112 protein-coding genes and 1 pseudogene (2 of these 113 only partly in view) are annotated in these 111,932 nt (G+C 60.7%); 65 read left to right on the plus strand and 48 right to left on the minus strand.

Annotation, left to right across the window (positions count from 1 at the left end; genetic code table 11):
• Window positions 1–871 carry the 5' portion of a ketopantoate/pantoate/pantothenate transporter PanS gene (gene panS, locus AXG89_RS21565; protein WP_062172349.1) on the minus strand. It extends 89 nt beyond the left edge of the window, so only the first 871 of its 960 coding nucleotides appear in the window; its start codon is at window positions 869–871; its stop codon lies off the left edge, out of view.
• A 167-nt stretch (window positions 872–1,038) separates the two neighbouring features.
• Window positions 1,039–1,461 carry a DUF1810 domain-containing protein gene (locus AXG89_RS21570; RefSeq protein ID WP_062172350.1) on the minus strand — a complete coding sequence of 141 codons (423 nt, stop codon included), beginning with the start codon at window positions 1,459–1,461 and terminating at the stop codon, window positions 1,039–1,041.
• A gap of 116 nt (window positions 1,462–1,577) precedes the next feature.
• On the opposite strand from AXG89_RS21570, the gene AXG89_RS21575 reads away from it, so the two are divergent.
• The 3 genes from AXG89_RS21575 to AXG89_RS21585 are packed head-to-tail and all read left to right on the plus strand — an operon-like array spanning window position 1,578 to window position 3,769.
• Entirely contained in the window at window positions 1,578–2,504 is a 927-nt protein-coding gene (locus AXG89_RS21575; protein ID WP_062172637.1) for an ABC transporter ATP-binding protein, read from the plus strand.
• Window positions 2,501–3,262 carry an ABC transporter permease gene (locus AXG89_RS21580; protein ID WP_062002611.1) on the plus strand — a complete coding sequence of 254 codons (762 nt, stop codon included), beginning with the start codon at window positions 2,501–2,503 and terminating at the stop codon, window positions 3,260–3,262. Before AXG89_RS21575 ends, AXG89_RS21580 begins: the two co-directional genes overlap by 4 nt.
• A gap of 12 nt (window positions 3,263–3,274) precedes the next feature.
• Window positions 3,275–3,769, plus strand: a complete 495-nt coding sequence (locus AXG89_RS21585; protein WP_062172351.1) for a cupin domain-containing protein — start codon at window positions 3,275–3,277, stop codon at window positions 3,767–3,769.
• 65 nt (window positions 3,770–3,834) lie between these two features.
• Here AXG89_RS21585 and AXG89_RS21590 read toward each other — a convergent pair whose 3' ends face one another.
• Together AXG89_RS21590 and AXG89_RS21595 are read right to left on the minus strand one after the other, a co-directional pair.
• The gene (locus AXG89_RS21590) at window positions 3,835–4,038 is read right to left on the minus strand and encodes a hypothetical protein (RefSeq protein WP_062002613.1); all 204 of its coding nucleotides are present in this window, start codon (window positions 4,036–4,038) and stop codon (window positions 3,835–3,837) included.
• A 503-nt stretch (window positions 4,039–4,541) separates the two neighbouring features.
• Complete coding sequence (locus tag AXG89_RS21595) at window positions 4,542–5,018, minus strand: DUF3331 domain-containing protein (RefSeq protein ID WP_062172352.1); 477 nt, start codon at window positions 5,016–5,018, stop codon at window positions 4,542–4,544.
• A gap of 346 nt (window positions 5,019–5,364) precedes the next feature.
• Between AXG89_RS21595 and AXG89_RS21600 the strand changes: the two genes are divergently transcribed.
• A complete protein-coding gene (locus tag AXG89_RS21600) occupies window positions 5,365–5,880 on the plus strand; it encodes an RcnB family protein (RefSeq protein WP_062172353.1) in 516 nt (171 codons plus the stop codon).
• 78 nt (window positions 5,881–5,958) lie between these two features.
• Here AXG89_RS21600 and AXG89_RS21605 read toward each other — a convergent pair whose 3' ends face one another.
• Window positions 5,959–6,537 (minus strand): TetR/AcrR family transcriptional regulator, encoded by a 579-nt coding sequence (locus AXG89_RS21605; protein WP_062172354.1) that lies wholly within the window; start codon window positions 6,535–6,537, stop codon window positions 5,959–5,961.
• Between the two features lie 104 nt (window positions 6,538–6,641).
• On the opposite strand from AXG89_RS21605, the gene AXG89_RS21610 reads away from it, so the two are divergent.
• Window positions 6,642–7,109: a nuclear transport factor 2 family protein gene (locus AXG89_RS21610; RefSeq protein WP_062172355.1), complete on the plus strand. Its 468-nt coding sequence runs from the start codon at window positions 6,642–6,644 to the stop codon at window positions 7,107–7,109.
• Here the strand turns inward: AXG89_RS21610 and AXG89_RS21615 are convergent.
• From AXG89_RS21615 to AXG89_RS21625, 3 genes are all read right to left on the minus strand, one after another.
• Window positions 7,027–8,565 (minus strand): UdgX family uracil-DNA binding protein, encoded by a 1,539-nt coding sequence (locus AXG89_RS21615; protein ID WP_069638404.1) that lies wholly within the window; start codon window positions 8,563–8,565, stop codon window positions 7,027–7,029. The genes AXG89_RS21610 and AXG89_RS21615 overlap by 83 nt on opposite strands.
• A gap of 18 nt (window positions 8,566–8,583) precedes the next feature.
• Window positions 8,584–9,795, minus strand: a complete 1,212-nt coding sequence (locus AXG89_RS21620; RefSeq protein ID WP_062172356.1) for a putative DNA modification/repair radical SAM protein — start codon at window positions 9,793–9,795, stop codon at window positions 8,584–8,586.
• An 86-nt stretch (window positions 9,796–9,881) separates the two neighbouring features.
• Window positions 9,882–10,901 carry a transporter gene (locus AXG89_RS21625; protein ID WP_062172638.1) on the minus strand — a complete coding sequence of 340 codons (1,020 nt, stop codon included), beginning with the start codon at window positions 10,899–10,901 and terminating at the stop codon, window positions 9,882–9,884.
• Between the two features lie 221 nt (window positions 10,902–11,122).
• Here AXG89_RS21625 and AXG89_RS21630 point away from each other — a divergent pair, with 221 nt between their 5' ends.
• The 3 genes from AXG89_RS21630 to AXG89_RS21640 all read left to right on the plus strand — a co-directional run bounded on the left by AXG89_RS21630 (window position 11,123) and on the right by AXG89_RS21640 (window position 12,614).
• Window positions 11,123–11,455, plus strand: a complete 333-nt coding sequence (locus AXG89_RS21630) for a hypothetical protein (protein WP_062002620.1) — start codon at window positions 11,123–11,125, stop codon at window positions 11,453–11,455.
• Window positions 11,456–11,635: 180 nt separating this feature from the next.
• Window positions 11,636–12,073: a response regulator gene (locus AXG89_RS21635; RefSeq protein WP_062003633.1), complete on the plus strand. Its 438-nt coding sequence runs from the start codon at window positions 11,636–11,638 to the stop codon at window positions 12,071–12,073.
• Between the two features lie 271 nt (window positions 12,074–12,344).
• Window positions 12,345–12,614, plus strand: a complete 270-nt coding sequence (locus tag AXG89_RS21640; protein WP_062172357.1) for a hypothetical protein — start codon at window positions 12,345–12,347, stop codon at window positions 12,612–12,614.
• Window positions 12,615–12,763: 149 nt separating this feature from the next.
• On the opposite strand, the gene AXG89_RS21645 is transcribed toward AXG89_RS21640, so the two are convergent.
• Entirely contained in the window at window positions 12,764–13,726 is a 963-nt protein-coding gene (locus AXG89_RS21645) for a chemotaxis protein (RefSeq protein WP_062002622.1), read from the minus strand.
• 310 nt (window positions 13,727–14,036) lie between these two features.
• On the opposite strand from AXG89_RS21645, the gene AXG89_RS21650 reads away from it, so the two are divergent.
• From AXG89_RS21650 to AXG89_RS21665, 4 genes are all read left to right on the plus strand, one after another.
• Window positions 14,037–14,477: a CBS domain-containing protein gene (locus AXG89_RS21650; protein ID WP_062002623.1), complete on the plus strand. Its 441-nt coding sequence runs from the start codon at window positions 14,037–14,039 to the stop codon at window positions 14,475–14,477.
• Window positions 14,478–14,660: 183 nt separating this feature from the next.
• Entirely contained in the window at window positions 14,661–15,671 is a 1,011-nt protein-coding gene (locus AXG89_RS21655) for a diacylglycerol/lipid kinase family protein (RefSeq protein WP_082771522.1), read from the plus strand.
• On the plus strand, window positions 15,668–16,516 hold the full coding sequence (locus AXG89_RS21660) for a metallophosphoesterase family protein (protein WP_062172358.1): 849 nt from the start codon (window positions 15,668–15,670) through the stop codon (window positions 16,514–16,516). The genes AXG89_RS21655 and AXG89_RS21660 overlap by 4 nt, the downstream gene beginning before the upstream one ends.
• Window positions 16,513–17,340, plus strand: coding sequence for a phosphatase PAP2 family protein (locus AXG89_RS21665; protein ID WP_062172359.1), 828 nt, complete (start codon window positions 16,513–16,515; stop codon window positions 17,338–17,340). The genes AXG89_RS21660 and AXG89_RS21665 overlap by 4 nt, the downstream gene beginning before the upstream one ends.
• Here the strand turns inward: AXG89_RS21665 and AXG89_RS21670 are convergent.
• Complete coding sequence (locus tag AXG89_RS21670; protein ID WP_062172640.1) at window positions 17,331–17,729, minus strand: PPC domain-containing DNA-binding protein; 399 nt, start codon at window positions 17,727–17,729, stop codon at window positions 17,331–17,333. The two genes, AXG89_RS21665 and AXG89_RS21670, sit on opposite strands and share 10 nt — an antisense overlap.
• Before the next feature lie 84 nt (window positions 17,730–17,813).
• Between AXG89_RS21670 and AXG89_RS21675 the strand changes: the two genes are divergently transcribed.
• Window positions 17,814–18,203, plus strand: coding sequence for an MAPEG family protein (locus AXG89_RS21675; RefSeq protein ID WP_062172360.1), 390 nt, complete (start codon window positions 17,814–17,816; stop codon window positions 18,201–18,203).
• A gap of 25 nt (window positions 18,204–18,228) precedes the next feature.
• Window positions 18,229–18,903, plus strand: a complete 675-nt coding sequence (locus AXG89_RS21680) for an alpha/beta hydrolase (protein ID WP_062172361.1) — start codon at window positions 18,229–18,231, stop codon at window positions 18,901–18,903.
• Here AXG89_RS21680 and AXG89_RS21685 read toward each other — a convergent pair.
• The 4 genes from AXG89_RS21685 to AXG89_RS21700 form a co-directional block, all read right to left on the minus strand.
• Window positions 18,900–19,862 (minus strand): nucleoside hydrolase, encoded by a 963-nt coding sequence (locus AXG89_RS21685; RefSeq protein ID WP_062172362.1) that lies wholly within the window; start codon window positions 19,860–19,862, stop codon window positions 18,900–18,902. The genes AXG89_RS21680 and AXG89_RS21685 overlap by 4 nt on opposite strands.
• The gene (locus AXG89_RS21690) at window positions 19,859–20,248 is read right to left on the minus strand and encodes a cytidine deaminase (protein ID WP_062002631.1); all 390 of its coding nucleotides are present in this window, start codon (window positions 20,246–20,248) and stop codon (window positions 19,859–19,861) included. Before AXG89_RS21690 ends, AXG89_RS21685 begins: the two co-directional genes overlap by 4 nt.
• 10 nt (window positions 20,249–20,258) lie before the next feature.
• Window positions 20,259–21,536 (minus strand): NupC/NupG family nucleoside CNT transporter, encoded by a 1,278-nt coding sequence (locus AXG89_RS21695; RefSeq protein WP_062002632.1) that lies wholly within the window; start codon window positions 21,534–21,536, stop codon window positions 20,259–20,261.
• Window positions 21,537–21,603: 67 nt separating this feature from the next.
• Window positions 21,604–22,287 carry an HAD family hydrolase gene (locus AXG89_RS21700; protein WP_062172363.1) on the minus strand — a complete coding sequence of 228 codons (684 nt, stop codon included), beginning with the start codon at window positions 22,285–22,287 and terminating at the stop codon, window positions 21,604–21,606.
• A 207-nt stretch (window positions 22,288–22,494) separates the two neighbouring features.
• On the opposite strand from AXG89_RS21700, the gene AXG89_RS21705 reads away from it, so the two are divergent.
• The gene (locus tag AXG89_RS21705) at window positions 22,495–24,168 is read left to right on the plus strand and encodes a Na/Pi cotransporter family protein (RefSeq protein ID WP_062172364.1); all 1,674 of its coding nucleotides are present in this window, start codon (window positions 22,495–22,497) and stop codon (window positions 24,166–24,168) included.
• Here AXG89_RS21705 and AXG89_RS21710 read toward each other — a convergent pair.
• On the minus strand, window positions 24,165–24,935 hold the full coding sequence (locus AXG89_RS21710) for a DeoR/GlpR family DNA-binding transcription regulator (RefSeq protein ID WP_062002634.1): 771 nt from the start codon (window positions 24,933–24,935) through the stop codon (window positions 24,165–24,167). The genes AXG89_RS21705 and AXG89_RS21710 overlap by 4 nt on opposite strands.
• Before the next feature lie 431 nt (window positions 24,936–25,366).
• Here AXG89_RS21710 and AXG89_RS21715 point away from each other — a divergent pair, with 431 nt between their 5' ends.
• The 7 genes from AXG89_RS21715 to AXG89_RS21745 all read left to right on the plus strand — a co-directional run bounded on the left by AXG89_RS21715 (window position 25,367) and on the right by AXG89_RS21745 (window position 30,918).
• Window positions 25,367–26,506 (plus strand): ABC transporter substrate-binding protein, encoded by a 1,140-nt coding sequence (locus AXG89_RS21715; protein WP_082771554.1) that lies wholly within the window; start codon window positions 25,367–25,369, stop codon window positions 26,504–26,506.
• Between the two features lie 177 nt (window positions 26,507–26,683).
• Window positions 26,684–27,547 (plus strand): ABC transporter permease, encoded by an 864-nt coding sequence (locus AXG89_RS21720; protein ID WP_119024685.1) that lies wholly within the window; start codon window positions 26,684–26,686, stop codon window positions 27,545–27,547.
• The gene (locus tag AXG89_RS21725) at window positions 27,544–28,377 is read left to right on the plus strand and encodes an ABC transporter permease (RefSeq protein WP_062172365.1); all 834 of its coding nucleotides are present in this window, start codon (window positions 27,544–27,546) and stop codon (window positions 28,375–28,377) included. The genes AXG89_RS21720 and AXG89_RS21725 overlap by 4 nt, the downstream gene beginning before the upstream one ends.
• A gap of 14 nt (window positions 28,378–28,391) precedes the next feature.
• The gene (locus tag AXG89_RS21730) at window positions 28,392–29,459 is read left to right on the plus strand and encodes an ABC transporter ATP-binding protein (RefSeq protein WP_062172366.1); all 1,068 of its coding nucleotides are present in this window, start codon (window positions 28,392–28,394) and stop codon (window positions 29,457–29,459) included.
• Window positions 29,460–29,602: 143 nt separating this feature from the next.
• Complete coding sequence (locus AXG89_RS21735) at window positions 29,603–29,875, plus strand: BrnT family toxin (RefSeq protein ID WP_062172367.1); 273 nt, start codon at window positions 29,603–29,605, stop codon at window positions 29,873–29,875.
• Window positions 29,862–30,167, plus strand: a complete 306-nt coding sequence (locus AXG89_RS21740) for a BrnA antitoxin family protein (RefSeq protein ID WP_062172368.1) — start codon at window positions 29,862–29,864, stop codon at window positions 30,165–30,167. Before AXG89_RS21735 ends, AXG89_RS21740 begins: the two co-directional genes overlap by 14 nt.
• A gap of 178 nt (window positions 30,168–30,345) precedes the next feature.
• Window positions 30,346–30,918 carry a hypothetical protein gene (locus tag AXG89_RS21745; RefSeq protein WP_062172369.1) on the plus strand — a complete coding sequence of 191 codons (573 nt, stop codon included), beginning with the start codon at window positions 30,346–30,348 and terminating at the stop codon, window positions 30,916–30,918.
• 13 nt (window positions 30,919–30,931) lie between these two features.
• On the opposite strand, the gene AXG89_RS21750 is transcribed toward AXG89_RS21745, so the two are convergent.
• Entirely contained in the window at window positions 30,932–31,300 is a 369-nt protein-coding gene (locus AXG89_RS21750) for a hypothetical protein (protein WP_062172370.1), read from the minus strand.
• Window positions 31,301–31,689: 389 nt separating this feature from the next.
• On the opposite strand from AXG89_RS21750, the gene mprF reads away from it, so the two are divergent.
• Together mprF and AXG89_RS21760 are read left to right on the plus strand one after the other, a co-directional pair.
• The gene (gene mprF, locus AXG89_RS21755; protein ID WP_062172371.1) at window positions 31,690–34,284 is read left to right on the plus strand and encodes a bifunctional lysylphosphatidylglycerol flippase/synthetase MprF; all 2,595 of its coding nucleotides are present in this window, start codon (window positions 31,690–31,692) and stop codon (window positions 34,282–34,284) included.
• Complete coding sequence (locus AXG89_RS21760; RefSeq protein WP_062172372.1) at window positions 34,281–35,534, plus strand: virulence factor family protein; 1,254 nt, start codon at window positions 34,281–34,283, stop codon at window positions 35,532–35,534. Before mprF ends, AXG89_RS21760 begins: the two co-directional genes overlap by 4 nt.
• Before the next feature lie 7 nt (window positions 35,535–35,541).
• Here the strand turns inward: AXG89_RS21760 and AXG89_RS21765 are convergent, their stop codons facing one another.
• A complete protein-coding gene (locus AXG89_RS21765) occupies window positions 35,542–36,057 on the minus strand; it encodes a DUF1993 domain-containing protein (protein ID WP_062172373.1) in 516 nt (171 codons plus the stop codon).
• Window positions 36,058–36,282: 225 nt separating this feature from the next.
• Here AXG89_RS21765 and AXG89_RS21770 point away from each other — a divergent pair, with 225 nt between their 5' ends.
• On the plus strand, window positions 36,283–37,746 hold the full coding sequence (locus AXG89_RS21770) for a M20 family metallopeptidase (RefSeq protein ID WP_062002643.1): 1,464 nt from the start codon (window positions 36,283–36,285) through the stop codon (window positions 37,744–37,746).
• Window positions 37,747–37,863: 117 nt separating this feature from the next.
• Window positions 37,864–38,958 carry a malate/lactate/ureidoglycolate dehydrogenase gene (locus AXG89_RS21775; RefSeq protein WP_062172374.1) on the plus strand — a complete coding sequence of 365 codons (1,095 nt, stop codon included), beginning with the start codon at window positions 37,864–37,866 and terminating at the stop codon, window positions 38,956–38,958.
• Between the two features lie 68 nt (window positions 38,959–39,026).
• Here AXG89_RS21775 and AXG89_RS21780 read toward each other — a convergent pair whose 3' ends face one another.
• Window positions 39,027–39,923, minus strand: coding sequence for an NAD-dependent epimerase/dehydratase family protein (locus AXG89_RS21780; protein WP_062172375.1), 897 nt, complete (start codon window positions 39,921–39,923; stop codon window positions 39,027–39,029).
• A 114-nt stretch (window positions 39,924–40,037) separates the two neighbouring features.
• Between AXG89_RS21780 and AXG89_RS21785 the strand changes: the two genes are divergently transcribed.
• The 3 genes from AXG89_RS21785 (at window position 40,038) to AXG89_RS21795 (ending at window position 42,895) form a co-directional block, all read left to right on the plus strand.
• Complete coding sequence (locus AXG89_RS21785) at window positions 40,038–40,922, plus strand: LysR family transcriptional regulator (protein ID WP_062172376.1); 885 nt, start codon at window positions 40,038–40,040, stop codon at window positions 40,920–40,922.
• Between the two features lie 51 nt (window positions 40,923–40,973).
• Window positions 40,974–41,357, plus strand: coding sequence for a RidA family protein (locus AXG89_RS21790; protein WP_062172377.1), 384 nt, complete (start codon window positions 40,974–40,976; stop codon window positions 41,355–41,357).
• Between the two features lie 83 nt (window positions 41,358–41,440).
• Window positions 41,441–42,895, plus strand: coding sequence for an HdeD family acid-resistance protein (locus tag AXG89_RS21795; protein ID WP_062172643.1), 1,455 nt, complete (start codon window positions 41,441–41,443; stop codon window positions 42,893–42,895).
• Window positions 42,896–42,920: 25 nt separating this feature from the next.
• Here the strand turns inward: AXG89_RS21795 and AXG89_RS21800 are convergent, their stop codons facing one another.
• Together AXG89_RS21800 and AXG89_RS21805 are read right to left on the minus strand one after the other, a co-directional pair.
• A complete protein-coding gene (locus AXG89_RS21800; protein WP_062172378.1) occupies window positions 42,921–44,609 on the minus strand; it encodes an acid phosphatase in 1,689 nt (562 codons plus the stop codon).
• Between the two features lie 293 nt (window positions 44,610–44,902).
• Entirely contained in the window at window positions 44,903–45,724 is an 822-nt protein-coding gene (locus AXG89_RS21805) for a sulfite exporter TauE/SafE family protein (protein WP_062172379.1), read from the minus strand.
• A 183-nt stretch (window positions 45,725–45,907) separates the two neighbouring features.
• On the opposite strand from AXG89_RS21805, the gene AXG89_RS21810 reads away from it, so the two are divergent.
• Window positions 45,908–48,244, plus strand: a complete 2,337-nt coding sequence (locus AXG89_RS21810) for an amylo-alpha-1,6-glucosidase (protein ID WP_082771523.1) — start codon at window positions 45,908–45,910, stop codon at window positions 48,242–48,244.
• A gap of 18 nt (window positions 48,245–48,262) precedes the next feature.
• On the opposite strand, the gene AXG89_RS21815 is transcribed toward AXG89_RS21810, so the two are convergent.
• Complete coding sequence (locus tag AXG89_RS21815; protein ID WP_062172380.1) at window positions 48,263–49,447, minus strand: 4-hydroxybenzoate 3-monooxygenase; 1,185 nt, start codon at window positions 49,445–49,447, stop codon at window positions 48,263–48,265.
• A gap of 177 nt (window positions 49,448–49,624) precedes the next feature.
• Between AXG89_RS21815 and AXG89_RS21820 the strand changes: the two genes are divergently transcribed.
• Both AXG89_RS21820 and AXG89_RS21825 read left to right on the plus strand, forming a co-directional pair.
• Window positions 49,625–50,491, plus strand: a complete 867-nt coding sequence (locus AXG89_RS21820; RefSeq protein WP_062172381.1) for a glucose 1-dehydrogenase — start codon at window positions 49,625–49,627, stop codon at window positions 50,489–50,491.
• A gap of 69 nt (window positions 50,492–50,560) precedes the next feature.
• A complete protein-coding gene (locus AXG89_RS21825; RefSeq protein WP_062172382.1) occupies window positions 50,561–51,088 on the plus strand; it encodes a GNAT family N-acetyltransferase in 528 nt (175 codons plus the stop codon).
• Here AXG89_RS21825 and AXG89_RS21830 read toward each other — a convergent pair.
• Window positions 51,085–52,128: an aldo/keto reductase gene (locus AXG89_RS21830; RefSeq protein WP_062172383.1), complete on the minus strand. Its 1,044-nt coding sequence runs from the start codon at window positions 52,126–52,128 to the stop codon at window positions 51,085–51,087. The genes AXG89_RS21825 and AXG89_RS21830 overlap by 4 nt on opposite strands.
• A gap of 432 nt (window positions 52,129–52,560) precedes the next feature.
• Here AXG89_RS21830 and AXG89_RS21840 point away from each other — a divergent pair, with 432 nt between their 5' ends.
• Window positions 52,561–53,577, plus strand: coding sequence for an AraC family transcriptional regulator (locus AXG89_RS21840; protein ID WP_062172384.1), 1,017 nt, complete (start codon window positions 52,561–52,563; stop codon window positions 53,575–53,577).
• Window positions 53,578–53,641: 64 nt separating this feature from the next.
• On the opposite strand, the gene AXG89_RS21845 is transcribed toward AXG89_RS21840, so the two are convergent.
• Window positions 53,642–53,878: a hypothetical protein gene (locus tag AXG89_RS21845; RefSeq protein ID WP_062172385.1), complete on the minus strand. Its 237-nt coding sequence runs from the start codon at window positions 53,876–53,878 to the stop codon at window positions 53,642–53,644.
• A gap of 309 nt (window positions 53,879–54,187) precedes the next feature.
• Window positions 54,188–54,619, minus strand: coding sequence for a BspC domain-containing protein (locus tag AXG89_RS21855; protein ID WP_062002656.1), 432 nt, complete (start codon window positions 54,617–54,619; stop codon window positions 54,188–54,190).
• Between AXG89_RS21855 and AXG89_RS42255 the strand changes: the two genes are divergently transcribed.
• Complete coding sequence (locus AXG89_RS42255) at window positions 54,618–54,764, plus strand: hypothetical protein (protein ID WP_162916100.1); 147 nt, start codon at window positions 54,618–54,620, stop codon at window positions 54,762–54,764. The genes AXG89_RS21855 and AXG89_RS42255 overlap by 2 nt on opposite strands.
• A gap of 1 nt (window position 54,765) precedes the next feature.
• On the opposite strand, the gene AXG89_RS21860 is transcribed toward AXG89_RS42255, so the two are convergent.
• Window positions 54,766–56,283: a flavin-containing monooxygenase gene (locus AXG89_RS21860; RefSeq protein ID WP_062172386.1), complete on the minus strand. Its 1,518-nt coding sequence runs from the start codon at window positions 56,281–56,283 to the stop codon at window positions 54,766–54,768.
• Window positions 56,284–56,455: 172 nt separating this feature from the next.
• Here AXG89_RS21860 and AXG89_RS21865 point away from each other — a divergent pair, with 172 nt between their 5' ends.
• The gene (locus AXG89_RS21865) at window positions 56,456–57,874 is read left to right on the plus strand and encodes an MFS transporter (protein WP_062172387.1); all 1,419 of its coding nucleotides are present in this window, start codon (window positions 56,456–56,458) and stop codon (window positions 57,872–57,874) included.
• Between the two features lie 135 nt (window positions 57,875–58,009).
• Window positions 58,010–58,903, plus strand: coding sequence for a ferritin-like domain-containing protein (locus tag AXG89_RS21870; RefSeq protein ID WP_062172388.1), 894 nt, complete (start codon window positions 58,010–58,012; stop codon window positions 58,901–58,903).
• A gap of 60 nt (window positions 58,904–58,963) precedes the next feature.
• Here AXG89_RS21870 and AXG89_RS21875 read toward each other — a convergent pair whose 3' ends face one another.
• Window positions 58,964–59,686, minus strand: coding sequence for a TetR/AcrR family transcriptional regulator (locus tag AXG89_RS21875; protein WP_062172389.1), 723 nt, complete (start codon window positions 59,684–59,686; stop codon window positions 58,964–58,966).
• A gap of 162 nt (window positions 59,687–59,848) precedes the next feature.
• Here AXG89_RS21875 and AXG89_RS21880 point away from each other — a divergent pair, with 162 nt between their 5' ends.
• From AXG89_RS21880 to AXG89_RS21890, 3 genes are read left to right on the plus strand one after another with little or no spacing between them, the layout of a single operon-like run.
• Window positions 59,849–61,030, plus strand: a complete 1,182-nt coding sequence (locus AXG89_RS21880; RefSeq protein ID WP_062172390.1) for an isovaleryl-CoA dehydrogenase — start codon at window positions 59,849–59,851, stop codon at window positions 61,028–61,030.
• A gap of 14 nt (window positions 61,031–61,044) precedes the next feature.
• The gene (locus AXG89_RS21885) at window positions 61,045–62,652 is read left to right on the plus strand and encodes a carboxyl transferase domain-containing protein (RefSeq protein ID WP_062172391.1); all 1,608 of its coding nucleotides are present in this window, start codon (window positions 61,045–61,047) and stop codon (window positions 62,650–62,652) included.
• Between the two features lie 22 nt (window positions 62,653–62,674).
• Window positions 62,675–64,696: an acetyl/propionyl/methylcrotonyl-CoA carboxylase subunit alpha gene (locus AXG89_RS21890; RefSeq protein ID WP_062172392.1), complete on the plus strand. Its 2,022-nt coding sequence runs from the start codon at window positions 62,675–62,677 to the stop codon at window positions 64,694–64,696.
• Between the two features lie 30 nt (window positions 64,697–64,726).
• Here the strand turns inward: AXG89_RS21890 and AXG89_RS21895 are convergent, their stop codons facing one another.
• Complete coding sequence (locus tag AXG89_RS21895; protein ID WP_069638405.1) at window positions 64,727–65,242, minus strand: OmpA family protein; 516 nt, start codon at window positions 65,240–65,242, stop codon at window positions 64,727–64,729.
• Between the two features lie 65 nt (window positions 65,243–65,307).
• Here AXG89_RS21895 and AXG89_RS42260 point away from each other — a divergent pair, with 65 nt between their 5' ends.
• Together AXG89_RS42260 and AXG89_RS21900 are read left to right on the plus strand one after the other, a co-directional pair.
• Window positions 65,308–65,520: a hypothetical protein gene (locus AXG89_RS42260; RefSeq protein ID WP_162916101.1), complete on the plus strand. Its 213-nt coding sequence runs from the start codon at window positions 65,308–65,310 to the stop codon at window positions 65,518–65,520.
• A complete protein-coding gene (locus tag AXG89_RS21900; RefSeq protein WP_062003641.1) occupies window positions 65,517–66,590 on the plus strand; it encodes an AI-2E family transporter in 1,074 nt (357 codons plus the stop codon). The genes AXG89_RS42260 and AXG89_RS21900 overlap by 4 nt, the downstream gene beginning before the upstream one ends.
• Window positions 66,591–66,666: 76 nt before the next feature.
• On the opposite strand, the gene AXG89_RS21905 is transcribed toward AXG89_RS21900, so the two are convergent.
• From AXG89_RS21905 to prpB, 3 genes are read right to left on the minus strand one after another with little or no spacing between them, the layout of a single operon-like run.
• Window positions 66,667–68,115, minus strand: coding sequence for a bifunctional 2-methylcitrate dehydratase/aconitate hydratase (locus AXG89_RS21905; RefSeq protein ID WP_062002665.1), 1,449 nt, complete (start codon window positions 68,113–68,115; stop codon window positions 66,667–66,669).
• A gap of 21 nt (window positions 68,116–68,136) precedes the next feature.
• A complete protein-coding gene (gene prpC, locus AXG89_RS21910) occupies window positions 68,137–69,309 on the minus strand; it encodes a bifunctional 2-methylcitrate synthase/citrate synthase (protein WP_062172393.1) in 1,173 nt (390 codons plus the stop codon).
• A gap of 41 nt (window positions 69,310–69,350) precedes the next feature.
• The gene (gene prpB, locus AXG89_RS21915) at window positions 69,351–70,244 is read right to left on the minus strand and encodes a methylisocitrate lyase (protein ID WP_062172394.1); all 894 of its coding nucleotides are present in this window, start codon (window positions 70,242–70,244) and stop codon (window positions 69,351–69,353) included.
• Window positions 70,245–70,411: 167 nt separating this feature from the next.
• Between prpB and prpR the strand changes: the two genes are divergently transcribed.
• Entirely contained in the window at window positions 70,412–72,304 is a 1,893-nt protein-coding gene (prpR, locus tag AXG89_RS21920; RefSeq protein ID WP_062172395.1) for a propionate catabolism operon regulatory protein PrpR, read from the plus strand.
• Window positions 72,305–72,316: 12 nt separating this feature from the next.
• Here the strand turns inward: prpR and AXG89_RS21925 are convergent, their stop codons facing one another.
• The 3 genes from AXG89_RS21925 to pcaH form a co-directional block, all read right to left on the minus strand.
• Window positions 72,317–72,622: a DUF2288 domain-containing protein gene (locus AXG89_RS21925; RefSeq protein ID WP_062172645.1), complete on the minus strand. Its 306-nt coding sequence runs from the start codon at window positions 72,620–72,622 to the stop codon at window positions 72,317–72,319.
• Window positions 72,623–72,704: 82 nt separating this feature from the next.
• A complete protein-coding gene (gene pcaG / locus AXG89_RS21930; RefSeq protein WP_062172396.1) occupies window positions 72,705–73,295 on the minus strand; it encodes a protocatechuate 3,4-dioxygenase subunit alpha in 591 nt (196 codons plus the stop codon).
• A 2-nt stretch (window positions 73,296–73,297) separates the two neighbouring features.
• Complete coding sequence (pcaH, locus tag AXG89_RS21935; protein ID WP_062172397.1) at window positions 73,298–74,008, minus strand: protocatechuate 3,4-dioxygenase subunit beta; 711 nt, start codon at window positions 74,006–74,008, stop codon at window positions 73,298–73,300.
• A 96-nt stretch (window positions 74,009–74,104) separates the two neighbouring features.
• Here pcaH and pcaQ point away from each other — a divergent pair, with 96 nt between their 5' ends.
• Window positions 74,105–75,094 carry a pca operon transcription factor PcaQ gene (gene pcaQ, locus AXG89_RS21940; RefSeq protein WP_062172398.1) on the plus strand — a complete coding sequence of 330 codons (990 nt, stop codon included), beginning with the start codon at window positions 74,105–74,107 and terminating at the stop codon, window positions 75,092–75,094.
• A 254-nt stretch (window positions 75,095–75,348) separates the two neighbouring features.
• Window positions 75,349–75,717: a response regulator gene (locus AXG89_RS21945; RefSeq protein ID WP_069638419.1), complete on the plus strand. Its 369-nt coding sequence runs from the start codon at window positions 75,349–75,351 to the stop codon at window positions 75,715–75,717.
• A 13-nt stretch (window positions 75,718–75,730) separates the two neighbouring features.
• On the opposite strand, the gene AXG89_RS21950 is transcribed toward AXG89_RS21945, so the two are convergent.
• Entirely contained in the window at window positions 75,731–76,444 is a 714-nt protein-coding gene (locus tag AXG89_RS21950; RefSeq protein ID WP_062002674.1) for a lysophospholipid acyltransferase family protein, read from the minus strand.
• A gap of 235 nt (window positions 76,445–76,679) precedes the next feature.
• Between AXG89_RS21950 and pip the strand changes: the two genes are divergently transcribed.
• From pip to AXG89_RS21970, 4 genes are all read left to right on the plus strand, one after another.
• Window positions 76,680–77,741, plus strand: a complete 1,062-nt coding sequence (gene pip / locus AXG89_RS21955; RefSeq protein WP_062172400.1) for a prolyl aminopeptidase — start codon at window positions 76,680–76,682, stop codon at window positions 77,739–77,741.
• A gap of 142 nt (window positions 77,742–77,883) precedes the next feature.
• The gene (locus AXG89_RS21960; protein WP_062002676.1) at window positions 77,884–78,306 is read left to right on the plus strand and encodes a hypothetical protein; all 423 of its coding nucleotides are present in this window, start codon (window positions 77,884–77,886) and stop codon (window positions 78,304–78,306) included.
• Window positions 78,307–78,806: 500 nt separating this feature from the next.
• Window positions 78,807–79,595, plus strand: coding sequence for a hypothetical protein (locus tag AXG89_RS21965; protein WP_062002677.1), 789 nt, complete (start codon window positions 78,807–78,809; stop codon window positions 79,593–79,595).
• Window positions 79,596–79,734: 139 nt separating this feature from the next.
• Complete coding sequence (locus AXG89_RS21970; protein WP_062172401.1) at window positions 79,735–82,701, plus strand: EAL domain-containing protein; 2,967 nt, start codon at window positions 79,735–79,737, stop codon at window positions 82,699–82,701.
• Window positions 82,702–82,706: 5 nt separating this feature from the next.
• Here AXG89_RS21970 and AXG89_RS21975 read toward each other — a convergent pair whose 3' ends face one another.
• Window positions 82,707–82,916 (minus strand): hypothetical protein, encoded by a 210-nt coding sequence (locus tag AXG89_RS21975; RefSeq protein WP_062002679.1) that lies wholly within the window; start codon window positions 82,914–82,916, stop codon window positions 82,707–82,709.
• A 329-nt stretch (window positions 82,917–83,245) separates the two neighbouring features.
• On the opposite strand from AXG89_RS21975, the gene AXG89_RS21980 reads away from it, so the two are divergent.
• The 4 genes from AXG89_RS21980 (at window position 83,246) to AXG89_RS21995 (ending at window position 87,306) form a co-directional block, all read left to right on the plus strand.
• A complete protein-coding gene (locus tag AXG89_RS21980) occupies window positions 83,246–84,241 on the plus strand; it encodes a sugar ABC transporter substrate-binding protein (RefSeq protein WP_062002680.1) in 996 nt (331 codons plus the stop codon).
• A gap of 81 nt (window positions 84,242–84,322) precedes the next feature.
• Window positions 84,323–85,309 (plus strand): ABC transporter permease, encoded by a 987-nt coding sequence (locus AXG89_RS21985; protein WP_062172402.1) that lies wholly within the window; start codon window positions 84,323–84,325, stop codon window positions 85,307–85,309.
• Window positions 85,310–85,321: 12 nt separating this feature from the next.
• Window positions 85,322–86,104: an ATP-binding cassette domain-containing protein gene (locus tag AXG89_RS21990; protein WP_172812020.1), complete on the plus strand. Its 783-nt coding sequence runs from the start codon at window positions 85,322–85,324 to the stop codon at window positions 86,102–86,104.
• A 5-nt stretch (window positions 86,105–86,109) separates the two neighbouring features.
• Window positions 86,110–87,306, plus strand: coding sequence for an ROK family transcriptional regulator (locus AXG89_RS21995; protein ID WP_062172403.1), 1,197 nt, complete (start codon window positions 86,110–86,112; stop codon window positions 87,304–87,306).
• 59 nt (window positions 87,307–87,365) lie between these two features.
• On the opposite strand, the gene AXG89_RS22000 is transcribed toward AXG89_RS21995, so the two are convergent.
• Complete coding sequence (locus tag AXG89_RS22000; protein ID WP_062002684.1) at window positions 87,366–87,620, minus strand: GlsB/YeaQ/YmgE family stress response membrane protein; 255 nt, start codon at window positions 87,618–87,620, stop codon at window positions 87,366–87,368.
• A gap of 213 nt (window positions 87,621–87,833) precedes the next feature.
• On the opposite strand from AXG89_RS22000, the gene AXG89_RS22005 reads away from it, so the two are divergent.
• Entirely contained in the window at window positions 87,834–88,337 is a 504-nt protein-coding gene (locus tag AXG89_RS22005) for a hypothetical protein (RefSeq protein ID WP_062002685.1), read from the plus strand.
• A 9-nt stretch (window positions 88,338–88,346) separates the two neighbouring features.
• On the opposite strand, the gene AXG89_RS22010 is transcribed toward AXG89_RS22005, so the two are convergent.
• A complete protein-coding gene (locus tag AXG89_RS22010; RefSeq protein WP_086383067.1) occupies window positions 88,347–89,222 on the minus strand; it encodes a lipid A biosynthesis lauroyl acyltransferase in 876 nt (291 codons plus the stop codon).
• 354 nt (window positions 89,223–89,576) lie between these two features.
• Here AXG89_RS22010 and AXG89_RS22015 point away from each other — a divergent pair, with 354 nt between their 5' ends.
• On the plus strand, window positions 89,577–89,879 hold the full coding sequence (locus tag AXG89_RS22015; protein WP_062172646.1) for a YciI-like protein: 303 nt from the start codon (window positions 89,577–89,579) through the stop codon (window positions 89,877–89,879).
• Between the two features lie 14 nt (window positions 89,880–89,893).
• Here the strand turns inward: AXG89_RS22015 and AXG89_RS22020 are convergent, their stop codons facing one another.
• A complete protein-coding gene (locus AXG89_RS22020) occupies window positions 89,894–90,946 on the minus strand; it encodes a LysR family transcriptional regulator (RefSeq protein WP_082771525.1) in 1,053 nt (350 codons plus the stop codon).
• Window positions 90,947–91,112: 166 nt separating this feature from the next.
• Window positions 91,113–92,459 carry a mechanosensitive ion channel family protein gene (locus tag AXG89_RS22025; RefSeq protein WP_062002686.1) on the minus strand — a complete coding sequence of 449 codons (1,347 nt, stop codon included), beginning with the start codon at window positions 92,457–92,459 and terminating at the stop codon, window positions 91,113–91,115.
• A 121-nt stretch (window positions 92,460–92,580) separates the two neighbouring features.
• Between AXG89_RS22025 and AXG89_RS22030 the strand changes: the two genes are divergently transcribed.
• The 5 genes from AXG89_RS22030 to AXG89_RS22050 all read left to right on the plus strand — a co-directional run bounded on the left by AXG89_RS22030 (window position 92,581) and on the right by AXG89_RS22050 (window position 95,136).
• On the plus strand, window positions 92,581–92,802 hold the full coding sequence (locus AXG89_RS22030) for a hypothetical protein (RefSeq protein ID WP_062172404.1): 222 nt from the start codon (window positions 92,581–92,583) through the stop codon (window positions 92,800–92,802).
• A gap of 12 nt (window positions 92,803–92,814) precedes the next feature.
• Window positions 92,815–93,192, plus strand: a complete 378-nt coding sequence (gene crcB / locus AXG89_RS22035; protein ID WP_062002688.1) for a fluoride efflux transporter CrcB — start codon at window positions 92,815–92,817, stop codon at window positions 93,190–93,192.
• A 6-nt stretch (window positions 93,193–93,198) separates the two neighbouring features.
• On the plus strand, window positions 93,199–93,669 hold the full coding sequence (locus tag AXG89_RS22040) for a GNAT family N-acetyltransferase (RefSeq protein ID WP_062172405.1): 471 nt from the start codon (window positions 93,199–93,201) through the stop codon (window positions 93,667–93,669).
• 132 nt (window positions 93,670–93,801) lie between these two features.
• Window positions 93,802–94,497, plus strand: coding sequence for a histidine utilization repressor (gene hutC, locus AXG89_RS22045; RefSeq protein ID WP_062172406.1), 696 nt, complete (start codon window positions 93,802–93,804; stop codon window positions 94,495–94,497).
• 312 nt (window positions 94,498–94,809) lie between these two features.
• Entirely contained in the window at window positions 94,810–95,136 is a 327-nt protein-coding gene (locus tag AXG89_RS22050) for a DUF4148 domain-containing protein (protein WP_062172407.1), read from the plus strand.
• A 120-nt stretch (window positions 95,137–95,256) separates the two neighbouring features.
• Here the strand turns inward: AXG89_RS22050 and AXG89_RS22055 are convergent, their stop codons facing one another.
• The gene (locus AXG89_RS22055; RefSeq protein ID WP_062002692.1) at window positions 95,257–95,940 is read right to left on the minus strand and encodes a TetR/AcrR family transcriptional regulator; all 684 of its coding nucleotides are present in this window, start codon (window positions 95,938–95,940) and stop codon (window positions 95,257–95,259) included.
• Window positions 95,941–96,294: 354 nt separating this feature from the next.
• On the opposite strand from AXG89_RS22055, the gene AXG89_RS22060 reads away from it, so the two are divergent.
• The 5 genes from AXG89_RS22060 (at window position 96,295) to hydA (ending at window position 103,421) form a co-directional block, all read left to right on the plus strand.
• Window positions 96,295–97,554, plus strand: coding sequence for a Zn-dependent hydrolase (locus tag AXG89_RS22060; protein ID WP_062172408.1), 1,260 nt, complete (start codon window positions 96,295–96,297; stop codon window positions 97,552–97,554).
• Window positions 97,555–97,605: 51 nt separating this feature from the next.
• Entirely contained in the window at window positions 97,606–98,943 is a 1,338-nt protein-coding gene (locus AXG89_RS22065) for an NAD(P)-dependent oxidoreductase (protein WP_062172409.1), read from the plus strand.
• 35 nt (window positions 98,944–98,978) lie between these two features.
• Window positions 98,979–100,271, plus strand: coding sequence for an NAD-dependent dihydropyrimidine dehydrogenase subunit PreA (gene preA / locus AXG89_RS22070; RefSeq protein ID WP_062172410.1), 1,293 nt, complete (start codon window positions 98,979–98,981; stop codon window positions 100,269–100,271).
• Between the two features lie 122 nt (window positions 100,272–100,393).
• Window positions 100,394–101,902, plus strand: coding sequence for an NCS1 family nucleobase:cation symporter-1 (locus AXG89_RS22075; RefSeq protein WP_062003644.1), 1,509 nt, complete (start codon window positions 100,394–100,396; stop codon window positions 101,900–101,902).
• 40 nt (window positions 101,903–101,942) lie between these two features.
• A complete protein-coding gene (gene hydA / locus AXG89_RS22080) occupies window positions 101,943–103,421 on the plus strand; it encodes a dihydropyrimidinase (protein WP_062172411.1) in 1,479 nt (492 codons plus the stop codon).
• A 61-nt stretch (window positions 103,422–103,482) separates the two neighbouring features.
• On the opposite strand, the gene AXG89_RS22085 is transcribed toward hydA, so the two are convergent.
• The 8 genes and pseudogenes from AXG89_RS22085 to AXG89_RS22115 form a co-directional block, all read right to left on the minus strand.
• A complete protein-coding gene (locus AXG89_RS22085) occupies window positions 103,483–104,757 on the minus strand; it encodes an MSMEG_0569 family flavin-dependent oxidoreductase (RefSeq protein WP_062172412.1) in 1,275 nt (424 codons plus the stop codon).
• Window positions 104,758–104,786: 29 nt separating this feature from the next.
• Complete coding sequence (locus AXG89_RS42785; protein ID WP_172812042.1) at window positions 104,787–105,071, minus strand: MSMEG_0570 family nitrogen starvation response protein; 285 nt, start codon at window positions 105,069–105,071, stop codon at window positions 104,787–104,789.
• Between the two features lie 24 nt (window positions 105,072–105,095).
• Window positions 105,096–106,220 (minus strand): annotated as a pseudogene (locus AXG89_RS22090) (MSMEG_0565 family glycosyltransferase); the annotation flags it as partial.
• Entirely contained in the window at window positions 106,220–107,188 is a 969-nt protein-coding gene (locus AXG89_RS22095) for a sll0787 family AIR synthase-like protein (protein ID WP_062172413.1), read from the minus strand. The gene AXG89_RS22095 and the pseudogene AXG89_RS22090, both read right to left, overlap by 1 nt.
• Window positions 107,185–107,745 (minus strand): MSMEG_0567/Sll0786 family nitrogen starvation N-acetyltransferase, encoded by a 561-nt coding sequence (locus AXG89_RS22100; protein WP_062172414.1) that lies wholly within the window; start codon window positions 107,743–107,745, stop codon window positions 107,185–107,187. Before AXG89_RS22100 ends, AXG89_RS22095 begins: the two co-directional genes overlap by 4 nt.
• 3 nt (window positions 107,746–107,748) lie before the next feature.
• Window positions 107,749–108,825: an MSMEG_0568 family radical SAM protein gene (locus tag AXG89_RS22105; protein WP_062172647.1), complete on the minus strand. Its 1,077-nt coding sequence runs from the start codon at window positions 108,823–108,825 to the stop codon at window positions 107,749–107,751.
• A complete protein-coding gene (locus AXG89_RS22110; protein WP_062172415.1) occupies window positions 108,818–109,837 on the minus strand; it encodes a Nit6803 family nitrilase in 1,020 nt (339 codons plus the stop codon). Before AXG89_RS22110 ends, AXG89_RS22105 begins: the two co-directional genes overlap by 8 nt.
• A gap of 31 nt (window positions 109,838–109,868) precedes the next feature.
• Entirely contained in the window at window positions 109,869–110,351 is a 483-nt protein-coding gene (locus tag AXG89_RS22115) for an MSMEG_0572/Sll0783 family nitrogen starvation response protein (protein WP_056365868.1), read from the minus strand.
• A gap of 424 nt (window positions 110,352–110,775) precedes the next feature.
• Here AXG89_RS22115 and AXG89_RS22120 point away from each other — a divergent pair, with 424 nt between their 5' ends.
• Window positions 110,776–111,932, plus strand: partial view of an aminotransferase-like domain-containing protein gene (locus AXG89_RS22120; protein WP_062172416.1) — the 5' portion only. 235 nt of this gene lie beyond the right edge of the window; the window shows 1,157 of its 1,392 coding nt (coding positions 1–1,157); the start codon lies at window positions 110,776–110,778; its stop codon lies beyond the right edge, outside the window.

Here is a 111,932-nt window from a genome sequence, read left to right on the forward strand (position 1 = left end):
AACCGGACAAGTTGTGCCACACCGAAAACAATGCGCCCGGGAGCGCTGCTATCGGCGTGAAATACAACTTGCCGAGCGTCGCTGCGAGTCCCGAGTTCTGCATCCCGACTTCGATTGCCAGCGTGCGGCACACGGCTTCATCGAAGCCGAGCAGGCGGCCGCCCCAATAGCCGCCAAGCAGGCCGATGCCGTTATGCAGAATCACCCCGAACATCACCAGCAGGCCCACAGACGCAATGCTCTTCTGTGTTCCCGCGACCACGGCGGAAATGATGAGCAGGATGGCGATCATCGAAATGATCGGCAACGCCGGTTCGACCGCGCGCACGAGCTTGTTGAAAAAGTGGTTGATGAACAGCCCGGCGACGATCGGCAGCGCGACGATCTGGACGATGCTCATCAGCATGCCGTGGACATCGACTGCAATCGATGCATCCACGTACAGCCGCGTGAGCAAGGGCGTGGCGAACACGCCGACGAGCGTCGATAACGCACTGATGGTGACGGACAGTGCAACATCGCCGCGCGCCAGATAGATCATCACGTTGGACGCGGTGCCGCTCGCGACGCTTCCGACCAGCACCATGCCGGCCGTCAGGTCGGGCGGCATGCGCAACGCCTTGGCGATTCCCCACGCGGCGAGCGGCATCACCAGATAGTGCAGCCCGATTCCCGCAATCACCGGCGCCGGCCGCGTGAACACGCGCCGGAAGTCGGCGAAGGAGAGCGTGACGCCCATCGCGAACATGATGATGGTGAGCAGCGTGGTGACGTGGGGCGCGATGCCCGTGAACGAGGCTGGCGAGAAATAGGCGACGACCGAGATGAGTGCGGCCCAGACGGGAAACAGGCGGGTGACGCGTGAAAGCATGCTGATACGATCCTGGCTGATTTAAAGGGGGCGGGAAAACAGGCTGACCATGCCATCGATAAAAGCGGCCAAGGGCGCACCGCACAACGAATCCTTATGAGATCCGCCGGCCGCGGACAAAACGCCGAACCGGATTGTAGCGGTTTGCCTTACAGCTCCCGCCCAGGTTACTTCAGCCGCGCCACGGTGCCCGCATCCGGTTCGCCGCCAAAATACGTATTGAGTGCGAGTTCGAACGGCGTCTTGTCCGTGGCGGCGTGGGCGAACAGGGTCATCGACGAATGGAATTTGAGGTCGTCCGGGTAGCCGAAAATCTGTTCCACCGAGCGTCCCTCGAGCGCGTTGACGATTTGCGTCAACACCCGCAGACGCTCTCCAAGCACAGGATGATCGAGGTATGCGCGTGCCTCGTCCACTGAAGATATGGCGTAGCGTCGCGCCATGTCACTATGTCCCAGCCCCTGGATTTGCGGAAACACGAACCACATCCAGTGCGTGCGTTTCTTGCCGGTTTCGAGTTCCGAAGTCACCGTTTCGAACAACGGATTCTGGGCATCGACAAAACGTTGCAGATTAAACGAGTCGCTCATTACCGCCTCCAGATCGTTGCCGGAAAATGCTGCAAGTGATGTTCCCGCCATGCCTGCAGAAAAGGCAATCCTGCCCGTTTGCGAACGATATGCCGCTTTCTGCTATCTTGGCGGCCATGCAAAACATCATCGAAATTTCGAATCTGTCGAAGAGCTATGCGTCCGGCTTCACGGCGCTGAAAAATGTCTCGCTCGATATCCGTCGCGGGGAGATCTTCGCGCTCCTCGGGCCGAACGGCGCAGGCAAGACCACGCTGATCAGCATTGTGTGCGGGATCGTGAATCCTACAGAAGGCACGGTACGCGTGAACGGTCACGGCATTATCTCCGACTACCGCGCCGCCCGCGCAATGATTGGGCTCGTGCCACAGGAACTGACCACGGACGCGTTCGAATCCGTCTGGGCCACCGTTTCATTCAGCCGCGGCTTGTTCGGCAAACCGCCAAACCCGGCGCATATCGAGAAAGTGCTGCGCTCGTTGTCGCTCTGGGAGAAGAAGGACAACAAGCTTGTCACGCTCTCGGGCGGCATGAAACGCCGCGTGCTGATTGCAAAGGCTTTGTCGCACGAACCGGAAATCCTGTTCCTCGACGAGCCGACTGCCGGCGTGGATGTGGAACTGCGCCGCGACATGTGGAACCTCGTACGCGGCCTGAAGGCGAGCGGCGTGACGATCATCCTGACGACGCATTACATCGATGAAGCCGAGGAAATGGCGGATCGTATCGGTGTGATCAATCGCGGCGAGATCATTCTGATCGAGGAGAAAGCCGAACTGATGCGCAAGCTTGGCCAGAAAAAACTCGCGCTGCAACTGGAAGATGCAATCACGCAGGTTCCCGCAGGTCTGAGCGGATACCGGCTGGCGCTCTCCGCGGATGGTTGCGAACTGACGTACACCTACGACGCGCAGGACGAACCGGGCCGCATCATTACATTGCTGAAGGATCTCGCCGATAACGGCGTCCAGTTCAAAGACCTGCAGACGACGCAGAGCTCGCTGGAAGACATTTTCGTGAGCCTGGTCGGAGAAAAGAAATGAATATTCATGCAGTCCGGGCCATCTACAAGTTCGAAATGGCGCGCACGTGGCGCACGATCATGGGCAGCATCATCTCGCCGGTAATCTCCACGTCGCTGTATTTCGTGGTGTTCGGCGCGGCGATCGGCTCGCGCATTCCCGAAGTGAACGGCGTGAGTTATGGCGCGTTCATCGTGCCGGGTCTCGTGATGCTTTCGCTTTTGACGCAAAGCGTCTCCAATGCGTCGTTCGGCATCTACTTTCCAAAATTCACCGGTACGATCTACGAACTATTGTCCGCGCCGATCTCGTATCTGGAGATCGTGCTGAGTTATGTGGGTGCGGCCGCGACCAAGTCGATCATCCTCGGCCTGATCATTCTCGCGACCGCGCGCCTCTTCGTGCCGTTGCATGTGGATCATCCGTTCATGATGATCGTGTTCCTGTTGCTGACGGCGATTACGTTCAGCTTGCTGGGATTCATCATCGGCATCTGGGCGGACGGGTTCGAGAAGTTGCAGGTGATCCCGCTGCTGATCATCACGCCGCTCACGTTCCTCGGCGGAAGTTTCTATTCCATCGATATCCTGCCGCCGTTCTGGAAAGCCGTCGCGCTGTTCAATCCGGTGGTGTACCTGATCAGCGGTTTTCGCTGGAGCTTTTACGGGATCGCCGATGTCAGCGTGGAAATCAGCCTCGTCATGACGCTGGTGTTCCTTGCGGTGTTCATCGGCGTGGTCGCGTGGATCTTCAAGACCGGCTACAAGCTGAAATCGTAAAGGGTGCGGAATATGCGCGATGTGCTGATTGAAAAATTCGGGCTTCAGCCGCATCCCGAAGGAGGCTTTTTCCGCGAGACTTTTCGTGGTGCCGACAAGGTCTTTCGGCAGACCTCGCCGCAAGATGGACGCTCGGCGTCCACCGCGATCTACTACATGCTGTGCGACGGCGCGCATTCGGCGTGGCACCGGATCAAGTCTGACGAGGTCTGGCATTTCTACGCGGGCGAACCGATCAACATCCACGTAATCGATACCGCCGGCCACTTGCATACGCATCGACTCGGCAACGCATTGACGCATGCTGACGCCGTATTCCAGGCTGTTGTCCCGACAGGGCAATGGTTTGCCGCGGAGTTATGCGATCCGGCGACCTTCGCGCTGGTCGGCTGCACGGTCGCTCCGGGTTTTGAATTCAGCGAATTCGAACTCGCCGACATCGCGGTATTGACGAAAGCGCATCCGCAGCACGCGGATGTGATCGCCCGGTTAGGACCACGGGCCTGAAAAAGCTAGGCGAAAAAAAGCGGCGCTCTTCTGATAGAGACGCCGCTTTCTCGTGGCCGTTATTCCTATAGATTCGCTCTCACCGCATCGCGAACGGCATCCATCATGCCGCCGTGATTGAGCGGGATATCGAGTGAATCGGCGTAGACGTCCTGATCCGTCTGTGCGCGTGCCTCTTTCGGTTCGCGTAGCACTTGCGACTCATACGCTGTGTCTGCTGACCGGATGGTGTCACGAGCTACGGCGCGCTGCGCTTGAAAACTCTTCACGATGAACTCCTTGCAGTGATGGAGCGGCGGGAGACTGCGATCCTACGCAATTGCGATGACAAATTTACGACGCGCGGTCCTGCCGATGCGCGTCATTAACCTGTCGGGCCGTTCGCCTGAACCGCGTTGCGCATCCAGCAATGAAAGTGCGGCTCTACAGTGTAATAGCTGTCACAGCGATGGAATCGTACTTCTGGCGTATGAAACGAAGAGAGGTATATCAGCAGCGAGCGCGGAATTTGGCTTGGAAATTGCCGGATCGAAGAGACGGTTGCAAGAGGTAGACACAATATCTGCGCGGGTTTCGGAACACGCATCCACGGCAGCGCGATGCCACGCGGGCGAAAGCCTCGACGCAGATTTGCCTCGCCATTAGAACTTAAAGCGCCGCCTCAACATCAAAGCGGCGCAACGTCGTGTTTCATATTACGGAAAGCGCGTCCGCATTGTGCGGTAGCGTTTCCGTAGCATTTCTCGTGGCTAGGTGGCTTGCTCAGGCGTGCTCAGGCGTGCTGATCCTGCAGATCGGCGTCGCAGTTCTCATTCTGTGGCATGGAAGCCGCAAGAATCATCGCCGATGCGTTTTGCGGTTTCGGATCCCGTTGCGACGGCCGGTAAACCGCGTCGCCCCGATGAATGACTTCGCCGGTCAGGGCGCACGCACCGTCGGTCGTCGCGGTGGTGACGCGCCAACCCTGATAACCGTAATGGCAAGTTGCCGCATCCGACCAATAAACAATCGCAGTGGCGCTGCTCGGCCGTTCGATGACACGCACCACGGCTTCGGGAAACGGCCGTTCGGATTGCTCCGGTGGCGCCGCAACGTGCGGGTGATCGCGCTCCCACGCTCGCGTGAGCCGCTCTAAAAAAGGATGGACGGCCCGTTGCCGCGGGGCAGTTTCTGCCGCGCTTGCGTGGGTCGCTGTCAACGAGCGGACCGTCTGTTGCCACGGGTCCGCGCTTCTGGCTAACGCTGTCATGGTTCGTTCCTGGCATGGTTCACGCTCGAACTTACGCAATCGGCGTGTTCCGATAAATACCATTCAGGTGAATACACTGTCTTGTTAGCGCGAATAATCGCAACCGACGCTTATGCAATAAGGCTTTGCCCGATGTTGCGCCGCCGCGGCCAACATGATTGAAGACGATTGAAACTTTTAATTATTGCGATAGGCGATCAATTCGCCGGGTATTTCGCATGCAGACATCGTTGCACCGATCGAAACGTATGGAATATGTAAGGTGTCAAACTTTGCGAGAAAGCCTTGGAATGCGTCTTGCGGACGCCATACTGGCTACCTACTTACAACACTGAACGAGGTACTCGTGAAGAAAAGTCTTATCGCTACGGTAGTTTTGTTTTCGACTCTGGGCGTGGCATCAGCGGCATTTGCGCAAGGCGCTCCGGGCGGTCCCGGCGGTCCCGGTCACGACGACCACGGCGGTCAGCAGCAGCGCCCGGGCGGTCAACCGCCGCAGGGTATGCAAGGTCACGGCAACGGCTATCAAAATCAGAATCAGGCGCAAAACCACGGTCCGCAGGGCAACCCCGGCGGCCAGCACTACGACAATAACCGTCCGTCTCCCCGCGCCGACAACGGCCCGGGACACGGTGGCCCCGGCGGCCCTGGCATGCGTGGCGACAGCCCGCGCGAATGGCGCCGTGGAGACCGGTTGCCCAATGATTACCGCGACCGTCAGTATGTGGTCGACGACTACCGCGGCTATGGCCTGCGACAGCCGCCACGCGGATACCACTGGGTTGGCGTTGGCGGCGACTATGTCCTCGCTGCGATCGCAACGGGCGTGATCGCTCAGATCGTGCTCAGCGGCGGACACTAAAACCAGCCGGTTGGCGTAACGCAACGCAAAGAGGCCGTTCAATGAATGGCCTCTTTTGTTGTGCCGGTGAACGGGCGCTCAACTTGGATCTGCAATTGCCTTCACCACACGAGCCAGCGACTTCAGCGTGGCGTCAGGCGAATCCTCGAATTGTGCACCGATGATGGCGCCATCCACGGCCATTGCCAACGCGCGAGCATCCGCCTTGGCGGTCCTGGAACCGGGAGGCAGCAATGTCCTGATGACATCCGCCATATCCTGTTTGTGACGCCGCGAGATATCGACCGCTTCAGGCAGCGTACCGCCCACTTCCACCACCGCGTTGATGAACGCGCACCCGCGATACACCTCGCTCCCGAACCATTCCGCGAGCGTGGGCACGAGCGCGTTGGCATCGCCGCCGTGGCGTTTGACGGCGTCCTCGAACCACGCCATCCAGTTACGATGCCGGTAATCCAGGAACGCCACGATCAGATCGTTTTTCGCCGGATAGTATCGATAAAACGTCTTCTTCGCGACGCCCGATTCTGCGATCACGCGATCGATTCCCGTAGCACGTATGCCATCGCGGTAGAAGAGATTGTGCGCGGTAACGAGAATCCGTTCGGCGGGCGGCAGGTCCGCCGCGAAGTCCTTGGTGGAAGCAAGTAGGTTCATGATCGACCATTGTAGACAGGTCTGTCTACCTGCGCTAGAGTACGCCGGTAGACAGACCTGTCTCCACTAGCCAAGCCGCTCGATAACCTCGCCAAGGACCCGACATGGAAAGCAAACCGCCGTTCCCCCCGTTCAATGCTGAAACCGCCAAGCAGAAGGTCCGTCTCGCTGAGGACGGATGGAATTCGCGCGATCCCAAGCGGGTTGCGCTGGCATATAGCGAAGACACCCGCTGGCGTAATCGTGCGGAGTTCGTGTCGGGCCGTGCTGAAGCCGAGGCATTTCTTGAGCGCAAATGGGCGCGTGAACTCGACTATCGGCTGATCAAGGAGTTGTGGGCATTCACCGGTTCGCGGATCGCGGTGCGTTTTGCCTACGAATGGCACGATGATTCGAAGAACTGGTTTCGCAGCTTCGGTAACGAAAACTGGGAATTCAACGAAGCGGGTCTGATGACGCATCGGCATGCGAGCATCAACGACTTGCCCATCAAGGAATCAGAGCGCAAATATCACTGGCCTCTGGGTCGTCGTCCCGACGATCATCCCGGCCTGAGCGACCTGGGCTTCTGAGGCCGGTAGCATCTGGCGCGGCGGCTGAAGCCAGCATTTGCGCGCGCTCCAGCGCCGACACGATCACATCGACGGCGCGATCGCGCGCAATTTCATCTTGCTGGCGAAGTGCAAACGACGGGTGATAGGTGGTGACCAGCCATCCGCCGTTGAACGGCAAGGTCTTATCCAGATGACTGCCGAGCGTGGCCTGTTTCCCAACAAGACTGTGCAGCGCGGTTGCGCCCAGCGCGACGATCACGCGTGGCTTCACCGTCGCGAGTTCCTGCTCGAGCCACACAGAACAGGCATCGACTTCACGCTGTGCCGGCGTCTTGTGCAGCCGGCGCTTGCCGCGCGGTTCCCACTTGAAGTGCTTGACCGCGTTGGTCATGTACACGTCGGCGCGATCGAGGCCGGAGCGTTGCATTGCCGAATCGAGCAGTTGTCCTGCGGGACCGACGAACGGACGCCCCTTCAGATCTTCCTGATCGCCTGGCTGCTCGCCGACCAGCATGATCGCGGCCTGTACCGGACCTTCGCCCTGCACGGCTTGCGTCGCTTCGCGCCAAAGCTCGCAGCGGCGGCAGGCATCGAGGGATGTGGTTGCATGGCGGGCAGGCTGGGCCTTTTCCGCTTCCATGATGATTGCCTTGCCGCTCGTCAGGCTGAGCGCGCCGACACCGCTCGCCTGCGCCACTTTTCCGGCGCCGCTGCGAGCCTCGCTGATCATTTGCGGAATCAACGGGCCCTCCGGCAAGCCCTTCCAGAACCGCACGGGCATGTGCTGATGCAAGGCGGTTTCGTTGAGGCGCGCCGGATTGAAGGTGCTTTTGTAGTAAGTCAGCCAGAGTTTTTCGGCATCGTCTTCGTTTTCAGGAAGGTGGTCGGCCGCGATCGCGGGGCGTCGCTCGATGCGCAGTTCCGTCCCGCTCCACATGGCGGCGCCGTGCGGCGTGGTGATCATCCACGATGAACGGCCCATGCGCTGGGCAAAGTGATCGGCGCTCCAGGCGAGGACATCGTGATCGGGTTCGTACCACGCGACATATTCCGGCGCGCCGAGGGCCGGGTCGCGTTTGCGGAAACGCACGTACGCGATCATGTCGTGTTGCGCGCGCCGTACCGATTTGGCCATCTTGTGCAGACGCACGCCGTCTTCGTCGGCGGCCGATTCCACCGCGCGGTCGCCTTGCGACCATCGCCAGATCAGCTTGTAGAGGAATGCCCAGCGTTCGGAATCGCGGAATGACGCCGCTTCTTTCAGCAGCGTTGCAAAAGTCTTGGAGATCGAGAGAACGGGCGCATCGGAGGGCAGGCCGGGCGGCATTTCTGCGTCGAAAAGAGAGGGGTCGCTTGCCGTGTGGTCGCTGATTTCCCGCCATTCGATCAATTCCGGCGGCAGTTTCTCCGCGAGCGCCGACAACGCAGCCGCGCGCCAAGCAGCATATTCACCATCGATGACAACCGTCCGCATCCGCATGAGCGCCCCGGCTCACAAAAGGGAGAGCTGAACCGGCGCGGCGGTGAGCGCGCGGCGCAGATGCTCGGACGATACATCGCGAATTGGCGGCTTGTAGTCCTCCGTCGTGACGAAGGGCCGTACTTTGTCCATGCTGCACCTGAGGCGCACGAGGTCGTCGTAGCGAATCTTGCGGGACCGTCGCAAATCGACAATGCGTTTTGCGTTTCTCATGCCGATGCCCGGCACCCGCGCAATCATCCTCAACGCCGCCTTGTTCAGATCCACGGGAAAGCGCTCGCGATGCCCGAGCGCCCACGCGAGCTTCGGGTCGATATCGAGCGAGAGATTGCCCGGGCCATCGAGCAATTCGGACGCACTGAACCCATAGCCGCGCATCAGGAAATCCGCCTGATACAGCCGATGCTCGCGCAACAGCGGCGGGGCCTGCAAAGGCACGGCGGACGGACTGTCGGGAATCGGGCTGAAGGCCGAATAGTAGACGCGCTTCAACTTGTATGACCCATACAATGTTTCGGCGGTGGCGAGGATGGTCTGGTCGTCGGTGGTATCGGCGCCCACGATCATTTGCGTGCTTTGTCCGGCCGGCGCGAAGCGCGGCGCCTTCGGTTCGGCCTCCGATTCCTCTTGCGCCACGCGGATCGAACTCATCGCGATCTTGATGGTGCGTCCGCTTTTTTCAGGCGCGAGCCGTTGCAAGCTGACATCTGTCGGCAATTCGATGTTCACGCTCAGCCGGTCCGCGAACAGTCCGGCTTGCTCGATCAACCCGGGATCGGCGTCGGGAATGGTTTTCAGATGGATGTAACCGCGGAATTGATGGTCCTCGCGCAAGGACTGTGCGACACGAACCAGTTGTTCCATGGTGTAGTTCGACGAGCGGATGATTCCGGAGCTGAGAAACAGCCCGTCGATGTAATTGCGCCGATAGAAGTCGACCGTCAGGTCAACCACTTCCTGCGGGGTGAACCGTGCACGCGGCACATTGCTGGAACGGCGGTTCACACAATATTGACAGTCGTACTGACAAAAGTTGGTCAGCAAAATCTTGAGCAACGACACACAACGCCCGTCAGGCGTGAAACTGTGGCAAATGCCTGCGCCCGTGCTGGCGCCGAGCCCTTCAAGTCCACGCGATGACCGCTTCGGTGCGCCGCTGCTTGCACAAGAGGCGTCGTACTTGGCGGCATCGGCGAGGATTTCCAGCTTTTCGGACAACTCCATTGCTGATCGCCGGTACTGTATATGCGTACAGTATCGGCGTCCGCCATGGTTGAATGCAAGTTCAAAATTGGGTGACAGATCGCAGCCTAGCGCCCGCGTCTTCGATAAAACGCCCACCAACCCGCGAGCACGGTGAACGTCGCGACGATCGCGACCATCAGCCAGAAGCCATGCTTGTTCTCGGCGAGCGGAATGCCGCCGACGTTCATGCCCATGATCCCGGCGACGATGTTGATCGGCAATGCCAGCACCGTGACCAGCGTCAGCGTGAACAGCGTCCGGTTGCTTTGTTCGTCCAGACGCGCGGCGATTTCTTCCTGCAAGAGCTTGATGCGTTCTACAAGCCCGGCCACATCGCCGAGAACGAGGGAGAACTCTTCGGTGGCGTCGCGCAGATCCTGCAGGTCGAGCGTCTGCAGCCAGCGCGGCGGACGGGCAAGCAGCCGGAAGATCGATCCCGGCTCGGGCGCAAGCAGACGCTGCAGGCGCACCAGCACTCGCCGCGATGCGCCCAGTTCCGAGCGCGTGGCGGGGGCGCGCATGGAGAGAAACCGGTCTTCGACTTTATCGATGTCGATACTCGTGCGCCTTACGATCTGGACCAGCAAGTCGGCCTGATCGCGCAGCAAATGGATCAGCAGCTCGACGGTCGAGCGAAAGACTTCGCCGCCGCGCACGGCCTCGCGCAGGGTATCGATGGAACGCAAGGGTTTCAGCCGCGCGGTGACCAGCAGCTTTTCGCGCGTGTAGACCCACAGTGTGGCGATCTCGGATGGCGTTACATCGAAATTGAACATCACGTCGTTGATCACCGCGAGCAGTGAGCCTTCCTGGTGTTCGATGCGCGTGGAATGCGAGCCGTCGCGCAACGTTTCAAAGAAGGCGTCGGGCAAATCGAGCTGCGTGCGCATCCAGCGTTCGCTTGCGCCGTTCGCCAGGTCGAAATGCAGCCAGACAAAATCGCCCGCTTCCTGGCCGGTGTTGCATTGCGCAAGCCAGTTCAGCGCGCCGTCTGAATCAATGTGAACGCCCGGCGCGTCTTCGGCAAAACGAAAGCCGCACACGAGGCCGGAAAAGTCAGAGGCGTAGGGCAGGGCGGTGGTCATCGGCGGCGGGAAAGAAGACGGATCAACCACCGATTGTGCGTGCCAATTGCGGCAGTTCGGACGTCCTGTGCAACGAATTCGCGTTACTGTGGGGAGATTGCTGCGTGACACGTAACGGACTTATGGCTGTCACGCCTTGCGGGTAGACTCGCGCGGTGCAAGAAGGCCGTCGAGCGCAGCCTGACCCTTCTTGCTTCATTGCGCATCACGGGGAAATACACATGGAAGATCGCGTCGAGCAGGACGAACCCACGCAGACCACGGCCGACGGATTGACGCGGCTGGCGGCAAGCATCGTCGAATTGCTGGGCGAGCAGGCCATCGACAGTCGTCTCGGGACGAAATTGCTCAAACGGCTAGAGAAGGAAGCGAAGCTGGTCGCGGAGCATGGCCCGCAAGCGTTGAACAAGACACAAAAACGCACGTTGCGCGATGCGCTGGACAAACTGGACGAGGCACTGCGCCAGTCCGACGCAAACCTGCTGGTTCTCGCGAATGCAAAATTGCGCTCGACAGACGAATCTTCCGGCAAAAAAGTCAAAGCAAAGTCCTGAACGCCCGACATGCTGGCGCCCATGATCATTCGATGAGCGCCGCTTTCAAGCGGCCAACTCATTGTCAGACAAGACGTGTACGGGTTCTGGTCTCACCTCCGCATGAAACGCTTGTGACAATAGAGCAGGTTGGCGCGAAAAATGCTGCAGTTGCTGCACCTGCAAAATATAGAGCGGTCAATGCTTTCAGTTTCCTACTCCCCGAAATGCGCGCTGTGGACGAGCCGCAACGTCGACGCAGACCATGAGCAGTGGCGAATCCTGGTTGTCGATGACAACGCCGCGAGCGCCGAAGGTCTCGCTGCCGCGCTCAACGCAGACGGCTGCGACACTCGCTTTGCGCTGAGCGGTGTAGACGCGCTACAGGCAATCGATGGTTGGGTTCCACATGTCGTCGTGCTCGACATCAGCATGCCGGAGCACGACGGGTTCGCCACTGCCCGCGTTTTACGCCGAATCTCTCCCACCCGTAATGCGGGAATCATCGCTTTTACGGCGCTTGGGGAAGACTACGTGCGCTCGAAGGGCGTTCACGCAGGCTTCGATGGCTACTGCCAGAAAGGCAACGCGCCTGGCGTCCTGGTCAAGTTGATTGGTCAGATCGTGCAAGTTCACTGAAATCGGTCGCCGAAAGTCGGATTTCAACTGCATTTGTCCCCAAAACCTGTCGCCGCAAGCCTTTTACAGGCTTGCTTCTGGCGTTTCCCCGGCGCACCCCATCCGCCTGATTATTCTTCGATCCTGAATAGTGTATTGAAGTTTATTGGGATAAAAAACCGATAGTAGGGGTATACACTGCATTTCATCGACGAAGCAGCAACGACGCATTAGCAAGACCGCTGCAACGCCTTGTGAACAGTCGTACGTCTACCCAATATCGGAGCTCATCATGAAAAAGAACCTTCTCGCATCCTTGCTTATCGCCGCTACCGCTTCTATCGCTGTTCCGGCTTTTGCCAGCGGCTACGGCCCGGCGCCTTCGTATCGTCCTTCGGTCGGTGCTCCGGCTTCGCAACAAGGCCAGAACACGCAAACGCTGGCTGCTGAAAGCCGTAATGCCGATGCAAATGCTTACGGTGGCTCGAAGTCGCTGACGCAGTCGGGTTCGACGAGCCGTGACGGCACCAGCAAGTCGCAAGCAGTTTTCTTCGGTCAATAAGTCTACGTGCTGTTGCGCGCACAACCGGCAAACATCAAGCCGTCCTGATCGCGTAAAGCTTCGCTGAATGACCGTGTAATGCGCCAATGCCCGCTGGACTTACGTCCAGCGGGCATTGGCGCTTTTGCGTCGAGGCCGGACTAAATGCTTCAGGTGCCGGTCTTCAATGCGTTGCGCATCACGGTCGCGAGTTCGGCCGGCGCAAACTTCGATACATACGCGTTTGCGCCCACTTTGCGCACGTGTTCCTCGTTCGCCGATCCCGACAGCGACGAATGGATTACCACCGGAATGGCCTGCATGCCGGCGTTCGCCTTGATGCGGCGTGTGAGCGTGAAGCCGTCCATCTCCGGCATTTCCAGATCAGTCAGCACCAGCGCGATTTCATCCGATGCAAGCCGTCCTTCCGACTCGGCCTTGCGCTGCAGGTCTTCCAGCACATTCCACGCTTCCTGGCCGCTCTTGGTCATGATGAACGACACGCCCATCGCGTTCAGGCTCTGCTCGATCAGGCTGCGGGCGACGCCGGAATCATCGGCGGCGAGAACCTTCGTGCCGGGCTTCAGGACCAGGCGGCCCGTGCTGGACTCGTTGATCTCGTCTGCAGTTGTCGACGGCAGGACGTCGCGCAGGATCTGCTCCACGTCGAGCACTTGCGCGAGCCGCGAACCGTCCACGTTGCCGTCGAGCCGCGCGAAGCTCGTCACGGTCCGCCCGCTCGAATGCGATTCCGCCGATAGAACCTGGTTCCACTCCAGCCGCACGATATCGTCGACTTCTTCGACGGCAAAACCTTGCGTGGTACGCGCGAATTCCGTCACGAGCAGGATCTTCGGACCGTTTTTCGGCCGGCAACCCGTCACCTGCGCCAGATCGATGACCGGAATGATCTGACCGCGGATATCGGCAACGCCGAGGATTTCGGGATTCGCGCCGGCGACCACGGTGATCTCGGGCATCGCGAGAATCTCACGCACCTTGAACACATTGATGCCGTAAAGCTCGCGCTGCTCCGAGCCGGGCGCTTCGCCCAGGCGGAACAAGAGCAGCTCGAACATGTTGTTGCCTGCGAGCCGAACCCGCTGTTCGATGTCGTGTTGTGAGCTGCTCAAAATGTTCTCCTGTTCGATTTATGCCGGGCTTTGACCAGCCGGTTCCTGATTAGCGGCGCGGTGCAGGGAAACTGAAGCTCAATTTTGCGGGTTTATGAACGCAGCGTTACCGTGTCGTGCGCATATCGAGTTGCCGTATCGGGATTGACCCTTGGACGGACTAAAACCCGTGTTTTCGAGCGTCCGGGCAACCGGCAGGTGGCCTATACTTTTTGAATGGGCTGGGTAATTTTCATGTAAGGCAAGACGTGGCCCCATGTGGTACGCCCTGCCGTCCGGCAGGCGTCGCGCGGTTCAACGGAGGCGTTCGATGGCAACAGTCGCACAAGTTCTTAATTCGAAACCCGATCACACCATCTTCACGATTGCCGACACGGCTTCGGTCTACGACGCCATCGTCATGATGGCGGAAAAGCATATCGGCGCGCTGATCGTGACGCACGGCGAGGCCATTGTCGGGATCATGACCGAGCGCGATTACGCGCGCAAAGTGGTGCTGATGGACCGGGTTTCGCGGCAGACCCCGGTGCACGAAATCATGACTTCGCAAGTGCGTTTCGTGCGCCCGGAGCAGACCACGGACGACTGCATGGCGCTGATGACCGAAAAACGCATGCGCCATTTGCCGGTCATCGACGGCGAAAAACTCGTGGGGATGATTTCCATAGGCGACCTGGTGAAAAACATCATGTCCGAGCAGGAGCTCACCATCCACCAACTCGAAGGTTATATACGCGGCGAACATATGTAGCCGGCGTTTGTAGTCGCTTTGCAGGCGCGCGGGGCGGCAAGCCGCGCGTCTTTTTATTGGCGGAAGAAAATGTAAGCTAATTGTTATAATTGTCGGGCGCCGCAACGGCTGCCCGGCAATGGCTGGCGACGCACCCGTTCAATCATCGAGCGTGCTCGATCCGACCTGACAGGAGCGCCATTCATGACGCCCGCCGAACTATCCCCAACGCCATCCGAAGCCGCTCCGCAGGCACACGCACCTCGAACGATCGCCGCTGATGCGCCGTTTTTCATCGTGATGAACGCGGGTTCGGGGCGCAAACAAAGCGATGAAACCCGCGCCGCGCTCGAACGGATGCTTGGCGAGGCGGGACGGAAGTTCGAGATCAGACTTGTCGACAACCCGGCAGAACTCGCCGATACCGCCGCCCAGGCGGTGCGCGACGCAAAGGCGCAAAACGGCGTGGTGGTCGGCGCGGGCGGCGACGGCACGCTGTGCGCCGTTGCGGGCGCCGTGCTGGGCAGCGGCTGTCCCTTCGCCGTCTTGCCGCGCGGCACCTTCAACTACTTCAGCCGCGACCACGGCGTTCCGTCCGATCCCGCCGAATCCATTCCGTTGCTGCTCAGTGCACGGGCGCATCCGGTGCAGGTCGGTTTCGTCAACGACCGCATGTTCCTGGTCAATGCGAGTCTTGGTCTCTATCCGAAATTGCTGGAGGATCGTGAGTTGTACAAGCAGCAGTTCGGGCGAAGCCGTCTGATCGCGCTCTGGTCGGCAGCCGTCACCCTGTTGCGCCGGCATCGGCATTTGCGTCTGCACATAGAGCACGATGGCACAATGCAGGAAATCCGGACTTCGACACTATTTGTCGGCAACAATCGCCTGCAGCTCGAACAAATCGGCATGGCCGAAGCGCCGCTGCTGGAACGCGGGTTGCTCGCCGCTATTGCACCGCGCGCCGTCGGGCGGCTTGCGCAAATTGGAATCACGCTGCGCGGCGCGACGGGCAGGATGAGCAACGCCGATAACGTTGTCAGCTTTGCGTTCAAGCACATCACGGTGACGCATCCGTCGAAGCGCCGCCGTCTCGTGAAGATCGCAACCGATGGCGAAGTGACCTGGATGAACATGCCGCTCGATTTCCGCATCGCCCCGGAGCCGCTGTATTTGCTGAAACCCGAGGCCGATGTCGCCAACGCCAATCGCTCATGACCCTGCTGTTGCAAATTTCTGATCCTCACTTCGGCACTGAACAACCGCCGGTCGTGGACGCATTGCTGCGTCTCGCCGACACCCATCGCCCGGATCTCGTGGTCATGTCCGGTGACATCACGCAGCGAGCACGGCGTGCGCAGTTCAGCGCGGCTCGCGCTTTCGTCGATCAGTTCGGCACGACGCCGTTCTTGGTCGTGCCCGGCAATCACGACATTCCGCTCTATAACGTTTTCGCCCGCGCGATGCATCCGTATGCAAATCATCGGCGGGTGTTCGGGCATGATCTCGAACCCGTGTACGAATCGGATGCGCTGCTCGTGATCGGCGTGAACACGACGCGTCCTTACCGTCATAAGGATGGCGAAGTTTCAGTGCAACAAGCCGAGCGTGTGGCGCGGTTGCTCGAGCGCGCGGCGCCCGGGCAACTGCGCATGGTCGTCACGCATCAGCCGGTTCTCGCCGCGCGTGCGAACGACGTGCATAACCTGTTGCACGGCCGCCAGCATGCGGTTCAGCGTTGGGCGAAGGCAGGTGCCGATCTGATCTTGGGCGGACATATTCATTTGCCGTACGTGCTGCCTTTGCATGCCGCCTACAAGGATCTGCCGCGGCGCATGTGGGCGGTGCAGGCAGGGACATCGCTGTCTTCGCGCGTTCGCGGAGCGGTGCCGAATTCGGTGAATCTGATTGAATACCACGATGCATCGGGTGCAGGCGAACGGCGCGCCGTCATCGAGCGATGGGACTTCAATAGCGAGCGTGTATCGTTTGAACCGGTCACGCGGCACGAACTCGATTTCAGCACCGAAACGCTCGACGATTCTCTCGCCACGCTTTCATGAGTCAGCCAGATCCGAGATACGCCGAGTTGATTCATGCGGCGCATGTTGCGGGCGAGCATGCGCTCGCGGTGTACGGCGTGACGCTCCTGGTCGCAATCATTGCGGTGCTCGGCGCATGGCAGCTCGTGCAGCGCTACGGTTTGCCGCGTGAACAGGGCGGGTTGTCGACGCGCGTTTTGCTCGTGCTCCATCTTGTGGTGAGCTTTGCGATCATCGTCGGGGCGGCTGCGCTCTTTGCCGCCATTGCCGACGAAATTGGCGACGGTGAGACACTCGGTTACGCGGATCAGGCTTTTGCCGATGGCATCGCCCAAGGCGTTCCAATCAGCGTGATCCGGATCTTTGCACGCGTTACGCATCTTGGCGATCCGTGGCTGCTCGCGCTCTGGTGCGTGCTGGGCGCGGCTTTGCTGGCGCTGCGCGGCAAGGTTGCGATCGCGATCGGGTTTGTGATCGCGATCGCCGGCAACGGTGTCCTGAACACCACGCTCAAACGCATCTTCGAACGCGTGCGGCCGGTGCACGACCGGGAGATCGCCACTGCCGATGGCTGGAGTTTTCCAAGCGGGCATGCATCGGGATCGCTGGTGACCTACGGCATGGTCGCTTATGTGCTGGTGAGCGTCATGCCCGCACGTTGGCGTTTGCCGACGGCCATCGTGGCAACGCTGATTGCCGTCACGACCGCGAGCAGCCGCGTGTTCCTGCGCGTGCATTTCGCGAGCGATGTATTGGCCGGTTTCGCCTCGGGTACGGCGTGGCTGGTGGCGTGTATCGTCAGCATCGAACTCATGCGCCGGTATTGGCGCACCCGTCAGGGTTGAGGATATATCGAGAGTTCCGGGAAACCCGTGCCGGAATCGAACTCGCGTGAAAAGCGGAAACCGTCGAGGCTGACGAGCAGGATTTCTGCCGTGGTCCTGACAATGCATCCCGCCGATACATGGCCGCCGTACACACGGCCTGCGGAATCCGAAACGGACATGTGGAGGTGCGCGCCATCGGGACCAAGTGAACCGGCCAACGTCAGGATTTCGAGGTCGCAGTCGAGGAGCGCGGGTTGATCGATACCGGCATAACGCAGGTTCGCCACGCTCAGGCTGCCAACACCCTGAATCACGAACGCCGCGCCCAGCGCCTTCCTTCGTGCGAGGGATTCGAGTGTGTTGCGCAGGTCGTCGCCCGGGACGAGACGCACAGGAAGGGTTTGCATGAGTAGATTTTCGCGTGTCTGCAGATGCGTCAATGATGGCATGATGAATCCGGTTTTGCCCGCACTTCAACCTAAAGAGCCACCATGACGACAGAACTCCATATCCTCGCCTGGGCGCTGGTGCTTGCGCTGATCCAGGTGTTGCTGCCATCGGTATTGCGCAGCCGCGAGACCGGTCTTGGCTATAACGCCAGCGCTCGCGACAAGCCGGCAGCGCCGCCCGGCAAGTTGACCGGCAGACTCATGCGCGCGCAAGCCAATCTGTTCGAGACGCTGCCTGTTTTCGCCATCGCCATCCTGATTACGCATATGGTTGGCCGCGAAGGCCCGTTGACGCTCACGGGCGCGTGGCTCTACATCATTGCGCGGGTCGTGTACGTGCCCGTATACGCAGCGGGAATTCCATTCCTGCGCTCGCTCATCTGGGTCGTTTCGCTGTTCGGCATCATCCTTATTCTTGTTCCCATCATTTGAAGTCATCCACACCGGAGTCCAGTTCATGACCGACTTGTTGTCCACCATCGACGTGGAAACCGCGCCGAATCCCGAGTTCGCCGTGATCCTCATGCACGGCCTGGGCGCCGACGCCAACGACTTCATCCCGCTCGTGCCGGAGTTGCGCCTGGGCGATCTGCCTGCCGTGCGCTTCGTGTTTCCCAACGCGCTCGAAATGCCGGTGACGGGCAACAACGGCTACGTGATGCGCGCGTGGTATGACATTCTTTCGTTCGATGGCGTGAACCGCCGCGTCGATGAAGCCGGTCTCAAGGCCTCCTGCGACCGCATTCGCGATCTGATCGCGCGGGAAAACGAACGGGGCATCCCGACATCGAAGATCTTCCTTGCAGGCTTCTCGCAAGGCGGCGCGATGACTTATACAGCGGGCCTGACACATCCTGAGAAGCTTGCCGGCCTGATCGTTTTGTCGGGTTATGTACCGTCGCCGGGTCTGATCGATGCCGCCTTTAGCGAAGCAAACCGCGAGACGCCGATCTTTGCTGCGCACGGCACGCAGGACCCGGTTCTTCCGCTGGAACTGGCCGTGCAGGGACGCGACTTCGCGCTGTCCCACGGCTGCAAGATCGAGTGGCATCAATATCCGATGCCGCACTCGGTCTGTGCCGAAGAAGTGGAAGCATTGCGCGCGTGGTTCGGCGCGCAACTGAGCCATTAAAGCGCTTTGAAGAAAGTTTTTTTGTACAGGTCGAGCATGCCGGCGGCATCCACGCCGATGCACACGGATTGCGCCGGACGATCATCCCAGTCCGGCGCAGGCGCCTTCATGGTCGTCGGTTTCTGGATTGTTTCGCCGGTTGCGATGCCGCTTGTCACTACCCGTACGGGACCATTGCGCACGGTGTAGAGGTGGGGCGCGAGCACGTACGCCACCGCAGACGAATCGTGGACGTATATCCCTTCGAGTCCTGCGCTGTCCTTGTGGAATTGCGCATAGTGACGCGAGACGTCCCACACGAAACGGCCGGCATCGCCCTGGTCGACAAATCCGGCGAGCCAATCGTTGGGCATGATGGTCTCCTGCGTCACGTCCAGGCCGACCACGGTCACGGGCCAGGGCGCGCCGAGCACGATATCGGCGGCATCGGGATCGCACATGATGTTGGCTTCGGCCGCCGGCGACACATTGCCGAGCACGCCCGCCGTTCCAAATGCGCCGCCCATGATCACGACCTGCTTCACGAGCGTTGCAATCTCCGGATCGGCTTCGAGTGCGAGCGCGAGATTTGTCAGCGGACCGACCGCGATCAGCGTCACTTCACCGGGCTGGGCCCGTATGGTATCGATAATGAATCGATGCGCCGAACGCTCGTCCAGCAATGTATCGCCGGGTTCGCCGAGTTCGATATTGCCCAGCCCGTTGTCGCCGTGGATCCATCCGAGCGGCGCGGGCGGCGCGCGATGCAACGGCGCCGCAGCGCCACGCGCGACCGGCACGCCGGGACAGAATCGCGAGCGCAGGTAAAGCGCGTTGGACGTGGTGGTACTGATGGTCGCGTTCCCATACACGCTCGTGATCCCGAGCAGTTCGATATCCGGATGCAGCGCCTGGAAGACGAGCGCCATGGCGTCATCGACGCCCGGGTCTGTGTCGTAGATGACCTTGTGCTGTGTCATAGGTAGAACGCGTCCGGAAGCTGTTCGCGGGCGGTGGTGTCGCGTGTCGCGCCCTGCAGGTTGCCAAGGCGGATGGCGAGCTCCGGGCCGCCCAGTTCGATGATCACCTGACGGCACGCGCCGCAGGGCGCGATGGGGCCATCGGTGTCGCCGATCACGGCCAGCGCCGCGAATTCATCGCGTTTGCAGCCCGCGGCAATCGCGCTGAAAAACGCCGTGCGTTCCGCGCAGTTGCACAATCCGTACGATGCGTTTTCTACATTGCAGCCATCGAAAATGCGGCCGTCTTTTGTGAGCAGCGCAGCGCCGACCTTGAACTTCGAATAGGGTGCATAGGCCCGTTCGCGTGCGGTTTTCGCCCGGTCGAGCAATTTGTCCATGGTCATGATCTTTTCCTTAATTGAGCGTCAGGAACATGCCTGCAATCGTCGCGCTCATCAGGTTCGAGAGCGTGGCGGCGAGCACGACTCGCAGGCCGTAGCGCGCCACTTCAGCGCGCCGTTCCGGAGCCACCGCGCTGAAGCCGCCGGTCAGGACGGCAATGGACGCGAAGTTCGCGAAGCCGCACAGCGCGAATGACAAGATCGCTATGGTACGCGGATCGAGCACCTGGAGACCCGCCGCGGCGACGCTTGCGGAGTCCTTCAAATAGGGAGACAGCGACGCATACGCCACGAACTCGTTCAGGATGATCTTCTGGCCGAGGAAGTTGCCAGCGAGCGCGGCCTGGTCCCACGGCACGCCGATCAGGTACGCGAGCGGCGCGAAGATGGCGCCGAGCACGGACTGCATCGACAGATGCGGCGCGCCGAACCATCCGCCGATTCCACCCACGATCCCGTTCAACAAAGCAATCAGGCCGACGAACGCAATCAGCATCGCGCCGACCATCACCGCGATCTTGAGGCCGACGGTTGCACCGGAACTCGCTGCTTCGATTACATTCGCGGGACGTTTTTCATCGAAGCTGAGATGTTCCAAGGTGACGCGGCTCGCTTCCGTCGACGGATGCAGAATCTTCGCAAACAGCAATCCGCCGGGAACCGCCATGAACGAAGCCGCGAGCAGATACTCGACTTTCACGCCGAGTCCGGCGTAGCCCGCGAGCACCGAGCCGGCCACCGCCGCCATGCCGCTTGACATCACCGCGAACAATTCCGCGCCCGTCATGTCGCGCACGAACGGCTTCACGACCGCGGGCATTTCGCTTTGCCCGAGGAAGATGGTGGTGACGGCAGAAAACGATTCGAGCTTCGAGACCCCGAGCAGCTTCTGGAAGATCGTGCCGAGAATGATCACGATCCAGCGCATGACGCCGAGATAATAGAGCACTGCGATCAGCGCGGTCACGAAGATGATGGCGGGCAAGACCCGCACGGCGAAGACAAAACCGCCATCGCCGAAGATCTCGAACATCTTCGATTGCACCAGTCCGCCGAACAGGAATTCGATCCCAGCGTTGCCATACCCAAGCACGTGATTCACGCCTGCTGCGGCAGCCGCCAGGATGCTTTTGCCGAAGGGCACGAACAGGATGAACGCACCGATTCCAATTTGCGCGAGCAGTGCGGGTATGACGGTGCGCAAGCGGATGCCACGGCGGTTATTGGAGAAGATGAAAGCGATGAACAGCAGGACGGCAATGCCGAGCAGATTACGGGCGATCAGGGCCATGTCTCTCTACGTCTGTCGTAAGAATGGCCGAGATGCTACGCCATATGGCGTATGAATAAAACCCGGCTTACGCGAAGAGTTCGATGACCGGCCAGTTGCGCTCGGCCGCGATCGCACGCAGCCGGAAATCGGGATTGGTCGCAACAGGATGCGTGACGCGTTCCATGAGCGGGACGTCGTTGACCGAATCGCTGTAGAAGTAGCTTTCCTTGAAGTCGCTCAGCTTCAATCCCTGCGATGCAAGCCATTGCTCGGTCCTGACGATCTTGCCTTCGCGAAACGTCGCGACGCCCACGGAGCGGCCGGTGTAGCGCCCGAGCGGATCGTCGCCTTCAGTGTCCAGATCGATCGCCAGCAGGTGTTCCACGCCCAGCGCCTTTGCGATGGGCGCGGTGACAAATGCGTTTGTCGCCGTCACGATGCAGCACAGGTCGCCCGCGTCGAGATGACGGCGCAGCAGCGCGAGCGCTTCAGGGCGAATGGCCGGTTCTATGACTGACTTCATGAAGGCGTCGTGCCACGCATCCAGGTCCGCACGCGAATGACGGGCGAGCGGCGCGAGAGTCAGTTTCAGATACCCGTCCATGTCGAGCTTTCCGGCTGCGTACTGCTGATAGTACGCATCGATCTCCCTGACGTGGTCGGCACTTCCTTCGAAGCCGAGCGTGGCATAAAAGCGCGCCCACGACTGGTCGCTGTCGAGCGGCAGCAGCGTGTGGTCCAGATCGAACAGCGCGAGAGTTCGGCTCATGCCTTGGTTCATGCTTGCAGCCCTTGGATTGCAGGTAAAAAACGCGACAGAACGCAAGGGCATACGATGGCCCGCGCAGGGTCGATGAGTGCGGTCGATCCTATCGGGAAATACCCAAAACTACAACAATGCAAAATTGTACAACTCGTTTGCGTGGCATCATGTGTCAATGGCGTTACAGTGGGAACGATTAACGGAAGTGGCCACATGTTGACTCTCTTGAATATCCTGTCGGGCGTGGCGGTCCTGGTGTGGGGCACGCATATTGTCCGCACCGGCATCCTGCGGGTACTCGGCGCCGAGCTGCGGCGCGTGCTCGCGCGCAGCACGAACAGCCGCTTTCGCGCATTCGGCGCGGGCCTTTGCGTGACGAGTCTCGTGCAGAGCAGCAACGCAACGGCCGTGCTGGCGTCGTCGTTTGCAGCGCAAGGACTGCTGCCGTTGGCGCCTGGGCTAGCCATCATGCTGGGCGCCGACGTCGGCACAGCGCTGATGTCGCGCGTGCTGACGCTCGATCTTTCATGGCTCTCGCCTATTTTGTTGCTGGGCGGCGTCATCGCGTTTTTGTCGTTCAAGCAAACGCGCGTGGGGCAGATCGGCCGCACGGTCATCGGGCTGGGGCTGATCCTGCTGGCGCTGCATCTGATTGTCGAGGCGGCGCGTCCCGTGATGCAGGGCGAGGGCGTGAAGGTCATGTTCGGCGCGCTCACGGGCGATTCCATGCTCGACACGCTGGTCGGCGCGGCCTTCGCCATGATCTCGTACTCCAGTCTTGCCGCTGTCCTGCTGACTGCGACGCTGGCATCGTCCGGCGTGATTTCGCTGAAGGTCGCCGTGTGTCTAGTGGTCGGTGCGAACCTGGGAAGCGGCTTGCTGGCAGTGATCGGAACGATGGGGCAGAACCAGGCGGGCCGCCGCCTGGCGCTGGGCAACCTGCTTTTCAAGCTGGTCGGCGCGCTGATCGTGCTGCCGTTTGCACCGTGGATCGCGTTGGGACTTGGCGCGGTGATCGCGTACCCGCGCGAGTCGGTGATCACATTTCATCTCGTCTATAACCTCGTGCGTTGCCTTGCGTGCATGCCGCTGGTCGAGCACGTTGCGCGCTTGTGTTATCGGCTGCTGCCGGACCGCCCGGATATGAATCCCGAGTTGCGGCCGCTCTATCTCGATCCCGTCGCGCTTTCCACGCCTACGCTCGCGCTGGCGAATTCGGCGCGCGAGGCGCTGCGTATAGGCGACATCATCCGCACGATGCTCGATAACCTGCTCGACCTGATGCGCACGAATGATCCGGTCAAGGCGCGCACGACGATCCGCATGGACGACGACGTCGATCAGTTGTACGCAGCGGTGAAGACGTATCTGGCGCGGATTTCCCGCGAACAGCTCGACGAAGCCGACAGCCGCCGATGGACCGACATCATCACGCTAACCATCAATCTGGAGCATGCGGGCGACATCATCGAGCGGGTAGTGATGAATATTCAGGAGAAGAAGATCATGCATCGGCTGGCGTTCTCGCCAGAAGGCCTGAGCGAGCTCGAGGACCTGCATGCGCGCGTGATCCTGAACCTGCAGCTTGGACTGAGCGTTTTTCTGAACAGTGATCTGCGCAGCGCCGAGCGCCTGCTTGCGGAGAAAGAACGCTTTCGTGACCTGGAGCGGAGCTATTCATACGCGCATCTTGACCGGTTGGCGGGACAGAGCGCGCGGAGTATCGAAACGAGTGCCTTGCACCTGGACATCATCAGCGATCTGAAGCGGCTCAACTCGCTCTTCTGCTCCACGGCCTATCCGGTGCTCGATGCCGCCGGCGCCTTGCGGGAGACGCGGCTGCGACGCCGCGTACTCGATGCAACGTATGGCAATGACAGCGTCTAGGCAAGGATCACTTGCGGCAGCTTCTTGCGCAATGAAAGCAACGCGGGACCTTCGGCGCCTTTCTTGTTGGTGATCAGGGTATCTACCCGGCTGATCGGGCAAAACGCGATCCGGCTGCATTGGCCAATCTTGCTGTAGTCGGCCAGGATCACCACGCGATCGGCATGCGCGACCATCGCGCGCGCGACTTCGGTCTCGGCGTGATCGAAATTGGTCGCGCCATGCCGATGATCGATCGCAACCGGCGAAAGCAGCGCAATATCGGCGCGGTATCGAATGATCTCGGCGACCGTCGTGCCGCCCACTGTCGCGAACGCACGGTCGCTGAGGGAGCCGCCGAGCAGGATGATCTCGTTGCTCGTCTCGGTCTTTTCGCTGGTCGAACGCATCTTCTGCGCGACGTCGATAGAGTTCGTGATGATGGTCAGGTTGGCGAGTTTTGCGAGTTCTTCCGCAAGGATTGCGGTAGTCGTGCCGGCATCTATGAACAGCGTCTGACCGCTGCTGACCAGCGCCGTAGCCGCGCGCGCAATCGCGTTCTTGGATTTGACGTGTGTGTGGCTGCGCTCGGCAATGGGCGCTTCGTCAGCAGGCCGCGTGACGCCGCCGTGCACGCGCCTCAATTCACCCAGTGCTTCCAGATCCACCAGGTCGCGCCTGACCGTCTCGCGCGACACGCCGAGCTCGGCCATGATGCGCTCGGTCGATACGCGCTCGAGCGTTGCAAGTAGCGCTCGAATTCTCTGATGACGATCTTCCTGCCACATGCGGCGTTCCTTGAGCGTTGAAGTCGGGCACATTGCCGTGTGCCCTGGCATGCGACCACAAAACGTGTGTCATCCGCATGTCGCCAATATTAATGAGCTGTTTCTAGGAGGTTTCCTCCATCTCTCCAACCGAAATATTAACAAGAACCGATGACTTTCAGGTTGCATTTTTTTGGATACTTGCGAATTTGGGTATTTGAACTTAGTCTCTTCGTCACACTTGCAGATCGCTCCAGGCGTTTTCCTGCGGTGCTGAAATCAGTCTCGAATCACTGTCTTTTTAGCCGTCGTCATAGTTCTTAAATATTTGGCCGCCAGAGTCGCGTGCGCGCCAAATGTGTGCGCATTCAAACAAGTTTCGGATTCAGGCAGCAGGTACGCTGCAGCAACATTCCAAAAACGAAGCACGTCAGGCAGAGGATGGAAACACCATGAATCAAGACGGGTTGCGAGTGACTTCGACCTTTCGCAGGACATCGGCCAAGGCCTCCATCACGGCGGCCATCGCCACGCTCACCGCGCTCGCGGGCCATGCCGTGGCGGCGCCGCCGGCGGCGTTGATCGAGGCAGCGAAGAAAGAAGGGCAGTTGACGACGATCGCGTTGCCGCACGACTGGTGCGGTTATGGCGCGGTGATCGCGGGCTTCAAGGCGAAGTACGGCATCCAGGTCAACGAGCTGAATCCCGATGCGGGTTCAGGCGATGAAGTCGAAGCCATCAAGGCGAATAAGGGCAACACGGGGCCGCAAGCGCCCGACGTGATCGACGTGGGTCTGTCGTTTGGACCGACCGCGCAAGCCGCCGGCTTGCTGCAGCCTTACAAGGTGTCGACCTGGGCATCGATTCCTGATTCGGCCAAGGAGAAGGACGGCTACTGGTACGGCGACTATTACGGCGTACTCTCGTTTGAAGTGAATACCGACATGATGGACAAGGTTCCCGCCGACTGGCCGGACCTGCTCAAGTCGGACTACAAGAATGCCGTTGCACTCGCGGGCGATCCTCGTTCGGCGAACCAGGCGATCCAGGCCGTCTACGCAGCGGGATTGTCGCAAGCGAAGGGCGATGCATCGAAGGCCGGCGCCGCAGGCTTGAGCTACTTCGGCAGCATGAACAAGAACGGCAACTTCGTGCCGGTTATCGGCAAGGCGGCGTCGCTGGCGCAGGGTACGACGCCGATCATCGTGCGCTGGGACTACAACGCCCTGGCGGATCGCGATACCTTGAAGGGCAATCCGAAGGTCGCGGTTGTCGTCCCGAAGACAGGCGTGGTCGCGGGCGTGTATGTGCAAGGGATCAGCGCCTACGCACCGCATCCGAACGCAGCGAAGCTGTGGATGGAATACCTTTATTCCGATGAAGGTCAGCTTGGCTGGCTCACCGGTTATTGTCACCCGATCCGCTTCAAGGATCTCGAAGCCAACAAGAAGATTCCGGCTGCGCTGCTTGCCAAGCTGCCGCCGCCATCGGCTTACAAAAACGTCGTGTTTCCGACGCTCGACGAGCAGAATGCTTCGAAAGCGCTCATCACGAAGCAGTGGGACCAGGTGGTCGGCGCCAACGTGAAGTAATGCAATGCACGGGCGCTTCCGGACCTCGGGTTCAACCTGAGTTCCGGCCGTCCTTCCGGTTCGCGCTTCGGATGGTCTTCCCGGCGCGGCCTGTCAGTTCAGAGCGACATCATGAGCACTTCATCGAAGATCGCCGCGCCCATGTCCGTGCATGAGGACCCCTCGCTGGGTCCCGGCATGAAAGCGGCGCGACGTGTGTCGCCGGCGTGGAACTATCTTGGCGTCCTGCCGTTTTTCGCATTCGCAGTCTTGTTCCTGCTGCTGCCCACTGCGTGGCTGATGGTCGGCGCGTTCCAGGACGCGCAGGGGCATTTCACGCTCGCCAACTTCCGCGAGCTGCTGCAACCCAGCGTACTCGACGCCTACTGGATCAGCTTCAAGGTCAGCGCGGCGTCGGCGTTGGGTGGCGGTTTTCTCGGGCTCCTGCTTGCATGGGCTGCGGTGCAGGGAAAGTTGCCCGTATGGATTCGTCCCACGTTGATGACATTCTCCGGCGTGGCGTCGAACTTCGCGGGCGTGCCGCTCGCGTTTGCATTCATCTGCACGTTGGGACGCGTTGGACTGGTTACGGTGCTGCTGAAAAAATACGTGGGCATCAACCTTTATTCCACGGGCTTCAGCATCCTGAGTTTCACCGGCCTGACGCTGACCTATCTGTATTTCCAGATTCCCCTGATGGTTCTGATCATCACCCCCGCACTCGATGGCCTCAAGCGCGAATGGCGCGAGGCGTGCGATTGTCTTGGCGGCAGTGCTTACCATTACTGGATGTACGTGGCGTTGCCCGTGCTCTGGCCGAGCGTGCTGGGCGCCACGCTGCTGTTGTTCGCCAATGCGTTCGGCGCGGTCGCAACCGCTTATGCGTTGACCGGAAGCTCGCTCAATATCGTGCCGATCGTGCTGTATGCGCAGATTCGCGGCGACGTGCTGCACAACGAGAACCTCGGTTACGCACTTGCGCTCGGCATGGTGCTGGTCACCGGCTTGTCCAACGGCGGGTATATCTGGCTGCGCTCGCGCGCTGAAAGGGGTCGTCGATGAGCACCGCCGCCACAGTCACACTCACGCCCGACAACAAGGTACGTGCGCAGACCCGGGCGGGCGCGTGGATCGCGATGGTTATCGGCGCGGCGTATTTCCTGCTGCCGCTGCTGGCGACCATCGAGTTCAGCCTGAAGATGCGGCGCAACGAATACAGCTTCGACGCTTACCGCGTCGTGCTCACCGATCCGCATTTCCAGGCATCGTTCGGATACTCCATCCTGATGGGCGTGTTTGCAATCGTGCTCGGCGTGTTGCTCGTGGTTCCGACCGCATATTGGGTCCAGTTGCGCTTGCCGAAGCTGCGTCCGCTGATCGAGTTCATCACCTTGTTGCCGCTGGTGATCCCGGCCATCGTGATCGTGTTTGGTTACCTGCATGTCTACAACAGCAGTTCTTTCTTGCCGCTGACCGGCAATGAACGTGCAACCGATTTCCTGCTGATTTGCGGATACGTCACGCTGTGTTTGCCCTACATGTACCGCTCCGTCGACGCTGGCCTGCGCGCCGTCGATGTCCGCTCTCTCACCGAAGCCGCCGAATGTCTCGGTGCGACCTGGCCCACCATCCTCTTCAGGATCATCTTCCCGAACGTGCGCTCGGGAATCTTGTCGGGCGCGTTCCTGACGTTCGCGGTGGTCATCGGCGAATTCACGCTCGCGAGCCTGCTGAATCGTCCGGCGTTCGGTCCTTATCTGCAATTGATCGGCGCCAATCGCGCGTATGAACCATCCGCGCTTGCAATCATCGCGTTTGCCATTACGTGGGCCTCGATGGGGCTTATCCAGGTCTTCGGCTCGGCGCGTTCCATCGCCGGACAAAAAACTTAAAAGGTCGGTTTGTCATGGCACTTCTCGAGATCGAAAACCTCAGCAAGACGTTCGGCACGAACACGGTGCTGCATCAGTTCGACATGCAGATCGAGCGCGGTGAGTTCATCACGTTTCTTGGCCCGTCGGGCTGCGGCAAGACCACGGTGCTGCGCATGATCGCAGGCTTCGAAACACCGACACGAGGCACGATCAAGCTCGGCGGCCGCGACGTCACTTACCTGCGCACGCGGCAACGCAAGGTCGGCATGGTGTTCCAGTCGTACGCGCTGTTTCCGAACATGACGGTGGCAGACAACATAGGGTTCGGGCTGAAGGTCTTGCGCCGCCCGCAAGCCGAGATCAAGTCGCGCGTGGAGGAGATGCTCGCGCTCATCAAGTTGCCGAAGCTGGCGGACCGATATCCGTGGCAGTTGTCGGGTGGCCAGCAGCAACGCGTGGCGCTTGCCCGGGCGCTCGCAAACAAGCCGCAAGTGCTGTTGCTCGACGAACCGCTTTCCGCACTCGACGCCAAGATCCGCGTCTCATTGCGTGAGGATATTCGCAGCCTGCAGCGCGAGCTTGGCATTACATCGATATTCGTCACGCACGATCAGGAAGAGGCACTGTCGATATCGGACCGGATCGTCGTCATGAACGAAGGACGGGTCGAGCAGATCGGCACGCCATCGGAGATCTATAACTTTCCGCGCACGCGCTTCGTGGCGTCGTTTGTCGGCACGCTGAATCTGCTGCCGGGGCAGGTAGTCGACCCGGCGAGCGGCCGGATCGTGGTCGGCGGACAGGAATTGCGGACCTCGCATGCATTGAGTTCCAGCGATACCGGCAAGCAGCGCATGCTTGCCGTGCGCCCCGAAGCCATCGTGCTCGAAGCGCCGGCAAACGGGCGCAACACGCTTGCGGCCACCGTGGAAGAGGTGAACTTCCTCGGCGCGGTGGTGCGCATCAGGACGCGCGTGGACCAGTCCGTGATTTCACTCGATGTCTTCAACGACCCGAATCGACGCTTGCCCGAACGAGGGCAGCCCGTGGCGCTGGGCTTTTCGCACGAGAATCTGCTGGTACTGGAAGACGGGGCTTGACAGGCAAAAGCATCGACCGGGTACAGTTGGCCTGCAAGTTATAGAGAACCGTTCCGCACATCGTGGAACGGTTTTTTTTTGCCATCGCGCGGCGCACGCATCGGCAACAACCTTGTCTTTCAGACTTTTTGCATCTACAATAAATGAAACAGTACGTGATGTTTGATTTGGAAAAGGACGCGTCGAATCAGCGCAAGCATGGATTGTCGCTAGCCGACGCCGCGGGCCTCGACTGGAATGCTCTGCGTATTCAAGCGGATACGCGGCGGGACTATCGCGAAGAGCGGCTTGTCGGGTACGGGCCGCTGGAGAGCCGTCTTCACTGCGTGGTATTCACGCCGCGCGACGGCGCCATTCGAGTCATCAGCCTTCGCCGGGCGAACAACAGGGAGATCAAGGACCATGAGCAAAGTTAAATTGATCCGGAATACGCCGGAAGAAGAGGCTGCAATCAATCGCGGTATCGCCGCCGATCCCGACACGTATGAATTGTCGGCTGAGGAATTCAAGGCGCTGCGCCCGTTTCCCGAATACATGGCAGAACGCCGCATGGGGCGGCCGCCAAAAGAGCATCCGAAGGAGCAGGTCAGCGTCCGTTACGACGCGGATGTGATCGCAGCGTTTCGCGCAACGGGCGATGGCTGGCAGACGCGCATGAACAACGCGCTGCGGGTTTATCTGAGCGAGCATCCGTTGAAGATCGCTTGAGCCAGCCCGCCGTCGTGCGGGTCTGACCGTCAGGGCCGTTCCGGGTCATCAACCGGAGCGGCCCTTGTTTTTTCGGCACCGCTCGCCTCAGGACCGCGTCAAAACCCGGCACAATCTCCGCCGCCGTCTCAAAATGTTAAGGTAGGGTCCGGTTTATTTTGAGACGGACAGCTAAAGCGTGATTTTCAACATTCATTTCAAATTTGCGGGCGTACGTGCATCTGGCGCCTTTCTCGCCGCATCGATACTTCTCCTGAACGCCTGTGCGCCCGTTCCTCCCGCCGAAAACGCCGCAACCGCGCTCCCCAGCGCGGCCTCGGCGCCAGTCGTCGCGGCTCAATCCAAACCGCAGTCGCGTAATCGTTCCGCCGAGGCGATCGCAGCCGGGGCGTCGGGCGCGCCGGGCGTCCAACGCATCGATGTCGGCGGCCCCAGCGGTTACAAGACCGAGGTTTCGATCACGCCGCCCAAGCAGGTCTGCGATCTCGACGCGTTTGCCGATGGCGTCGAGTATGGCTACGCGTACACGTGGAACCGCCTGCTCATGGAGCAACTGCGCGACTCGGGCAAACCCGCGACGCCGCCGAAAGCCCAGTTCGATCCTGCTGGCATCCGTCTGCAGGACGAGCAATACAAGATTGTCTGGAACGGCGACCAGCGCGTGAATGCGTGCGCGTCCGACGGGTACCTGATCGGACGGATCGTCGGCACGCACCAGGCTTATGTCGATATGAAGGGCGGCGCGAGCTGAGCGCGAGGGCCGGTCAGTCGCACTTGTGGGCATCGGCCACGTACACCGCTGCGCCCACGATATCGCCGTAAATCGTATAGCCCGCGCCGTTCGCCGAGGGTTCTGCGTCGATCAGCAGCAGGGTCTCGCCTTTGGCGCCATGCACGGTGATGACGTCGCCGTCGGCATTGGGCGTGTATTCGCCCGTCTTAAGCGGCCGCGCGGCCCAATGTGCCTTCACGCATGCGGCAAATGGCAGCACGGCGAGATGCGACGTCCCGGAACCCACCGGCACGGTCTTCACGAGCGAATCGTATTGCGTCACGCAGCCGCCCAGGGCGAGCGCCGTCACAGCGGCGGTAACGGTCAAGGCAAGAGCGGCAGCAAGGCGTGGCGTTTTCATTCGGTAGAACCTTTTTTATCGATGATAGATGCACCGTCGGGGCGTGCACTGGAGCCAAGATGCTACCCGCTCGGCCGATTCCTCGTAAAGAAAGCGCCCGGAAAGCGCCGGAAACCGCTGGGCAAACCGCTTGGCAAACCGCGCTTGCCACGCGATAACGGAACCCGCTGCGGATAAAAAGCATAGAATCGCCGACTTTTCTTAAGTCCAGTCAACCATCGCCGATATACAGGCGTTGCTAACCGTAACGTTCCGTTCAGGTTTATGAAACCTGGGAGCGCGGGGAAGAGCGACAACGGTCCGGCGCGCAGCCGATCAGAACCAAGAACCAACAAGAACGCTACATGGCCGCAAGGCTGGAAAGCGTTGGAGCAAGTCCGGTAATTCGCATGTCTCGCAGAAATGTCGTTCGTTCAGTTCTTCAGCCGGAATCGCTGCTCCGTTTAACACGGTCGTGGCGGTTGCAGCGTTTCACCGCCCCGGTCCTTGCGCTCGTCGTGTGCGCGCTGCTGCTGGTGGTTTTTCAGCACTTGTCGCACGCGGTCAACTATAAGACGGTCGTTCACCAGCTTCTCGCGCTCTCCTTCGAGGCGTGGGCCGGTGCGCTCCTTGCCACCGCGCTGAGCTACGCGGCGCTGGTCGGCCGCGATGCCGTAGGCCTCCGGTACCTCGACGCCAAAGTGCCGCATTCCGTGCTGTGGGTCGGCGCAACGGTCGCGTCGGCGCTTGGCAACGCAACCGGTTTCGGCGCGCTGACAGGCGGCGCCGTGCGTTGCCGCGTGTACGGCGTGTCAGGCATCACGCCGGCGCAGGTCGGCCGCCTGACGGTATTCACCAGCGTCACGCTGGCGCTGGCGCTCGCGCTGATGACGGCGATCGGCATGGTGTGCGCGGCGGATACGCTCGCGGCCATGCTGCACGCTTCGCCGGAACTGCTCCGGTTCAGCGGCGCCGCGATCCTGGCCGTTTTTGCGGTGATGATCGCGCTGTGCGGCAAATCATCGCGAACGCTGCAGTCGCGCTGGAAGTGGCTGGCCGTCACCGTTCCGTCGCGCCGCGACCTGGTTGCCCAACTCATTCTTGCCGCCCTCGATGTCTGCGCCGCCGCGCTCGCGCTCTGGGCCGTGCTGCCGCATGCGCAGGTCGGTTTCGGCGAATTCCTGACGGTGTTCTCGGCTGCCATGCTGCTGGGTCTGATCGGCCATACGCCCGGCGGCGTAGGCGTGTTCGAGGCGGCGATGGTCTTCGCGCTCGGCGGCAGCGTCAATACGCCGGCCATGCTGGCCGCGCTCCTTGCCTATCGCGCGATCTACTTCGGCCTGCCGCTGATCGTGGCGACCGCCGTGCTGGCCGGTTTCGAAGGCCGCGCGCTGAAGGGCAGGTTCACGTTCCTCAATCCATCGAATGTGTCGCAGCTCGCGCCCTTGTTCCTGAGCGTGGTGACGTTCGTGGTGGGCGGCATGCTCGTGATTTCGGGCGCGACGCCCGCGTTCGGCAAGCGCATCGCGGTGCTGCAGGCCGTGTTGCCGTTATGGGTGCTGGAAAGCTCGCAACTGCTCGGAAGCGTGCTGGGCGTGGTGCTGTTGTTTGTCGCGCGCGGGCTGCTGCGCCGGCTCGACGCCGCATGGTGGCTCGCAATCACGCTCGCGGTGGCCAACCTGGCGCTGTCGCTGGCGAAGGGGCTGGCGTTTGTCGAGACCGGCGTGCTCGCGCTGCTGATCGTGCTGCTGCTGTCCACGCGCGACCGCTTCAACCGGCGTTCGTCGCTGCTCTCGGAGCGCTTCACGGCGAGCTGGCTGGTGTCGGTGGGGATCGTGATCGTGCTGGCGGTCTGGATCATGTTGTTCGCCTTCCGCGATATCAACTACAGCCGCGATCTCTGGTGGCAATTCGCCTTCGATGAACGCGCCCCCCGCGCCTTGCGCGCCACGCTGGCGGCGGGCCTGTTTGCAGCGCTCTTCGCCGTTTGGCAATTGTTGCGTCCAGCCGCCGGCCGTTTCGAAAAACCCGCGGCGCAGGATCTCCTCGATGCCGCCCGCATTTTCCGCGCACAGGAACGCAGCGACGCCGGCCTCGCGATGATGGGCGACAAGAGTTTCCTCTTCTCTTCATCGCGCGAAGCCTTCCTGATGTACGCAAAGCACGGCCGCACCTGGGCGGCGCTTCATGATCCGGTCGGCCCGCGCCGCGAATGGGCGGAACTGATCCGCCGTTTCGTTGAAATGGCGCACGCGCATGGCGGCCGCGCCGCGTTTTACCAGGTTCGCGCGGACGCCCTGCCGCTTTATCTCGATGCCGGTCTCACCCTGATGAAGCTCGGCGAGGAAGCGCACGTCGTGCTGGAAGATTTCGACTTGAAGGGCTCGCATCGCGCGCATTTGCGTTATGCGTTAAAGCGTGGCGAGCGCGATGGTTTCGATGTCGAAGTCATCGATTCCGCACAGGTGCCGTACGCCATGCCCATGCTGCGCGAAGTGTCCGATGCCTGGCTGAACGGCCGCGAAGCACGTGAGAAAAGCTTTTCGGTCGCGGCGTTCAACGACGATTACCTCGCGGCGCAATCCGTGTTGCTCGTTCGCCAGCAAGGCAAGCCGGTGGCGTTCGTCACGTTCATGACCACCGACATGAATACGGAAGCCACGGTCGGCGTGATGCGCCACGTGCCCGATGCATCGCCGTATGCAATGGAATATCTCTTCACCAAGCTTGCGCTGCATTTGAAGCAGGCCGGTTACCAGACGCTGAGTCTTGGCATCGCGCCGCTGTCCGGCATGCAGCCGACGCCGCTTGCCTCGCCATGGCACCGGCTCGCCGGTCTCGTCTGGCGTTTTGGCGGACGTTTCTACAATTTCCGGGGCTTGCGCGGTTTCAAGAGCAAGTTCCAGCCGCGCTGGGAGCCGCGTTATCTCGCGGCATCCGGCTCGGTGGGCGTGTTTTTCACGCTTGCAGATCTCTCGTTGCTGGCGGGAGGCTGGCGTTCATGAATTTTTTCAGCAAGATTGCGTTTGTTTCATTGTTTGCTGTTTCAGCGGCCCATGCCGCCACGATTCCCGGCGGCCGTTACGGCGATGTGCAGTTCACGAAACCTGCTGGTCCGATGCGCGGTTTTATCGTGCTCTTCTCCGATAAAACCTGGACCCCCGCCGACACCCAGACCGCCGATGCGCTCGCCAAAAACGGCGCGATGGTCGTAGGCGTCGACACCACGCGTTACGCCGCGAAGCTGCCGTCGGAGAAAGAAAGCTGCCACAACCTCGTCGGCGATGCCGAAGCGCTCAGCCATCAGCTCGAACGCGAAGTGCAGTCGGACCGTTACTTCGCGCCGATCCTGATGGGTTCCGGCCAGGGCGGCGTACTCGCCACGAAGATCCTGTCGCAGGCGCCGGACAACACGGTCGCGGGCGCGCTCGCGCTGAATCCCGACGCGCAGCTCGACTCGCGTTTCAATCTGTGCCCGCCCGATCCGACCATCACGCACGCGAAAGGCCTGCCCGGTTTCTTCGATAAAACCACGCAACCCGCCGCCACATCGAAAGCCGATGCGTTGCTGGCGCTCGCCGTGCCGCACCTGAAGATCGAGCCGATGCACGACGAAGACGTGTCCGATCTGCCGCTGGTCGAGCTGCCCGCGGCCCATCCGACGAACCTGCTTGCCATCGTGATTTCCGGCGACGGCGGCTGGCGCGATCTCGATAAAACCGTCGCGGAATCATTGCAGAAGGATGGGGTATCGGTGATTGGCATCGACAGCTTGCGGTATTTCTGGAGCGCGAAAACGCCCGAGCAGACCGCGCACGATCTGGCACGCGTGATCCAGGCGTACAGCGCCCGCTGGCATTCGGAGCACGTCGCGCTGATTGGCTACTCGTTCGGCGCGGACGTGATGCCGTTCGCCTACAACCGTCTGCCCGACGCGGTGCGCGCGAAGGTATCGATGGTTTCGCTCATGGGCTTTGCACCCGATGCCGATTTCCAGATCCGGGTGACCGGCTGGCTTGGCATGCCCGCAAGCAAGGACGCGTTCAAGGTGCGCCCGGAACTGGCGAAACTGCCGCCGGGAATCGTGCAGTGCATCTACGGCGAGGCCGAGGAAGACACGTTATGCCCGGCGCTGACCAGGACGGGCATCGAAGTGATCAAGACGAGTGGCGATCACCATTTCGGCGGCGACTACGCCGTGCTCGCGCGACGTGTTCTGACGAGCTGGCAGAAACAGATCGCCGCGCGAACCTGAAGTCCGGTCAGGCGGATTGCATCGCGCCCAGGTAATCGAGTTTCCCGACCGGCACGCCGAGCTGGCGCAGGATGTCGTACGCGGTAACCACGTGGAAATAAAAGTTTGGCAGCGCGAATAAAAACAAGTAGTCGCTGCCGCTGAACGTTATTTCACCAGCGCGTTGCTTCAGCGTGACCTCGCGCGTTTCGCTGCCTTCGAGCGTCGATTGATCGACGGTTTTCAGATACGCCAACGTTTTCGTCAAGCGTTCACGCAACTCGGCGAAGGTCGTTTCGGTATCGTCGAAACTCGGCGCTTCGACGCCTGAAAGACGAACTGCCGAAAGCTTCGATGTATCGCTTGCGCGCTGGATCTGTCCGGTGAACGGCAGCATGTCTTCGATCAACCGGGTCGACGTGATGTCGGTGTCTCCCAGTCCTTTCTCTTTCGCGTGGGTTTCGGCTTTGGCGATCAGTGAAACGAGTACGTCGAGACCGCGGATGAATACAGGAATGCTTGCGCGATACATGGATACGGACATGGCGGTGTTCCTTTTTTGCTGAGTCCTGACTGGACGGGGCCTCAGCATACCGGGACGCGACGTGTAGCGCTTTTTCGACTGATCGCGCCTGATTGTGCCCGATTTTGCTGGAAGCGGTCCCATTGATATCAGCGTTCGATTCGCTTTCGTTCCACGGGCAATTCCGCGCCCGAAGCGCCGCCAATCCCGGCTATCATTCGTTTTTAAACGGCCGGGACGCCCGTCATGATCTCAGACGACCTTACACAAGAAACACAGCGCATCGACCGTGACGCTTTGCGTGAATTCATCGACCGCAAGTGGGATGACGAGATCCTGCCCGCGCTGACCGATTACATCGCGGTGCCTGCAAAGAGCCCCATGTTCGATCTCGACTGGATGAAGAACGGTTTCATCGAGCGTGTGATTACGGATGCCGCGCAATGGGCCGAACGTCAGCCGGTGCGTGGCCTGAAAGTCGAAATAATCCGCTTGCCCGATCGCACACCCGTGATCTTTTTCGAGGCGCCGGCCACGCGTTCGAACAGCCGCGACACCATCGTGCTCTACGGCCATCTCGACAAGCAACCCGAGTTCGACGGCTGGCGCCGCGACCTGGGCCCATGGTCGCCCAAGTTCGAAGACGGCAAGCTGTACGGCCGCGGCGGCGCGGACGACGGTTACGCAACGTACTCATCCATCAGCGCCATCGCCGCGCTCGATGCACAAGGCATCGAACGGCCGCGTTGCGTCGGCATCATCGAAACGTGTGAAGAATCGGGTAGCTACGATCTGCTGCCATACGTTGACGCGCTGCGCGATCGGCTCGGAGAAGTCAGCCTCGTCGTCTGCCTTGATTCGGGCGCGGGCAATTATGATCAGTTATGGCTCACCACGTCGCTGCGCGGCCTGGTTGCGGGTGACCTGGAAGTACAAGTGCTTGACGAAGGCATCCACTCCGGCACGAACGGCGGCATTGCGCCGTCGACGTTCCGGATCATGCGCCGGTTGCTTGAACGGCTCGAGGATTCGAGCACGGGCAATCTGCTGCCGAAGGGGTTTCATTGCGATATCCCGTCGCGGCGTTTGACGGAAGCCGAAGCGACGGCAAAAATTCTCGGCGACGATGTCTGGAAGAAGTTGCCCTGGACCTGCGGCCAGAACGGCGGCACGGTATTGCCCGTCACCACCGATCCGCGTCAGGCGCTGCTCGACTCCACCTGGCGGCCGTCGCTGGCGGTGACCGGGGCGGCGGGCTTGCCATCGCTGATTGATGCCGGAAATGTCCTGCGCCCGCGCACCGCGTTCAAGCTCTCGCTGCGTTTGCCGCCGCTGGTCGAGGCAACTACGGCGCTCGCCGAACTCAAGTCCTTGCTCGAAGCCGATCCGCCTTACAACGCGAAGGTCACGTTCAAGGCCGAGCGCGGCGAAGCGACGGGCTGGAGCGCACCGGACCTCGCGCCGTGGCTCGACGAAGCATTGAACGACGCATCGCGCAGGCATTTTGGCGCAGACGTCGCATTCCTCGGACAGGGCGGCACCATTCCGCTGATGAGCACGTTGCAGGCGGGTTTTCCACGTTCGCAGTTCATGGTGTGCGGCGTGCTGGGACCAAGATCGAATGCGCACGGCCCGAATGAATTCCTGCACGTGCCGTTCGCCAAAAAACTCACGGCGACGGTCGCCGAAGTGATTGCCGCAACGCCTTGAAGACTTGTCATCGATAATGAAAAGGCGCGCAGCTTCCAGCGCGCCTTTTCGTTTTTTATGGCCAGGCACACCATCGAATTTGTTGTGCAGCACTTTCGTGTCAGGAGACGCATTCGCATGAACACTGAAAACACGCCCGAAGCACGGATTCCCCGCGATACCTTGCACGCCTATGTGAGCGCGATCTGGACGCATGCCGGCAGCACGCCGCGTGAAGCGCAACTGGTTGCCGATCACCTCGTGATGGCGAACATGTCGGGTCACGATTCCCATGGCGTCGGCATGATCCCGCGCTACATGGCCTCACTCGGCGACGGCCAACTGAAGCTCAACACGCACGCCGAAATCGTCCGTGACGCCGGCGCGGTGCTGACTATCGACGGGAAGAAAGGGTTCGGGCAGGTCGTGGCGTTCGAGGCGATGGAACACGGCATCGAGCGCGCTCAAAAGCTCGGCGTGTGCGCGGTCGGCCTGCGCAATGCGCATCACATCGGGCGCATCGGGCATTGGGCCGAGCAATGCGCGGCGGCCGGGCTTGTATCGTTTCACTTCGTCAATGTGGCGGGCGATCCCTTGGTCGCGCCGTTTGGCGGTATCGATCGACGCTTCGGCACGAACCCGTTTTGCGCCGCGTTCCCGCGTGAAGGGCGCGAACCGCTCGTGCTGGATTTCGCGACCTCGGGCATTGCTTACGGCAAGACGCGCGTGGCGTACAACAAGGGCGTGCAGGTTGCGCCAGGACATCTGATCGACCATGCGGGCGTGCCGACCGTCGAACCGAAAGTCATGCATGAAGCACCGTTCGGGTCGTTGACGGCGATGGGCGCACACAAGGGCTACGGCCTCGCCGCGATGTGCGAGATTTTCGGCGGCGCGTTGTCGGGTGGCTACACGACGCATGAAAGCACGCTCGATACCACCAACGCAATCATCAACTGCATGACGTCGGTGATCGTCAATCCGAAGGCCTTCGATGCACCCGATGCCGAAGCCGAAGCGGACGCGTTCGTGGAATGGGTGAAAGCCTCGCCGCTTGCCGCGAATACGGACAGGATCATGGTTCCGGGCGAACCGGAACGCGCGCGGCGCGCGGAACTGGAAGTGAAGGGCGTGCCCGTCGATCCGACGACGTGGCAGCAGATCCATGACGCGGCGGTGAAGGCGGGAATGCCTGCCGCGGAAATCGATGGATATCTGAAGGCGCTGCGTTAGACGCTTTATCCGCATGTAAAAAAGCGGCCGGTTTCGCAACCGGCCGCGCTGTTTCAGGCAATAAGCGCTTACTTGAGCATCTCGTCGCGAATCCAGTCGGTCACCGACGTGCGCTTCGGCGTCCATCCGAGCAATCCACGCGCGTGCCTGCCACGAACCCGGCTGTTCGATCCCAGCCCGTACGACGCCATCTCGTAGCCCCATTCCTTCTTCGCCTCCTCGAGCGGCCAGTCTTGCGGTTCGCCCAGATTCAGCGCCTTGGCCATCGCCCTGGTCATTTCGTGGAACGCCGCTTCGCCGCTTTCGACGAAATAGAACGTGCCCGCCGGGCTCTTTTCCAGCGCGCGAGCATAGAGATCGGCGACATCGTCGATATGCACATTCGACCAGATATTGCGTCCCGGCCCGACATGCCGGACGATGCCGCTTTTCTGCGCCTGGGAAAGCAGGCGCGGCAACTGGACGCTTTTCGCGGTTTTCATGGCGCCGTGACCGTAGATCAGCGTGTTGCACAGCACCGAGGCGCGCACGCCACGGGTGGCTGCGTCGAGCACGAGGTTGTCGATGGCTACGCGCGCCGCTTTATCGGCGGTCGGTTCCGGCAGCGTGTCCTCGTGGTAGATCGCAGCCGAGCCTTCGCCGCCGGAAGCGTCGCCGACGATGCTCGATCCGCTCGTATGCAGCAACGGCTTGTCCGATCCCGCCAGCCCTTCGATCAACGCTTCCACCGCTCCGCGATGGTCGCTGTTCGCGGCGTTGATGACGCCATCGGCGGCCCTGGCTTCGGCAATCAGCAGATCGCGGTCATCGAGCGTGCCGATCACAGGCTCCACGCCCAGTTGCTTCAGTTCGGCCGCCTGGTCGGCGCGGCGGATCAGCCCGCGAACCTGATGTCCGTTGCGCGCGAGGTGCGCTGCGATCGTTCCGCCGATAAACCCGCTTGCGCCCGTCACAAATACCTTCATGTCCATTCTCCTTTGATGATTCCTGAATCAATGGACCTAGTATCGCTCGGTTCTACTTTCGCAAAAACGATGTTAGTCTCAAATCAATCTTGACTATGCATCAACAATCGCACGATGAAAACCACCACCGAAGAATTGCTCGCTTTCGTGACCGTGATCGACGCCGGTTCGATCACGGCCGCCGCGGAAGCTTTGCAGCAAACGGTTTCGGGTGTCAGCCGCGCGCTCACCCGGCTCGAAACCAAGCTCGATTCCACGCTGATTCGCCGCACCACGCGCCGGCTCCAGCTTACTGACGAAGGCGAACTCTTCCTTGTGCGCGCCCGGGCCATCCTCGCCGCAATGGAAGACGCCGAGGAATCCATCGCCCGGCAGCGCGAACGGCCGGCGGGGCGCTTGCGGGTGGACGCGGCGTCGCCGTTCATGCTCCATTGCATCGTCCCGCACGTGCAGGCGTTCGCTGCGGCTTATCCCGAAATCGTCCTGGAATTGAGCAGCAACGAGCGGTTTGTCGACTTGATGGAGCAACGCGTGGATATTGCGATCCGGATCGGCGCGCTGCAGGATTCCACGCTGCACGCGCGCTCGCTCGGCAGCAGCCGGTTGCGGATACTCGCGAGTCCTGGATATCTTGCCGAGCACGGCGAGCCGCGAACGGTGGCGGAGTTGAAGGGACATCGGCTGATCGGATTTACCGCGCCCGAGAGCCTGAACGACTGGCCTTTGCTCAGTGACGACGTCCGCTTCAGGATCGTGCCGGACATTGCGGCGTCGAGCGGGGAAACCATGCGCCAGCTTGCTCTCGCCGACGGCGGTATCGTATGTCTCGCGTCCTACATGACCCACGCCGATGTCGCGGGCGGGCGCCTTCGGACCGTCATGGACAGCGCGTGGCTCGACGTCAGGCAACCGGTCAGCGCGGTGTTTTACCAGAGCGCGTCGATGGCCGGACGCGCCAAGGCCTTCCTCGATTTTCTTGCGGGACGGTTGGTGCTGTGAGCAGGTGGTCGTATGCTGCCGTCTGACCTTTCTTGATATTTGAGTCTATTCATGCCTATCGAACGAATCAACGCACCGGGCCTTCCGGTTCCCGCCGGCCATTACAGCCATGCCACGCGCGCCGGCAATCTCATCTGCGTTTCCGGCCAGTTGCCGATGCGCCCCGACGGCACGCATACCGGCGACTTGCCGTTCGAAGAGCAGGCGCGGCAAACGCTCGAAAACGTCAGCACGGTGCTGGCCGCGGCCGGCGCGGGTCTGCAGGATGTGATCGAGGTGACTGTCTATCTGGTCGGCGTGGATCACTGGAAGGCGTTCAACGAGATCTACGCGAGCCACTTCGGCGAGTGGAAACCGGCTCGGGCAGTGGTGCCGGTCGGCGCGCTGCATTATGGATATCTGATCGAGATCGCGGCGCGCGCCTGGGTTGAATAGCCGGCAGTGAGTTGGCGCCGCGCGGTATCGCTTTTATCATGGCCGGGTTGTATCAATCACGCGGGTCCATCGAGGGTGACGTCATGATCCAACTCGTGTTGCTGCTGCTGGGCGTCGACTACTTGCGCCGCCGATGGATCACGCTGGCAGTGGCCGGCGGCATCTGGCTCGTGATCGGCGTGCTCGTTTTCATCGATGCCCTCGATGGCGTCCTCTACTTTCCCATTCACTTTTTCGCGTGGCTGTTGCTGATCGAGGGCATCGCAACGCTTGCCGCGGCGGGTACGGGCGTTGGCGGCCAGCGAACACTGCGTTACGTGAAGGGTGCGGCTTTCGTGCTGGCGGCGCTGCTGATCATGGCGGGTCATCATCACGGCAACTTCGTGTTGTCGATGATCTTCGGCACCTTGTTTCTCGCCGATGGCCTGCTGCAATCCGTCTCGGCAGTCGTTGTCCGTTACAGCCGATGGAGGATGGTGCTGGCGCTGGCGATCATCGAAATCCTGCTTGCTGTCTTCTTTTTCCAGCCGTATCCGACGCATTACGTGGGCACGGCACCTTATGCGATCGGGCTTGGACTTGCGTTCGGCGGCTGGAACATGCTGCTGATCGCGTTTCGCGTGCGTCGCATGGAAAGCCTGCCTCCCGAAACCAAAAAGACGCTGGCCTTGTCCGATGACGTCATTACCGATCCTGCCATGGCCGAGAAATCGGCAGCCGCGAAAGCCGTGGCGAGTGCGAGTGCCACCGAAGCCGATGCCCCGTTCGAATGGGATGGCCCGCCCGCCGCCGATGAAAAAGCCCTTACTGTGCACGTCTGGACGCCGGTCGGCTCTGCGCGGGCGCAGGCAAACCGGCGGCTGATCGTGGACCGCTACATTGCCGCCGTCGATGCCAACGGCGTCATTTCCACCGGCCACGCGGCGCTGGAATCGCCGGAAGGCATTTATATCAGCCTGTATCCGGGGGTCGAGATCGATCGCTCGCCCGACGAGTTTGGCCGCATCCTCCGTGCGACGCGCGAGAACAACGTGCCTGGCGTGTTCCAGCCGGACTACCCGACGGAGTCGACGGCTTGGTGCGAATCCACGACACGCGTGCGTATCCGGAACTATCGACCGGAGCGGCTGAACGCGTTCTGGGAGAAGTATCGGGAGGACCCGACTTACAACCTGACTTACCGCAATTGTTCCAGTACCGTCTCCAATGCGCTGGAGGCCGCACTGGAAGGGACGGTAGGAACCTTTCATGGCCGTGATACCGGCTGGCGTTCGTTCCTGCGCCTGCTGGTCACGCCCGAACTCTGGGTCGCGGCGCAGATCCGCAAGCGCGCCGCGACAATGGCGTGGACGCCCGGCCTCACGCTCGATTACGCGCGGGCGTTGAGCATGCTCGCCGATCCGCGCCCGTTCAGCTATCTCAAGATGACACGTCTCGCCGTGCGCAAGATGCTGCGCTCACGGCGTCAGTGGCGACAAGAAACATCCGACGCCGCGGATGCCCGGGCAGGGCGCATGGACGGCACGCGGGCTTCGTAGTGGCTTGTCCGGGGCTTAAGCCGCATCAAGCCAGATCGAGCGCCGCAGTCAGATCACCCAGCGGCGCTTCACCATTTGCCACAAACGCCCGGTCCCTCGCGACCACTCCCTCAAGCGGCACCAGGCCATGCACGCGGGTGATGAAGCGCAAGATCGAGTTCGTGTCGTAGACCGTATGGTCGACCAGACCTTTCCTTGCAAACGGCGCGATCACGAGCGCCGGAATGCGCGATCCGGGGCCCCACCGGTCGCCCTTCGGCGGCGCCACATGATCCCACCAGCCGCCGTTTTCATCGTGCGTGATGATGACGACTGTGTTGTCCCACTGCGGCCCGCGCTGAATCCGCTCCACGATATTCGACAGATGCCGGTCGCCCGATTCCACGTCGGCATAACCCGCATGCATGTTCAGGTTGCCCTGCGGCTTGTAGAACGCCACGGGCGGCAGCCGGCCTGCATCGATATCCGCGATGAACTTGTTCGTTGAAGCATCCTCGCCCACGCCGGCGTCGCGCAAGTGCTGGGTGCGTGCAAGCGTGCCCGGTGCGAAGCTGCTGAAATAGTTGAATGGCTGGTGGTGATACTGGAAGTCGGGAAGCATGCCGGTGTCGCGATGCGTGAGCGCGAACTCCCACGCGCCGCCATACCACGCCCAGTCCACCCCTTTGTCCGACAAGCGGTCGCCGATCGTCGCGTAGGTCTGCGGCGGCAACACCTTGTGATTCGAGGGATCGGCGAGCGTCGGATCGCCGCCTTCCGCGGGCCTGACGTTGCTCGGCTGATAGGGCGGCGCCATGGTGTTGACCGCGTAGCCGTCGGCCGTGAGCGCGCCGTCGTTCACATACGAGGGTGGTCCGTCGAGCGCCGAGGCCGGCGAGTCGGGCGCGAGTTTGAGCCGCGTACCTAGCGGATCGTCACCGTCGAGCACGGACAGCAGCTTTTTCGCCGGCCCGTTGTGCGCATCGGGATATCGCGGCGCCTGACCCGAAATCAGGAAGATGTGATTGAGCCAGGAGCCGCCGAAAGCCGCCATGAAGAAGTTATCGCAGAGCACGTTCTGCTGCGCGATGCTCCAGAGTTTCAGCGACTTCGCCGAGTTGCGGTAATGCCCCATCACCAGGCCACCTGAATCACCCCAGGCAGCGAACTGGTTGTTGCGCCCGGCATTGATCTGCATCTGGTTTTGATAGAAACGATGTACGAGGTCACGCGTGATGACGCCGTTGGGCAACGGCTGGCCTTCGGTATCGACGAGATGAAAGGGTCCGTTGGCAATACCGTCGATCTGCTTTTCCGAGATCATGTAGCGTTTGCCGTCCACTTCCTGCGCCTGCGGCACGAGACCACCCCAGATTTTGGGCAGCACCGGCATAGGCGTGCGTCCGTCGCGGTCGAGCTGCACATAGCGAGACGCGCGCACGGCTTCGAGCGGATATTTCACGCCCGGATAATTGCCCCACAGATTGCTGAAACTGCGATTCTCGGCGTAAATCACCACGATATGCCGGACTTTTGCCTGCAGCGTGCGGTCGAGCGCGAGATCGGCAGCGGTCCTGGGCGTGCCCGTGCGGGAATCGAGGAGATCGCAGGCGCTCAGCGACAATCCGCCCAGGCCGGCGAGGCCCATGCCAGCGACCAGCAGGCGGCGGCGAAATGGATCCTGGGGCAGGTCGGAAGTGGGTTGCTCGTCACGCGGATCGTCAGTCTGGCTCATGCACAGGCTCCTTCTTGGTTCTCGACAGGGCGCACCTTCGCGGTGCCCCGGCTCGGTCGTGCGAAAGAATAGTGTCGAATTTTCAGAGTCAAAGCAACGCAGGCGCGCTGCTCCTCACATTTCGTCTCCTGAATCGTGCACGTATCCGCCGATCTCCGACAGTCGGCCAAATGGCATATGACGTGAAAACGAGATCGCGACAGCGAAAATGATCTCGTTCATAGCTCATATGCCATTCGGCCGACTGGAAAGCGTCACGTCTCGCGACTACTATCGATCGAACTACCCGGTTTTCAGCTGAACACGAGCTTCATGCCGACCAGGACGAGCGTCGCGGCCAGGACGTTACGCAGCAAGACTTCGGGCGCTCGGGCGGACAGCAGGCTGCCAATGACGATGCCCGGCAGGGAGCCAACCAGCAGGGAAACCAGCAGCGACCAGTCAACCGAGCCGAGCAGCCAGTGACCCGTGCCGGCAATCAGCGTGAGCGGCACCGCGTGCGCAATGTCCGAGCCCACGATTCGCGCCGTGGCGAGGCGAGGGTAAAGCAGCAAAAGCACCGTGACGCCGATCGCGCCGGCGCCCACGGAGGTGATCGACACCAGCACGCCGAGGACGGCGCCCGTCAGTACCGTCCAGCCGATGGTGCGCTTTTCGCGGCCCGCTGCGCCCGAGTCACCGCCGCGAGCTTCGCGGGCCATGCCGGTCTTGTAGGCGAAGCGTGCGAGTTGCGGGCGGAACACGAGCGACAGGGCGGTGATCAGGAGCGCGTAACCCAGTACTAGCTGGATGACCCGCGCGGCTGCCGGCGTGTTCAGGCCGTACCGGTGGAGCAGGAACAGCGTGATGGCAGCAGCGGGAATACTTCCTGCCGCAAGCCGTCCCGTGATGCGCCAGTCCACGGAACCTTTCAATCCATGGACCAGCGTGCCGGCGGACTTGGTCGCGGCTGCATAAAGCAAGTCGGTGCCGACCGCCGTGGCAGGATGAATGCCGAACAGCAGCACGAGCAGCGGGGTCATCAGCGATCCGCCGCCAACGCCGGTAAGTCCGACCAGAAAGCCGACGGCGAGGCCAGAAGCCGAATAAAGTAGATCGATATGTGGGAAAGACATGCAGCTTGGAGAACCGGTTGGGTGAGCGTCGGTCGAAAAACGGTCGATGATAGCGGGTCCGCCGCGTGCACGCCTCCGGTCCCGGCAAATTGATTCGCAGGCTCCGGCCGTACAATCCGCCAACGGTGGCCGATATGGCCGGGCAAGCCGAGTGTCCAGGCAACTCTTTTTCAGGAAGGTGTAATGGAAACGAAGGAACAACAGCAGGCAAATCAGTCGCTTGACGACCAGAAGGCCGCTGCCGCTGGCCGTAGCCCCGCGCACGACGACCTTCCCGATCCGGTGCGCAGCACGGTCGGTGTGCGCGAAGTTGCTCCCACCACGCCCCTCGCGGTGACTGACGGCGCATTTATCGCAACAGAACACTCGAATTATGCGAATGAGCGTCAGTTCGTGCTCAAGGCGGGCAATACGTTTGTAGTGAACGACGCCAACGGCGACATTCGTGGCAACGACGATGGCCTCTTCGTCAACGATACCCGCGTGCTGTCGCAGCTTCGCCTGACCTTCGGCGGCCGCGCGCCGTCGCTGCTGTCGGGGAGCGTATCCAGCGACAACGCCGTTTTTACCGCGCACATGACCAATCGGCCGCTGCCCCCCATCGGTGGTGCGACCACGCCGGAAGGGGTGCTTCACATCGAGCGCCGGCGCGTGCTGTCGCGGCACGTGCTGCACGAAGCCATTGTATTGACCAATTACGGCACGGAACCAGCGACGGTGCCGCTGTCCATCGACTTTGCGGCCGACTTTCACGACATGTTCGAGGTCCGCGGTTCCACGCGTCCCAAACGCGGGGAAATGCGCGAGCCGTGCATCGAAGACGGAGAAGTGGTACTTCGCTACACGGGTCTCGATGAAGTCGAGCGGACCGCGCGCATCCAGTTCTCCCCCGCGCCGCATTCGCTGACAGTCAGCCGAGCCGATTACGCGTTGCGAATCCAGCCGGAAACGGCCATGTCGATTTACCTGTCGGTAACGGCGCTCACGCATGCGTTGAGCGATGCGAGCGCGGAAAGCAAGAAGATCGCCGAGGAAGGTGCGGAATGCGCGCCGGAATCGGGCCGCCCGGCGATTCGTGAGGCACTGGTCGATGCTCACAGGCGCATGCGCGACAGACGCCGCTCGGTCGCGCGGGTGCGTTCGAGCAATCCGCTCTTCAGCGAGTGGATCGACCGGTCGCTGGCCGACCTAGGATTGCTTACCACCGACCTCGAAACGGGACCGTATCCGTATGCGGGGATTCCATGGTTCTCGACCGCGTTCGGTCGTGACGCAATCATCACGTCGCTGCAGATGTTGTGGCTGGATCCGTCGCTTGCGCGCGGCGTGCTGCGCTTTCTCGCAGCCAACCAGGCGCGTGAGGACTCGGCTTTTCGCGATGCCGAAGTCGGCAAGATCATGCACGAGACCCGCAACAGCGAAATGGCTGCGACCGGCGAGGTGCCATTTGCAATGTATTACGGCGGCGTGGACAGCACGCCGCTCTTCGTTGCGTTGGCCGGGGCTTATGCGGAGCGAACGGGCGATACGGCGCTTATCGACGAATTGTGGCCTTCGCTGCAACTGGCGGCAAAGTGGATCGCAGGTCATTGCGACAAGAACGAATACGGCTTGCTGAGCTACCAGCGCGCGACGGAACACGGGCTCGCCAACCAGGGTTGGAAGGACAGTCACGACTCGGTGTTTCACGCAGACGGCAGCTTCCCGATCGGCCCGATTTCGCTCATCGAAGTGCAGGGCTATGCATCGACGGCATTTGCAACCATGGCCCGTTTCGCGCGGCAACGCGGCATGCCGGATGACGCGGCGTCCTTCGACAAACGCGCACAGCACATTCGTGAGCGCGTGGAGACCATGTTCTGGATGCCCGAGTCGGAGTTCTACGGCATTGCGCTCGACGGCAAGGGCGAGCTGTGCAAGGTGTTGTCGTCGAACGCGGGGCACTTGCTGGCGTTTGACCTGGTCGAGCGCAGCCGGGGGGAGGCCGTGGCGCGGCAACTGGAATCGACCTTGTTCCACACCGGCTGGGGCGTTCGTACGCTCGCTGCCGGCCAGCCGCGATTCAACCCCATGTCGTATCACAACGGTTCAGTCTGGCCGCACGACACCGCCATGTGCGCTCGCGGACTCGCTCGATACGGCGACCGCAGCGGCGCAGTACGCCTGCTGCAGGCGCTGTTCGAATCCGCCGTCACCTTCGACATGCGCCTGCCCGAGCTGTTCTGCGGTTTCACGCGGCAACGCGGCGAGCGTCCTATCGGCTATCCGGTTGCGTGCCTGCCGCAAGCATGGGCGGCAGGTTCGCCGTTCATGATCCTCGAAGCGTGCCTGGGAATCGCCATCGATGCCGAGCGAGGCGAAGTGCGTATCGACCGGCCGCAACTGCCGGATGGTATTGACTGGCTCGAGATCGGCGAGTTGCGTGTCGGCGAAAAGACCGTATCGATCACCTTCCGGCGTGTGGGCGGGCAGATCGTGCCGTCGGTGGAAGGCGACGTTCGCGTGGTCGCCGTTCTCTGAATCGCCAAAGTACAGCGCTTAAACCGCGACGCTGCCGACGTAGTTTTCGGCCAGCGCCGTGGCGGCGGCGCGCGATGTCGTCACGTGTTCCAGTTCGGCCACTTGCAGGCGCTGCTCGAACGGCGAGGTGTCGTCGAGCTTGTGCAGCATCCGGGTCATCCACCACGAGAAATGCTCCGCGCGCCAGATGCGTTTCAACGCGGTTTCCGTGTAACGATCCAGTTGCTCGCTCGTGCCTTCTTCGTAGAAGGCACGCAACGCGGCGGTCAGCACGCGGACATCGGAAACGGCGAGATTCATGCCTTTTGCGCCCGTCGGCGGGACGATGTGCGCAGCGTCTCCGGCCAGGAAGAGCTTGCCCGATTGCATTGGTGTGGAGACGAAGCTGCGCATGCCGACAATATTCTTCTGGAAGATCCTGCCCTCCGTAATTTGCCAGCCGTCATGCGTATCCACACGGGCGTGAAGCTCTGCCCAGATGCGGTCGTCCGACCAGGCATCGGCTGAATCCTTGGGATCGCACTGGAAATACATGCGCTGCACGCTCGGCGAACGCGTGCTGATCAGCGCAAAGCCACGGTCGTGACGCGCGTAAATCAGTTCGTTCGACGAGGGCGGCGCTTCCACCAGGATTCCGAACCAGCCGAACGGATAGATGCGCTGGTAATCGTGCCGCTGCGCTTGTGGCATCGAGCCACGCGCAACGCCCTGAGACCCGTCGCAACCCACGATGAAGTCACACTCGAGCTCGTGTGCATCGCCTTCGTGTGAGTATTTGATGCGAGGCCGGCTTGTGCCTGCCGCTGATTCAAAATCATGCAATGACACGTCTGAAACCCCGAATTTCAACACGCCGTCCGCTGCCACGCGTGCGCCGACCAGGTCCTTGATCACTTCGTGCTGGGCATAGACGGTGATTGAATGCCCGGTGAGTTCGGTCAGCGCAATGCGGCGGCGCTGCCCTTCGAATGCGAGTTCAAAGCCGTGATGCACCGCGCCTTCGGCTCGCATTCGCGCGCCGAGTCCGGCTTCGTTGAGCAGGTCCATCGTGCCTTGTTCGAGTACGCCGGCGCGAATGGTGGATTCAATGTCACTGCGGTTGCGCGCTTCGAGGACGACCGATTCGATACCGCGCAGATGCAGCAGATGAGAAAGCAGCAGGCCGGCAGGACCCGCTCCGACGATTCCGACTTGTGTACGCATGATTGTCTCCGTTATGCGTTGTTTTGATTGTGGAGAGAGTCTGCGGATGTGCACCATATCGCGCAACGCGATAGCGCAGATAGACAATATTCCGATAGTCGATAAAGGTCATGGGCGTAGCTGGGTCCGGTGCTTGCTGAGATTGAACATCTTTCATCCCTATCTGGAGCAACGCAAATGGCCCTGATCTCGTACCCGAAACCGCCGTTCCCCGAACAACCGCAAAACCGGCAGCCTGGCCACACACAGCCGATGGACCCGCAGCCCGATCACGGTGAAAAGAGCTACAAGGGCGCGGGCAAGCTCGCGGGCAAGATTGCGTTGATTACCGGTGCCGACAGTGGCATTGGCCGGGCGGTGGCGATTGCGTTTGCGCGCGAAGGCGCAGACATTGCAATCTCCTACCTCGACGAAGACGAGGACGCGAAAGAGACCGCGCGATGGGTCGAGGAAGCCGGGCGCAAGTCGCTGCTGCTACCCGGCGACATCACTGATTACGCGCATTGCCGCGCGCTCGTGGCGAAAACGGTCGAGACCTTCGGGCGTGTCGATGTCCTCGTGAACAACGCCGCCTACCAGATGACCTACGATAGCCTGGAGGAGATCAGCGACGAAGAATGGGACAAGACGTTCTCGACGAACATCGGCGCGATGTTCCGGATCACCAAGGCTGCCGTGCCGCATATGCAGCCCGGTAGTTCGATCGTGAACACGACATCGGTGAACGCGGACGCTCCGAATCCCGGCCTGATCGCGTACGCGACGACCAAGGGTGCGATCCAGAACTTCACGGGCGGCCTTGCGCAGTTGCTGGCCGAGAAAGGCATTCGTGCGAACGGCGTGGCGCCAGGGCCGATCTGGACGCCACTGATTCCATCGACGATGGACCCCGAAAAGGTCAAGAACTTCGGCTCGCAAGTGCCGATGAAGCGCCCTGGCCAACCAGCCGAACTGGCGGCGGCGTATGTGCTGCTGGCATCGGATGAAGGGAGCTATATTTCCGGTGCGACGATCGCCGTGACGGGCGGCAAGCCGATTATTTGAGGTGCGTCTTCAAAGCTCGAGGCGTGCATGCGACACTGCGCGTTCGCACATTCCTCGAGCCGGACGCCCATGTCATTCACGATCCGTCGTCTTACCTCCGCCGATGCCGCCGCGTACCGCGAACTCAGGCTGGAAGGCCTCGAGCAACATCCTGATGGCTTCGGCTCCGCGTACGAAGACGAGAAGGACAAACCGCTTTCGTGGTTCGGGCAACGGCTGACGGATGCAGCCGTGTTCGGCGGGTTTTTACAACGTGACGATGCGAACACGGAGAGTCTGGACGGTACCGCCGGCCTGATCGTGCCGCATGGGGCGAAGGTCAGGCACAAGGGCACGCTCTATGGCATGTACGTGCGCCCGGTGGCGCGCGGAACGGGTCTCGCCGCGGCCGTGGTTCAGGCCGTGCTGGACCATGCTCGCAGCGTGGTCGAGGAGATTCACTTGACCGTTTCGCCTGACAACGAGGCGGCGTTGCGGCTTTATCGGAAGGCGGGATTCGTGGAATACGCGCGTGAACCGCGCGCATTGAAAGTCGACGGCAAGTATCACGACTCGGTGCTCATGACCTTGCCGTTCGACCCTTCCCGGAAGGATTAACCGTTGGATTCCTTCAACTGGTTCAACCGGTACTCGCCCGTACGTGCCAGCATCCAGCCCGGATATTCGCTTGCGAGTTGGCTGACTTCATCGAGCGCGGCGAGTTCGTCGTCATTCAACTTGACGTTGGTCGCGGCGATGTTGTCATCGAGTTGCTCGATCCGCTTCGCTCCCACGATCACCGTGGTCACCACTTCCTGGTGCAGCAGCCACGCGAGCGCAATTTGCGCGATCGTCACGCCCTTGGCTTCGGCCATTTTCGCCATGGCGTCGATGCAATCGTGCGCACGCTCCATGTTCACCGGCGGGAACTGGAAGTTGGTGCGGCGCCCTTGCTCGCTGGAACTGCCGTCGCGCTTGTATTTGCCGCTCAGCAGGCCGCCCGCAAGCGGACTCCAGACCATCAGCCCGACGTTTTCGCTCTTCAGCATAGGCACGATTTCGCGCTCGAGGTCGCGCCCGGCGATCGTGTAATAAGCCTGCAGGGATTCGAAGCGTGCAAGCCCGAGCCGCTCCGAAATCCCCAGCGCCTTCGCAATCTGCCAGGCCGCCCAGTTGGATACGCCGACATACCGCACGTGACCATGCTGCACGAGCGTGTCGAGCGCGCGCAGCGCTTCTTCCATGGGCGTGGCGGGATCGAAACCATGCAACTGGTACAAATCGATATGATCCAGTTGCAGGCGCTTTAGGCTCGCCTTCACGCCATCGATGATATGAAAGCGCGACGCGCCGCGCGAATTGACGCCCTTCGTGCCGGTTTCGCCGTGGATCTTGGTCGCGACCACGACGTTCTCGCGTGGCACTTTCAGGTTTTTCAGCGCCTGCCCCGTCATGATTTCGGAGGTGCCGTCGGCGTAGACATCGGCGGTATCGAGGAAGTTGATACCCGCGTCCAGCGCCCGGCCGATGAGTTTGTCCGCGTCCGCCTGCTGCAGCCCGCCGATGTTCGTCCAGATGCCGCCTTCGCCGAAGGTCATCGTGCCGAGGCAGAGTTCTGAGACGAACAAGCCGGTATTGCCAAATTTTTTGTTGCGCATGCTGGGTTCCTTAGAATTCGTCCTTGGATGGTGCGGCCGGCGCGCACTGCCACACCGCCGCACTGGGATTACGAATGCGCAATGCGTGGACCGCGTGCGCGGCTTGCGCACCGAACGCCCGTTCGGCGCGGCGATGGCTGGCCGCGACAATCCAGTATCTGCCTGCGATATGCCGAAAGGCTAGCCTGATCCTGTCGGATCATTGCCCGATTCTGCAAACGCCACGTGCGGCGCTGGGCGAAAACGCCCGCGCGCGAGTAAGCTGAGTGCAATTCACCGGCAGCACTTCAAACGCCTCACGTATCCGCAAACAGGCGAATTGCATGCAAACTGCATGCATCATTGAAGTCCGGCTGACGGTTATCCTTCTTCACCCCCGGCGCCGTTGTTGCCCGTTTTGCCGCGCAGACGCCAACTCACTGAATGCGAATCATGGCCCTGAATGAGACGGCGGATTCCGCCATCGATCCAAGACAACATGCCGACCATCCGGATCAGTCGGCACAACGCGGACCGGTCAACGGTCACGATACCGCGCCGCTCGACCCCGGCCTGGATCACGCGCGCCTCGACCTCGTCGCCTTGCTCGAACGGCTTACCGCCGACCACGAGGGCTCACACGAGACCGCGGTCAAGGGTTTGCACGTGCATCGGATCGTGCATTGCGGCGGTCCGAGCCACGGCATGCAGACGCCGGCGCTCGGCCTGATCGCGCAGGGGTCCAAGCGGATCATGGTCGGCGACGAACTCTATGTTTATGACCCGATGCATTACCTGGTTTCATCGGTGGATTTGCCGGTGATGGGGCAGGTGACGGGCGCAACCGAAGACAAGCCTTATCTTGGACTTCGGCTGGACATGGACGTGGAAGAAATCACCGCGCTGATACGCGACGAAAGCCTGCCGCCGCCCACTCACGCCGACGCCACCCGCGGCCTTTACGTGAACCGCCTCGGCACGCCCATGCTCGATGCCGTGCTGCGGCTCTTGCGCCTGATGGACACGCCTGAGGACATCCCCATCCTCGCGCCCATGATCAAGCGCGAAATCCTCTACAGGCTCCTGATGAACGGCTCGGGAGCGCGCCTGCGCCAGATTGCGTTGCAGGACAGTCAGACGCAGCGCATCGCGAAGGCCATCATGATGCTGCGCCAGAACTTCGACCAGCCGCTGCGTGTGGAATCGATCGCGCGTGACGTGCACATGAGCGTGTCGTCGCTGCATCATCATTTCAAGGCGGTGACGGCCATGAGCCCGCTGCAATACCAGAAGCAGTTGCGGCTGCAGGAAGCGCGCCGGCTGATGCTGATCGACATGACGGATGCAGCCACGGCGGCGCATCGCGTGGGTTATGAAAGCGCGTCGCAATTCAGCCGTGAGTACAGCCGTTTGTTCGGCGCGCCGCCTCTGCGCGATACCCGCAGATGGCGCGATTCGACCGGCGCATGAGCCATACGCGCACCAATAAAAAAGCCAGGGGACTTCCCCTGGCTTTTTTACTCGACCCGCGCAATCAATAGTACCGATGCGGCGGCGCATAGTGATGCGGCGCGTGACGGCGTTCCCATTCACGACGTTCCCAGTACCGGTGGCCATCGTAGTAACGGTCGCCGTGCCAGCCGCGGCTGTCGACATGCACGTAGCCGGGGCGGAAATGCTCATCGGCGGATGCCGCGTTCGATACACCAATACTCGTCACGGCAGCAGCAGCGAGCGATGCAAGCAACAAGCCTTTCTTGAGTTTCAACATGATGGTTTCCTTCGCGTTTTGTCAGTTATGAATGCCGTCGATGCGCGGGTCGTCAGTGCTAGTAGCGGCCGTAGTAGTCGTGATGGTGATATCCGCCACCATCCGGAACTACGATGCAACCGCCCAAGGAACTGCCGAGGACCACTGCAAGTGCGGCAAGAATCGCTAATCGTTTCATCGGTTTCTCCAAGTGAATCCCGTGAAATCAATTTAGCAATTAGATAAATGACAAGCCGTGTGCCTTTGTAAGGAAACGTATGCTTGGAAATATTCAGGAAAGGACGCAAAAGGGCGCAGGCGCCCGCGCTGTTACCGAACGATCTGCGGCTTTACATTTGGCGTGAGCGAAACACCAACCACGCGGCCGTCTTTCACGCCGCAACGGCTATCGAGCCGAGTCCACTGCGAATGGCCGCGCGTTTTTGCAAAGGCGCGCATGATGATCACTTCATCGACCGGAACAGGATTGCCCGCGCTGAAGACGGTGGTGTCGTCGTCGATCCTTGCGTTCAACACGCGCCGGTCCGGCACTATAAAGGTGTCGTATTTCGGCGTAAGCGCGACCCAGTTGTCGAAAGCGGCGACGCAGCGGATCACGGGCTGGGGAACGTGCATGCGCGTGAGATACGCGTAGTCTTCCTTCGATGGGTCCGGCGCTTCCTGCGCGTGAACAAGAGAGAAAAAGGAGGCGGTAGCTAACAATCCGATTACAGCGGCGGGGGACGAGCGGAGCTTTCTCATGCTGGCGATTCTCAGTATCCTCGATACGCGCATCCATGAAGGACGCGGCCTTGTTGGTCCGATCTCCGCGCCCGTGGCGAACGCGAAGGGCAAAAGACATTTCGCCGAAGTATACGCGCGGCTTCGGCGCGTTACAAAAACGTGACCTATACATTGGTACGTGAAATCGCCGGCTGCATGATGTATTCGTCTGGTTTGAACGCGCTCGACGCCTTCCGGAATTTCCAGCTGAAGCCTGGCCATAACGCGGTATTCCTGCCTGAAGCCGGATCGATATACCAGCTTTTGCAGCCGCCTTTTGCCCAGATCGCGCGGTTCAATTGCTGCTGGATACGGACGTTGTACTCGGCTTCGACTTCCGGCTTTACATCGATGCTCGCCACGCCGCGATCGCGCATATAAGTGAGCGCTTCCATGACGTAGGTGACTTGCGATTCGATCATGTAGACCATCGAGTTATGCGCGAGGCCTGAGTTTGGACCGACGAGCATGAAAAAGTTCGGATAGTCCGGCAGCGTCGTGCCGAGGTAAGCGTGGGCGCCGTCGCGCCAGGTATCGGTGATGCGAACGCCGCCGCGACCGATTATCACGCCGCGCGTGAAGGGCTTCGAGACCTGGAAGCCGGTGCCGAAGATGATGCAGTCGGCGGGGTGGCGGACGTTATCGGCGGTGACAACTGCGTTGGGTTCCACGCGCACGATGGGCTGCGTCACCACCGACACATTGCTGCGCGATACCGCCGGGTAATAGTCGTTCGAGATCAGGATCCGCTTGCAGCCGATGGTGTAATCCGGTGTGAGCGCAAGTCTCAGCTCAGGATCGGCGACCTGTTTGTGCAGATGCCTGAGAGCGACCTTCTGGATCACTTTCATGAGGGCCGGATGCACGACGAACCCCAAAACACGCGCTTCGAGCATCCAGTAAAGCGTCGCGCGCAGCAGCCATTGCGCGAACGGAACGTGCTTCAGGATCCATCGTTCGAGCTTGCCCGGTTTGCGGTCGTTCTTCGGCATGATCCACGGCGGCGTGCGCTGAAACACGTCGAGATGCGCCACGCGCCCCGCGATTTCGGGCACAAACTGGATCGCACTCGCGCCCGTGCCGATCACAGCAATCCGTTTGCCTTCCAGCGGCATCTCGTGATCCCAATGCTGCGAATGGAAACACGGTCCTTCGAATGTATCGATGCCCGGGATTGCCGGAACGGATGCCCGCGACAACCCGCCCATCCCCGCAATCAGCACGCGCGCCGACACTTTCCTGCCCGTTGAAAATCGCAGGGTCCAGCGTTGCGTGGGTTCATCGAAGGTGGCGCGTTGCAGCGTTTCGTTGAAACGCAAATGCGCTCCAATACCGAACCGCGCCGCGCAATCCTCAAGGTACGCGCGGATCTCGGCTTGCGGCGCGTATAGCCGCGTCCAGCCCGGATGCGGCGCGAACGAGAACGAATAGACGTGGGCCTGCACGTCGCAGGCGCAGCCAGGGTAATGGTTGTCACGCCATGTGCCGCCAAGCGACGCCGCCTGCTCGGCCACGAAAAAATCGTTCATGCCGGCCTGTTTCAGCCGGATCGCCATGCAAAGACCGGCAAAGCCCGAGCCTATGACCGCTATGTCGATGCGTTCGGGTTCATTCGCGGCGGGCGAGGAGGCGTCTTGATGCACGGTTTCGGCAGTGAGCGTGACGGGCGGGGACAGACTATCTCAAATTTTGGCACCAAACGGGAGGCAGGCCACAGCCCTGGAATCTTCATTATCTGCAACAAACTGGCACGTTGACCGTTAAAATGCGCGCCGGCGCCAAAACAAAGCGGCCACGCCACGGAGACATGAATCGATGACCACCCGCCAGGAAAACGAAGTCCCTCAGACCACAGCTGGCTCTTTATCGGCGGGGTCGATTTCTGCGCGGCTCGACCGTTTGCCTGCAACCCGTTCCATGTGGACGCTCGTCGTGTTGCTGAGCCTCGGTTTCTTCTTCGAACTCTACGACCTGCTGTACTCGGGCTACGTCGCACCCGGGCTGGTGAACAGCGGAATCCTGACATCGACGACAGTCGGGTTGTTTGGCTTCACGGGCGTGGCGAGTTTTATCGCGTCGCTGTTTCTCGGGCTTTTCATTGGCACGATCGCTTGCGGGTTTCTCGCCGATCGCTTCGGGCGGCGCGCGATCTTCACTTACTCCCTGCTCTGGTACACGGCCGCGAACGTGATCATGGCTTTCCAGGACACCGCGGGCGGCCTCAACTTCTGGCGCTTCATGGCGGGCCTGGGGATCGGCGTCGAACTGGTGACCATCGGCACCTACATTTCGGAACTCGTGCCGAAGCACATTCGTGGACGCGCTTTTGCGTGCGAACAGGCGATCGGCTTCATGGCCGTACCGGTGGTCGCGTTCCTGTCCTACGCGCTGGTCCCGAACAAACCCTTCGGCTTCGATGGCTGGCGCTGGGTCGTATTGATCGGCGCACACGGCGCGCTGTTCGTATGGTTCATCCGCCGCGCGTTGCCCGAGAGTCCGCGCTGGCTGGCGCAAAAAGGCCGGCTGACGGAAGCCGACGCCATCATGACCGCCCTGGAAGCCAGGGTCGAAAAGGAATACGGCCGGCCGTTGCCTGTGCCCGCCGCGCCCGAACCCGTCAGCACGCGCGGTGCGTTCAGCGACATGTGGGTCGCGCCCTACGGCAAACGCGCGACCATGATGATCATCTTCAACGTGTTTCAGACAGTCGGTTTCTACGGCTTCGCCAACTGGGTCCCGACGCTTCTGATCCGGCAGGGCATCACCATCACGACCAGCCTCATGTACTCGACGATCATCGCGATCGCCGCGCCGGTCGGGCCGATCATCGGCTTGTTCATCGCCGATAAATTCGAGCGCAAGAGCGTGATCGTTGCGATGGCCGGCATGATCGTGGTGTGCGGACTGGTCTTCAGCCAGGTCTCGGGCGCGGCGCTCCTGGTTGCAATGGGCGTGGGACTCACGCTTGCCAGCAACATCATGTCCTACAGTTTCCATGCGTATCAGAGCGAGCTGTTCCCGACGAGCATCCGGGCGCGCGCCGTTGGATTCGTCTATTCGTGGAGCCGTTTTTCGGCCATTTTCACGTCGTTTTTCATCGCGGGCGTGCTGAAGGCGGCGGGAACGACGGGCGTGTTCGTGTTTATCGCCGGGGCGATGATCGTGGTCATGCTCGCGATCGGCTTCATGGGCCCAAAGACGCGCGATATGGCGCTTGAACAGATCTCGAGATGATGATTTTTAAAGCGATATTGTCGGCATAGGACGCTATACGGTTGGCGTTCAGGCGGCAGACGCCGCCCTGCATGACGGCAAGATGACGCGTGTTATGCCAAAATCTGCATGACGCGATTAACTCTCCGTTATGCCATGTCCGACACGCTCACGCCTGCCGAAGCCGACCACGCAATGCGCCACTGGTCGTATGGTTCCATCGGCAAGATTCAGCTTGGTTCCCCGCAGCACAAACGCATGTTCTGCGAAATGCTGCTCACCACGCACAACCCCTACAAGCCTGCAGTGATCGACTGGCCGTTACTCGCGCCGGCCGCGCTCAAGCGCATCACCTCGTTGCCTATCTGGGACATCGCGGTCCAGACGGAAGGGCGCGCGTCGATTCGTGTAGCGACATTTGCTCACACCATCAAGGACCCGTTGCTGCGCGAAGCCGTCACCATGAATGGCGGCGAGGAAGCGCGCCACAAGATCGTGTTGTCGAGGCTCGTGCAGGCGTACGGCATCGACCTTGCGCCCGAACCGCCGTATCCAGCGCCCGACGATGCACTGCGCGCCTGGATGCTCACGGGGTACAGCGAATGCATCGATAGTTTTTTCGCGTTCGGTTTGTTCGAAGCCGCGAAGCAGACGGGCTATTTTCCCGAAGAACTGGTTGAAACGTTCGAGCCGGTGATTCAGGAAGAGGCGCGCCATATCCTGTTTTTCGCGAACTGGGTTGCGTGGTATCGGCGGAATCTGCCCTGGTACAAACGGCCGTGGTTTCTCATGAAGACCGCGAGCGTCTGGGTATCGCTGATTCGAGACCGGATATCGCTGGCCAAAGGGTTCGACACCGGTGGCGCCGCGCAGGACATGAATTTCCCGGCGAACGTCGGGGATTCGGTGGGCGGGGGGATTTCGGCGAAGGCGCTGATCGAGTTATGTCTGACCGAGAACGAGCGCCGGATGGGCGGCTACGATACGCGTCTGCTTCGTCCAACGACAGTGCCCTGGTTAGCCGGAATCGCTCGCCGGTTCATAAAGTAGTGAATCTAAACGCAACTAACGGTCTTTTCCGCCTGCGCCCATGGACCCGGCCGGTGCCCGCTATTTTGCGAGCCGCGACGCCTCGAACCGGCGCGACGCCTCTTCCACGTCCTGTCTGAACTGCGCAAGCGCAGTCAGGTTTGCAGCAGGTGGCTGCAGCGCGGTCCAGAGCACATCGACGAGTTCGGTTGCCGTCGTGTCGATCTGAGCCTGGCTCAGATGCCGCTTCGCGAGCGTCGCGTCCCACAGGACATGCTCCATTGGCCCGAAAACCAGCGACCGGAGCAAGCGTAGCGGCAGATCCGCGCGCACCTGGCCTATGCTCTGCCCGTGCGACAAAACGTTCATCAGCGGCGCGGTGTATCGGCGTTGCAAGTCCGTGAGCGTGTCGCTCAGGTCGTGATGTTTCGTGCGTCCCTCCGATAAAACCAGCGCACACAATCCCGTACCGTTCACCAGCATCAGTCGCAAATGCGTCTTCACGATGAACGCAAACTGCTGCCGCACGCTGCCATCGCGGGGAAGGCCGGATTCGAAGGCATCGATGATCTCGTCGTACCAATCCGCAATCACCCGCGCGCACAACTCCCGCTTGCCGCTGAAATAACTGAACACGGTCGCCTCCGAAATCCCGGCGCGCTGGGCGATTTCGGCGCTGGTGGCCGCGTCGTAGCCTTTTTCGGCGAAGACATCTCGGCCGGCCTGAAGAATGTCCCTCACGCGTTGCTGCGACTTGACGCCTGCAGGCGTGCGGCGATTTCCGGTGACGGACGATGAGGACATGGCTTTGAGGTTGGGTTCGACAAATGTGAGCGTAGCTCAAATCCCTATTGACGGAAAGTGGGGTTCGGCATGAAACTGCCGAATATCAAGCAAATCGGTGTGTGTGAGTATCACTCACTGCTCCGATACAGCCCCGCCGATACCCCGAAGGAGGAGACCCGCATGAACGACGTACCCGGTCTGAATTTCGCCCTGGGCGAAGACATCGACATGTTGCGCGATTCGCTCGCCAATTTCGCCGCAAAAGAGATTGCGCCGCGCGCCGCTGAAATCGATAAAACCGATCAGTTCCCCATGGACCTCTGGAAGAAATTCGGCGATCTGGGCGTGCTCGGCATGACCGTCTCGGAGGAGTACGGCGGCGCGAACATGGGTTACACCGCGCACATGGTCGCCATGGAGGAGATCTCGCGGGCGTCGGCGTCGGTGGGATTGTCGTATGGCGCGCATTCGAACTTGTGCGTGAACCAGATTCATCGCAACGGCACGGAAGCGCAGAAGCGCAAGTATTTGCCGGGGTTGATATCGGGCGAACACATCGGCGCGTTGGCAATGAGCGAGCCGAACGCCGGATCGGACGTGGTCAGCATGAAACTTCGCGCCGATGAAAAAGGCGATCATTACGTGCTCAACGGCACGAAGATGTGGATTACCAACGGTCCCGATTGCGACACGCTGGTCGTGTACGCGAAGACCGATATCGAGGCGGGTGCGAAGGGGATTACCGCGTTTATCGTCGAGAAGGGTATGAAGGGTTTTTCGGTCGCGCAGAAACTCGACAAGCTCGGCATGCGTGGTTCGCATACCGGCGAACTCGTGTTCGAGAACGTCGAAGTGCCGAAGGAGAATGTGCTCGGCCAGTTGAACGGCGGCGTGAAAGTGCTCATGAGCGGCCTTGATTACGAACGCGCGGTGTTGGCCGGCGGCCCGACGGGCATCATGGTCGCGTGCATGGACGCGGTCGTGCCGTACATCCACGATCGCAAACAGTTTGGCCAGGCGATCGGCGAGTTTCAATTGATTCAAGGCAAGGTCGCTGATCTCTACACGACGCTGCAAGCCTGCCGCGCGTATCTCTATGCAGTGGGCCGTCAGCTCGATACGCTCGGCGCGGGACACGGCCGCCAGGTGCGCAAGGACTGCGCGGGCGTGATCCTCTACACCGCGGAGAAAGCGACGTGGATGGCCGGCGAAGCCATCCAGATTCTCGGCGGCAATGGTTATATCAACGAATACCCGGTTGGCCGTTTGTGGCGCGACGCGAAGCTCTATGAAATCGGCGCGGGCACGAGCGAGATCCGCCGCATGTTGATCGGGCGCGAACTGTTCGCCGAAACGGCTTGAGGGCATAGACACTCATGCTGATCATCGAATCGAAACTGAATCCCCGTAGCGACGAATTTCGCGCGAACACGGCGGCGCTCGAAGCGCTGGTGGCGGATCTGAAAGAGAAGGTCGCGAAGATTGCTTTGGGCGGCGGGCAAGCCGCACGCGACAAACATCTGTCCCGCGGCAAGCTCTTGCCGCGGGATCGCATCGGGCAACTGCTCGATCCGGGCACGCCGTTTCTCGAATTCTCGCAGCTTGCCGCATTCGGCATGTATAACGACGACGCGCCCGGAGCGGGAGTGATCACGGGCATCGGCAGGATTGCAGGACAGGAATGCGTGATCGTCTGTAACGATGCGACCGTGAAGGGCGGGACTTACTATCCGGTGACGGTCAAGAAGCATCTTCGTGCGCAGGAGATCGCGGAAGAGAACCACTTGCCATGTGTGTATCTCGTGGATTCGGGCGGCGCGAACCTGCCGAACCAGGACGATGTCTTCCCCGATCGCGATCACTTCGGCCGCATCTTCTACAACCAGGCGAACATGTCGGCGAAAGGCATTTCGCAGATCGCCGTGGTGATGGGTTCGTGCACGGCAGGCGGCGCATATGTACCGGCAATGAGCGACGAATCGATCATCGTGAAGAACCAGGGCACGATTTTCCTGGGCGGTCCGCCGCTCGTGAAAGCCGCGACCGGCGAAGAAGTCAGCGCTGAAGATCTCGGCGGCGGCGACGTGCACACGCGCCTCTCGGGCGTGGTCGATCATCTTGCGCAAAACGATGCGCATGCATTGGGGATAGCGCGCAGCATTGTTGGCAACCTGAACCGTGTGAAGCCAACGCCCTTGGTGCTCAAGGAATCGCTGCCGCCGCGTCATGATCCGCACAGCATCTACGGCGTGATTCCGGCGGATACCCGCAAGCCGTTCGATATCCGCGAAGTGATCGCACGCATTGTCGATGACTCCGCCTTCGACGAATTCAAGGCGCGCTACGGCACAACGCTCGTTTGCGGATTCGCGCATGTCTGGGGACACCCGGTTGGCATCATCGCGAACAATGGCATCCTGTTTTCAGAATCGGCGTTGAAGGGCGCGCATTTCATCGAGCTGTGCTGCCAGCGGAAGATTCCGTTAGTGTTCCTGCAGAACATCACGGGGTTCATGGTCGGGCGCAAGTACGAGAACGAAGGCATCGCGCGTAACGGCGCGAAGATGGTGACCGCTGTTGCGACGGCGAAAGTGCCCAAGTTCACGGTGATCATCGGCGGATCGTTTGGCGCAGGAAACTACGGCATGTGCGGGCGTGCATATTCGCCCCGTTTCCTCTGGATGTGGCCGAACGCGCGCATCTCGGTGATGGGCGGCGAACAGGCGGCTTCAGTGCTGGCAACCGTGCGTCGCGATGGGATCGAAGGGAAAGGTGGTTCGTGGTCGAAGGAAGAAGAGGAAGCGTTCAAGTCGCCTATCCGCGAGCAATACGAGGTGCAGGGGCATCCGTATTACGCGAGCGCGCGGCTGTGGGACGACGGCGTGATCGACCCCGCGCAGACCCGCGACGTGCTTGGGCTGGGACTGGCGGCGTCAATGAATGCGCCTATCGAGGACACGCGTTTTGGCGTGTTCCGGATGTGATCACTTCTTCCCGGGCTTCGTCATGTTCAACAAAATACTGATTGCGAATCGCGGCGAGATTGCGTGCCGCGTGGCCGCGACTTGCAAACGCCTGGGCGTGGGCAGCGTGGCAGTTTATTCCGATGCCGATGCACAATCGAAGCACGTCGCCGTCTGCGATGAAGCGGTGCATGTGGGCGGCGCGGCGGCGTCTGAAAGTTATCTGCGGATCGACAAGATCATCGATGCTGCGCTGAAAACCGGCGCGCAAGCCGTGCATCCGGGATATGGTTTTCTATCGGAGAACCAAGAATTTGCGCGGGCTTGCGAGAAGGCGGGACTCGTGTTTATCGGGCCGCCGGTCGAAGCGATTTCCGCGATGGGATCGAAGGCGGCGGCCAAGGCGCTGATGCAATCAGCTTCGGTGCCGCTCGTGCCGGGTTATCACGGCGACAGTCAGGATGCGGCGCTGTTGCAGAAGGAAGCCGATGGCATCGGTTATCCGGTGCTGCTTAAAGCAAGCGCGGGTGGCGGCGGAAAAGGCATGCGCGTCGTCGAGCAGAGCGCGGACTTCGCGTCAGCGCTGTTGTCGTGCAAACGTGAAGCCTCAAGCAGCTTTGGCAATGATCGCGTGCTGATCGAAAAATACCTGCAGCGCCCGCGCCATGTGGAAGTGCAGGTGTTCGCCGACCAGCATGGCAATGCCGTGTATCTCTTCGATCGCGATTGCTCGGTGCAGCGCCGTCACCAGAAGGTGCTCGAAGAGGCGCCGGCTCCGGGCCTTTCAGCCGAAGTACGCAAGGCGATGGGCGAAGCCGCAGTCGCCGCCGCACGTGCCGTGAATTACGTCGGCGCGGGTACGGTCGAATTCATCATGACCGGCGACGGCCAGTTCTACTTCATGGAAATGAACACGCGGCTTCAGGTCGAACATCCCGTGACCGAAATGGTGACCGGTCTCGATCTCGTCGAGTGGCAACTGCGCGTGGCGAGCGGCGAACCGTTGCCGCTGTTGCAGGATCAACTCAAGGTGAGCGGCCACGCGATCGAGGCGCGCATTTATGCCGAAAATCCTTCGCGCGGATTTTTGCCATCGACTGGAACGCTGAAGCATTTACGCTTGCCCGAAGCGGTCGGGTTTCAGTTGAACGGCAACGTGCGCATTGATAGCGGCGTGCGCGAGGGCGATACCATCACGCCGTTCTATGACCCGATGATCGCCAAGCTGATCGTGCACGGTCACGATCGTGAAGATGCGTTGCTGCGCATGGCGCTTGCGTTGAAACAATGCGAGGTCGTGGGTCCATCGACGAATATCGAGTTCCTGCATCGGATCGTCGTAAGCGAACCGTTCGCGTCGGGCGACCTGGATACGGGCCTGATCGAGCGTCATCACGACACGTTGTTTGCGCCATCGACCGTATCCAAGACACACACGCTCGCGCTTGCTTGCGCTGCGCTACTTACGCGCGAAGGTGGAGAAGTGCGTGGCGCGTCGCCGTGGGACGCGTTGTCGCACTGGCGCATGAGCGGCGGTTACACGCAAGCGCTGAACTGGCGCCTCGCCGATTCCGACGATGAAATCGTGGCCGTCTTCACGCGCGGTTCAACATCGGGCCGGGCGGACAACAAGCAGCTCGAGCTGCCCGGCGAGACGCTTGCATTCGACTGGTCGCACGGCGATGAGCCGCATTCGTTCGTGGTGCTGATCGGAGACACACGGATCAAGGGGCGCGTCTTCGTAGACGGCGATGTGTTCCATGTGTTCTACGCGGGGGTATCGCTGGCGTTTGAATGGCAGAATCTGCTTGCCCACGCCGCTGATGCCGAACATGGCGAAGGCCGCCTGACCGCGCCGATGCCGGGCAAGGTGATCGCCGTGCTGGTGGAGGCCGGCGCCGTGGTGGAGAAGGGGGCGCCCTTGCTGGTGATGGAAGCCATGAAGATGGAGCACACGATCGTCGCGCCCGCGAGCGGCACCGTTGGCGAGATCCTGTTCGGTGTCGGCGATCAGGTCACCGATGGCGCGCAGCTCCTGATGATGGATGTGCAGGCCGTCAAATAAGCTTCACACAATGGCGCTCGACGGCGCGCGTCATTTCTTTTTGACGCGTCCCAGCAGCGTTTCTTCGGTTTCGGTCCTGACCAGGATCTCAACTCGCCGGTTCAGCGCACGCCCTTCGGGCGTGGCGTTGGACGCGATCGGCTCCGAAAATGCAATGCCGCGGGTCTTGATGCGCGCAGCGGGAACGCCGCGTGCGACAAGCGCATCGGCGACCGCGTTCGCGCGTGCCGTCGACAGGGTCTGGTTGTAGTCGAGCGGCCCCACGTTGTCGGTGTGTCCTTCGACCATGATGGGTCGTGTACTGCGCTTCAGCAGCACCGCTGCGCGGTCGAGTACGACGATGCCTTCGGGGCGCATCGATGCTTCATCGAAGTCGAACAGCGCCGATTCCTGAAGGCGCAGCTCAACGCCGCCGTGTGCGGGATGGACTACGATTCCGACCTTCTGGTTGATCGCTTCTTCCTTCGTCCGGTTCAGGCCCGACGCGCAACCGGCAAGCATTGCTGTTGTTGCACATGCGTTGACAATGGTTCGAATAGCTTTCACTGCAAATCTCTTGAACGGATGCCGGGGCGAGGGAACCGATTATAGGGAAACGGAAATTGGTGAGTGTGAAATTAGATCAAAAGATGCGATGGCAGATTGAAGCGCGGTTGCTGGGAAAAAGCACCTTGATTCTGGCCGCTTCCCGCTCGAATTACAATGCGTGGCTGGCATCACGCTTCATGCGGATTACAAACAGATTTGCGTCGCCGCCACGCGGCATGCGTTTTATAAACATTTTGAGCTTCAACTTTGGAAGCAATTACAAGGACGTTTCATGAATCCACGCGATCAGACTTCTGACGACGAAAAGGATCGCACACGGCGGTTGCAACGTACCGCTTCGGGGTTGCTCTACACGGTCCTCGTGGCAGTCGCTATCTGGATGATCCGCGACTTCATCCCCGCCGTCGTGTGGGCAGCGGTGATCGCCATTGCTTTGTGGCCATTGCTGACATGGCTGGAAAAGCGGCCATTGTTCCGGAACCGAAGCACCTGGCTTGCAATCGGCATGACGGTGGTGCTCGCGCTCGTGTTCGTGGTGCCGTTCATAGTGGTCGCGGCCCAGGCGGGCAGCGAGGCAAACGACCTGATCCGATGGGTTCAGGAATCGTTGCGAAGCGGGATCACCATGCCCGATCTGGTCAATCATCTGCCGATGGGATCGAAGCAGGTCGCCGCGTGGTGGCAGGAGAATCTTGCTACGCCTCTCGGTTCATCGCCGGCGGCCAAGCACTTTCACAGCGCAACCATTGTCGCGATGACGCGGCATTTCGGCGGGCGTGTTGCGCACGGGTTGATCGTGTTCAGCTTCATGCTCGTCACGTTGTTCTTCTTGTTCAAGGCGGGGTCGAAACTGGGTGAGCAACTGCTCGAAGGGTCGAGACGCGCGTTTGGATCGGATGGTGCGGCGCTTGCCCGGCGCATGGCGGATTCGGTTCGCAGCACGGTGACGGGTTTGGTCGTCGTGGGGCTCGGAGAAGGCGCGCTGCTGGGTGTGGCCTATGCCGTCACCGGTGTGCCACATGCGACGCTTCTCGGCATGCTGACCGCCGTTGCAGCCATGTTGCCGTTCTGCGCGCCGATTGTGTTTTTGGGCGCGGCTTTGTGGTTGCTGGCTCAAGGCGCAACGGTGGCTGCGATCTGCGTTGCGGTGTTTGGTTTCGTGGTCGTGTTCGTGGCCGAACATGCGGTGCGGCCGGTGCTGATCGGCGGCGCGGCGAGGTTGCCGTTCTTGCTCGTGCTCTTCGGCATTCTCGGCGGGGCGGAGACGTTTGGTCTGGTGGGATTGTTTATCGGGCCGGCGTTGATGACGATTCTGGTCGTGCTTTGGAATGACTGGGTGCATTGAGCCAGTAACGTCCGAGTCATGAAAAAAGGCGGTACCCACTTTCGTTGGACCGCCTTTTCCTTTGTCTGCGCCAGTATCAGATTACGTACAGATCAACATATTCATTGACCGGCATTGCCTCAAGCGTTGCCTGGTCCAGCGATGCCGCAATGATCGCCTCTTGCTGCTTCGCCGGAAAACGCCGTGCGAGGTTGGTCCTGAACTTCTCGACCAGGAGAGGAATGCCGTCTTCGCGGCGGCGCTTGTGTCCGATCGGGTATTCGACGACCAGCTCGTCGAAGGTGCTGCCGTCATTGAATTCGACGGTCAGCGCGTTGGCGATCGAACGCTTCTCGGGATCGAAATAATCCTTCGTGAATTGCGGGTCTTCCACGCATTCGATCTTCGCGCGCAAGGTATCGATACGCGGATCCTTTGCAATCGAATCTTCGTAATCCGATGCCGTCAGCCGGCCGTAGATCAGCGGTACGGCCACCATGTACTGGATGCAGTGATCGCGGTCGGCGGGGTTATCGAGCGGACCTTTTTTATCGATGATCCGAATCGCCGCTTCATGCGTGCGGATCGTGATCTTCCTGATGTCTTCGACTTTTTTGCCGGCTTCAGCGAGTTTCGTGTTTAACGTCATTGCCGCTTCCACCGCGGTCTGCGAGTGGAATTCGGCCGGGAACGAGATCTTGAAGAGCACGTTCTCCATCACGTAAGAACCGTATGGACGCTGGAACTTGAATTCGTTGCCCTTGAACAGGACATCGTAAAAGCCCCACGTCTTGGCGGTCAGAACCGAGGGGTACCCCATCTCGCCCGTCTTCGCGATCAACGCGAGACGCACGGCGCGGGAGGTCGCATCGCCGGCGGCCCATGATTTGCGCGAACCGGTATTCGGCGCATGACGATAGGTGCGCAGCGAATGGCCATCGACGAAAGCCAATGAGACTGCGTTGATCAGCTCATCGCGCGTCAAGCCGATCAATTGGCCGACCACCGCCGTCGATGCCAGCTTGACCAGCAACACGTGGTCGAGCCCGACCTTGTTGAACGAGTTTTCCAGCGCGATACAACCTTGAATTTCGTGCGCCTTGATCATGCCGATCAGGACGTCTTTCATCGTCAGAGGCTTCTTACCGGTGGCGACAGCGTTGCGCGAGAGCCAGTCGGCTGTGGCGAGAATGCCGCCGAGGTTATCCGACGGATGCCCCCACTCTGCTGCAAGCCATGTGTCGTTGAAGTCGAGCCAGCGGATCATCGCGCCGATATTGAACGCGGCCTGAACCGGGTCGAGCTGGAACGATGTACCCGGCACCTTGGCGCCGTTGGGGACGATCGTGCCAGGCACGATGGGTCCCATCAGCTTGGTGCAAGCGGGATAGGTGAGGGCTTCGAGTCCGCAACCGAGGGTATCGATCAGGCAATTGCGCGCGGTGTCGAGCGCAATTTCGCTGTCGATCTTGTAGTTGAGAACGTAGTCGACTATGTCGACCAGTACGCGATCCGGCTCGGGCCGGACGTTTGAAATGTGGCTCATATGCTTAGGATGTCTCCGTAATTATTTGCGTTTGTTCAAAGGCTCGAACTTGAGATTGTCAGGCCCGGTGTAATTTGCGCTCGGGCGAATGATCTTGTTGTCGATACGTTGTTCGATGATGTGCGCGCTCCAGCCCGACGTGCGCGCGATCACGAACAGCGGCGTGAACATGGCGGTGGGCACGCCCATCGCGTGATACGACACCGCGCTGAACCAGTCCAGGTTCGGGAACATCTTCTTTGCGTCCCACATCGTCGTTTCGAGGCGCTCGGCGATGTCGTACATTTTCGTGTCGCCGGCTTCCTTCGACAGCTTCTTCGAAATGTCCTTGATCACCTTGTTGCGCGGATCGGAGATCGTGTACACAGGATGACCGAAGCCGATCACGACTTCCTTCGCTTCCACGCGGCGACGGATGTCCGCTTCCGCTTCGTCGGGCGTCTGATAGCGGCTCTGGATCTCGAACGCGACTTCATTTGCGCCGCCATGCTTCGGGCCACGCAACGCGCCGATACCGCCGGTTATCGCCGAATACATGTCCGATCCCGTGCCCGCGATCACGCGGCAGGTGAACGTCGATGCGTTGAATTCGTGCTCGGCGTACAGAATGAGCGATGCATGCATCGCATCGACCCATGATTTCGATGGCTCGACGCCATGCAGCAAATGCAGGAAATGCCCGCCGATGGAATCGTCATCGGTCTCGGTCTCGATGCGCCGGCCGTTATGCGAATAGTGATACCAGTACAGCAGAATCGATCCCAGCGATGCCATCAGGCGGTCGGCGATATCCTTTGCGCCCGCGACGTTGTGATCGTCCTTCTCGGGCAACAAGGTGCCGAGCACGGAGACGCCGGTACGCATGACGTCCATGGGATGAGCGGAAGCGGGAATCCATTCCAGCGCGGCCTTCAGGTTCGCGGGCAGACCACGCAGCGCCTTGAGCTTCGTCTTGTACGCCTTGAGTTCGGCGGCGTACGGCAATTTGCCGTGCACGAGCAGATACGCGATCTCCTCGAACTCCGAAGTTCCTGCAATATCCAGAATGTCATAGCCACGATAATGCAGATCGTTGCCCGTCTTGCCGACGGTGCAGAGCGCCGTGTTACCCGCCGTCACGCCTGAAAGCGCGACAGATTTCTTGGGCTTGAACCCGCTGGCGGCGTGTGCTTCTTTCGTCGGGGTATCGCTCATTTGTTCCAGTCTCCTTATCGGATCAACGCAGGAATAACGCGTTATTTGGTCTGATTGAACAGCGCGTCGAGCTTCTGCTCGAAGTCGTGATAGCCAATGCTCTTGTACAATTCCTCGCGCGTCTGCATGGTGTCGAGCACGTTGGCTTGCGTGCCATCGGTGCGAATCGCGCGATACACATTCTCAGCGGCCTTGTTCATCGCGCGGAAAGCGGAGAGCGGATACAGCACGATGGACACATCCACGCTGCGCAGTTCCTCGACCGTGAAGAGCGGCGTCGATCCGAACTCGGTGATGTTGGCGAGAACCGGGACCTTCACGGCATCGACGAATTGTTTGTACATCTTCAGGTCCGTCATTGCTTCCGGAAAGATCATGTCCGCGCCCGCCTCCACACACGCCCGCGCCCGGTCGATCGCCGCGTCCAGTCCCTCGACCGCCAAAGCATCCGTGCGCGCCATGATGACGAAGTTCGCGTCGGTGCGGGCGTCCACCGCGGCCCGCACGCGATCGGCCATTTCCTGCTGCGAGACGATTGCCTTTCCCGGCCGATGACCGCAGCGTTTCGCGCCCACCTGGTCTTCAATGTGCATCGCGCCTGCACCCGCCTTGATCAGCGACTTGACCGTGCGGGCAATGTTGAATGCGCTCGGGCCGAAGCCGGTATCGACATCGACCATCAGCGGCAGGTCGCAGACATCGGTGATGCGGCGGACATCGGTGAGCACGTCGTCAAGCGTGGAGATGCCGAGATCCGGCAAGCCCAGCGATCCCGCCGCGACCCCGCCGCCCGACAAATATATCGCCTTGAACCCGGCGTGCTGGGCGAGCAGCGCGTGATTCGCGTTGATCGCGCCGACGAGTTGCAAGGGCCGTTCGGCCGCGACCGCTGCGCGGAACTTCGCGCCGGCGCTGAGTGCTGCAGTTGAGCTCATGGAGGTCTCCGGTTTATGCGTCTGGAAGCGCAAGTTGTTTGCCAGTGCCCAAGTTCTTGATTGGGAACAGATTAATCTTTTTTATCGATGCCTGAAAATTTCAGAAATGAAATCATTGTTTGCAGAAGTGAATTAGACTGGAGCATTCGAGCCCGACCCTCCACCCCATGAATCCTCCTCCACGCATCTGGGCCGTAGGTATAAGCAAGCTCCGCGATCTGTATCGCGACATGGCGGCCGAATATGACGGCATTGCCGACCTGCGCATTGTGCCGCTCGGTTACGAGGACGCGGTGCACGAGATCGAGAACGCCGGCGATGCCCGCCCAGATGTGGTCGTTGCTGCCGGATCGAACGGGGCGTACCTGAAGGCGCGAATCGGTGTTCCGGTCGTACTGGTGAACCCGACCGGGTTCGATGTCATGCATGCGCTCGCGCGTGCCCGCCGCGAGGGCGAACCGGTCGGTCTCGTGATGCACGGCGAGACACCCGCTGAAGTCGCCCGCTTTTTCCGCGCGTTCGGTGCGGCGATCGAATGCGCGTCCTACGTGTCGGCGGAGGACGCGGAATCCTGCGTGCTGGATCTGCGTGACCGTGGCGTGCAGGCGATTGTCGGGCCGGGTCTCGTCACGGAACTCGCGGAGAAGGCCGGCATGAAGTCGGTGTTTCTCTACTCGCGAGCGTCCGTTCAAGGCGCGTTCGAAACAGCGCTGGAAGTGGCGCGCGCGACACTCGGCGAGACGCAGCGCCGTCGCCGGCTCGATCAGGTCCTGCAACATCTGCGGGACGGCGTGATCGCGCTTGCCGCCGATGGCCGCATTGAAGCGCTCAGCGGCAAGATGGCCGAGATGCTGCGCCTCGCGCCATCGCAAGTCGTCGGCAAGCGCCTGCGCGACCTGGCGCCCGAAGTGGCGAGCGCCGTGCCGGACGAACCCGGCGAGTCGCTGGAGACGGTGCGCGGGGCGAGCTATGTGGTACATCGAAGCGCTTGGGGCGATGCATCGGCGGCTTCGGGGTCCATCGTCACGTTTCAGGAGTCAGTGGCATTGCAGCGCATGGACAGGTCGGTGCGTGCGCGGCAACGCTCGCCGTCGCTCGTCGCGCGATACAAGATCGATGACCTCAGCGGCAGCAGTCCGGCTATCGAGCAGGTTCGCCAGCGCGCTCGCCGATATGCGGGCTCCGACGCGACCGTGCTGATTCGCGGCGAGAGCGGCACGGGCAAGGAACTGGTTGCGCAAGGCATCCATGGCGAAAGCGCGCGGCGCGACTTCGCGTTCGTCGCGTTGAATTGCGGCGCGTTTCCGGAAACGCTGCTGGAAAGCGAACTCTTCGGCTACGAGGAGGGGGCGTTCACGGGCGCGCGTCGCGGCGGCAAGGCTGGACTGATCGAGTCGGCGCATCGCGGCACGCTTTTCCTCGATGAAATCGGCGAGATGCCATTGCCGCTGCAAAGCCGGTTGCTGCGCGTGCTGCAGGAGCGCGAAGTCGTGCGGCTGGGCTCCACTGAACCACTGCAGGTCGATGTGCGGATCGTCGCGGCGACGCATCGCGCGTTGAGCGAGCGAATGAAGGCGGGTGAGTTTCGCGCGGACCTTTTTTATCGGCTGAATATCCTGAATCTGCACCTGCCGCCGTTGCGCGAACGGGCGGCGGATATAGCGGCACTGGCCGCGCAATTGTTGTGGCGCACCGGGCGCGTGGTTTCATTCGATGCCGCGCTCAAGGCACTCGACCCGGTCACGCCGATATTCACGAGCTACGCGTGGCCCGGAAACGTGCGCGAATTGCAGAACGTGATCGAAAGGATTTCGCTGGAGCTGGAAGATCCGGCCGCGAAGCCGTTGAAGTTGACGCCCAGGTTGATACGGTCGATAGCGCCTGAGCTCGAGGAAGAAACAATGAATTCGAATCAGGAATCGCTCAAGGCGCGCAGCCGCAAGTTGCAGGCCGATGAGATCCGAACGATGCTGGATTCGTTCGGCGGCAATCGCGGGAGGACGGCGAAGGCGCTGGGAATCAGCAAGACGACCTTATGGCGGAAGCTGACGACACGCTAAACGGTAATGTGTCTAGCCGCGTTCCTGCACGCAAACCCACGGCGACACCACCACGGCCCACAACTCGGGATTACGGTCCGCCAGGTCAGCGGCGGTTTCTGCCGTCGTGCGTTCGAGCAGGCCTGATGACAACCACTCGGTCACGCGCTTCGTATCGTCGCCGGCAACGGCTTCAGCCACACTGACCAGATCGATGTCGCGCGCCACTTTCAGCAACACGCCGCGCGCGAAGAATCGCTCCAGTTCGGACCATTCGATCTGGGCAGTTTCGGAGAAAAGCTTGAGGTATAGCGGGCTGGGAGTTTGATCGTCTTTCATGGCGCAGTGCAGGCGGGTTCGAGCGTCCGACATCATAAACCATCGATGCCGGACGTCCGTTTTTACCGCATGGCGCGACGCTTCAAAGATCGAAGAACACCGTCTCTTTGGGACCTTGCAGATGGATATCGAACCTGTAAATCGTGTTCGACGTTCCCGGTTCACGCTTCGCAATCAGCGTTGCGCGCCGCTCTGCGGGAACTAGCGCGAGCACGTCGTCGCCGGCGTTGGCTTCCGTTTCATCGTCGAAATAAAGGCGCGTGTATGCATGCAGCAGCATGCCGCGCATCAGCACGATCACATCGATATGCGGCGCCGAATCACTGCCCGTGCTGCCCGGCTTGACTGTATCGACCACGTAGCGAAGCTCGGGATCGGTGCCCGTGCCGACCCGCGCGAAGCCGCGGAAACCGGACTCGCGTGCCTCGGCCACTGTGGTGACATAACGGCCGGTCGAGTCAGCCTGAACCATCTCGATCACCGCGTCGCCGATCACTTTTTCGTCGCCATCGAAAACCTGTCCGACGATGCTGATGTGCTGTCCCGCCGATTCCCGGTCTGCAATCGATGGCGTGAACAAGCTCTTCAGGTCGAAGTTGTACTGTTCGGGACACAAGCCATAAGCGAAATACGGTCCGACGGTTTGCGAGGGCGTCTGGCTAAAGGTCATCATGTTCAAGCCTCCGTCGGGGTCTGGTTCGGGCCGCGCAGCACGATGTCGAACTCGTAACCGAGCGCATAGGCTTCCTCGGTCGTATCGATGGAAAATCGCGAGACCAGCCGGTTGCGCGCCTGTTCCGGCGTGCCCTGGAAGATCGGGTCGAGCGCGAGCAGCGGGTCGCCCGGGAAGTACATCTGCGTGACGAGGCGTGAGCCGAAATATTCGCCGAAGAGCGAAAAATGGATGTGGTTCGGACGCCATGCGTTCGAATGGTTGCCCCACGGATACGCGCCGGGTTTGATCGTCAGGAATCGATACCGCCCGTCGTTGTCCGTCATGCAACGCCCCGAGCCGAGAAAGTTGGGGTCGAGCGGCGCGTCGTGCTGATCTGCCTTGTGAACGTAACGTCCGGCAGCGTTCGCTTGCCAGATTTCGACCAGCGTATTGCGCACCGGCCGCCCGCGTTCGTCCATCACGCGCCCCGTCACGATGATGCGTTCGCCGAGCGGCGCGCCGTTTCTGGCGGCGTTGCGGGTCAGGTCGTGATCCAGTTTGCCGAGATCTTCCGCGCCGTAGACGGGCACGCGGCGGTCCTTCAGTTTTTCCTTGAGCGGAATCAGCGGCCGTGAAGGGCTGCGTAATACCGACGACTTGTAGCCAGGATAAGAGTAGGGCGGGTGTGAATCCCAGTCGCGCGGGCTCAGGAGTGATGAGGGAGCATCCATTTTTGTCTCCGGCTTTTAAAATGTGAATCAACACTTTATCGAAGCGGTGAAGTTATGGAAAATGACGTTTTATGCATTCAGACATAACTGATCGTCATGGATAACGAATACTCTCTTGGCGCTGCGTCGGCTGCGGAACTGGGCAGCCTGACCAGCGGCCGGATCAAGTTCCGGCACCTGCAATGCTTTCTTGCCGTGACCCAGTTCGGGAGCGTTCAACGCGCGGCGGACAGCCTGTCGATCACGCAGCCGGCGGTATCGAAGACCATTGCCGAGCTGGAATCCATTCTAGGCGTGCGATTGTTCGAGCGCGGCCGGCGCGGCGCCGAGCCGACGCGCGAAGGACGTCTGTTCGCGCCCCACGCCGCGGCTTGCGTGGGCGCCCTGCGCGAGGGTGTGGACGAGTTGTCGCGTCATGGCGTCGAGCATCCGGGAACAGTCTCGCTCAGTGTGCTGCCCACGGTTGCACCCGCCTTGCTGCCGCCGACGCTCGCGGCATTCCGGGCACAGTGGCCGGGGGTATCGGTGAAAGTGTGGACCGGGTCGAACGGGCAGTTGCTCGAACGCCTCAAATCCGCCGATACCGATCTGGTCGTCGGCCGGCTTTCCGAACCCGAAGGCATGGTCGGGATGACCTTCGAGCAGTTGTATCGCGAACCGCTGACGGTCGTTGTGCGCAACGATCATCCGCTCGTGCACGAAAGCAATGTAACCGCGAGCTTGCTTGCACGCTTTCCAATAGTCGTTCCACCGTTCGGCACGTTGATCCGCCAGTCCGCCGAGAGCGTGCTGACGGCTTTCGGCGCCCAGGCATCGAGCTCGCTGATCGAGACATTGTCGGTGTCGCTTGGACGCGCTCTTGCATTGCACAACGACGCGGTATGGTTTGTGCCTTCGAGCGTAGTCGAGCATGACGTTGCATTGAAGTTGCTGGCGCGTCTGCCCATGCCTTTCGCAGGTGCCGATGAACCCATCGGCCTCATCCTGCGTCATGACCGTGCAAGATCGCCGGCGCTGGATGGTCTTATCGATGCAATCCGTGACGCGGGGCGTGAGCGCGAGGCGGTGCGTATCGGTATGAAATAGCTTGCTGGAGCGTGTGTTGCAGGCACTTGTTACCGCGCGAGCGGCATCGGCAAAACCCCATTAGCATACGTGCGATAAAAGCTATATAAGTGGCTCGAGTAAAGCGGTGCATGCACGTGAAGCAGCCTTGCGATGGACTACAGGCAACCTTACTGTAACTGCGCGCAAGATATCTTCGTGCAACCAAACCTTGCTTTGCGATGTCTCACTTGCCCGAACCTAATCAACAAGACGCCACCAAAGCCGCCAGCACGATGAAAACCGTATTGCTCGTCGACGACGATCCCGAGACCATCGAAGCGTGGACCCTTTGCATGCAGTCGGAGGAGTGCAAGGTGCTGTCCGCCTTCGACGGCAACGGCGCACTGGCGTTGCTTGGAGAGAACCTCGTCGACATCGTGATATCGGACTGGAAAATGCCGGGGCTCGGCGGCGCGCTGCTTTGCCAGACCATGAAGACCAACTCGGCGACGGCGCATATCCCGTTCTTGATGATCTCGGGCCATCCGCATCCGCCGGCTTTCGTTCATTACGATGGCTATCTGCAAAAGCCTGTCGAGATTGAAGCGTTGTTGTCGGCGGTAGACCGGCTTTGCGCTGCAAAGCGCCGCCGGCCTTATTGAAAAAGAGCGGGGCTCACGCAAGCCGCGTCATCTCTTTTTCCATGCGCTCCTGAGCGAGCCGGTTCAACTCTTGTGGCACCACGCAATCGGCGGGAAGCGGGGCCATGACGATCACGCGGATATGGCCGGGCTGATCCGGCCAGCCCTTCGCGGGCCAGTATTTCCCCGCGTTATGCACGACCGGCACAGCAGGCACTTGCGTTGAACAGGCAAGCCGTACCCCGCCCGATGCCAGCTTCAGCGGCGCGTCATGTGCGACCCGCGTGCCCTCCGGAAAGATCACCACGACGTCGCCAAGCGCGAGCTTTTCCGCGCATTCGCGCGTGACCGCCTGATGCGCCTGGCGCGGTGAGCCGCGGTCAAGACTTACCATGTCGAGGCCTTTGAGCACCCAGCCGAAGAACGGAATACGCTTGAGGTCGCTCTTGAATACGAAGCTGATGCGGCGCGGAAACAGCGCCATGAATGCGAGCGTTTCCCAGGTCGATTCGTGCCGGCACAGCATGATGAACGGCTCGTCGGGGAGGTTTTCGAGTCCTTCCACTGAACACGACACGCCGGTAATCATGCGCATCATCTTGACCATGGCACGGCACCATTGCTTTGCAAGCCAATAACGGCCGCTGCGGCCGACGAACGGAAACAAAGGCAGAATCAGGATGGACCACACCGTGCCGCTGCCAAGCAGGTAGGTCGCGAATAGCCACTTGACGAAGGTTCGATGCATTAAGTATTGGACAATGGTAAAAACGTGGCTCAAGCGCCGCAACCGGCGATAAGGCGAATGGGCGAACAGGCGTCGAGGTGGCCGCGACCCTGCGCAAGACATGCAGACGCCAGTCAACCCCGCGTACGAAACCCGAAGGATAGCTTGTGCGGCGGTTCGTGTCCCGGGTTCCAAAATCCCGCCTTGCGGCTCAATCAGATACCGAGAGACGCGTGATCTCTCCAACGGAGTTCCAATGACGGACGACGCAGGCAACGAAGTGAAGACTCAGGTTCCGGAAGATTCATCGACCGTGAAGACCCCGGCTTTCGATGAAGGCATGCTCGATGTCGGCGATGGCCATTCGATCTACTGGCGCGCGCAAGGCCCGGAGGGTGCGCCCGTAATGCTGATCGTGCATGGCGGCCCGGGCGGCGCGATGAATCTCAAATGGGGCGATGTGCTGGATGCATCGAAGTGGCGGATGGTCTTCTTCGATCAACGCGGCTGTGGCAAGTCCACGCCTTTCGGCAAGCTGGAACATAACGGCACCAAGGAACTGGTCGGCGATATGGAAAAGCTGCGGGTATTGCTCGGCATCGAAAAATGGGCGCTTTTCGGCGGCTCGTGGGGCACGACGCTCGCGTTGAGCTACGGCGTCACGCATCCGGAACGCTGCCTTGGATTTCTGTTGCGCGGGATCTTTCTTGCGCGCCAGCAGGACATCGACTGGTTCCTGTGGGACGTGCAGCGCGTCTTCCCCGACGCCCATCGCAAGTTTCTCGATGCGATCGAAACCGCCAGCGGCGAGCGCCCGTCGAACTCGGCCGAAATCCTGTCGCTTACCGGCGCGCCGCTCGCCCGTTTCGACGATGCCGGCATCAAGCTCGCGCGTGCATGGGCCGGATTCGAAGCGACGTTGTCTGTGGTGAACAAACCGGCGCAGAAGGGTGAGGCGAAAGCCGAAGCGCCGGAAGCCGATCCCGCGAAGCCTGCCGCCACGCCCGAAGAAACTCGCGAGTCCAATGCCGCCGCCATCTCCATGTCTCTGCTCGAACATCACTACATGGCGCAGGAGTTGCCGCCCGAGCCGCTTTTGCCGCGCATCGGCCGAATTGCGCATCTGCCGTGTGTGCTCGTGCATGGCCGCTTCGACATGGTGTGTCCCGCCGACCAGGCGCTCGCGCTTGCAGATGCATGGCCCGGCGCGCAGCTTTCCATCGTCGATGCAGCCGGCCACTGGACCTTCGAACCCGGCAACGTGACTGCGCTCAAGGCAGGCGGCGAGTTTCTTGCGCGTGCTCTTGCAGCAGGTTGACAGGCAAGGGTTTGCGGCAGGCCAAAAGTTTCCTGTGAGGCATTCCAGGCGGTAAATTTGGGACGGGAATGGTACGATCCCGCCTTGCAACTCTCGGCGGGCCGTACCCGTCGAACGGTAATCAAGTTACGGAGGCAACCCAATGGCCCAACAGAAAACCAATCCGAAACTGGAGCAGGCGCTGACCCGCGGCGATCTCGCGATCCGTCAGGCCAACTCAGGCCGCGCGACCGCTGTGCTGCGCGCGCTCGGCAAGATGATCGTGGAAGCGTCGGCGACCATTGGCGTGGAAGCGTTTGTCGTGATCCACGACGGCGACAAGATCTACGATCCGGTCGACGGCATGTGGCCGCAACAACTTTTGATATCGCTGGACGGTCCCGTGGAGGATTCGGACCCGGATGAACTGCGCACGGTCACGTTGATGGCCGACACGCCCGCCACCGTGTTCCGCTGTGAGTGGCAACGCGCCGATGGCAAGATTGGCCGCCAGGAAGGGCGTCCACTCGCAATGGTCGCGTTCATCACCGACGTGGATATTCCCTGGCTCGACGACGAAGACTGAGGCAGGCGAATCTCTACACTGGCGGGCGCGCTGTCGTCCGCCGGATTCAATCACATCGCTTTAATGACCCACACTCCTTCCTGCTCGTATGGCATTAAGCGCCGCAATCGGTATCGAGTCATTTTTTCCTGTTCGGTAATTTAGTCGCTGCAAAGGCGCTGATTGCACTCCGGACTTAATCCCGCCGGCGATTTAGTATTTAATACTCGCACGATGCCGGTGCATTTTCTCCGCGCCCGCATCCTCGTCGAATGCCGATAATCCAAACCCGCGCTGCATTCCCAAATAGATTTTCGTGTTACGAAACCGTTTGAGTGAAAACTGCGGGCGAATTCAAGAAACCCTTGGAAGCGTCGTTTTTTTAAGTATCTTTGAAGTTTTCTCTTCCATTCGACACTGCATCAATTCCCTTTGGGCGAGACTTAAATCGTCGCGCGTGTTGTTTGCATCAAGTCAAACGCATCGCGGCATCTCCTTCTCGCCAATATGGGGTAACAAAAATGGAACAGCTCGATGCAGGCCAAAGCAGTGTTTTAAGCAGTGATCGTTTGGAACGGGGTAACCGGATGGAGACGCTCGAGCGAACGGTACAAACGCTCAGGAAACGTGAATCGATGCCGTTTACTATAAGGATAGTCCGCGAAACAGCCGATCTCGATAAAGTCATCGATATCCGGCGTCTCGCGTATGCGCGGCATTTGCCATCCTTTGCCGAGAAACTCGGCATTGAAGATTGCGATCGCGAAGCGGGTGTAGCGGTGCTTCTGGCGGAGGCGAAACTGGACGGCGCGCCCGTTGGCACGATGCGTATCCAAACAAATGAATACGCACCGCTGGCGCTGGAACAATCGGTGCGTCTTCCAGACTGGCTGGGGAAAAGCCGGCTGGCGGAAGCAACGCGACTGGGCGTTGCGGGCGGTGGTATGGGCAGGGTCGTCAAGGTGATGCTCTGCAAGGCGCTCTGGCTTTATTGCGAGCAGCAACTGGTCGACTACATGGTGATAACCGCCCGTTCACCGCTTGACCGTGAATATGAAGCGATGTTGTTTGAAGATGTCTTTGGTGAAAGGCAATTCATGCCGATGGCGCATGTCGGCGGATTACCGCACCGGGTACTTGCCAAGGACGTCATGGCGGCGCGGCGGCGTTGGGAAGAAGCGAAGCATCCGTTATTCCAGTTCATGGTGCATACGGATCATCCGGACCTCGACTTGGATTTGCCGGATTTATCTTTCCGGCCGGAACCGGTACGATGCCCGGAAGCGTCGCAACTTGTTTATGGCAGGTAATAGAAGATAGCCCGGCTGCTTGACAGCCGAGGCCACAAGAGAGGGTGGTGGCGATTCAACCTATGCGCCGACAGGCGTTTATGGCTGTTTCGCCACTGCTGGCGCGGCTTGCGTCATGCATCACGGGGGAAATCCAGGTATGGCGTTGGTTGCCTTATTTTCGCGGGCCAAGTCCGGATATACCGGGTCGAATATCGATCGGTTTCTGTACGCGTTCGCTGTTTATATTGTCCCCACGCTCATTGCCCTCGCTACTATCGCGACCCTGATCTGGGGTACGCAGCAATTCGATTCCAAGGGCGGCGTCACCCTGCCTTTGCAGGTGGTGAGAGATGCCGCGGGCACGCTCGATCCGGCCACGGCGTTGCAGCGTATGTCCGGCGCTGTGACAACCAACCGCTTCAATACCCAGCTCTCGGAGAAGCCCGTCTGGTTTGAATTCACCGTTCCCAACATGAGCGCGGAGCAGTCGACCTATGCTGAACTTCCTTCACGGCACGCGCAAACGCTGTCGTGCTGGGTCGCATCGACCTTGCAGCCGCTTGGAACTGCAGACAGGCTCAACACCACCAACGAATTTTCGCCGGTCAAGGCCGGGTTCGCGCTTCATCTCGGCCACCTGGTGCAGCCATTAAGCATTCTGTGCCGGGGCACGTTCTCCGGACCTGCCCAGATCGCTGCGTTTGGCTGGAGTGGTCCGGAGCTGCGCCGCGCGGCGCTCGATTTCCAGGAAAGCTCGGGGTTGATCGCAGGCGGCCTGCTGACGCTTGCCGTCTTTGTTTTCGTCACGGCGATGATCAACCGCGAATGGACCTACGTGATCTTCGCAGTGTGGCTCGTCGGCAACCTGCGTCTTTGCGCGAACGCGATGGGTTGGGACATGCAGTGGCTGGGACGCGTGATTCCGCCGGACTATATGCAAAGCCTGCGGCAACTCACATTCGCCGCGTATTACCTGTTGACCGCCGCGCTGTTCGCCTCACTGTTCAGGCGCGAGCTGAAGGTGATCGGCTACAGGTGGCTCTTGAAGATCATCCAGTATGTCGGGCTTGTGCTGCTGGGCGCGGCCATCGTGCTGCCTTATTCGAAGTTCATCCCTACGCTCTGGGTGATCACCGGCTTCGGCATAGCCGTGCTGATTTTCCTGCTGGCGCGGCTGGTGTGGCTCACGCGATCGCGCACGGTTCTGTGGTACGTGGGATCGCTTGCGATCGTGCTGTTTGCGACCTTCTCCGAAGTGATGGGTGCGGCGTTCGGCATCAAGCTGCTGGTCGGGGGCGTGAACACCGTGATGGCGGCGTTGTCGTCGAGCATGATGGCGGCGTTTGCCATCGCCGAGCAGATGCGAGCCGAGCGGGAACATCGCCGGCAGGCGCAGACGGAGTTGCGCAACACCTACGACGTGACGCCCATCGGGCTCTTTACCCTCGATACCGCCGGCCACTTCGTGCGCGCGAACCCCGCGCTGCGCTCCATGCTCGCGCTGCAAAAAGCCGAGTACAAGGTGCGGCACTGGAACGACTACTTCGAATCGGGCGCATGGGGGGCGCTGCAGGCGCTGGCATCGAAGGGCAGTGAAGGCGAGCTCGAAATGGGCGGCGCCGAATCGCGTGGCAGCGGCGAGCGGCGCTTCCTGCTGAAAGCCACGCGTTCGAACGGGTGGATTGAAGGATCGCTGCAGGATGTGACCGAACGTTCGAAGGCTATCGAACGGTTGCGCTTTCTCGCGGAGCACGATCCGCTGACGGGTTCGCTAAACCGCCGTGGTGTGGAGAAGGCCATTGCCGCGCAGAGCGAGGACGCGTCGTCGTGGGCGCTTGCTTATGTCGATCTGGATCGTTTCAAGCTCGTCAACGATCTGTTCGGACATCGCGCCGGCGATGAAGTCCTGAAGCAGGTCGCCACGCGGACCCGCGCGCTGTTCGCAAACGGCTTTCCATTCGGACGGATCGGCGGCGATGAATTTGTGTGCGTGATGAGCCGCATGTCGATAGACGAAGCCGTCGACTGTTGCCAGCGGCTGATCAGCGCGTTGAGCGACACGCCATATCAGGTCGGCAACCGTGCGTTCCAGGTCAAGGCGTCCGTTGGGCTCGTGGAATGTTCGCATGGCGTGCGTGTGCAGGATGCGCTGTCTCATGCTGACCGGGCGTGCCGCGAGGCCAAGAAAAGCTCGAGCGTTCACATGGTGACGTATCGCAAGGGCGCAACTGCCTTCGAGGAACGGGCCGAAGAACTGAAACTCGTCGAGACACTCGGACGCAACCGGTTGCCACCCGGATTGTTTCTCGTGATGCAGCCGATCATGTCGCTCGCCGCACCCACGGAGTCGCTGAACTTCGAGGTGCTGTTGCGCATGCGCGCGCCCGATGGCGCGACCTTGCCGGCGGGCAAGGTTATCGTCGCGGCGGAAGAATCGGGGAATATTGCGGCCATCGATAAATGGGTCCTTGCCACATTGCTCGAATGGGTCGAGAAGCATCAGGCGTCGCTGCAGAGCACGCGGTTTATCTGCGTAAACCTGAGCGGCGGATCGCTCAACGACGAGCAATTCATGGAAGATGCCTTCGCGTTATTCGCGCGGTACCGGCATGTCGTGCCTTATCTTTGTCTCGAGATTACCGAGAGCGTCGCCTTGCATGATCTCGGCAATACGCAGCGCTTTATTGCACGGGTTCACGAGATGGGCGGGAAGATCGCGCTCGATGATTTCGGCGCTGGTTATACGTCGTTCAAATATCTCAAGGATCTTTCCGCCGATGCACTCAAGATAGACGGCGAATTCATTCGCACGATGTGCGCACATCCGGCCGATATCGCCATTGTCGAGGCTATCGTCGCGCTAGCCCGGAATCTGGGCATGCGCAGCGTGGCGGAATGGGTCGAGGATATCGATACCCTGCGCGCGCTCAAGGAAATCGGCGTGGATTATGTGCAGGGATATCTGATCGCGAAGCCGCAAGAGAGCGGGGCTATTTTAAGCGCCGCTTCCGCTGCCAGTTTTGTGAAGGACCCGGACGTGCTCGAGTTTATTGACCGGATTGCCGGCAGCGACAAGTCTCTTGCGTTCTCGTTTGATCTCGTCGACAAAGCCGGCCTGCATTAAAGCGCTCAGACCACCTTCATCTCTTTCAATATCTTGGTTGCTGCAATTGGAATGCGCGTGTCGTCCCACTGCGCGAGCCACTGCACTTCCTTTGTCGTGAAGAACCCCGGCTTGTTTCGCAGCGCAAACTGCAACGCATCCACGATGTGGTCGCGGATGATCTGGGGCGAGTCTTCGCTGGTGACAACGGCGTGAAGGGCTTCTAGTGCGCTCATGATGCGGTACACCCATAAGGTTGGCAAAAATGCTGGTAAACCATACCCCGAAGAAAAAGCCGAAAACAATTAATTGTTGAGCTTTTTCGCGAGCCTAGTGTTTGTACGTAGACGCGTCGCAACAATCCGTGCTTGCCCAAGCCCAGCAGTGCAGCGCGCGGGTTCCTTCTCTCCGAATGCTGCACCGCGTATCGTCGCTCCAGCCGGCTCTTCTTGACTTGTACGGCGCACGCTGCTGTACTAAATAAAGTCAATTGATTTAGTCGACGAACGGGCTCGAAGCGCTTCTTTCCCGAAGTGCCGAACCCATAAAAACATTGGAGCGAGACATGAAAAATCTTCGGCGTGCTGCCGCACGGGCGTCTTTTATTGGCTTGGCCGTTGCATCCATTTTTAGCGCAAGCGCAACGTATGCCGCGGACCAGATCTCCATTGGGCTGATTACCAAGACCGAGACCAACCCGTTCTTCGTCAAGATGAAACAGGGCGCCGAAGAGGCCGCCACCAAAGGCGGTGTGAAACTCATCACGGCCAGCGGCAAGTTCGACGGCGACAACGCGAGCCAGGTGACGGCGGTAGAAAACATGATCACGGCCGGCGTCAAGGCCATCCTGATCACGCCGAGCGACACCAAGGCTATCGTCCCGACGCTCAAGAAAGCGCGCGCAGCAGGCATCCTCGTGATCGCGCTCGATACCCCCACGGAACCGCAAGACGCAACCGACGCACTTTTCGCCACGGATAACTTCAAGGCCGGCGTGCTGATCGGCGAGTACGCGAAAGCATCGCTTGGCGGCAAGCCCGCGAAGATCGCCACACTGGACCTCGCGCCGGGCGTGTCGGTCGGCGTGCTGCGCCACAACGGCTTCCTCCAGGGCTTCGGCGTAAAGGAAGGCGACCCGTCGATTGTGTGCAGCCAGGACACGCGCGGCGATCAGTCGAAGGGTCAGACGGCGATGGAAAACTGCCTGCAGAAAGTGCCCGACATCAACCTTGTCTACACGATCAACGAACCGGCTGCGGCAGGCGCGTATCGCGCGCTCAAGGCGGCGGGCAAGGACAAGAGCGTGATGATCGTGTCTATCGACGGCGGATGTGAAGGCGTGCGCAATGTGAAGTCCGGCAACTTCGCCGCGACGTCGCAGCAATATCCGTTGGTGATGGCGGCGCAAGGCGTGCAGGCCGGAATCGACTACGCGAAGACGGGCAAGAAAGCGACGGGCTATCACGATACCGGCGTCACGCTGATTACCGACAAACCCGTGTCAGGCGTCACCGGCAAGGACACGAAGTTCGGTCTGGACAACTGCTGGGGCAACAAGTAAGACGCCACGCCGCATGCAGCGCCCGGTGCTCGGGCGTTGCATGAAGGCGCCTTTAAGATGTCGCTGTCGAGGTCCCGAATCATGACGCAATCCACCTCTCCCACCGCCGGGCGTGCAACGTTTGCCGAACGTTTGCCGTCTATCACGGATATCGGTCCGCTTGCGGCGCTCGTGATCGCGTGCGCGTTCTTCATCTGGCAAAGCAACCGCTTTTTATCGATACAAAACATCTCGCTGATCCTTCAGCAGACCATGGTCGTCGCCGTGATTGCGATCGGGCAGACGCTGATCGTGCTGACGGGCGGTATCGATTTGTCGTGCGGCATGGTAATGGCGTTCGGCTCGATCATCATGACCAAGTTTGCCGTGACGCTTGGCATCCCGCCCGTGCTCGCGATCGTCTGCGGCGTCGGGGCAAGTGCATTGTTCGGATTGCTCAATGGTGCGCTGATCACGAAGATCAAGTTGCCCGCGTTCATCGTGACGCTCGGGACGCTCAACATTGCGTTTGCATTGACGCAGGTTTATTCGAATGCAGAGAGCGTCACGAACCTGCCTGACGCCATGATGTTCTTCGGGACCACGTTCCACCTCGGTGGCGCGGAAGTCACGTATGGCACCGTGCTCACCTTGCTGATGTATCTCGTCGTGTGGTTCGTGTTACGCGATACCGTGCCCGGCCGGCATCTCTACGCGCTTGGCAACAACGCGGAAGCCGCGCGGCTGATGGGACTTTCGTCGCAGAAAATCCTGATCACCGTTTATACGCTTGCGGGGTTTTTCTACGGAATCGCGGCGTTATTGTCGGTTGCGCGAACAGGCGTGGGCGATCCGCAAGCCGGGCAAACCGAGAATCTCGATTCCATCACGGCGGTCGTGCTCGGCGGCACGAGTCTTTTTGGTGGACGCGGCACGATCATCGGTACGTTGCTGGGCGCCTTGATTGTCGGCGTGTTCCGCAACGGCCTGACGCTGATCGGCGTGTCGTCGGTTTATCAAATCCTGATCACCGGCATCCTGGTGATTCTCGCGGTCGCCGCTGACAAGCTCGCGCGTCCACGCGCTTAAGGAGTAATGGCCATGAACGACACACGCAAGCTCGTACTGGAAGCGCGCGGCGTCATCAAGCGCTATGGCTCTGTTACCGCGCTCGATGGCGTCGACTTCGAACTGCTCCCCGGCGAGATCATGGCGGTCATCGGCGATAACGGCGCGGGCAAGTCATCGCTGATCAAGGCGCTGTCGGGCGCGCTCGTGCCGGATGAAGGCCAGATCCTGCTCGATGGAAAACCGGTCCACTTCCGCAGTCCGCTCGATGCCCGCGCGCAGGGCATCGAGACCGTGTACCAGGATCTGGCGGTCGCGCCGGCGATGAGCATCGCGGAAAATCTCTTTCTCGGACGCGAACTGCGACGCCCCGGCGTGCTCGGCTCGGTGTTCAAGATGATTGATAAACGCCGCATGCTGCAGGAAGCCATCGCGCATATGGAGGGACTGCAGATCGGCATCCGCTCCATGAAACAGGCGGTCGAAACGCTTTCCGGCGGCCAGCGGCAAGGCGTTGCGGTGGCGCGCAGCGCGGCCTTTGCGCGGCACGTCGTGATCCTCGATGAACCCACGGCCGCGCTTGGCGTGAAGGAATCGAACATGGTGCTGGAGTTGATCCGGCGCGTGCGCGATCGCGGTTTGCCGGTGATCCTCATCAGCCACAACATGCCGCACGTGTTCGAGATCGCAGACCGTATCCACATTCAGCGGCTCGGGCGGCGCGCGGCGCTCGTCAACACGCGCGACATCCACATGTCCGAGGCGGTCGCGATCATGACAGGCGCAAAACAGGCCGATGTCCAGGCGATTGCCTGAGCCCGATGAGTTCGTCCACGTCCGCAAGCGCCTCGAAGCCAGCCGGCATGCGGCAGATGAACGAGCGCATCGTGTTGCAGGCAGTGCGCGTGCATGGCCCGCTGCCCAAGTCGGATATTGCACGGCTGACGCGCTTGAGTTCACAGACGACGTCGTTGATCGTGGATCGTCTGATCGATGACGGCCTGCTCGCGCGTGAACCGAGAACGCGCGTGCAAGGGCGTATGGGGCAGCCGTCGGTGCCCATCTCGCTGCGCGCGGACGGCGCGTTTTCCATCGGAGTGAAAGTGGGCCGGCGCAGTCTCGATGTGCTGACCATGGATTTCTCGGGCCAGGTGCATGCGCGCGAGACCATCGGCTATGCGTATCCCGATCCGCGCACGGTCTTCGCACTGCTTGCAGACAAACTCGACGCAACGATGCTCGCACTCGCCGGGGACGCCGCCAAAGTGGTCGGCATAGGGGTGGCGGCGCCGTTGTGGCTGGGCGGCTGGCGTACCTTCTTCGATACCCCGCCTGACGTTTTCGCCGCATGGAACGAGATCGATATCCGCGCGCGCGTGCAGGCGCTCACGCCATTGCCCGTTGAATTCGCGAAGGACACGACCGCCGCGTGCGCCGCCGAATTGCTGATGGGTCAAGGGCGCGGATTGCGCGATTTCTTGTACGTTTTTATCGGCACGTTCATTGGCGGCGGTCTCGTTATCGATGGACGCCTGCATGCCGGGCCCAAGGGCAACGCCGGTGCTGTGGGATCGTTTCCGGTCAGGTCCGAAGGCGCGCCGCAATTGCTGAACGTGGCTTCGATCTATGTTCTTGAGAAGCGTTTTACGGAAGCAGGATTTCCCGCCGATGCCGCACACGACCAGCGTGCACTTTCAGCCGAATTGTGGCCGCTTTGCGAAGCGTGGCTCCACGATGCATGTCCCGCGCTGGCTTCGGCGATTGCATCCGCGGCGGCGCTGGTCGATCTCGATGCCATCGTGATCGACGGCGAACTGGATCGTGGATTGTTGCGGGAGGTTTTGAGCCGCACGAACATTGCGCTCGATGCATTCGACTGGCAAGGCATGTTGCGCCCGCGACTCGTAGAGGGCGAAATTGGCGCCGATGCCCGCGCCATGGGCGGCGCAATCTTGCCGTTATATACGCACTTCGCGCCGCGCCATGTGCTGTTCCTGAAATCGGGAATGAGTGCATAGCGCAAGCAAAGGGCTGTTGCAGCTTTCGCCGCAACAGCCCCTTATGCTTTGGAAGCCGGTCAGGCCCGGCGTTTGGTCACCAGCCCCCAAATCACCAGCAGAATGATTGCACCGATGATGGACGCGATCCAGCCCGCCGGTTGTCCTTCCTGATACCACCCCATCGCGCGGCCTGCGTAGCCCGCAATCAGCGACCCGGCAATACCGAGCACGATTGTCATGATCCAGCCCATGCTGTCGTTGCCGGGTTTGATCGCACGGGCAATCAACCCGATGATGCCGCCGACGATAATGGTGCCAATGAGTGAAAGCATCGTAAATCCTCCGTAGTGTTGGCGATTGTCCCCGGAAGATCCGGGCACGCCGGCACACAGGTGCCGTAGACCAATCGGCCAGCGTTCAGGCATTTTCGACGATGCTGCCGCTTCTTGCAGTTAAAATTCGTCACATCGACAGCGCGCCGCGACGTTTGCAACGCCCCCGCAACGAAGCGCGTGTTTCAAGCCACTCAAACCGAACTTTGCTCCATGACCGTATCCGATTCCGATCAAGACCTCCACGCCGACGAAGACAACACCATCCACGAACCACGCCTGTGGCGCGATGACGGGTGGACCGCCCGTGTGATCAAAAATGAAGACGACGACGGCTGGGCCGTCGAGATGATCAAGGATGGAGAAGTCGAACCGGCGTTGACGGGTCCGTGGACCATGGGCCGCGACAAGAAGAATCCCAAGCCGCTCGATCCGAACGCATTTCGCACGCTGATCAAGACGGCGTCCGAAGTACTGCGCCGCCACGAGCAGCAGCGCCACGCCATGCTTCACAAGGATGTGATGGTTCGCGCGAACGGCGAAGATGTGACGGTGACGCTGGATATCGTGCCCGACGAGGACGATCCTTACGCGGACCTGAAGGCGCTCGACATGTTCGGCGGGGTGCTGGCGCAAGTGCGCGTTTCGGCGGGATTCAAGTTCAGCAAGACCAGCGCGCAGGCCTGGGTGGACAACGATTTCCGCAAGCCCGAATGACGCATTGTTTCAATACACTGCCGGTGCGCCCTCGGGCCGATGCTTGAATCGCCGATGCACCCAGTAATACTGTTCCGGAAAACGCACCACTTGCGATTCGAGGAACGCGTTCATGCGGCGGGCATCGATTTCATCGCTTTCTGAGGGAAAGTCGGCGAGCGGTTCGAAGATGGTCATCTTGTAGCCCTTGAAGTCCGGCAGCACTTCGGTTACGAACGGCACGACACGGGCGCGGCCGAGCCGTGCAAGCCGCGATACTGATGTCAACGTGCACGCCGGCACACCGAAGAACGGCACGAATACCGAATTTTCGATGCCGTGATCCATGTCCGCGGCCAGCATGACCGACCCGCCGCCGCGCAGCAGCTTCAGGATGCGACGGGCGCTGTCGGCGCGCTTGACCATGTCCGCGCCGAAGCGGCCGCGCTGTTCGATCGCGAGCGTGTTCAGCTTCTTGCTGGACATCGGCGTGTAGAGCGCCGTGATGGGCAGTTTCATGGAATACAGCATGCATCCCACTTCAATGGCCACGAAATGAAAACCCATGAAGATGGTGGGCGGGGCGTTTTCATCGTCCAGATCGATGCGGCTTTCCAGCTTCACCAGCTTTTCGATGGCGTTGGCCGAGCCGAACCATTGCACGCCGCGTTCCACGTAGCTACGCACTACGTGACGAAAGTGTGAACGTCCGAGGAGTTCGTATTCAGCCGCGGTCTTGCCCGGGAAACATAGTTGCAGGTTGACCTGCACAATATGTTTCCGGCGGCTGGGAATGTAATAAAGCAGGGCGCCAAGTCCGCTGCCGAAACGCGCGACCAGGCCATAAGGTAGCCGCGCGAGCGCGCGCAGCAGCGCTACGATGAGCGCAAAACCGATAGTGTTCAAGCTGGGCCCTTGGATGCGGGCGGCGAACCAGATGTGACGAGCGCCGAGTAGATTTGGACTCCGACGATCGGCCGTTGACCGGATGTCGAAGAGGAGTTACGGCGAGACTAGCGCGGTGAAAATCCGCGTCAAAGACGGAAAGGGCGCCTGAACAAGGCGGAGTCGGCAACCGTTCGAAGTGCTCGTGGCACCGCCGGCGTCCGTTTTACGGCCCGGGAGTGAACGGTCGCGCGGAAATACTCTGCCTTGAACGCTGCCATGATCGCACAACCGGCATACACGACGCAGTTTCGTGAAGAGTCTGGCGACGAGTCAGACGACGAGTCAGACGACGAGTCAGAAGGGGACGTACAAATGCATCTGCTCTTGATTTACGAACTGAGCGACGATTACCTGGAACGCCGGGCGGCGTTTCGTGAACGTCATCTGACCTATGCATGGAAGGCGGTGGAGCGTGGGGAGTTATTGCTGGGCGGCGCGCTGGAGGCGCCTGTGGATCGCGCGATGCTGCTCTTCAATGCAGATTCAGCCGCCGTGCCCGAGGCATTTGCCCGGGCCGATCCCTATGTGACCGAGGGACTGGACATGCGCTGGGAAGTACGCAAGTGGAATACCGTGGTGGGTGAGCAGGCGGCTCAGCCGATACGTCCGGCGTGAGCGCCTTTGCAGCGTCATGACTCGCTGGTGGTCTCCTCGTCCTCGTGCGTGTCTTCATCGCGTGAATCGGGCGTGGCAACGGCCACACGTGCCGGTGGAACTGGCTTTGCGGGAGCAGCCACCGGACGCCGTGTTGTGTGAAACAGCCGCGTGAGCGTGTCGTCCATTTCCTGCGTGCGCTCGAACAGTTCCGCGAGCCAGTCCACGAACGCGCTCACACGCGGCGCCGCTTGCCGCGTCTTGACGAAGGCCACCGATACATTCATGGGCATCGACTTCCACTGCGGCAGCACTTCGCGCAATTCGCCCGAACGCAAATAAGGCAATGCGGCAATGCGCGGCGGCTGGATCAGCCCGAGTCCCTGCAAGCCGCATGCGAGATAAGCGGCTTCGTCGGTGACTTGCACGAATCCGGCCATTTTCACGGCGACCGCTTCGCCATCGACCTCGAAATCGAAATCGCACGGGCGTCCTGTTCGGATCGATACACAGTTCACCGCCACATGGTGCGCGAGGTCATCGAGCGTCTTCGGCGTGCCGTGCGCTTCAAGGTACGCGGGCGTTGCGCACGTCACATGCTCGAAGCTGCCGAGCCGCCGTGCGATCAAGCCGGAGTCCGGCAATTCCCCCAACTGCACGCTGCAATCCACGCCTTCGCCGACCAGATCGACGGCGCGGTTGCTGACACCAATCGATAACTCGATATGCGGATAGCGCGCATGAAAATCCGGCAGCGCGGGCACGACCATGGACGTTGCAACAGTGTCCGGCATCTCGATGCGCAAACGGCCGCGTAGCCTGTCCTCACGGCCGTGAAAGCCCGATTCCAGGTCATCGATATCCGCGAGAATGCGCACGCAGCGCTCGTAGCATGCGGCGCCCTCGGCGGTGAGATTGAGACGCCGCGTGGTGCGTGCAAGCAATTGCACGCCGAGCAGCGCCTCGAGTTGTTGAATGGTCGTGGAGACAGTTGCGCGCGGCATGCCGAGGGATTCGGCGGCACGGGAGAAACTGTTGGTATCGACGACACGGATGAAAACACGCATGGCATGAACGCGATCGGTCACGGGAGTTTTCCTGTAGAAGCGATGAATGCGTTGACCGGCATGATTCCTTCAATGCTTCAAACGTCAAAAAGGAATGCCGGCAAGGTTCACACTTTAAGGATCAGGACGATTCGCGTGAATACATAATAATCGCGGATTCTTGCCTGCTTCTCCAGCCGCTTTTGTTCTACACCGTCGGCAGTTCGCCGCGCAGACGCCCGTTGTCTGTGTTGCCCATCAGGCTCGGACCTGCGCCATGACCGGCGATCACGTTGCTCGCCTGAGCGCCGATGCGCGCGCCCACCAGTCCGCTCATGTCGGCGCCCGAAGGCGCCTGATACAGGCGCAAGCCCATCTCCGGAAGAATGGCGAGCAGGTGATCGAACACATCGCCCTGGATGCGTTCGTATTGCGTCCACGCGGTGACGGCAGTGAAACAATACACCTCGACGGGAATGCCCTCCGATTGCGGTTCCATCATGCGCACCATCATCGACATGTCTTGCCGGATCTCCGGATGCCGCTGCAGATACGCCAGCCCATACGCGCGAAACGTGCCGATATTCGTCAGCCGCCGGCGGTTCGCCGGTTCACTCGCAAGTTCACCGAGGTTCTTGTTGGCGAGCTCGACCTCGATCTGCTTTTCTTCCAGATAATCGTGCAGCAAGCGGAACTGCTTGAGGTGGGCGGTTTCTTCGTCGGTGAGAAAACGCACGCATGTGGCATCGATTCGCAGCGTCCGCTTGATGCGCCGACCGCCCGATTCGAACATCTGCCGGTAGTTCCTGTAACTCTCCGAAAAGAGCTTGTATGTGGGAACGGTGGTCACCGTGTTGTCCCAGTTCTGCACCTTGACGGTATGCAGCGCAATGTCCTTCACGAAGCCATCGGCATTCGATTGCGGCATCTCGATCCAGTCGCCAATGCGCAGCATGTCATTCGACGTGAGCTGCGTGCTCGCCACCAGCGACAGCAGCGTGTCCTTGAACACCAGCAGCAGGACGGCGGATAGCGCGCCGAGACCTGACAGCATCCAGAGCGGGGAACGGTCGATCACAATCGACAACACCAGCACGCCGCAGATCAGCGCGAGCGCGAGCTTGCCGATCTGTATGTAGCCCTTGATCGAGCGCGTCTGCGCCTGCATGCTCGCGGCATAGACGTCCTGCCATGCGCTGAGGGCGCCGCCCATCGCGAAGAACACGCAGATCCATGCGCCCGCGTGCGCGAGCCGCTCGATCAGCTCTGCAATATGCCCGATGTACGGCACCTCGCCGATCCCGATCGCGACCGCGGCAAACGGCACCGCGTACCAGAGCTGGTGATACGCCCGATGCCGGGCGAGCGCCTTGTCCCAGGCATCGTGTTCGGTGAGTACCAGCAGTCGATGCGCAAAATACAGCACGATCCGCGCGACCACCCACTGAGCAAACAATGCGGCGAGCACGAGCGACAACATCCCGAGCGCGAACTGCGCCCAGTGATGCGTGGGATAGTGCTCTTGCAGGGTGTCGAGGATGGTGTCGAAATTCATGCGGCAAACAAAGGTGAAGGTTGGCGACCCGTATTGTGCATTAAGGTGCGCGCGATTATCTGCTTCATCTATTCTGCTTCATCTATTATTACGCCCTTGTGCAACTCCGCGCGCCGGGCTCATGCGAACCGTCAAGCTTGAACACAACGACGACACCGTCCTCGATCCGTCCGACCCGCAACTGGTCGCCCGCGGCTCGTTGCTGATCGACGGCCACGAATGCGGCACCTGGGAGCAACGCCGGGATGATACGTGGACCGCACGTCTGTCGGCGTCGGGGGAAACCATCGTGGAAGCGGGCCGCAAGCAACTCATCGACCGGCTGGCGCTCATTCCCTTCTAAACTTATCTCCTCATGTACTTGTCGATTCTGGCCGTAGGCATTGGCGGCGCGCTCGGTTCCCTGTTTCGATGGCTCCTCGGCCTGCGCCTGAACACCGTCTATCCCAATCTTCCGCTCGGGACGCTCGCGGCGAATGTCATTGCCGGGTATGTGATCGGCGTGGCAGTTGCGTGGTTCGCGCGCTTTCCGGGTGTGTCGATCGAATGGCGGCTCTTCGTCATCACCGGCCTGATGGGCGGCCTCTCCACCTTCTCCACCTTTTCGGTCGAAGTCGTCGCGCACTTGCAGCAGGGGCGTTACGGCTGGGCCGCGGGCGAGATCGCCATTCATGTGCTGGCATCGGTCGTGATGACCATCCTGGGTATCGCGACGGTGTCGCTTACGCGCTGAAATCACATGGCGATTGTCATCCGGCGTTATGAACCGTCCGACCTCGATGCGGTGATCAATGTCTTTTTGCGCGCGATCCGCGAGGTCGCATCGCGTGATTACGACGCCGCTCAAATCGACGCCTGGGCGCAAGCGGACCGCGATGTATGGGCCCGGCGCCGGCTCGATCGGCCAACATGGCTTGCGCTTGTCGACGGCGCGGTTGCCGGATTCGGCGATCTTCAGAGCGATGGGCATATCGACATGTTGTTCGTGCATCCGGAACATCAGCGCGCGGGTGCGGCGAACGCGCTGCTCGATCAGATCGAATCCGAAGCGCGGAACCAGCATCTCGGCATCATCGATACCGACGCGAGCCTCACCGCCCGGCCGTTCTTCGAAGCGCGCGGGTTCGGGGTCGTCCGGTCGCAAGTCGTGGAAGTGCGCGGCGCACGCCTGATGAACTTCCGCATGCAGAAACGCCTCGATCCGGTATAGACAACCTTTCGAAGCACGTTTGAAGTCCCGAGTTAAGGTGATTCCCGGCCTTGTTATAGGGCTTTTGTTTGTTTAGACTGCGCCGATACTTGTATAGACAGGAACCGCCGAAATGGACGCTGTAACTTCAGCATGAGTACGCCCGCGTACCAGGAAATCAAGGATCACATTCTCACGCGCATTCATGCGGGCGAATGGAAGGAGGGCGATCAGGTACCGTCCGAAAACGAGCTTGCACGCGACTTCAAGGTCGCACGAATGACCGTCAATCGCGCGCTGCGCGAGCTGACCGCCGAGCAGATCCTGACGCGCGTCCAGGGTGCCGGCACGTTTGTGGCGCAACCGAAATACGCATCGACTCTGGTCGAAATTCGCAGCATCTCCGATGAAATCATCGGACGCGGCCATGCGCACCGGGCGGAGGTCATGCACCTTGGCGCATCCGTACTGGATGAACGCCTTGCGCTTGAAATGAAGCTGACCGAAGGCAGTCCCGTGTTTCATTCGCGCGTGCTGCATTTCGAAAATGATTTGCCCATTCAACTGGAGGAGCGCTGGGTCAACCCCGCGCTGGCGCCGGAATACGCGCGGCAGGATTTCACCAGGATCACGCCGAATCAGTACCTGATGGTTGCAGCGCCCCTGCAGCGCGTCGAGTACCGCATTGAAGCCGCGCTGCCGGATGAGGGGACGGGGCTCGCTTTATCGATGAAAAACGGTGCGCCTTGTCTCATGTTGCATCGGCGGACGTGGTCGCGGGATGCGGTGGCGTCGGTGGCAAATCTCTGGCATCCCGGCGACCGGTATCAATTCACCGGACACTTCTAGCTTTTTGGCGGCAACGTCGGCGCGATAGCGGCATTGTTGTCGAATATGACATTACTGTCATTTTCGAGGGCTGGATTGCCCAGACTCCCGCCTATTTTTACCCTGAAACAGCTTTATTCAGTAAAAAATACCCATCTCGTGCTAGTCCCACCTTTGATTGTTGCGAAATGAACAATGATGTTTCGCGTAAATAAGGGTTTTCCCTCCAGGGTCGGAAGCATAGACTTCTTACATCCGAAAACGAATTCAGAAACCGCTTATTAACTTCTGAAATCGCTTCGAGACGACAAACAAAATACTGGAGGTTTCACCATGTTCAAGTCACTCATTCCCGCAGTTGTCATCGTGTCGGCACTCGCAGCTCCGACCTTCGCGTTTGCCCAGAGCAACGACAACGGCCCGGTCACGCGCGCCGAAGTGAAGGCGCAACTGGTTCAACTGGAAAAGGCCGGCTATAACCCGTCGAGCGACCAGATCAACTACCCGGCCAACATTCAAGCCGCACAAGCGCGCGTGGATGCACAAAACCAGGCAGCGACATCGTATGGCCCGTCGACGAGCGGCACATCGGCAGCAGGCGTTCGCAGCTCGGTAGCGCCGGCGCAAAATACTCCCGGATCGGTGTTCTTCGGTCACTAATCGGTAGTCAGGTCTTGGCAGTAACGTAGTGCGACGCCGGTAACGGCACCACGCGCCACCCAAAAAACTCGCCCTCCGCAGCAACGCGGCCGGCGAGTTTTTTGCGTTTCGACCGCTCGGTCAGCTCGGCGACTTCGCGCCGCATGCACGAATCACGAGCTTGACGACTTCTTCGGTGGAGGTATCGAAGGCTTTCTGCGATAACGCCCGCTTGCCTTTCAGCGCGCGAATCTGCGCATCGAAATCCGCGTAATGCTGGGTCGTCGCCCAGATCATGAAGAGCAAGGTCTGCGCATCGGTGGGCTCGAGCAACCCATGCGCGACCCATCTGTCGATTACCACGACGCGTGTATCGAGCCACGGCTTGACCCGCTCTGTCAGGATGTCCTGCATGTGCACTGCGCCGTGAATGATCTCGCTTGCCCAGACTTTCGAGCCGAGCGGCCGGCGCCGCGACAACTCCATTTTGGTCCGCACGTAACCGCTGATGGCTTCGACCGGATCGTCACTGGTTTCGAACGTATCGGCCGCACGATGCCAGTCATCGAACAAATCCTCCAGCACTCTGCGATACAACGCGAGCTTTGTCGGAAAGTAGTAATGCAGGTTGGCTTTGGGCAAGCCTGCGCGTTCCGCGATCATCGCCGTGCTCGCGCCTTCGAGGCCGCGTTCCGCGAAAACCGCTTCGGCGCATGCCAGAAGATGCGCTTCGTTGGTCTCGCGTATGTGTGCCTTGCGCCGCCGCAATGGAGTGGGCGCGGCGTCGTCTTTCACTGCCTCGGCTGTCGCTTCGTCGTCTCTCATCGTTATCCTCGAATGGCGCTGCGCGCCTCATTCTATTCGGTTTGATGCCCGCGCTGCTCAGCGCATCTCAACGCTGTCAAGCGGCTCTGCTGCATCGCAATGGCACGCTTCTCGCTCTGTCTTTCGAACTATCGGAAACCCCGAAAGACGTTGATTTGCAAATATTAATCGGCTACAACCTGTCCAGTTGGACAGGATTTGCGAAGCGGTATCGAACAGGATATTGGACGTTGCTGCGGGAGACGCGCAAGCTGCACAAGAGACGTGCAAGTGCGCCCCAAAGCCGGCGTCGATGCACCAGTTTCGTATGGGTAGTAACCCCACATTCAAGCGATACACCAAGGAGAACGCGACATGAACGCGGTAACCGATTCAGCACTGGACACGTCGATCCGGGTCAACGGCAAACGTCTCTGGGAAAGTCTCATGACGATGGCAAAGATCGGCGCAACGCCGAAGGGCGGCGTGTGCCGCCTTGCCCTCACGGATCTCGACAAGGAAGGGCGCGACCTGATCGTGATCTGGGCGAAGGAAGCCGGCTGCACGGTGACCGTCGACCAGATGGGCAACGTCTTCATGCGGCGCGCGGGACGCAAACTGGACGCCGCGCCGGTCGTCACGGGGTCGCACGCGGACTCGCAACCGACGGGCGGACGCTTCGACGGCATCTATGGCGTGCTTGGTGGTATCGAGGTGATCCGCACGCTCAATGATCGCGGTATCGAGACCGAGCATCCGGTCGAAGTCGTGATCTGGACGAATGAGGAAGGCTCGCGTTTCGCACCGGCCATGGTGGCCTCCGGCGTGTTTGCAGGCGAGTTCACGCTCGACTACGGCCTGTCGCGCAAGGACGTGGATGGCAAGACGATCGGCGAGGAACTGCAGCGAATCGGTTATGCCGGCAGCGAGCCCTGCGGCGGACGAAAGCTGCATGCGGCCTTTGAATTGCACATTGAACAGGGACCGATTCTCGAAGCGGAGAACCTGACGATCGGCGTGGTCACCGACGCGCAAGGCCAGCGCTGGTACGAGATCACGCTGACGGGGCAGGAGGCGCATGCGGGTCCTACGCCCATGCCGCGGCGTCGCGATGCATTGCTCGGCGCGTCGCGCGTGGTGGAGCTCGTGAATCGTATCGGGCTCGATAACGCGCCGCTCGCATGCGCGACGGTCGGCATGATGCAAGTGCATCCGAACTCGCGCAACGTGATTCCCGGAAGCGTGTTCTTCACCGTCGACTTCCGTCATCCCGATGACGCTGTGCTGGCCAAAATGGATGCCGCGTTGCGTGAAGGCGTGGAGAAGATAGCGAGTGGTATCGGCCTTGAAATGCAGCTCGAACAGATCTTCTACTACGCACCCATTGCATTCGATACCGCCTGCGTCGCGTCCGTGCGTGCTGCCGCCGAGCGCTTCGGTTATCCGCACAGGAACATAGTGTCCGGCGCGGGACACGATGCGTGTTACCTGTCGAAGGTCGCACCGACATCGATGGTCTTTGTACCCTGCGTCGACGGGATCAGCCATAACGAGATCGAGGATGCCTCGGAAGAATGGATCGAAGCGGGCGCGAACGTGCTGCTTCACGCCATGCTGGAACGCGCCGGTCAGTAACAAACAAGCGCCGCACCCATATAAAAATCCCCACAATCAGGAAGGACGCGTATGACCATGAAGCCTACCGGCGACATTGCCCCGCAAAGGCTGTCGCAAGAGCAACTGGCGTGTGAGTTCTCGGACGTGGCGCCGCTCCTCGATGCAACCGCGGCAGCGGCTGCATCGAGCCGTTGCCACTATTGTTACGACGCGCCGTGCATCAATGCGTGTCCTACGAAGATCGATATCCCGAGCTTCATCCGCAAGATCGGCAACGGCAACCTGAAAGGCGCGGCGGTCGATATCCTTTCCGCGAATCCGCTTGGCGGCATGTGCGCGCGGGTGTGTCCAACAGAAATCCTCTGTGAAGGTGCGTGCGTCCGAAATCATAAGGATGACAAACCAGTTGCTATTGGCGCGTTGCAGCGCCATGCAACTGATTGGGCGATGAGCCGGGGCGAGCCCTTGTTCAAGCGCGAAGCCGATACCGGACGTCATATCGCCGTAGTGGGTGCGGGGCCGGCCGGATTGGCATGTGCGCACAAGCTTGCGCTCGCGGGGCATCGCGTGACGATTTTCGATGCGTTGGCGAAACCCGGCGGTCTGAACGAATATGGGATCGCTGCATACAAGGTGGTGGAGGACTTCGCGCAACGCGAAGTGGAATGGCTTTATTCGGTTGGCGGCATTGAAGTGAAGAACGATGTCATGCTCGGACGCGATATCACGCTCGACGCATTGCGCAAACAGCACGACGCCGTGTTCCTGGCAATCGGCCTTGCAGGCGTGCGATCGCTCGAACTCGAAGGCGAGACATTGCAGGGCGTGTACAACGCGGTGGATTTCATCGAACAGGTGCGTCAGGCCGAGGACCTCGCAAGCGTGCCGGTCGGACGTCGCGTGGTGGTGATCGGCGGCGGCAACACGGCTATCGACGCCGCCGTGCAGAGCCGCAAGCTCGGCGCACAAACGGTGACGATGGCATACCGGCGCGGCGTGGAAACCATGGGCGCGACGTGGGCGGAGCGCGAGTTCGCGCAGCACAACGGCGTGTCGATCATCACGCACGCCAGGCCCGTGCGGTTGCTGAATGCAGGCGATCAGGTGACAGGTGTCGAGTTCGAGAACCCGCAAGGCGAACGCTTCGTGATCGAAGCCGACATGGTGCTGAAAGCCATCGGGCAAACCCTCGTTTCCGACGCTATCGACGCCGATTTGCTCACGCTCGACGGCAGCCGCATTGCCGTGGACTCGGGCGGCCGGACATCGCTGCCCAACGTGTGGGCCGGCGGTGATTGTGCGGCGCATGGCGGTATCGATTTGACGGTGCAGGCCGTGCAGGACGGCAAGCTCGCGGCAGAGGCCATCAGTGCGTCGTTCGCGGCCACGGCCATCAAGGCAGCCTGAGGCTGATAAACACCCCACGATAATGGAGCCAGCTCATGGCCGATCTTCGCAACAATTTTGTTGGTATCACTTCGCCCAATCCTTTCTGGCTTGCATCCGCACCGCCCACCGATAAAGCCTACAACGTCAACCGCGCGTTCGAAGCGGGCTGGGGCGGTGTAGTCTGGAAAACACTGGGGCTCGATCCGCATGTGGTGAACGTGAGTTCGCGTTACGGTGCCGTGCAATGGAACGGCCAGCGGATTGCGGGGCTAAACAACATCGAGTTGATCACGGACCGTCCGCTTGATATCAATCTGAAAGAAATCAGGGAGGTCAAACGCGACTGGCCGGACCGCGCGTTGATCGTTTCACTGATGGTGCCATGCAACGAGCGCGACTGGAAGTGGATCTTGCCGCTGGTCGAAGACACCGGCGCCGATGGCGTCGAGTTGAATTTCGGCTGCCCGCATGGCATGAGCGAGCGCGGCATGGGCGCCGCGGTCGGGCAAGTGCCCGAGTACGTGGAGATGGTCACGCGCTGGGTGAAGGAAGGCACGCGGATGCCGTGCATCGTGAAACTGACGCCGAATATCAGCGATATCCGCACGAGCGCAAGGGCGGCGTACAAGGGCGGTGCGGATGCCGTGTCGCTGATCAACACGATCAATTCGATTGTCGCGGTCGACCTCGACGTCATGGCGCCCATGCCGACTGTCGACGGCAAGGGCACACATGGTGGATACTGCGGCCCGGCTGTCAAACCGATCGCGCTGAACATGGTCGCGGAGATTGCGCGCGATACTGAAACGCCGGGTTTGCCCATCTCCGGGATCGGCGGTATTTCGACGTGGCGTGACGCCGCCGAATTCATGGTCCTGGGCGCGGGCAATGTCCAGGTCTGCACGGCCGCAATGCACTATGGGTTCAGGATCGTGTCCGATCTCGCCGACGGCCTGTCCAACTGGATGGACGAAAAAGGCTACGCCACGCTCGACGATATTCGTGGCCGCGCCGTCCAGAATGTCACGGACTGGAAGTACCTGAACCTGAAGTACGACATCAAGGCGCGCATCGACCAGGACAAGTGCATTCAGTGCGGACTGTGTCACATTGCTTGCGAAGACACCGCGCATCAGGCGATCATGCGCGAGAAAGACGGCAAGCGCCATTTCGAGGTGATGGATTCCGAATGCGTCGGGTGTAATTTATGCCTGCACGTGTGTCCGGTCGAGCAATGCATCACCATGGAACGCGTGGACGCCGGCGAGTACGCGAACTGGACGACGCATCCGAACAACCCGGCTCGTGTGGTCGCCGACGTTGAAGAAAGCGTCAAGGCCGCATAGAGTTCAGATGCTTTACGAAACACCAGCGCTTGTCACCAGACGTCCCCAGACGGCCGACGCCCGAACTGTTTTATAAGCCGATCCCGGGCGCGGACCGCAACGATCTTGAGGAGATCAACTCGATGAAGCAGACAGCGCATTCCGTCGACCCGCAGTTCGCGGCCGGCGCCAGCAGCAGTTTATATAACGACGACCTGGCGCCGACCACCCCTGCGCAGCGCACCTGGAAGTGGTATCACTTCGCGGCGCTCTGGGTGGGCATGGTCATGAACATCGCGTCGTACATGCTTGCCGCCGGCCTGACCGAGGAGGGCATGTCGCCGTGGCAGGCCGTGATAACCGTGTTGCTCGGCAACATGATCGTGCTCGTACCCATGCTGCTCGTCGGTCACGCGGGCGCAAAACATGGCATTCCGTATGCGGTGCTCGTGCGTTCATCGTTTGGAACGAAGGGCGCGAAACTTCCGGCGTTGCTGCGGGCAATCGTGGCTTGCGGTTGGTACGGCATCCAGACGTGGCTGGGCGGCAGTGCGATCTACACGTTGCTCAACATCCTGGCCGGCAATACGACGCATGGCGCGCCGATTCCCTTCCTGGACATTTCGCTCGGCCAGCTCGCATGTTTTCTGTTTTTCTGGCTGATCCAGTTGTACTTCATCTTGCGCGGCACAGATTCCATCCGCTTTCTTGAAAGCTGGTCCGCACCGATCAAGATCGTCATGTGCCTCGCGCTCGTGTGGTGGGCGACATCGAAGGCGGGCGGTGTCGGTGCAATGCTCGCACAGCCGTCGCAATTCGTGGCAGGCGGCAAGAAGGAAGGTTTGTTCTGGGCGACGTTCTGGCCAGGGCTTACCGCCATGGTCGGCTTCTGGGCCACGCTTGCGCTGAACATTCCCGACTTCACACGATTCGCTCGCTCGCAGAAGGACCAGATCATCGGGCAATCGATTGGTTTGCCTGCACCCATGGCGCTGCTTTCGGTGATCTCGGTGGTGGTGACGTCGGCAACGGTGGTGATCTACGGCAAGGCGATCTGGGACCCGATCGATCTCACCAGCCGCATGACCGGCATTGGCGTGGGTGTGGCGCTCATCATCCTCACGCTCGATACCATGAGCTGCAATCTCGCGGCCAATCTTGTGGGCCCTGCGTACGATTTTTCGAGCTTGTGGCCGAAGCGTATTTCGTATCGCGTGGGTGGGATGATCACGGCGTTGATCGCGATCGTGATGATGCCCTGGAAGATTCTCGCGACCACGCAGGGCTATATTTTTACTTGGCTCGTCGGGTACTCCGCGTTGCTCGGACCCGTGGCCGGCATTTTGATGGTCGACTACTTTTTGATTCGCGGCACGCGGCTCGATACGCGTGAACTCTTCAACGAGAACGGCGAGTACAGTTATACCGGTGGCTGGAACATGGCAGCGGTGGTGGCATTGCTCGTGGGCGTGTTGCCGAACTTGCCGGGTTTCCTGCACACGGCGTTTCCCGCTTCGTTCCCTAACGTTCCCGCATTTTTCAACACGCTCTACACGTACGCATGGTTCGTGGGCCTCGCGCTTGCGTCGATCGTATATGGCGCGTGGATGAAAATGGGCAAGAGCCCGACGGCGCGCGTCGTTCGCGCCTGAATTTCGCAGGTCTTCACAGGACTTACAGGAGATACGCAACATGACGATCCTGATTCGCGGCGGCACGATCATCGATGCAGAGCGCATGTATCGTGCAGATGTGCTGTGCGCAGACCCGAAGGAAGGCGGCACGATCCTGCAGATCGGCCTCGACCTCGATGTGCCGGCGGGTACCGAAACCATCGATGCATCCGGGCAATATGTGATGCCCGGCGGTATCGATCCGCATACGCACATGGAGCTGCCGTTCATGGGAACGACAGCGAGCGACGACTTTTATACCGGCACGGCAGCGGGGTTGGCCGGCGGTACGACGAGCATCATCGATTTCGTTATTCCAAGTCCGAAGCAACCGTTGATGGAAGCCTTCAACGAATGGCGCGGCTGGGCGGAAAAGGCGTCGGCGGATTATGGTTTTCACGTGGCCGTGACGTGGTGGGACGAGTCGGTGTACAGGGACATGGGAACGCTTGTGCGTGAACACGGCGTGTCCAGTTTCAAGCACTTCATGGCCTACAAGAACGCCATCATGGCCGACGACGAAGTGCTCGTGAACAGCTTCGCGCGATCACTGGAGCTAGGTGCGTTGCCGACGGTTCATGCGGAGAACGGTGAACTCGTCTTTCAACTGCAGAAGCAGTTGCTCGCGAAAGGCTTTACCGGGCCGGAAGCGCATCCGTTGTCACGGCCGCCCGAAGTCGAAGGCGAGGCGGCCAATCGTGCAATACGCATTGCGCAAGTACTGGGCGTGCCGATCTACATCGTGCATGTTTCATCGAAAGATGCCGTCGACGTCATCACGCGTGCGCGCAGCGAAGGCCAGCGGGTGTTCGCGGAAGTGCTGCCGGGGCATCTTGTTATCGATGAATCGGTGTATAGCGATCCCGACTGGAACCGTGCCGCAGCGCACGTGATGAGCCCGCCGTTTCGCACGAGTGAACATCGCGAGGCACTATGGCGCGGTTTGCAATCGGGGCAACTTCACACCACGGCGACAGACCATTGTGTTTTTTGCGCGTCGCAGAAAGAGATGGGACGCGAGGATTTCACGCGCATCCCTAACGGTTGCGGCGGCGTGGAAGACCGCATGGCGATCCTCTGGCATTACGGCGTGAACCAGGGACGTCTCACGCCTAATGAGTTTGTGCGCGTGACGTCAACCAATGCGGCGCACATTTTCAATCTGTTCCCGCGCAAGGGTGCCGTGCAGGTGGGTGCGGATGCCGATCTGGTCGTGTGGGACCCGGCTGCGAGCAAGACGATCTCGGTGAAGACGCATCATCAGAAGGTGGACTTCAACGTGTTCGAAGGCTTGACCGTGCAGGGTCAGGCGACGCATACGCTCACGCGCGGCGCGCATGCATGGGCGGATGGCGACTTGCGCGCCGTCAAGGGTGCGGGGCAATATCTGAAGCGTCCGCCGAATGGTGCGTACTTCGACGCAACCCGCATCGCCAATCACCTGAAGGAGCCGCATCCGATTCATCGCGTGGGTGACAAGGTTGTGAAAGCGGCTTGAGGATCACGAAATGTTTTCGAATGCCGGCGCTTCATGCGCCGGCATTTTTTTCTTCGTCTTTTCAAACGGCGACCTCATCGCGCGCTTTAGCTTCCCGATAAACGCAGACTTTATTCACGACATACTCGGCGTCGCGCGCCACGCCCGAGAATCGTCCCGAGCCCCACGTGTGCAACCACGGCAAGCCGACGAAATAGATTCCATCGACAGGCGTCACCCCGCGCGTGTGCGCCGGATAACCGCGGCCGTTGAAGACAGGGGCATCGAGCCAACTGAAGTCGGGCGTAAAGCCGATACACCACACAATCGACCCTATGCCGCTTGTCTGCAGATCCAGCGTGGTGCGTTCCTCTGCAGGCGACCATACCGGCTCGTAGCGCGATCCCGGCGGCGCTTCAATGCCGTTCTTCTCGATGAACGCATCAATCCCCGCGTTGATGCCGTTGAACGTCTTGTCGGCGCTGTCCAGGTTATCGATAAGGTTCGGCGCGAAGTGCAGCACGCCATCCTGCAGGTCCTGCAGGCGTCCGTACAATTCCATGCCTTCGGCGGCGAACTTGCGCAAGTCGATATCGCGTCCGCCATCGCGGCCGGTCACGTAGTGGTTGGTGTTGTCGCGTACGCCTTCACGCAACGGATGTTGTTCGACGGGCATGTCGTAGTACTTCATGTCGGCGAGCCAGTCGACCACGTCGCGGCCTCTGTAGAAACGTGCGCAACGTGGCGCTTCGCCTACCGCGAGAATGACCTTGCGTCCAGCGAGATGCAGGTCCTCGGCGATCTGCGCGCCCGACTGCCCCGAGCCGACCACGAGCACGGCGCCTTCGGGCAACGCCTGAGGATTGCGGTATTCCGACGACTGTATCTGCGCGATGGAACGCGGCAGGCGCTCGGCCATGCGCGGCACGATGGGCGTGTGATATCCGCCGGACGCGATCACGATCTGATCCGCCGTGAACGCGCCCTGGCTGGTCGATACGCTGAATCCGCCTTCGCCATTTCGTGCGACACGCCTGACTTCGGCATGCTCGATCACGGGTGCATCGACCGCCTTGATGAAGCCGTCGAGATACGCAATGATCTCGTCTTTCACCATGAAGCCGTGCGGGTCGTCACCCGCGTATGGATAACCCGGCAGCGCGCATTGCCAGTTCGGCGTCACGAGGCAGAACGCATCCCAACGTTGCGATCGCCACGTATGCGTGACGGTGTTTTTCTCCAGCACGAGATGATCGATACCTGCCTGTCTAAGGTAGTAGCTCGCGGACAAACCCGCCTGTCCACCGCCGACCACGATCACGCTGTAGTGCGTCGTGTCCGCTGATATATGCGACATGATGCGTCCTCGCTGAAAAATGGCGGCGCTCAGACGAGCGCGATGACCTTGACCCGTGCGTCGGGTTCGTCCATGAAACGTTCGGCGTCGACCTCGATCTTCGCGAGCTGGTCCATCGCCGCCGAGCACGCGAAGCCGTACTTCTCGCGCACGCGTTCGGATGCAATGTTCAATGCCTCGCGGGCGCGCGAAACGAAGTCATCGACAGGATAGTCCTGGCCCGGCGTAAAGAAATCACTGACGACCTGCGATGGCGAATAGCAGTTGTCTTCGCTGTCATCAGGCCACTGGATTCGAAAATGCATGACCGGCATGGCGGCTTCCTGGAGAGATTTGAGGGCACGGCTTGCGAGCAAGCCGCTGTAAATGTCGAGATGTTTCTTCGCCGATGCCTGCCAGCTCATTCGCGCGAGCAACGCGGGGACGGCGTTGTCAAAATCGGTTTTGTGACGCCCGCTGATGACTTGTTCAAGCGCGTTCGCGATCGATTCGTGATCGGTTGGCGTGGCCCAGCAGCAGGTAGTGTCGTCGAGATATTCGGTGAAGGGCGCAATGTTCGATGCCACCACCGGCGTACCGCTTGCAAGCGCTTCGAGCACGACCAGGCCGAAACCTTCGCTCAGGGATACCATCGCGAGGACATCGGCGCGGCGAAATAATGCGGGCATTGCGGCGTCGTCCAGGGGGCCGGTGACGGTCACCGCATGCGTGAGGTTCAGCTCGGCTACGCGTTGCATGAAAGCGAGCGCGTATGCGTTGTGATCGAGCAGGCTCGCGCCTCCTGCAACCACGAGCCGCGCTTCGGGGCGGCGTTGGATCAATACCGCGAATGCTTCGAGCAAAGCGGCCGTGTTCTTGCGCGCTTCGATGCCGCCAACAGCCAGCACAACCGGCGATCCATCGATGCCTGACGCTTCGTCTTGATGCGTGCGTTGTGGAGAATAACGTGTCAGGTCGACACCGTTCGAAACTGTGGTTGCATCGACTCTGTACTTCTCCTGCATCAAGTGCGTCCACATTGCGCTCACGCACAACACACGATCCGCGTCGCGCCACGCACGCGTTTGCCAGGCAGCAAGGCGCGGGTTGTCGAAATGATCCAGGTGGTGAACGGTGCGGACGAAGCCCTTTATTGTGCCGTCTTCCTTGAGTTCCGCGAGCGCGTTTCCGCTGATGCTGTCCTGCGCGTGCAGCACGTCGAAACCTCCGGCGTCGCAGGCTCTCAAGCTCGCTTTCAAAGCGCGAAGACGTGCTTCCACCATTGCAACCGTGTTCTGCTGTGAGCCTTCAGTAGTCGCAAGAATCACCCGGCATGGCGGCTCACGGAATAACGATTCGCCAGGTGCAGCGGGTGCGAAGATCGTGACATCGTGACCTTCATCCACCAGCGCGGCAGCGAGTTCGAGCGTATGCACCACGCCACCGCGCGGATTGACCGAATGCGTAGTGAGGGCGACGCGCATTACGTCACGCTCCCTGACGTTATGAACGCGTCGTGCTCGAAGTTCCACAGTTCGGCGTGATCGTCGCCATCGTGAAGCGTGACCTTGCGTGATTCGTTGACCGTGCCGATCGATGCGCAAGCGAGACCACGTTCAACGAACATCTGTTCGACCCGTGCGACGTCTTCTTCACGCACGGACATCACGAAGCCGAAGCTGGGGAATGCGGTGAGCCATCGCACACGGTCGACCTGCGCCGGCGCCGGCAAGCGGGACAGATCGATGCTCGCGCCCACGCCGGAGCATTCCAGCAGCATCAGCGCAGTGCCCAGCGCGCCGGCCATGCTGATGTCCTTGGCGGCATTGCAGAGACCGGTTTCGGCAAGCATCGGCAGGACTTCGAGATCAGCGCGCAGACGTCCAGCAGGTGCGCCGACCGATGCATTCCAGAACGGATACGGATCTTCGAAGCGCCCGCGCAAATCGACGGCCATCATCAACCGGTCGCCGGGCCTGGCGCTGAAACTGGACAGCAACTTCTTCGCGCGTCCAATAATCGATACCGCCAACTGCGCCTGATCGTTGCGCGCATTGCTGTGGCCGCCGACGATCGGCACGCCGTACGCCGCCGATGCCGCCGCCATCCCGGCCAGCACCTCTTCAGCGCGCTGCAGGCCGTCGCTCCAGAGCGCATCCACTACGGCGATGGGCCGGCCGCCCATCGCGTAGATATCGCTGACATTGACCATTACGCTGCTATAGCCGGCGAACCACGGCATGTCGCGCACGAAGTCGCTGACCATGCCTTCGATGGCGAACAGCAAGTAGCCGTCGCCGTCGGGAATGGCGGCGCAATCATCGCCATTGGCAACGTTTTCGAGCGAGGCAGGAGCGTGACGTGCGAGCGAAGACATCACGCCCGCAATGTCCGTTTTATGGCGAAAGCCGCGCGTCTCCCTCAACGCGGCGACAAGATCGGCCACGTTCATGCCGCACTCCGCGCCGACGCATAGTGCGTCACGAAGCCGCCATGAGGCGTCGCGCACGCCGGATAAAAATCGAGGTCGGCCCGCATCAGATGATGCGGCCGTCCATGCATGAGTTCCTCCGACAATGTGGTCCAGTGCAGCGCATGAAACAAGGGCGCATTCTGGCTTTGCACGTGCGCGAGAAATTCCTTGCAGCCCAGTGCGTGCGCACTGCTGACAGCGAGCCTGATCAGCGTTGCGCCAATCTTCCCGTGGCGCCGGAACGCCGCATGCACGGCAAGCCGCGAACCGGTCCACACACCGGGTTCGTCCTCGTGAATGCGCACGGTGCCGACCACTTGCTCATGCATTCCACCAATGCAACTCACCGCCACGAGGAGTTGCGCGCGGTCATCGGTCTCGTCGCGGTCATCGCCGATAAAAATCCCCTGCTCGATGCAGAAGACCGCGCGCCGCAGCTTGTACGCCTCGTCGGCTTCCCATTGCAGCGTGGTCCACTTGATCGTAAAGCTGGCGGGCGTGTAGAGGCGGGCGAGATCCTCGGTATCGGCGAGCATGGTTCAGACCTCGTAGGAAGACAACGACGAACACGCGCCGCATTTTCCGCAACCGGCCTTGATATCGCCGGACCGCATGCCGCCGGCCGATACCATCGCGCCGAGCGGCTGCAGCACCGACTTCATGAACTCGGGGGAAGGCGCCGGATGATCCTCGAGCGGTGTTCCGCTGATCGGCACGAACGGAACCACGAACGGGTACACGCCGATGTCCACCAGTTCGCGCGAGATCGAGAGAATTGCTTCGGCCGTGTCCCCCAGTCCCGCGAGGATGTAGGTGCTGACCTGCCCGCGACCGAACACGGCGACGGCCGCCTTGAACGATTCCATGTAGCGCGAGATGGGGACGCTCGCCTTGCCCGGCATGATCTGCTCGCGCAGGGCGGGCGTGACCACTTCCAGATGCATCCCCAATGTATCGATACCGCTTGCCCGCATGCGCTCGAACCATTTGTCGTCGTCGGGCGGTTCGCATTGCGCCTGGATCGGAAGGTCGACGGCGGCCTTGATTGCAAACGCGCTTTCGCACAGGATCTGCGCGCCACGGTCTTTCGTCGGCGGCGTACCGGTGGTCAGGACCATATGCTTGACACCATCGAGCAGAACAGCGGCACGTGCGACTTCCGCGAGTTGCTCGGGCGTCTTGCGCGCGATCGTCCGGCCTGCCGCAAGAGATTGACCGATTGCGCAGAACTTGCAGGTCTTCTTGCGGCTTTCGTATCGAATGCAGGTTTGCAGCACCGTTGTTGCGAGCACGTCGGACCCGTGCAAGGTCGCGATGTGCGAGTACGGCACGCCGTCGAAGGTCTGCATCGCGTAAAAGCGTGGCGCCTTCGGGAAGCTGATATTCGCGATGGGAATGGAGCCGCGCAGCAATGCGCTGCTGCCGCTCGCATCGGGCGCGGAGGCAACGAACGGCGAGTGCCATGCCGTGTTGGTATGCACCGGAACCATGATGGTCACGCCGTCGATGGTCACCGCCTTGTGATCCGACGGACCCGCACCGCCGCGACGGCTCGCCACGCTGACGCCTGCGCCGGGATCGGCGAGACGCAAGCCCGTCGATTGCAGTTCAGTCATCAATTGCCGGCTCGCGGCCGACATCGTCCCGCTCGCGTTCGCGTTCAACATGCTTTTCCCCGGTTGAAGGTGAGAAAGGATTCATGGGCGCCGACGTGACGGCGGGGCGGTCGTTGATTGCAAGGCTCAGCAATTCGGGCCGCGCATAATGGCCGACCGAATCCATCATGCGCTTGCGTTTGGTGATCAGCGACATGTCCAGATCCGCGATCACCATGCCTTCGCCTTCGCGCAACGGCGGCGCCAGGTGCTGGCCTTCGGGCGAAATGATCGCGGTATTGCAGCCGCCACGAAGCGCCTTCTGCAGGCCGGGTTCCTTCGTGATGGATTCGATCTGCGCCTCGGTCAGCCACCCCGTCGAATTGACCACGAAGCAGCCGGATTCCAGCGCGTGATGCCGGATCGTCACTTCGATCTGCTCACCGAAAATGGGACCGACGAGCGAACCGGGGAACTGGCTGCAATGGATCTCTTCGTGCTGCGTCATCAGCGCGTAGCGCGCGAGCGGGTTGTAATGCTCCCAGCACGCAAGCGCCCCCACTTTGCCGATGCTCGTCTGCGCCACTTTCAAGCCCGCTGCGTCGCCCATGCCCCAGATCATTCGCTCATGAAACGTGGGCGTGATCTTGCGGCGCTTGAGAAGCAGCTCACCGGTGGTATCGAAGATGAGTTGCGCGTTGTAAAGGCTGCCGTGATCGCGCTCGTTCACGCCCAGCACCACGACCATGCCGTGCCGCCGCGCCCGTTCCGATACCGCATGGGTCACCGGGCCAGGCACGACGACGGCTTCGTCGTAAAGACGCATGTGTTCCGCGCCCGATGCAACCGGTGCCCGCACGAACGAAAAGTACGGGTAGTAGGGCAGGAAGGTCTCGGGAAAGACGATCAGCTGCACGCCCTGGCGCGCGGCGTCGTCAATGGTCGCGAGGACCTTTTCGAGCGTGCCGCCGGGGCGTTCGAGGTCCGGCGAAATCTGGACCGCGGCAGCACGGACGATTCTCTTGTCGGGCATGGTCATTTCGTGGTCGAGAGTGTCGGCAAGGTCAGACGGTCCATGTGTTGATGATCAGCGCGCCGTCCTTCCGGTGCAGCAACTGGATGTCGAGCACGTCGAGCGGGCTGATCGGCTTGATGCCTTCGATCAACGATGCTTCGCCCTGCCCATAAAGCGCCTGCAATGCGAAGCGGCACGCGTAGACCTTGCCGCCTTCTTCCATGAACTTCTGGATCTGCTTGTTGAAGTTCAGGTGGCCGGGAAAGGCTTCGTCGCCGAGCGTTGGGAAACCGCGCTGCAAACCGAGCGTCACGCCGGGACCATAAAGCAGCACCGACGTTTCGAAGCCCTTGCGCAGGAGCCGCGTGGCTTGCAGCAGGTTCACGAAGCCGATGGAACCTTCGAACGCGACCGTATGAAACGTCACCAGCGCCTTTTCGCCCGGGGCGGCCTTGACGTCCTCAAAGACCTTTTCTTCATAGTCGACAAGATAATCGCCTTTCTTGTGCATCGGGATATTGACGGCAGGCATTCTAATCTCCATTAAATACACGATTTAAAACATCGATAACAGTGAGAATCCGGTTTTTTATTCGGTTCCCGCCACGCTGCTTGCAAATCAGATAATGCAACCGCCGTGCCATTGAAACGCAATGTTAATGCGATCAATACCCGATCATTCAACCGATCAGCACTTGGGCGAGTAGGAAATATTTTGAATCGGCTCGCCGAAAGCCTTGCGGGGCCTCACTTCGGCGCCACGTCAAATTCGCCCACGCACCAACAGGGCGATGTTTTGTTGGTGCAATCGCTCGCTACTGGTGCAATAAACACTCATTACGTGCATTGACCGTCTGCAAAACGATTCTCCATACGATCATTCAATGCGATCAATTTTTTATGTTTGCGTTTTTCGTGCTATCGTTTTTTAACCGCCTTTAATCAGAGAACGTTTCATGGCCAGTCTTACTCATCACTGGATCAGAAAACTCACGGAAAGCCGCAAGCCGGCTTATTTGCTGATTCCAGAACTAATCGAAGAAGACCTGGCGAGCGGACGACTGCGCCCGCGCGACCGGCTGCCCGGTTTGCGCGATCTCGCCGACGAACTGCAGCTCAACTACACGACCGTCGCGCGTGCCTATGCAGAAGCGCGCAAACGCGGTCTGCTGGATTCGCGCGCAGGCAGCGGAACGTTCGTGCGCGGGAGAACGGCAACGTTGCCGCTCTCGGGCGGCAGCAGTGTCGAGATGACCATGAACATGCCGCCGGAACCCGTCGAGCTTGCCGCACGGTTGCGCGAGTCGGCGGCGCGGCTCTTCGCGTCAACCGATCCTTATCGTCTATTGCGGTACCAGGATTTTGGCGGCACGCCCGACGACCGCGCTGCGGGAACACGGTGGCTCAAGCGGCGTTTCGATGACTGCGATGAAGACAAGGTGCTCGTATGTCCGGGCATCCACAGCGCGCTCGTGGCCATGGTGTCGCAGCTCGCGCGGCCGGGCGGCACCATCTGTCTCGATACGCTGGCGTATCCCGGCATCAAGGCGATTGCAGCGCAGCTTGGCGTGCGTCTGCAGGCACTCGCACGCGACGACGACGGTCCCCTCGCGCATGCCTTCGAAGCGCTCTGCAAGAGCGACAAGCCCAGCGCGTTCTATTGCAACCCGACCATCCAGAACCCGAGCACGGTCACGCTTTCATCGAAGCGCCGGGAGGCGCTGGCCGACGTCGCGTTGAGATACAGCGTGCCGATCATCGAAGACGATGCCTACGGCATGCTGCCCGCGAACGCGCCCGACGCAATGGTGTCGTTCGCACCGGACCTGACCTACTACGTGACGGGGTTTTCGAAGAGCTTCGGCGCGGGGCTTCGCGTGGCTTACATTCGCGCGCCTTCTTCACGGCGCGCGCAGCATCTCGCGGGGGCATTGCGCGCCACGACGGTAATGGCGAGCCCGTTCACCATGTTGCTCGCTACGCAATGGGTCGTGGACGGCACCGCCGACCTGATGCTCGACGCCATCCGGACCGAGTCCGCTGCGCGGCAGGCAATCGCGGCGCGCGTGTTATCGAAGTGGAAGTTCGACGCCGATCCCGCCGGCTTCCATTT

This window comes from Burkholderia sp. PAMC 26561 (genome assembly GCF_001557535.2).
GTDB lineage: Bacteria > Pseudomonadota > Gammaproteobacteria > Burkholderiales > Burkholderiaceae > Caballeronia.

Coding starts and splice junctions, on each gene's coding strand:
- AXG89_RS21570 (WP_062172350.1), bottom strand. CDS start 1,461: ATGAGCGACTCGTTTAATCTGCAACGTTTTGTCGATGCCCAGAATCCG.
- AXG89_RS21575 (WP_062172637.1), top strand. CDS start 1,578: ATGCAAAACATCATCGAAATTTCGAATCTGTCGAAGAGCTATGCGTCC.
- AXG89_RS21580 (WP_062002611.1), top strand. CDS start 2,501: ATGAATATTCATGCAGTCCGGGCCATCTACAAGTTCGAAATGGCGCGC.
- AXG89_RS21585 (WP_062172351.1), top strand. CDS start 3,275: ATGCGCGATGTGCTGATTGAAAAATTCGGGCTTCAGCCGCATCCCGAA.
- AXG89_RS21595 (WP_062172352.1), bottom strand. CDS start 5,018: ATGACAGCGTTAGCCAGAAGCGCGGACCCGTGGCAACAGACGGTCCGC.
- AXG89_RS21605 (WP_062172354.1), bottom strand. CDS start 6,537: ATGAACCTACTTGCTTCCACCAAGGACTTCGCGGCGGACCTGCCGCCC.
- AXG89_RS21610 (WP_062172355.1), top strand. CDS start 6,642: ATGGAAAGCAAACCGCCGTTCCCCCCGTTCAATGCTGAAACCGCCAAG.
- AXG89_RS21615 (WP_069638404.1), bottom strand. CDS start 8,565: ATGCGGACGGTTGTCATCGATGGTGAATATGCTGCTTGGCGCGCGGCT.
- AXG89_RS21620 (WP_062172356.1), bottom strand. CDS start 9,795: ATGGAGTTGTCCGAAAAGCTGGAAATCCTCGCCGATGCCGCCAAGTAC.
- AXG89_RS21625 (WP_062172638.1), bottom strand. CDS start 10,901: ATGACCACCGCCCTGCCCTACGCCTCTGACTTTTCCGGCCTCGTGTGC.
- AXG89_RS21630 (WP_062002620.1), top strand. CDS start 11,123: ATGGAAGATCGCGTCGAGCAGGACGAACCCACGCAGACCACGGCCGAC.
- AXG89_RS21635 (WP_062003633.1), top strand. CDS start 11,636: ATGCTTTCAGTTTCCTACTCCCCGAAATGCGCGCTGTGGACGAGCCGC.
- AXG89_RS21640 (WP_062172357.1), top strand. CDS start 12,345: ATGAAAAAGAACCTTCTCGCATCCTTGCTTATCGCCGCTACCGCTTCT.
- AXG89_RS21650 (WP_062002623.1), top strand. CDS start 14,037: ATGGCAACAGTCGCACAAGTTCTTAATTCGAAACCCGATCACACCATC.
- AXG89_RS21655 (WP_082771522.1), top strand. CDS start 14,661: ATGACGCCCGCCGAACTATCCCCAACGCCATCCGAAGCCGCTCCGCAG.
- AXG89_RS21660 (WP_062172358.1), top strand. CDS start 15,668: ATGACCCTGCTGTTGCAAATTTCTGATCCTCACTTCGGCACTGAACAA.
- AXG89_RS21665 (WP_062172359.1), top strand. CDS start 16,513: ATGAGTCAGCCAGATCCGAGATACGCCGAGTTGATTCATGCGGCGCAT.
- AXG89_RS21670 (WP_062172640.1), bottom strand. CDS start 17,729: ATGCAAACCCTTCCTGTGCGTCTCGTCCCGGGCGACGACCTGCGCAAC.
- AXG89_RS21675 (WP_062172360.1), top strand. CDS start 17,814: ATGACGACAGAACTCCATATCCTCGCCTGGGCGCTGGTGCTTGCGCTG.
- AXG89_RS21680 (WP_062172361.1), top strand. CDS start 18,229: ATGACCGACTTGTTGTCCACCATCGACGTGGAAACCGCGCCGAATCCC.
- AXG89_RS21685 (WP_062172362.1), bottom strand. CDS start 19,862: ATGACACAGCACAAGGTCATCTACGACACAGACCCGGGCGTCGATGAC.
- AXG89_RS21690 (WP_062002631.1), bottom strand. CDS start 20,248: ATGACCATGGACAAATTGCTCGACCGGGCGAAAACCGCACGCGAACGG.
- AXG89_RS21695 (WP_062002632.1), bottom strand. CDS start 21,536: ATGGCCCTGATCGCCCGTAATCTGCTCGGCATTGCCGTCCTGCTGTTC.
- AXG89_RS21700 (WP_062172363.1), bottom strand. CDS start 22,287: ATGAGCCGAACTCTCGCGCTGTTCGATCTGGACCACACGCTGCTGCCG.
- AXG89_RS21705 (WP_062172364.1), top strand. CDS start 22,495: ATGTTGACTCTCTTGAATATCCTGTCGGGCGTGGCGGTCCTGGTGTGG.
- AXG89_RS21710 (WP_062002634.1), bottom strand. CDS start 24,935: ATGTGGCAGGAAGATCGTCATCAGAGAATTCGAGCGCTACTTGCAACG.
- AXG89_RS21715 (WP_082771554.1), top strand. CDS start 25,367: ATGAATCAAGACGGGTTGCGAGTGACTTCGACCTTTCGCAGGACATCG.
- AXG89_RS21720 (WP_119024685.1), top strand. CDS start 26,684: ATGAAAGCGGCGCGACGTGTGTCGCCGGCGTGGAACTATCTTGGCGTC.
- AXG89_RS21725 (WP_062172365.1), top strand. CDS start 27,544: ATGAGCACCGCCGCCACAGTCACACTCACGCCCGACAACAAGGTACGT.
- AXG89_RS21730 (WP_062172366.1), top strand. CDS start 28,392: ATGGCACTTCTCGAGATCGAAAACCTCAGCAAGACGTTCGGCACGAAC.
- AXG89_RS21735 (WP_062172367.1), top strand. CDS start 29,603: ATGAAACAGTACGTGATGTTTGATTTGGAAAAGGACGCGTCGAATCAG.
- AXG89_RS21740 (WP_062172368.1), top strand. CDS start 29,862: ATGAGCAAAGTTAAATTGATCCGGAATACGCCGGAAGAAGAGGCTGCA.
- AXG89_RS21750 (WP_062172370.1), bottom strand. CDS start 31,300: ATGAAAACGCCACGCCTTGCTGCCGCTCTTGCCTTGACCGTTACCGCC.
- mprF (WP_062172371.1), top strand. CDS start 31,690: ATGTCTCGCAGAAATGTCGTTCGTTCAGTTCTTCAGCCGGAATCGCTG.
- AXG89_RS21760 (WP_062172372.1), top strand. CDS start 34,281: ATGAATTTTTTCAGCAAGATTGCGTTTGTTTCATTGTTTGCTGTTTCA.
- AXG89_RS21765 (WP_062172373.1), bottom strand. CDS start 36,057: ATGTCCGTATCCATGTATCGCGCAAGCATTCCTGTATTCATCCGCGGT.
- AXG89_RS21770 (WP_062002643.1), top strand. CDS start 36,283: ATGATCTCAGACGACCTTACACAAGAAACACAGCGCATCGACCGTGAC.
- AXG89_RS21775 (WP_062172374.1), top strand. CDS start 37,864: ATGAACACTGAAAACACGCCCGAAGCACGGATTCCCCGCGATACCTTG.
- AXG89_RS21780 (WP_062172375.1), bottom strand. CDS start 39,923: ATGAAGGTATTTGTGACGGGCGCAAGCGGGTTTATCGGCGGAACGATC.
- AXG89_RS21785 (WP_062172376.1), top strand. CDS start 40,038: ATGAAAACCACCACCGAAGAATTGCTCGCTTTCGTGACCGTGATCGAC.
- AXG89_RS21790 (WP_062172377.1), top strand. CDS start 40,974: ATGCCTATCGAACGAATCAACGCACCGGGCCTTCCGGTTCCCGCCGGC.
- AXG89_RS21795 (WP_062172643.1), top strand. CDS start 41,441: ATGATCCAACTCGTGTTGCTGCTGCTGGGCGTCGACTACTTGCGCCGC.
- AXG89_RS21800 (WP_062172378.1), bottom strand. CDS start 44,609: ATGAGCCAGACTGACGATCCGCGTGACGAGCAACCCACTTCCGACCTG.
- AXG89_RS21805 (WP_062172379.1), bottom strand. CDS start 45,724: ATGTCTTTCCCACATATCGATCTACTTTATTCGGCTTCTGGCCTCGCC.
- AXG89_RS21810 (WP_082771523.1), top strand. CDS start 45,908: ATGGAAACGAAGGAACAACAGCAGGCAAATCAGTCGCTTGACGACCAG.
- AXG89_RS21815 (WP_062172380.1), bottom strand. CDS start 49,447: ATGCGTACACAAGTCGGAATCGTCGGAGCGGGTCCTGCCGGCCTGCTG.
- AXG89_RS21820 (WP_062172381.1), top strand. CDS start 49,625: ATGGCCCTGATCTCGTACCCGAAACCGCCGTTCCCCGAACAACCGCAA.
- AXG89_RS21825 (WP_062172382.1), top strand. CDS start 50,561: ATGTCATTCACGATCCGTCGTCTTACCTCCGCCGATGCCGCCGCGTAC.
- AXG89_RS21830 (WP_062172383.1), bottom strand. CDS start 52,128: ATGCGCAACAAAAAATTTGGCAATACCGGCTTGTTCGTCTCAGAACTC.
- AXG89_RS21840 (WP_062172384.1), top strand. CDS start 52,561: ATGGCCCTGAATGAGACGGCGGATTCCGCCATCGATCCAAGACAACAT.
- AXG89_RS21845 (WP_062172385.1), bottom strand. CDS start 53,878: ATGTTGAAACTCAAGAAAGGCTTGTTGCTTGCATCGCTCGCTGCTGCT.
- AXG89_RS42255 (WP_162916100.1), top strand. CDS start 54,618: ATGCTGGCGATTCTCAGTATCCTCGATACGCGCATCCATGAAGGACGC.
- AXG89_RS21855 (WP_062002656.1), bottom strand. CDS start 54,619: ATGAGAAAGCTCCGCTCGTCCCCCGCCGCTGTAATCGGATTGTTAGCT.
- AXG89_RS21865 (WP_062172387.1), top strand. CDS start 56,456: ATGACCACCCGCCAGGAAAACGAAGTCCCTCAGACCACAGCTGGCTCT.
- AXG89_RS21870 (WP_062172388.1), top strand. CDS start 58,010: ATGTCCGACACGCTCACGCCTGCCGAAGCCGACCACGCAATGCGCCAC.
- AXG89_RS21875 (WP_062172389.1), bottom strand. CDS start 59,686: ATGTCCTCATCGTCCGTCACCGGAAATCGCCGCACGCCTGCAGGCGTC.
- AXG89_RS21880 (WP_062172390.1), top strand. CDS start 59,849: ATGAACGACGTACCCGGTCTGAATTTCGCCCTGGGCGAAGACATCGAC.
- AXG89_RS21885 (WP_062172391.1), top strand. CDS start 61,045: ATGCTGATCATCGAATCGAAACTGAATCCCCGTAGCGACGAATTTCGC.
- AXG89_RS21890 (WP_062172392.1), top strand. CDS start 62,675: ATGTTCAACAAAATACTGATTGCGAATCGCGGCGAGATTGCGTGCCGC.
- AXG89_RS21900 (WP_062003641.1), top strand. CDS start 65,517: ATGAATCCACGCGATCAGACTTCTGACGACGAAAAGGATCGCACACGG.
- AXG89_RS21905 (WP_062002665.1), bottom strand. CDS start 68,115: ATGAGCCACATTTCAAACGTCCGGCCCGAGCCGGATCGCGTACTGGTC.
- prpC (WP_062172393.1), bottom strand. CDS start 69,309: ATGAGCGATACCCCGACGAAAGAAGCACACGCCGCCAGCGGGTTCAAG.
- prpB (WP_062172394.1), bottom strand. CDS start 70,244: ATGAGCTCAACTGCAGCACTCAGCGCCGGCGCGAAGTTCCGCGCAGCG.
- prpR (WP_062172395.1), top strand. CDS start 70,412: ATGAATCCTCCTCCACGCATCTGGGCCGTAGGTATAAGCAAGCTCCGC.
- AXG89_RS21925 (WP_062172645.1), bottom strand. CDS start 72,622: ATGAAAGACGATCAAACTCCCAGCCCGCTATACCTCAAGCTTTTCTCC.
- pcaG (WP_062172396.1), bottom strand. CDS start 73,295: ATGATGACCTTTAGCCAGACGCCCTCGCAAACCGTCGGACCGTATTTC.
- pcaH (WP_062172397.1), bottom strand. CDS start 74,008: ATGGATGCTCCCTCATCACTCCTGAGCCCGCGCGACTGGGATTCACAC.
- pcaQ (WP_062172398.1), top strand. CDS start 74,105: ATGGATAACGAATACTCTCTTGGCGCTGCGTCGGCTGCGGAACTGGGC.
- AXG89_RS21945 (WP_069638419.1), top strand. CDS start 75,349: ATGAAAACCGTATTGCTCGTCGACGACGATCCCGAGACCATCGAAGCG.
- AXG89_RS21950 (WP_062002674.1), bottom strand. CDS start 76,444: ATGCATCGAACCTTCGTCAAGTGGCTATTCGCGACCTACCTGCTTGGC.
- pip (WP_062172400.1), top strand. CDS start 76,680: ATGACGGACGACGCAGGCAACGAAGTGAAGACTCAGGTTCCGGAAGAT.
- AXG89_RS21960 (WP_062002676.1), top strand. CDS start 77,884: ATGGCCCAACAGAAAACCAATCCGAAACTGGAGCAGGCGCTGACCCGC.
- AXG89_RS21965 (WP_062002677.1), top strand. CDS start 78,807: ATGGAACAGCTCGATGCAGGCCAAAGCAGTGTTTTAAGCAGTGATCGT.
- AXG89_RS21970 (WP_062172401.1), top strand. CDS start 79,735: ATGGCGTTGGTTGCCTTATTTTCGCGGGCCAAGTCCGGATATACCGGG.
- AXG89_RS21975 (WP_062002679.1), bottom strand. CDS start 82,916: ATGAGCGCACTAGAAGCCCTTCACGCCGTTGTCACCAGCGAAGACTCG.
- AXG89_RS21980 (WP_062002680.1), top strand. CDS start 83,246: ATGAAAAATCTTCGGCGTGCTGCCGCACGGGCGTCTTTTATTGGCTTG.
- AXG89_RS21985 (WP_062172402.1), top strand. CDS start 84,323: ATGACGCAATCCACCTCTCCCACCGCCGGGCGTGCAACGTTTGCCGAA.
- AXG89_RS21990 (WP_172812020.1), top strand. CDS start 85,322: ATGAACGACACACGCAAGCTCGTACTGGAAGCGCGCGGCGTCATCAAG.
- AXG89_RS21995 (WP_062172403.1), top strand. CDS start 86,110: ATGAGTTCGTCCACGTCCGCAAGCGCCTCGAAGCCAGCCGGCATGCGG.
- AXG89_RS22000 (WP_062002684.1), bottom strand. CDS start 87,620: ATGCTTTCACTCATTGGCACCATTATCGTCGGCGGCATCATCGGGTTG.
- AXG89_RS22005 (WP_062002685.1), top strand. CDS start 87,834: ATGACCGTATCCGATTCCGATCAAGACCTCCACGCCGACGAAGACAAC.
- AXG89_RS22015 (WP_062172646.1), top strand. CDS start 89,577: ATGCATCTGCTCTTGATTTACGAACTGAGCGACGATTACCTGGAACGC.
- AXG89_RS22025 (WP_062002686.1), bottom strand. CDS start 92,459: ATGAATTTCGACACCATCCTCGACACCCTGCAAGAGCACTATCCCACG.
- AXG89_RS22030 (WP_062172404.1), top strand. CDS start 92,581: ATGCGAACCGTCAAGCTTGAACACAACGACGACACCGTCCTCGATCCG.
- crcB (WP_062002688.1), top strand. CDS start 92,815: ATGTACTTGTCGATTCTGGCCGTAGGCATTGGCGGCGCGCTCGGTTCC.
- AXG89_RS22040 (WP_062172405.1), top strand. CDS start 93,199: ATGGCGATTGTCATCCGGCGTTATGAACCGTCCGACCTCGATGCGGTG.
- hutC (WP_062172406.1), top strand. CDS start 93,802: ATGAGTACGCCCGCGTACCAGGAAATCAAGGATCACATTCTCACGCGC.
- AXG89_RS22050 (WP_062172407.1), top strand. CDS start 94,810: ATGTTCAAGTCACTCATTCCCGCAGTTGTCATCGTGTCGGCACTCGCA.
- AXG89_RS22055 (WP_062002692.1), bottom strand. CDS start 95,940: ATGAGAGACGACGAAGCGACAGCCGAGGCAGTGAAAGACGACGCCGCG.
- AXG89_RS22060 (WP_062172408.1), top strand. CDS start 96,295: ATGAACGCGGTAACCGATTCAGCACTGGACACGTCGATCCGGGTCAAC.
- AXG89_RS22065 (WP_062172409.1), top strand. CDS start 97,606: ATGACCATGAAGCCTACCGGCGACATTGCCCCGCAAAGGCTGTCGCAA.
- preA (WP_062172410.1), top strand. CDS start 98,979: ATGGCCGATCTTCGCAACAATTTTGTTGGTATCACTTCGCCCAATCCT.
- AXG89_RS22075 (WP_062003644.1), top strand. CDS start 100,394: ATGAAGCAGACAGCGCATTCCGTCGACCCGCAGTTCGCGGCCGGCGCC.
- hydA (WP_062172411.1), top strand. CDS start 101,943: ATGACGATCCTGATTCGCGGCGGCACGATCATCGATGCAGAGCGCATG.
- AXG89_RS22085 (WP_062172412.1), bottom strand. CDS start 104,757: ATGTCGCATATATCAGCGGACACGACGCACTACAGCGTGATCGTGGTC.
- AXG89_RS42785 (WP_172812042.1), bottom strand. CDS start 105,071: ATGCCGGTCATGCATTTTCGAATCCAGTGGCCTGATGACAGCGAAGAC.
- AXG89_RS22095 (WP_062172413.1), bottom strand. CDS start 107,188: ATGAACGTGGCCGATCTTGTCGCCGCGTTGAGGGAGACGCGCGGCTTT.
- AXG89_RS22100 (WP_062172414.1), bottom strand. CDS start 107,745: ATGCTCGCCGATACCGAGGATCTCGCCCGCCTCTACACGCCCGCCAGC.
- AXG89_RS22105 (WP_062172647.1), bottom strand. CDS start 108,825: ATGACTGAACTGCAATCGACGGGCTTGCGTCTCGCCGATCCCGGCGCA.
- AXG89_RS22110 (WP_062172415.1), bottom strand. CDS start 109,837: ATGCCCGACAAGAGAATCGTCCGTGCTGCCGCGGTCCAGATTTCGCCG.
- AXG89_RS22115 (WP_056365868.1), bottom strand. CDS start 110,351: ATGCCTGCCGTCAATATCCCGATGCACAAGAAAGGCGATTATCTTGTC.